The 115,343-nt window shown below is 48.2% G+C and carries 103 protein-coding genes, 2 tRNA genes and 1 riboswitch (1 of these 106 running past the window's edge); of the genes, 46 read left to right on the top strand and 59 right to left on the bottom strand.

What is annotated here, in order from left to right; all coding sequences use genetic code 11:
- Nucleotides 1-380: DUF4437 domain-containing protein (locus AC0J20_RS09685; RefSeq protein WP_473021516.1), on the top strand; the 380-nt coding region annotated here is incomplete at its 5' end.
- A gap of 50 nt (nucleotides 381-430) precedes the next feature.
- Here AC0J20_RS09685 and trmH read toward each other — a convergent pair.
- The 5 genes from trmH to gmk all read right to left on the bottom strand — a co-directional run bounded on the left by trmH (nucleotide 431) and on the right by gmk (nucleotide 4,906).
- A complete protein-coding gene (trmH, locus tag AC0J20_RS09690) occupies nucleotides 431-1,180 on the bottom strand; it encodes a tRNA (guanosine(18)-2'-O)-methyltransferase TrmH (RefSeq protein WP_473021517.1) in 750 nt (249 codons plus the stop codon).
- Nucleotides 1,181-1,193: 13 nt separating this feature from the next.
- Nucleotides 1,194-1,580, bottom strand: a complete 387-nt coding sequence (locus tag AC0J20_RS09695; RefSeq protein ID WP_229531019.1) for a RidA family protein — start codon at nucleotides 1,578-1,580, stop codon at nucleotides 1,194-1,196.
- 14 nt (nucleotides 1,581-1,594) lie between these two features.
- Complete coding sequence (gene spoT, locus AC0J20_RS09700) at nucleotides 1,595-3,721, bottom strand: bifunctional GTP diphosphokinase/guanosine-3',5'-bis pyrophosphate 3'-pyrophosphohydrolase (protein WP_473021518.1); 2,127 nt, start codon at nucleotides 3,719-3,721, stop codon at nucleotides 1,595-1,597.
- A gap of 109 nt (nucleotides 3,722-3,830) precedes the next feature.
- On the bottom strand, nucleotides 3,831-4,106 hold the full coding sequence (gene rpoZ / locus AC0J20_RS09705) for a DNA-directed RNA polymerase subunit omega (RefSeq protein WP_229531021.1): 276 nt from the start codon (nucleotides 4,104-4,106) through the stop codon (nucleotides 3,831-3,833).
- A gap of 158 nt (nucleotides 4,107-4,264) precedes the next feature.
- On the bottom strand, nucleotides 4,265-4,906 hold the full coding sequence (gene gmk / locus AC0J20_RS09710; protein WP_229531022.1) for a guanylate kinase: 642 nt from the start codon (nucleotides 4,904-4,906) through the stop codon (nucleotides 4,265-4,267).
- A 178-nt stretch (nucleotides 4,907-5,084) separates the two neighbouring features.
- On the opposite strand from gmk, the gene AC0J20_RS09715 reads away from it, so the two are divergent.
- Together AC0J20_RS09715 and AC0J20_RS09720 are read left to right on the top strand one after the other, a co-directional pair.
- Nucleotides 5,085-5,756: an alpha/beta hydrolase gene (locus tag AC0J20_RS09715; RefSeq protein WP_229531023.1), complete on the top strand. Its 672-nt coding sequence runs from the start codon at nucleotides 5,085-5,087 to the stop codon at nucleotides 5,754-5,756.
- An 83-nt stretch (nucleotides 5,757-5,839) separates the two neighbouring features.
- The gene (locus tag AC0J20_RS09720) at nucleotides 5,840-6,055 is read left to right on the top strand and encodes a hypothetical protein (protein WP_229531024.1); all 216 of its coding nucleotides are present in this window, start codon (nucleotides 5,840-5,842) and stop codon (nucleotides 6,053-6,055) included.
- Between the two features lie 72 nt (nucleotides 6,056-6,127).
- On the opposite strand, the gene purH is transcribed toward AC0J20_RS09720, so the two are convergent.
- From purH to prmA, 4 genes are all read right to left on the bottom strand, one after another.
- Complete coding sequence (gene purH / locus AC0J20_RS09725) at nucleotides 6,128-7,705, bottom strand: bifunctional phosphoribosylaminoimidazolecarboxamide formyltransferase/IMP cyclohydrolase (RefSeq protein WP_229531025.1); 1,578 nt, start codon at nucleotides 7,703-7,705, stop codon at nucleotides 6,128-6,130.
- 113 nt (nucleotides 7,706-7,818) lie between these two features.
- The gene (fis, locus tag AC0J20_RS09730) at nucleotides 7,819-8,112 is read right to left on the bottom strand and encodes a DNA-binding transcriptional regulator Fis (RefSeq protein WP_229531026.1); all 294 of its coding nucleotides are present in this window, start codon (nucleotides 8,110-8,112) and stop codon (nucleotides 7,819-7,821) included.
- Nucleotides 8,113-8,140: 28 nt separating this feature from the next.
- Nucleotides 8,141-9,151: a tRNA dihydrouridine synthase DusB gene (gene dusB / locus AC0J20_RS09735; protein ID WP_473021519.1), complete on the bottom strand. Its 1,011-nt coding sequence runs from the start codon at nucleotides 9,149-9,151 to the stop codon at nucleotides 8,141-8,143.
- Nucleotides 9,152-9,294: 143 nt separating this feature from the next.
- Nucleotides 9,295-10,173 (bottom strand): 50S ribosomal protein L11 methyltransferase, encoded by an 879-nt coding sequence (prmA, locus tag AC0J20_RS09740; protein WP_229531028.1) that lies wholly within the window; start codon nucleotides 10,171-10,173, stop codon nucleotides 9,295-9,297.
- Nucleotides 10,174-10,236: 63 nt separating this feature from the next.
- Here prmA and AC0J20_RS09745 point away from each other — a divergent pair, with 63 nt between their 5' ends.
- Genes AC0J20_RS09745 through AC0J20_RS09755 form a run of 3 tightly spaced genes read left to right on the top strand, consistent with a single transcriptional unit; the run spans nucleotide 10,237 to nucleotide 11,833 of the window.
- Nucleotides 10,237-10,878, top strand: coding sequence for a hypothetical protein (locus AC0J20_RS09745; RefSeq protein WP_473021520.1), 642 nt, complete (start codon nucleotides 10,237-10,239; stop codon nucleotides 10,876-10,878).
- Nucleotides 10,878-11,396, top strand: coding sequence for a GNAT family N-acetyltransferase (locus AC0J20_RS09750; RefSeq protein ID WP_473021521.1), 519 nt, complete (start codon nucleotides 10,878-10,880; stop codon nucleotides 11,394-11,396). The genes AC0J20_RS09745 and AC0J20_RS09750 overlap by 1 nt, the downstream gene beginning before the upstream one ends.
- Nucleotides 11,397-11,434: 38 nt before the next feature.
- Nucleotides 11,435-11,833, top strand: a complete 399-nt coding sequence (locus tag AC0J20_RS09755; RefSeq protein WP_473021522.1) for a VOC family protein — start codon at nucleotides 11,435-11,437, stop codon at nucleotides 11,831-11,833.
- Here the strand turns inward: AC0J20_RS09755 and AC0J20_RS09760 are convergent.
- From AC0J20_RS09760 to AC0J20_RS09770, 3 genes are all read right to left on the bottom strand, one after another.
- On the bottom strand, nucleotides 11,805-12,656 hold the full coding sequence (locus AC0J20_RS09760; protein WP_473021523.1) for a sensor histidine kinase: 852 nt from the start codon (nucleotides 12,654-12,656) through the stop codon (nucleotides 11,805-11,807). The genes AC0J20_RS09755 and AC0J20_RS09760 overlap by 29 nt on opposite strands.
- 83 nt (nucleotides 12,657-12,739) lie before the next feature.
- A complete protein-coding gene (locus AC0J20_RS09765) occupies nucleotides 12,740-14,623 on the bottom strand; it encodes a metallophosphoesterase family protein (RefSeq protein WP_229531033.1) in 1,884 nt (627 codons plus the stop codon).
- Nucleotides 14,616-15,950: a DUF2252 family protein gene (locus tag AC0J20_RS09770; RefSeq protein WP_473021524.1), complete on the bottom strand. Its 1,335-nt coding sequence runs from the start codon at nucleotides 15,948-15,950 to the stop codon at nucleotides 14,616-14,618. Before AC0J20_RS09770 ends, AC0J20_RS09765 begins: the two co-directional genes overlap by 8 nt.
- Before the next feature lie 168 nt (nucleotides 15,951-16,118).
- Between AC0J20_RS09770 and AC0J20_RS09775 the strand changes: the two genes are divergently transcribed.
- A complete protein-coding gene (locus AC0J20_RS09775; RefSeq protein ID WP_473021525.1) occupies nucleotides 16,119-17,258 on the top strand; it encodes a hypothetical protein in 1,140 nt (379 codons plus the stop codon).
- Nucleotides 17,259-17,344: 86 nt separating this feature from the next.
- Here AC0J20_RS09775 and AC0J20_RS09780 read toward each other — a convergent pair whose 3' ends face one another.
- The 8 genes from AC0J20_RS09780 to orn form a co-directional block, all read right to left on the bottom strand.
- Entirely contained in the window at nucleotides 17,345-17,674 is a 330-nt protein-coding gene (locus tag AC0J20_RS09780; protein WP_229531036.1) for a hypothetical protein, read from the bottom strand.
- Nucleotides 17,675-18,052: 378 nt separating this feature from the next.
- Complete coding sequence (gene ilvN / locus AC0J20_RS09785) at nucleotides 18,053-18,550, bottom strand: acetolactate synthase small subunit (RefSeq protein ID WP_229531037.1); 498 nt, start codon at nucleotides 18,548-18,550, stop codon at nucleotides 18,053-18,055.
- The gene (locus AC0J20_RS09790; RefSeq protein ID WP_229531038.1) at nucleotides 18,551-20,263 is read right to left on the bottom strand and encodes an acetolactate synthase 3 large subunit; all 1,713 of its coding nucleotides are present in this window, start codon (nucleotides 20,261-20,263) and stop codon (nucleotides 18,551-18,553) included.
- 201 nt (nucleotides 20,264-20,464) lie between these two features.
- Entirely contained in the window at nucleotides 20,465-20,845 is a 381-nt protein-coding gene (locus AC0J20_RS09795) for a MaoP family protein (RefSeq protein WP_229531039.1), read from the bottom strand.
- Between the two features lie 198 nt (nucleotides 20,846-21,043).
- Nucleotides 21,044-24,448 carry a TonB-dependent receptor domain-containing protein gene (locus AC0J20_RS09800; protein ID WP_473021526.1) on the bottom strand — a complete coding sequence of 1,135 codons (3,405 nt, stop codon included), beginning with the start codon at nucleotides 24,446-24,448 and terminating at the stop codon, nucleotides 21,044-21,046.
- 612 nt (nucleotides 24,449-25,060) lie between these two features.
- A tRNA-Gly gene (locus tag AC0J20_RS09805) sits at nucleotides 25,061-25,136 on the bottom strand.
- Nucleotides 25,137-25,311: 175 nt separating this feature from the next.
- Nucleotides 25,312-25,387, bottom strand: a tRNA-Gly gene (locus tag AC0J20_RS09810).
- Nucleotides 25,388-25,511: 124 nt separating this feature from the next.
- Nucleotides 25,512-26,057 carry an oligoribonuclease gene (gene orn / locus AC0J20_RS09815; protein WP_473021527.1) on the bottom strand — a complete coding sequence of 182 codons (546 nt, stop codon included), beginning with the start codon at nucleotides 26,055-26,057 and terminating at the stop codon, nucleotides 25,512-25,514.
- 155 nt (nucleotides 26,058-26,212) lie between these two features.
- On the opposite strand from orn, the gene rsgA reads away from it, so the two are divergent.
- From rsgA to AC0J20_RS09835, 4 genes are all read left to right on the top strand, one after another.
- Complete coding sequence (gene rsgA, locus AC0J20_RS09820) at nucleotides 26,213-27,250, top strand: small ribosomal subunit biogenesis GTPase RsgA (protein ID WP_473021528.1); 1,038 nt, start codon at nucleotides 26,213-26,215, stop codon at nucleotides 27,248-27,250.
- A gap of 43 nt (nucleotides 27,251-27,293) precedes the next feature.
- Nucleotides 27,294-28,169 carry an archaetidylserine decarboxylase gene (gene asd, locus AC0J20_RS09825; protein ID WP_473021588.1) on the top strand — a complete coding sequence of 292 codons (876 nt, stop codon included), beginning with the start codon at nucleotides 27,294-27,296 and terminating at the stop codon, nucleotides 28,167-28,169.
- Nucleotides 28,170-28,280: 111 nt separating this feature from the next.
- Complete coding sequence (locus AC0J20_RS09830) at nucleotides 28,281-29,159, top strand: DMT family transporter (protein ID WP_473021529.1); 879 nt, start codon at nucleotides 28,281-28,283, stop codon at nucleotides 29,157-29,159.
- A gap of 3 nt (nucleotides 29,160-29,162) precedes the next feature.
- Complete coding sequence (locus AC0J20_RS09835; protein ID WP_473021530.1) at nucleotides 29,163-29,870, top strand: glycerophosphodiester phosphodiesterase; 708 nt, start codon at nucleotides 29,163-29,165, stop codon at nucleotides 29,868-29,870.
- Here the strand turns inward: AC0J20_RS09835 and AC0J20_RS09840 are convergent.
- Nucleotides 29,867-31,018: a response regulator gene (locus AC0J20_RS09840; RefSeq protein WP_473021531.1), complete on the bottom strand. Its 1,152-nt coding sequence runs from the start codon at nucleotides 31,016-31,018 to the stop codon at nucleotides 29,867-29,869. The genes AC0J20_RS09835 and AC0J20_RS09840 overlap by 4 nt on opposite strands.
- A gap of 264 nt (nucleotides 31,019-31,282) precedes the next feature.
- Here AC0J20_RS09840 and AC0J20_RS09845 point away from each other — a divergent pair, with 264 nt between their 5' ends.
- The 10 genes from AC0J20_RS09845 to AC0J20_RS09890 all read left to right on the top strand — a co-directional run bounded on the left by AC0J20_RS09845 (nucleotide 31,283) and on the right by AC0J20_RS09890 (nucleotide 41,769).
- Entirely contained in the window at nucleotides 31,283-31,645 is a 363-nt protein-coding gene (locus AC0J20_RS09845; RefSeq protein WP_229531046.1) for a response regulator, read from the top strand.
- Nucleotides 31,646-31,730: 85 nt separating this feature from the next.
- A complete protein-coding gene (locus AC0J20_RS09850; protein WP_473021532.1) occupies nucleotides 31,731-33,800 on the top strand; it encodes a chemotaxis protein CheA in 2,070 nt (689 codons plus the stop codon).
- Nucleotides 33,800-34,297, top strand: coding sequence for a chemotaxis protein CheW (locus tag AC0J20_RS09855; protein WP_229531048.1), 498 nt, complete (start codon nucleotides 33,800-33,802; stop codon nucleotides 34,295-34,297). The genes AC0J20_RS09850 and AC0J20_RS09855 overlap by 1 nt, the downstream gene beginning before the upstream one ends.
- Before the next feature lie 41 nt (nucleotides 34,298-34,338).
- Nucleotides 34,339-37,461 carry a methyl-accepting chemotaxis protein gene (locus AC0J20_RS09860; protein WP_473021533.1) on the top strand — a complete coding sequence of 1,041 codons (3,123 nt, stop codon included), beginning with the start codon at nucleotides 34,339-34,341 and terminating at the stop codon, nucleotides 37,459-37,461.
- 2 nt (nucleotides 37,462-37,463) lie between these two features.
- The gene (locus tag AC0J20_RS09865; RefSeq protein ID WP_473021534.1) at nucleotides 37,464-37,955 is read left to right on the top strand and encodes a chemotaxis protein CheW; all 492 of its coding nucleotides are present in this window, start codon (nucleotides 37,464-37,466) and stop codon (nucleotides 37,953-37,955) included.
- Nucleotides 37,956-37,964: 9 nt separating this feature from the next.
- Entirely contained in the window at nucleotides 37,965-38,708 is a 744-nt protein-coding gene (locus tag AC0J20_RS09870; protein WP_473021535.1) for a ParA family protein, read from the top strand.
- Between the two features lie 5 nt (nucleotides 38,709-38,713).
- A complete protein-coding gene (locus AC0J20_RS09875) occupies nucleotides 38,714-39,199 on the top strand; it encodes an STAS domain-containing protein (protein ID WP_473021536.1) in 486 nt (161 codons plus the stop codon).
- A gap of 9 nt (nucleotides 39,200-39,208) precedes the next feature.
- Nucleotides 39,209-40,021, top strand: coding sequence for a CheR family methyltransferase (locus tag AC0J20_RS09880; RefSeq protein ID WP_229531055.1), 813 nt, complete (start codon nucleotides 39,209-39,211; stop codon nucleotides 40,019-40,021).
- Between the two features lie 5 nt (nucleotides 40,022-40,026).
- The gene (cheD, locus tag AC0J20_RS09885) at nucleotides 40,027-40,665 is read left to right on the top strand and encodes a chemoreceptor glutamine deamidase CheD (protein WP_229531056.1); all 639 of its coding nucleotides are present in this window, start codon (nucleotides 40,027-40,029) and stop codon (nucleotides 40,663-40,665) included.
- A gap of 9 nt (nucleotides 40,666-40,674) precedes the next feature.
- Nucleotides 40,675-41,769 (top strand): protein-glutamate methylesterase/protein-glutamine glutaminase, encoded by a 1,095-nt coding sequence (locus tag AC0J20_RS09890; protein WP_473021537.1) that lies wholly within the window; start codon nucleotides 40,675-40,677, stop codon nucleotides 41,767-41,769.
- Between the two features lies 1 nt (nucleotide 41,770).
- On the opposite strand, the gene AC0J20_RS09895 is transcribed toward AC0J20_RS09890, so the two are convergent.
- Both AC0J20_RS09895 and AC0J20_RS09900 read right to left on the bottom strand, forming a co-directional pair.
- Nucleotides 41,771-42,523 carry a divergent polysaccharide deacetylase family protein gene (locus AC0J20_RS09895; protein ID WP_229531058.1) on the bottom strand — a complete coding sequence of 251 codons (753 nt, stop codon included), beginning with the start codon at nucleotides 42,521-42,523 and terminating at the stop codon, nucleotides 41,771-41,773.
- A 476-nt stretch (nucleotides 42,524-42,999) separates the two neighbouring features.
- Nucleotides 43,000-44,154 carry a murein hydrolase activator EnvC family protein gene (locus AC0J20_RS09900; RefSeq protein WP_229531059.1) on the bottom strand — a complete coding sequence of 385 codons (1,155 nt, stop codon included), beginning with the start codon at nucleotides 44,152-44,154 and terminating at the stop codon, nucleotides 43,000-43,002.
- Between the two features lie 95 nt (nucleotides 44,155-44,249).
- Between AC0J20_RS09900 and AC0J20_RS09905 the strand changes: the two genes are divergently transcribed.
- Genes AC0J20_RS09905 through gpsA form a run of 4 tightly spaced genes read left to right on the top strand, consistent with a single transcriptional unit; the run spans nucleotide 44,250 to nucleotide 46,493 of the window.
- On the top strand, nucleotides 44,250-44,675 hold the full coding sequence (locus AC0J20_RS09905; protein ID WP_229531060.1) for a rhodanese-like domain-containing protein: 426 nt from the start codon (nucleotides 44,250-44,252) through the stop codon (nucleotides 44,673-44,675).
- Nucleotides 44,676-44,682: 7 nt separating this feature from the next.
- A complete protein-coding gene (gene grxC, locus AC0J20_RS09910; protein ID WP_229531061.1) occupies nucleotides 44,683-44,934 on the top strand; it encodes a glutaredoxin 3 in 252 nt (83 codons plus the stop codon).
- 27 nt (nucleotides 44,935-44,961) lie between these two features.
- Nucleotides 44,962-45,477: a protein-export chaperone SecB gene (gene secB, locus AC0J20_RS09915; RefSeq protein WP_229531062.1), complete on the top strand. Its 516-nt coding sequence runs from the start codon at nucleotides 44,962-44,964 to the stop codon at nucleotides 45,475-45,477.
- A 14-nt stretch (nucleotides 45,478-45,491) separates the two neighbouring features.
- Nucleotides 45,492-46,493: an NAD(P)H-dependent glycerol-3-phosphate dehydrogenase gene (gpsA, locus tag AC0J20_RS09920; RefSeq protein WP_473021538.1), complete on the top strand. Its 1,002-nt coding sequence runs from the start codon at nucleotides 45,492-45,494 to the stop codon at nucleotides 46,491-46,493.
- A 33-nt stretch (nucleotides 46,494-46,526) separates the two neighbouring features.
- Here the strand turns inward: gpsA and trmL are convergent, their stop codons facing one another.
- Genes trmL through AC0J20_RS09940 form a run of 4 tightly spaced genes read right to left on the bottom strand, consistent with a single transcriptional unit; the run spans nucleotide 46,527 to nucleotide 50,149 of the window.
- Nucleotides 46,527-46,991, bottom strand: a complete 465-nt coding sequence (trmL, locus tag AC0J20_RS09925) for a tRNA (uridine(34)/cytosine(34)/5-carboxymethylaminomethyluridine(34)-2'-O)-methyltransferase TrmL (protein ID WP_229531064.1) — start codon at nucleotides 46,989-46,991, stop codon at nucleotides 46,527-46,529.
- Nucleotides 46,992-46,993: 2 nt separating this feature from the next.
- Nucleotides 46,994-47,983 (bottom strand): alpha/beta fold hydrolase, encoded by a 990-nt coding sequence (locus AC0J20_RS09930; RefSeq protein WP_473021539.1) that lies wholly within the window; start codon nucleotides 47,981-47,983, stop codon nucleotides 46,994-46,996.
- Nucleotides 47,984-48,026: 43 nt separating this feature from the next.
- On the bottom strand, nucleotides 48,027-49,454 hold the full coding sequence (locus AC0J20_RS09935) for an ATP-binding protein (protein WP_473021540.1): 1,428 nt from the start codon (nucleotides 49,452-49,454) through the stop codon (nucleotides 48,027-48,029).
- Nucleotides 49,451-50,149: a response regulator gene (locus AC0J20_RS09940; protein WP_473021541.1), complete on the bottom strand. Its 699-nt coding sequence runs from the start codon at nucleotides 50,147-50,149 to the stop codon at nucleotides 49,451-49,453. The genes AC0J20_RS09935 and AC0J20_RS09940 overlap by 4 nt, the downstream gene beginning before the upstream one ends.
- 183 nt (nucleotides 50,150-50,332) lie before the next feature.
- Between AC0J20_RS09940 and AC0J20_RS09945 the strand changes: the two genes are divergently transcribed.
- On the top strand, nucleotides 50,333-51,106 hold the full coding sequence (locus tag AC0J20_RS09945) for a Spy/CpxP family protein refolding chaperone (protein ID WP_473021542.1): 774 nt from the start codon (nucleotides 50,333-50,335) through the stop codon (nucleotides 51,104-51,106).
- Nucleotides 51,107-51,180: 74 nt separating this feature from the next.
- Here the strand turns inward: AC0J20_RS09945 and AC0J20_RS09950 are convergent, their stop codons facing one another.
- Nucleotides 51,181-52,119 carry a lipase secretion chaperone gene (locus tag AC0J20_RS09950; protein ID WP_473021543.1) on the bottom strand — a complete coding sequence of 313 codons (939 nt, stop codon included), beginning with the start codon at nucleotides 52,117-52,119 and terminating at the stop codon, nucleotides 51,181-51,183.
- Entirely contained in the window at nucleotides 52,119-53,054 is a 936-nt protein-coding gene (locus AC0J20_RS09955) for a lipase family alpha/beta hydrolase (protein ID WP_229531070.1), read from the bottom strand. The genes AC0J20_RS09950 and AC0J20_RS09955 overlap by 1 nt, the downstream gene beginning before the upstream one ends.
- 361 nt (nucleotides 53,055-53,415) lie before the next feature.
- Here AC0J20_RS09955 and AC0J20_RS09960 point away from each other — a divergent pair, with 361 nt between their 5' ends.
- Entirely contained in the window at nucleotides 53,416-53,808 is a 393-nt protein-coding gene (locus AC0J20_RS09960) for a VOC family protein (RefSeq protein WP_473021544.1), read from the top strand.
- A 13-nt stretch (nucleotides 53,809-53,821) separates the two neighbouring features.
- Here AC0J20_RS09960 and AC0J20_RS09965 read toward each other — a convergent pair whose 3' ends face one another.
- A complete protein-coding gene (locus AC0J20_RS09965) occupies nucleotides 53,822-54,865 on the bottom strand; it encodes a S66 family peptidase (protein WP_473021545.1) in 1,044 nt (347 codons plus the stop codon).
- A gap of 176 nt (nucleotides 54,866-55,041) precedes the next feature.
- Here AC0J20_RS09965 and ubiD point away from each other — a divergent pair, with 176 nt between their 5' ends.
- On the top strand, nucleotides 55,042-56,526 hold the full coding sequence (ubiD, locus tag AC0J20_RS09970; protein ID WP_473021546.1) for a 4-hydroxy-3-polyprenylbenzoate decarboxylase: 1,485 nt from the start codon (nucleotides 55,042-55,044) through the stop codon (nucleotides 56,524-56,526).
- A 29-nt stretch (nucleotides 56,527-56,555) separates the two neighbouring features.
- Nucleotides 56,556-57,257 (top strand): NAD(P)H-flavin reductase, encoded by a 702-nt coding sequence (gene fre / locus AC0J20_RS09975; RefSeq protein WP_473021547.1) that lies wholly within the window; start codon nucleotides 56,556-56,558, stop codon nucleotides 57,255-57,257.
- 402 nt (nucleotides 57,258-57,659) lie between these two features.
- Here the strand turns inward: fre and AC0J20_RS09980 are convergent, their stop codons facing one another.
- From AC0J20_RS09980 to AC0J20_RS10000, 5 genes are read right to left on the bottom strand one after another with little or no spacing between them, the layout of a single operon-like run.
- On the bottom strand, nucleotides 57,660-58,019 hold the full coding sequence (locus tag AC0J20_RS09980; protein WP_229531075.1) for a hypothetical protein: 360 nt from the start codon (nucleotides 58,017-58,019) through the stop codon (nucleotides 57,660-57,662).
- A gap of 1 nt (nucleotide 58,020) precedes the next feature.
- On the bottom strand, nucleotides 58,021-59,247 hold the full coding sequence (locus AC0J20_RS09985) for a sulfite oxidase (RefSeq protein WP_473021548.1): 1,227 nt from the start codon (nucleotides 59,245-59,247) through the stop codon (nucleotides 58,021-58,023).
- A 17-nt stretch (nucleotides 59,248-59,264) separates the two neighbouring features.
- Entirely contained in the window at nucleotides 59,265-60,269 is a 1,005-nt protein-coding gene (locus AC0J20_RS09990) for a YeiH family protein (protein ID WP_473021549.1), read from the bottom strand.
- Nucleotides 60,270-60,284: 15 nt separating this feature from the next.
- A complete protein-coding gene (locus AC0J20_RS09995; RefSeq protein WP_473021550.1) occupies nucleotides 60,285-61,274 on the bottom strand; it encodes a TauD/TfdA family dioxygenase in 990 nt (329 codons plus the stop codon).
- A gap of 3 nt (nucleotides 61,275-61,277) precedes the next feature.
- Nucleotides 61,278-62,237 carry an aldo/keto reductase gene (locus AC0J20_RS10000; RefSeq protein WP_473021551.1) on the bottom strand — a complete coding sequence of 320 codons (960 nt, stop codon included), beginning with the start codon at nucleotides 62,235-62,237 and terminating at the stop codon, nucleotides 61,278-61,280.
- 598 nt (nucleotides 62,238-62,835) lie between these two features.
- On the opposite strand from AC0J20_RS10000, the gene AC0J20_RS10005 reads away from it, so the two are divergent.
- Nucleotides 62,836-63,042, top strand: a complete 207-nt coding sequence (locus tag AC0J20_RS10005; RefSeq protein ID WP_473021552.1) for a hypothetical protein — start codon at nucleotides 62,836-62,838, stop codon at nucleotides 63,040-63,042.
- A 111-nt stretch (nucleotides 63,043-63,153) separates the two neighbouring features.
- Entirely contained in the window at nucleotides 63,154-63,840 is a 687-nt protein-coding gene (locus AC0J20_RS10010; protein ID WP_473021553.1) for a hypothetical protein, read from the top strand.
- 272 nt (nucleotides 63,841-64,112) lie between these two features.
- Here AC0J20_RS10010 and AC0J20_RS10015 read toward each other — a convergent pair whose 3' ends face one another.
- Nucleotides 64,113-64,862: a GntR family transcriptional regulator gene (locus tag AC0J20_RS10015; protein ID WP_473021554.1), complete on the bottom strand. Its 750-nt coding sequence runs from the start codon at nucleotides 64,860-64,862 to the stop codon at nucleotides 64,113-64,115.
- 491 nt (nucleotides 64,863-65,353) lie between these two features.
- On the opposite strand from AC0J20_RS10015, the gene AC0J20_RS10020 reads away from it, so the two are divergent.
- From AC0J20_RS10020 to AC0J20_RS10030, 3 genes are all read left to right on the top strand, one after another.
- Nucleotides 65,354-67,429, top strand: coding sequence for a glycoside hydrolase family 31 protein (locus AC0J20_RS10020; protein ID WP_473021555.1), 2,076 nt, complete (start codon nucleotides 65,354-65,356; stop codon nucleotides 67,427-67,429).
- Between the two features lie 83 nt (nucleotides 67,430-67,512).
- Nucleotides 67,513-69,252, top strand: coding sequence for a solute:sodium symporter family transporter (locus AC0J20_RS10025; protein WP_473021556.1), 1,740 nt, complete (start codon nucleotides 67,513-67,515; stop codon nucleotides 69,250-69,252).
- Nucleotides 69,253-69,610: 358 nt separating this feature from the next.
- Nucleotides 69,611-72,019, top strand: a complete 2,409-nt coding sequence (locus tag AC0J20_RS10030) for a TonB-dependent receptor (RefSeq protein WP_377307018.1) — start codon at nucleotides 69,611-69,613, stop codon at nucleotides 72,017-72,019.
- Between the two features lie 113 nt (nucleotides 72,020-72,132).
- Here AC0J20_RS10030 and AC0J20_RS10035 read toward each other — a convergent pair whose 3' ends face one another.
- Nucleotides 72,133-72,399 (bottom strand): DUF2798 domain-containing protein, encoded by a 267-nt coding sequence (locus AC0J20_RS10035; RefSeq protein WP_229531086.1) that lies wholly within the window; start codon nucleotides 72,397-72,399, stop codon nucleotides 72,133-72,135.
- A gap of 206 nt (nucleotides 72,400-72,605) precedes the next feature.
- Between AC0J20_RS10035 and AC0J20_RS10040 the strand changes: the two genes are divergently transcribed.
- Nucleotides 72,606-72,761, top strand: coding sequence for a hypothetical protein (locus tag AC0J20_RS10040; protein WP_229531087.1), 156 nt, complete (start codon nucleotides 72,606-72,608; stop codon nucleotides 72,759-72,761).
- Nucleotides 72,762-72,813: 52 nt separating this feature from the next.
- Here AC0J20_RS10040 and AC0J20_RS10045 read toward each other — a convergent pair whose 3' ends face one another.
- Nucleotides 72,814-73,116, bottom strand: coding sequence for a hypothetical protein (locus AC0J20_RS10045; RefSeq protein WP_229531088.1), 303 nt, complete (start codon nucleotides 73,114-73,116; stop codon nucleotides 72,814-72,816).
- Nucleotides 73,117-73,172: 56 nt separating this feature from the next.
- A complete protein-coding gene (locus AC0J20_RS10050; protein WP_473021557.1) occupies nucleotides 73,173-76,037 on the bottom strand; it encodes a TonB-dependent receptor domain-containing protein in 2,865 nt (954 codons plus the stop codon).
- A gap of 446 nt (nucleotides 76,038-76,483) precedes the next feature.
- On the opposite strand from AC0J20_RS10050, the gene AC0J20_RS10055 reads away from it, so the two are divergent.
- Nucleotides 76,484-77,572 carry a sensor histidine kinase gene (locus AC0J20_RS10055; RefSeq protein WP_229531090.1) on the top strand — a complete coding sequence of 363 codons (1,089 nt, stop codon included), beginning with the start codon at nucleotides 76,484-76,486 and terminating at the stop codon, nucleotides 77,570-77,572.
- A 1-nt stretch (nucleotide 77,573) separates the two neighbouring features.
- Nucleotides 77,574-78,332 (top strand): LytR/AlgR family response regulator transcription factor, encoded by a 759-nt coding sequence (locus tag AC0J20_RS10060; RefSeq protein ID WP_229531091.1) that lies wholly within the window; start codon nucleotides 77,574-77,576, stop codon nucleotides 78,330-78,332.
- Here AC0J20_RS10060 and AC0J20_RS10065 read toward each other — a convergent pair.
- The 6 genes from AC0J20_RS10065 to ccoG all read right to left on the bottom strand — a co-directional run bounded on the left by AC0J20_RS10065 (nucleotide 78,329) and on the right by ccoG (nucleotide 86,378).
- A complete protein-coding gene (locus AC0J20_RS10065; RefSeq protein WP_473021558.1) occupies nucleotides 78,329-79,630 on the bottom strand; it encodes a serine hydrolase domain-containing protein in 1,302 nt (433 codons plus the stop codon). The two genes, AC0J20_RS10060 and AC0J20_RS10065, sit on opposite strands and share 4 nt — an antisense overlap.
- Before the next feature lie 94 nt (nucleotides 79,631-79,724).
- Complete coding sequence (locus AC0J20_RS10070; protein ID WP_473021559.1) at nucleotides 79,725-80,888, bottom strand: helix-turn-helix domain-containing protein; 1,164 nt, start codon at nucleotides 80,886-80,888, stop codon at nucleotides 79,725-79,727.
- A gap of 6 nt (nucleotides 80,889-80,894) precedes the next feature.
- The gene (locus tag AC0J20_RS10075; protein WP_473021560.1) at nucleotides 80,895-81,518 is read right to left on the bottom strand and encodes a thiol:disulfide interchange protein DsbA/DsbL; all 624 of its coding nucleotides are present in this window, start codon (nucleotides 81,516-81,518) and stop codon (nucleotides 80,895-80,897) included.
- A 94-nt stretch (nucleotides 81,519-81,612) separates the two neighbouring features.
- Nucleotides 81,613-83,466, bottom strand: coding sequence for a TonB-dependent receptor plug domain-containing protein (locus AC0J20_RS10080; RefSeq protein WP_473021561.1), 1,854 nt, complete (start codon nucleotides 83,464-83,466; stop codon nucleotides 81,613-81,615).
- 72 nt (nucleotides 83,467-83,538) lie between these two features.
- A riboswitch (cobalamin riboswitch) is annotated at nucleotides 83,539-83,762 on the bottom strand.
- Nucleotides 83,763-83,818: 56 nt separating this feature from the next.
- Complete coding sequence (locus AC0J20_RS10085) at nucleotides 83,819-84,790, bottom strand: serine/threonine protein kinase (RefSeq protein ID WP_473021562.1); 972 nt, start codon at nucleotides 84,788-84,790, stop codon at nucleotides 83,819-83,821.
- A 94-nt stretch (nucleotides 84,791-84,884) separates the two neighbouring features.
- Entirely contained in the window at nucleotides 84,885-86,378 is a 1,494-nt protein-coding gene (ccoG, locus tag AC0J20_RS10090; RefSeq protein WP_473021563.1) for a cytochrome c oxidase accessory protein CcoG, read from the bottom strand.
- A 271-nt stretch (nucleotides 86,379-86,649) separates the two neighbouring features.
- Here ccoG and AC0J20_RS10095 point away from each other — a divergent pair, with 271 nt between their 5' ends.
- Nucleotides 86,650-87,021, top strand: coding sequence for a hypothetical protein (locus tag AC0J20_RS10095; protein WP_473021564.1), 372 nt, complete (start codon nucleotides 86,650-86,652; stop codon nucleotides 87,019-87,021).
- 72 nt (nucleotides 87,022-87,093) lie between these two features.
- Here the strand turns inward: AC0J20_RS10095 and AC0J20_RS10100 are convergent, their stop codons facing one another.
- The 4 genes from AC0J20_RS10100 to AC0J20_RS10115 are packed head-to-tail and all read right to left on the bottom strand — an operon-like array spanning nucleotide 87,094 to nucleotide 90,381.
- Entirely contained in the window at nucleotides 87,094-88,323 is a 1,230-nt protein-coding gene (locus AC0J20_RS10100; RefSeq protein WP_473021565.1) for an ATP-binding protein, read from the bottom strand.
- Between the two features lie 22 nt (nucleotides 88,324-88,345).
- The gene (locus tag AC0J20_RS10105) at nucleotides 88,346-89,050 is read right to left on the bottom strand and encodes a response regulator (RefSeq protein ID WP_473021566.1); all 705 of its coding nucleotides are present in this window, start codon (nucleotides 89,048-89,050) and stop codon (nucleotides 88,346-88,348) included.
- 1 nt (nucleotide 89,051) lies between these two features.
- Nucleotides 89,052-89,390 carry a DUF3019 domain-containing protein gene (locus AC0J20_RS10110; RefSeq protein ID WP_473021567.1) on the bottom strand — a complete coding sequence of 113 codons (339 nt, stop codon included), beginning with the start codon at nucleotides 89,388-89,390 and terminating at the stop codon, nucleotides 89,052-89,054.
- 40 nt (nucleotides 89,391-89,430) lie between these two features.
- Entirely contained in the window at nucleotides 89,431-90,381 is a 951-nt protein-coding gene (locus AC0J20_RS10115) for a MipA/OmpV family protein (protein ID WP_229531102.1), read from the bottom strand.
- Nucleotides 90,382-90,574: 193 nt separating this feature from the next.
- On the opposite strand from AC0J20_RS10115, the gene AC0J20_RS10120 reads away from it, so the two are divergent.
- The 3 genes from AC0J20_RS10120 (at nucleotide 90,575) to AC0J20_RS10130 (ending at nucleotide 95,948) form a co-directional block, all read left to right on the top strand.
- Nucleotides 90,575-92,599 (top strand): beta-propeller domain-containing protein, encoded by a 2,025-nt coding sequence (locus tag AC0J20_RS10120; protein WP_473021568.1) that lies wholly within the window; start codon nucleotides 90,575-90,577, stop codon nucleotides 92,597-92,599.
- Between the two features lie 259 nt (nucleotides 92,600-92,858).
- Nucleotides 92,859-94,499 carry an acetolactate synthase large subunit gene (locus AC0J20_RS10125; protein WP_473021569.1) on the top strand — a complete coding sequence of 547 codons (1,641 nt, stop codon included), beginning with the start codon at nucleotides 92,859-92,861 and terminating at the stop codon, nucleotides 94,497-94,499.
- A gap of 9 nt (nucleotides 94,500-94,508) precedes the next feature.
- Entirely contained in the window at nucleotides 94,509-95,948 is a 1,440-nt protein-coding gene (locus tag AC0J20_RS10130) for an aldehyde dehydrogenase family protein (protein WP_473021570.1), read from the top strand.
- A gap of 95 nt (nucleotides 95,949-96,043) precedes the next feature.
- Here the strand turns inward: AC0J20_RS10130 and AC0J20_RS10135 are convergent, their stop codons facing one another.
- The 3 genes from AC0J20_RS10135 to AC0J20_RS10145 all read right to left on the bottom strand — a co-directional run bounded on the left by AC0J20_RS10135 (nucleotide 96,044) and on the right by AC0J20_RS10145 (nucleotide 98,078).
- On the bottom strand, nucleotides 96,044-96,343 hold the full coding sequence (locus AC0J20_RS10135; protein WP_473021571.1) for a type II toxin-antitoxin system RelE/ParE family toxin: 300 nt from the start codon (nucleotides 96,341-96,343) through the stop codon (nucleotides 96,044-96,046).
- Entirely contained in the window at nucleotides 96,340-96,582 is a 243-nt protein-coding gene (locus AC0J20_RS10140; protein ID WP_229531107.1) for a type II toxin-antitoxin system ParD family antitoxin, read from the bottom strand. Before AC0J20_RS10140 ends, AC0J20_RS10135 begins: the two co-directional genes overlap by 4 nt.
- A 257-nt stretch (nucleotides 96,583-96,839) precedes the next feature.
- Nucleotides 96,840-98,078, bottom strand: a complete 1,239-nt coding sequence (locus tag AC0J20_RS10145; RefSeq protein WP_473021572.1) for a serine hydrolase domain-containing protein — start codon at nucleotides 98,076-98,078, stop codon at nucleotides 96,840-96,842.
- A gap of 171 nt (nucleotides 98,079-98,249) precedes the next feature.
- Between AC0J20_RS10145 and AC0J20_RS10150 the strand changes: the two genes are divergently transcribed.
- Nucleotides 98,250-99,971 (top strand): histidine kinase, encoded by a 1,722-nt coding sequence (locus AC0J20_RS10150; RefSeq protein ID WP_473021573.1) that lies wholly within the window; start codon nucleotides 98,250-98,252, stop codon nucleotides 99,969-99,971.
- Between the two features lie 3 nt (nucleotides 99,972-99,974).
- Entirely contained in the window at nucleotides 99,975-100,679 is a 705-nt protein-coding gene (locus tag AC0J20_RS10155; RefSeq protein WP_229531110.1) for a LytR/AlgR family response regulator transcription factor, read from the top strand.
- 42 nt (nucleotides 100,680-100,721) lie between these two features.
- Here AC0J20_RS10155 and AC0J20_RS10160 read toward each other — a convergent pair whose 3' ends face one another.
- Nucleotides 100,722-101,153, bottom strand: a complete 432-nt coding sequence (locus AC0J20_RS10160) for a TraR/DksA family transcriptional regulator (RefSeq protein WP_473021574.1) — start codon at nucleotides 101,151-101,153, stop codon at nucleotides 100,722-100,724.
- Between the two features lie 40 nt (nucleotides 101,154-101,193).
- Nucleotides 101,194-102,105 carry a GTP cyclohydrolase FolE2 gene (gene folE2, locus AC0J20_RS10165; protein ID WP_473021575.1) on the bottom strand — a complete coding sequence of 304 codons (912 nt, stop codon included), beginning with the start codon at nucleotides 102,103-102,105 and terminating at the stop codon, nucleotides 101,194-101,196.
- A gap of 116 nt (nucleotides 102,106-102,221) precedes the next feature.
- Between folE2 and AC0J20_RS10170 the strand changes: the two genes are divergently transcribed.
- The gene (locus tag AC0J20_RS10170) at nucleotides 102,222-103,535 is read left to right on the top strand and encodes a dihydroorotase (protein WP_473021576.1); all 1,314 of its coding nucleotides are present in this window, start codon (nucleotides 102,222-102,224) and stop codon (nucleotides 103,533-103,535) included.
- Between the two features lie 67 nt (nucleotides 103,536-103,602).
- Here the strand turns inward: AC0J20_RS10170 and AC0J20_RS10175 are convergent, their stop codons facing one another.
- Nucleotides 103,603-104,550, bottom strand: a complete 948-nt coding sequence (locus AC0J20_RS10175) for a bifunctional helix-turn-helix transcriptional regulator/GNAT family N-acetyltransferase (protein ID WP_473021577.1) — start codon at nucleotides 104,548-104,550, stop codon at nucleotides 103,603-103,605.
- Nucleotides 104,551-104,833: 283 nt separating this feature from the next.
- Between AC0J20_RS10175 and AC0J20_RS10180 the strand changes: the two genes are divergently transcribed.
- Nucleotides 104,834-108,535: a ligand-binding sensor domain-containing diguanylate cyclase gene (locus tag AC0J20_RS10180; RefSeq protein ID WP_473021578.1), complete on the top strand. Its 3,702-nt coding sequence runs from the start codon at nucleotides 104,834-104,836 to the stop codon at nucleotides 108,533-108,535.
- Nucleotides 108,536-108,592: 57 nt separating this feature from the next.
- Here AC0J20_RS10180 and AC0J20_RS10185 read toward each other — a convergent pair whose 3' ends face one another.
- The gene (locus AC0J20_RS10185) at nucleotides 108,593-110,158 is read right to left on the bottom strand and encodes a SulP family inorganic anion transporter (RefSeq protein ID WP_229531116.1); all 1,566 of its coding nucleotides are present in this window, start codon (nucleotides 110,156-110,158) and stop codon (nucleotides 108,593-108,595) included.
- Between the two features lie 188 nt (nucleotides 110,159-110,346).
- On the opposite strand from AC0J20_RS10185, the gene AC0J20_RS10190 reads away from it, so the two are divergent.
- Complete coding sequence (locus AC0J20_RS10190; protein ID WP_473021579.1) at nucleotides 110,347-110,682, top strand: 5-carboxymethyl-2-hydroxymuconate Delta-isomerase; 336 nt, start codon at nucleotides 110,347-110,349, stop codon at nucleotides 110,680-110,682.
- Nucleotides 110,683-110,701: 19 nt separating this feature from the next.
- Here the strand turns inward: AC0J20_RS10190 and AC0J20_RS10195 are convergent, their stop codons facing one another.
- The 3 genes in view from AC0J20_RS10195 to AC0J20_RS10205 are tightly spaced (at most 53 nt apart) and all read right to left on the bottom strand, a layout consistent with a single transcriptional unit that may run on beyond the window.
- A complete protein-coding gene (locus AC0J20_RS10195) occupies nucleotides 110,702-111,463 on the bottom strand; it encodes a hypothetical protein (RefSeq protein ID WP_473021580.1) in 762 nt (253 codons plus the stop codon).
- Between the two features lie 53 nt (nucleotides 111,464-111,516).
- Nucleotides 111,517-114,321, bottom strand: coding sequence for a CHAT domain-containing protein (locus AC0J20_RS10200; RefSeq protein ID WP_473021581.1), 2,805 nt, complete (start codon nucleotides 114,319-114,321; stop codon nucleotides 111,517-111,519).
- On the bottom strand, nucleotides 114,308-115,343 hold the 3' portion of the coding sequence (locus AC0J20_RS10205) for a ShlB/FhaC/HecB family hemolysin secretion/activation protein (RefSeq protein WP_473021582.1). Its footprint extends 665 nt past the window's final position; the window shows 1,036 of its 1,701 coding nt (coding positions 666-1,701); its start codon lies beyond the right edge, outside the window; its stop codon occupies nucleotides 114,308-114,310. Before AC0J20_RS10205 ends, AC0J20_RS10200 begins: the two co-directional genes overlap by 14 nt.

Here is a 115,343-nt window from a genome sequence, read left to right on the forward strand (position 1 = left end):
ACTCAAACCTGTCATCCACCCCCTGTCTAACAATACGAAAAACTGAGGCGACAACTATCCTGACACAGGGGGATGAGGATGCTGAAATAGCTTATTTGTGGGGCGACACTCAGCCGGGCAGGCTGCGCGGAGCATTGCTGCGTTTGCCCGCCGGATTCAATGGGGCGCTGCAATCTGACTCCGGTACACTTCGCGCCGTTGTGGTTTCTGGCGGTTTAACCTACCTCATGCCCGATGGAGGATTAGAAAAGGCCCTGACGATGGGAGGGTATTTTGCTTCCGAAGCTGAATTTACGCACCCCGTTAAAGTGGACCCGCAGGAGCCTTTGGTATTGTATCTTCGCAGTCGTGCCGGGGTCAGCCTTGCCACAACAGACTGACAGTGGTATTTGGATCTCAGGCTGAGATATCTGAATATCAGAGGAAACGGTCAGATATTGGAGAACAGGTCGTCATCGGTTGCCGTTTTCCCGCTGGTGTCTGGCCTGGCTGAGTCTGAAGTTTGGCTGAGTTGCATGGCTTGCCACCACTGTTCAGAGGCCTGTACCTCACCGTTTTCATCCAGTTGTGGTATCGGCAGGTGTTTGGCTTTAGCTTGCGCAAAAAGCGCGGGGTGACAACCCTCAAACAGCAGGGCATTGAGATCTTCATCGGAGATACGGACTTTATCGTATAAACCGGCGTTTTTTCGTTGTTGCTGTGCCTCATACAAAATGAGTGCAGCGGCCACCGAAACATTCAATGACTGCACCATACCCATCATGGGAATAACAATTTCCTGATCGGCCAATGCGATGGCTTCTGCACTGGCGCCGTGCTTTTCCTGACCCATCACAATTGCGGTGGGGCGGGTATAGTCAATGTCTCTGAAATCCACGGAGTTATCTGACAGGTTGGTGACCAACACCTGCATGTCTTGCTGTTTAAAGTGCTGATGGGCCGTGTCGATACTTTGATGTTTCAGGTGTCTGAGCCAACGCTGGGTACCCATGGCGGTGCCCTTTCTGAAATAGGTGTGTTCGTTCCAGACAATATTGACTTCGTGAATGCCCACCGCATCACAGGTGCGCAGAATGGCAGAGACATTTTGGGGTTTGTGAATATGCTCCAGACACAGAGTCAAATCCGTCTGGCGCTTTTGCAGTACGGATTTGATGCGTTGGAATCTTTCCTGAATCACGAAACGAGCTGGCTTAGTCTACCAGCTCCAGTACGCCGTCAATTTCAATTTGTGAGCCCTTGGGTAATCCGGCTACTTCTATAGCGGCGCGGGCCGGGTAAGGCTGTTCGAAGTGCTGGCTCATAATGTCGTTGACGATAGCAAATTTACCCAAGTCGGTCAGAAAGATATTCACTTTCGCCATTTGTTGAAGCGAGCCACCGGCCGCTTCACACACTGCCGTCAGGTTTTTAAATACCTGTTGTGCCTGTTCGGCAAAATCATCGGACACCATTTCCATGGTTTCAGGCACCAGCGGAATTTGACCCGACAAATACACAGTGGTACCCACTTTGACCGCCTGGCTATAAGTGCCAATGGCTTTGGGGGCGTTTTCGGTATGAATGATCTCTCTGGACATGCGTGGTGTTTCTCTTAAGTTGTGCTTTTCGTTTTGCTGTGTCGGGATACCGATTGCACTTCCGGCATATTGCGAATTTTACGCAAAATATTGGCCAGATGAATGCGGTTGCGACAGGTCAGCTCCAAATCAATGTAATAGATATTACTTTCTTTTTCTTCGGTCTGTAAGCTGATGATGTTGGAATCTGTAGAAGACACGGTATTGGTCAGGGTTGCCAGCGTACCTTGTCGGTTAATCAGCTCTATACGCACGGCAGCTTTAAATTCGCCACTGGTGTGTTCTTCCCACTGCATCGGCAGCACCCGTTGCGGCTCTTCTTTGCGCAATTTACGGATATTGCGACAGCCGATCTGGTGGATCAATATGCCTTTACCGGGACTGAGTACCGCCAGAATTTCATCTCCGGGTATGGGGTGACAGCACTGAGAATAGCTGACCAGTAACCCTTCGGTGCCTTTGATAGCAATATTCTTGTGTTTATCACTGAGCATATCACTGTCCTGCGAATCACCGATAAGGCGGCGGGCGATAATGGCACTCAGTTCGTTACCCAGACCTATGTCTTCCAGCAGCGAAGTAAAGTTGTCGTGCTGGGTTTCCTGCACCACCCGGTTTTTGTCTTCTTCCGGGATTTCATCCAGTTTGATTTTACCCAACGCATGGCGCAACAACCGGTTGCCCATCTGGATTGCTTCTTCGGCGTGTTGCCGCTTGAGGTACTGGCGAATTTGCGTTCGGGCTTTGGCGGTGACCACAAAGTTAAGCCAATTGGCATTGGGATTGGCTCTGGGCGAGGTGATTATCTCAATCGTCTGACCGTTCATCAGCGGTTTGTTCAGCGAATAGGTTTTTCGGTCTACCCGCACACCGACACAGGAGTTGCCCACGTCGGTGTGTACCGCATAGGCAAAATCCACCGCCGTGGCCTGCATCGGCAGTTCGATTATACGGCCATCCGGGGTAAACACATAAATTTCGTCCGGGAACAAATCTGCTTTTACGTGCTCGATAAACTCAAAGGAGCTGCTGGCACTTTGCTGCAATTCCAGCAGTGACTGCATCCATTTTCTGGCACGGGCCTGAGCGGTGCTCTTAGTAGCTTTACCCTGATCTTTATACATCCAGTGGGCTGCCACGCCTTTGTCGGCCATTTCATCCATATCGCGGGTTCGGATCTGAATTTCCACCGGAATACCGTGGGGACCAATTAACGAGGTGTGTAACGACTGGTAACCATTGGTACGGGGGATTGCAACGTAATCTTTGAATCTGTTTTCGATTGGCTTGTACAAACCATGCACGCTACCCAGCACCCGGTAACAATCATCAACGGTGTTAACGATGACCCGAAACGCGTAGATGTCCATGATCTGGTTGAACATCAACTCTTTGCTCTTCATCTTGCGATAAATCGAGTAAAGGTGCTTTTCCCGTCCGCTGACTTCGGCTTGTATCTGCTTTTCCGCCAGACGACTGATAATTTCCTGGCGGGTATTTTCAATGATTTCGCTGCGGTTACCGCGGGCTTGCTTAACGGCCGATTTCAACGCCCGGTAACGCATGGGATACATGGCTTGAAAACCTAAATCTTCCAGTTCATTTTTAATTTCGTGGATACCCAGGCGATTGGCAATGGGCACATAGATTTCCAGGGTTTCTCTGGCGATACGGCGGCGTTTATCAGGACGCAACGCTCCGAGGGTGCGCATATTATGGGTGCGATCTGCCAGTTTGATCAGGATGATGCGGATATCTTCCACCATGGCCATCATCATTTTGCGGAAGTTTTCTGCCTGGGCTTCTTCTTTGCTGCTGAACTTGAATTTATCCAACTTGGAAACCCCTTCCACCAGTTCGGCAACCGTTTCACCAAATCTGTTGGTCAGGCTTTGCTTATCGTGATAGGTATCTTCGATCACATCGTGCAGTAACGCGCCCATCAGGGTTTCGTGATCCATGTGCATGTCGGCCAGAATGCCGGTGACAGCAACGGGGTGGGTAATATACGGATCGCCGCTGGAGCGCTGTTGCCCGTCATGGGCATCCCTTGCAGCAATATAAGCCTGTTCTACCAGTTCAACCTCTTCGGGCGGTAGATAATTGGCTATTTTTAGTTTTAGTCCCTCGAATAAGTACAACTGAACGCGGTCTTTTAGTGATACATAGTGACAGAATACGAGGATTTTAGCAGGATGCAAAGCCTAAATGCTGAAGCTGCTCAGCATTTAGGCAAAGTTGGTTGATCGCTTACGGCTGATCGGCAAGAATGCTGGCAACAGAGGCGAATTCCGCTTGCTCTGCTTCCTGTTGTTCCTGAATTTCAGCCTGATCCATGCGCTCAGAATTGATCAAACCTTTTTCAATTTCGCGTAAAGCAAGAACCGTAGGTTTGTCATTGCTGGCGGGTACCAGTGGCTCTTTACCTTCAGTTGCTAATTGACGCGCACGACGTGCCGCAACTAACACCAGGTCAAAGCGACTGCCTACTTTATCTACTGCATCTTCTACAGTTACACGTGCCATCTGTTTCTCCGAGTCGGGTTACCGTAATGTGATACGGAAATAATGAATACTTGTTTTTTCAAAATCAAGCTAAGTCAGCTGTGCTTTTGAAAAAGGTTGCGTAGTTTACTGACTTGGCGGGCTTTTGCCAAGCATAAAGCTCAATTGTTAAGCACTTTTTATTGGGATTCGTCCAGTAACGAAGAAAATAACGCCTGATAACGCAAAACCTGTTTTTCTTTACGCAAGCGGTTGGCGCATACAATGGCTTCCAGTTCTGCCAATGCAGTATCAAAATCATCGTTGACTATGATGTAATCAAACTCGTGGTAGTGGGAAATTTCCGACACGGCTTTGGCCATGCGTTTTTCGATCACTTCGTCTGAATCCTGCCCTCTGGCCTTGAGCCGTTTGCGCAGTTCTTCCCGCGACGGTGGGGCGATAAATATGGTTTTGGTATCCGGCAGTAAGGCTTTGACCTGGCGGGCGCCCTGCCATTCGATATCTAAAAACACATCCACACCGTGCTGCAAGGTCTCAGTAATGTTGCGTTTGGCAGTGCCATAGTAATTGTCAAAGGCCTGGGCCCATTCAAAAAAAGCTTCTTCCTTGATCAATTGCTGGAACGCCTCTTTGCTGACAAAGTGGTAGTGCTTGCCGTTCTCTTCTCCGGGTCTGGGATTGCGGGTGGTATGAGAAACCGACACCTGTACCGGATGGCGCTCGTCGGCGTGATTCTCCAGGAAGGCTTTTATCAGGCTGGATTTTCCAGCACCTGACGGCGCTGCAACGATGTATAAATTACCGGGTGTATTAGACATAAGTCGAAATTTCTTAAAAAAATAGGGTTTCAGGCTGGTCACAGCTGTACAATCTTAGCATAATTTGCCGCACAGTTTCTTCAGCGCAAACTCGGCGCGTTGAAGTGGTCCAGGTAATAACACTCATAATAACAATAAAGCGCCGGAAATGCCCAGGCACAAGCAACAGGAAAATACTATGTCAGACGAACTTTTACCCTATGTTGAAGTTAACCCAAGCCAAACCGCTGATGCGGTGGTGATCTGGTTGCACGGATTGGGTGATTCCGGTAATGGTTTTGCGCCGATAGTGCCACAACTGGGATTGCCGTCAGATATGGCGGTGCGATTTGTATTTCCTCATGCGCCGGTGATCCCGGTTACCATTAACAATGGTATGGAAATGCGCGCCTGGTATGATATCAAAACCTTATCCTTTGAAGACCGGGCCGACATGGTGGGGGTTGAGCGGTCTGCCGCTCAGGTAGAGCAACTGCTCCACCGTGAGATTGCCAACGGTATCGCTCCGGAGCGGGTGGTAATGGCCGGATTTTCTCAGGGCGGTGTCATTGCTTATTATGTGAGTTTGCGTCAGCAGCAAAAGCTGGCGGGGGTCTTAACCCTTTCCACCTATATGTGTGATGCGGATCAGAGTCGTAAAGACTGGCAGGACAGCAACAAAGATACCCCGTTTTTTGCTTCCCATGGGGCCTACGATGAAATGGTGCCGATGGCACTGGGTAAATCCGCCTATCTGAATTTAAAAGAAGCCGGTTTTAATGCCCGTTTCGAACAATACCCTATGCAACACAATGTACATGGACAGCAGTTGCAGGACATTTCTGCCTGGTTACAGGACGTACTGAAATAACGTTCGATTTTTTAAGGTTATAAAATTTACCATAATTGCCACCTTGTGCTAAACTTGCTGCATTGCAACTAACGGGCAATGTCATGAGAGTTTTAGCGAAGGCAATTATTGCACTGCTGATTATCTTTGTTTTTGAATCCCTGACCGGGTTCGAGCTGTTTCGCGACTGGCGTGAACTGTCACTGGACAATATTGTCCTGGACATGGGCTGTTTCGCCGTGGCCTGGGTAATGGCGATTTTAATACTGAAGCTATTTGATGCCACTCTGCAGGAGCAAAGAGCGTCGATAGAACAATAGCCGGCCAGTTTGACCGGCTTAACATCTCTTACTGATCGCAATGATTACTGATTGCGATAACTTGCGAACAAATTAATGTCTGAAGTGGCGCATACCGGTAAATACCATGGCAATACCGTGTTCGTCTGCTGCAGCAATCACTTCCTCATCACGCATAGAGCCACCGGGCTGAATAACCGCTTTGATACCTGCTTCGGCAGCGGCATCAATACCGTCACGGAACGGGAAGAAAGCATCAGAGGCCATTACTGAACCAGCGACTTGTAGATTTTCATCCGCAGCCTTAATACCGGCGATCTTGGCGGAATAAACCCGGCTCATCTGGCCGGCACCCACACCAATCGTCATTTTGTCTTTGCAGTAAACGATAGCATTGGATTTAACGTATTTCGCTACTTTCCAGGCAAACAACAAATCATCCAGTTGTTCTTCGGTGGGTTGCACCTTGGATACGACCTGCAGGTCGTCTTTTTCCACCATACCAAAATCGCGTTCCTGCACTAACAAGCCGCCGTTTACGCGCTTGATGTCATGCTCGTCGGTTAACTGGCCTTGCCAATCACCACACTCCAGAACCCGTACGTTTTGCTTGGCAGCCAGTACCGCTTTGGCATCATCAGATACGACCGGTGCGATAATCACTTCCACAAACTGACGATCGATAATGGCCTGAGCTGTGTCTTTATCCAGAGTCTTGTTAAAGGCAATAATGCCACCAAAGGCCGAAGTGGGGTCGGTTTTAAAAGCGCGGTCATAGGCTTCTAAAATGTTGTCGCCCAGGGCTACACCACATGGATTAGCGTGTTTCACGATCACACAAGCCGGTTGTTCGAACTCTTTAACACATTCCAGTGCGGCATCCGTATCTGCAATGTTGTTGTAAGACAGTTCTTTGCCTTGCAGTTGCTGTGCTGTGGCAACGGACGCTTCCTGAATGTCGGTTTCAACATAAAACGCCGCTTCCTGATGGCTGTTTTCACCGTAGCGAAGATCCTGCTTTTTAATAAACTGCTGATTGTAAGTACGTGGAAATTGCGTGGTGCTGTCTTCACCGTATACCGCAGTACCAAAATAGTTAGCAATCATGCCGTCGTATTGCGCTGTGTGCTCAAAAGCCGCAATAGCTAAATCAAAACGGGTGTTATAACTGAGCGAACCCTGATTGTTGTCCATTTCTGCGATGATGTCGTTGTATCTGGCCGCATTGACCACAATGGCAACATCTTTATGGTTTTTTGCTGCTGCACGCACCATAGTCGGACCACCGATATCGATATTCTCAATGGCATCTTCTAACGTGCAATCGTCGTTTGCTACTGTTTGAGCAAAGGGATACAGATTCACAACAACCATATCAATCGCATCGATACCGTGCTCTGTCATGACCGCTTCGTCTTGTCCGCGACGACCCAGGATGCCGCCGTGTACTTTAGGGTGCAGGGTTTTAACCCGGCCCGCCATGATTTCCGGGTGACCGGTGTATTCGGATACTTCGGTGACCTGCAGGCCGTTTTCAGCAAGCAATTTCGCTGTACCGCCGGTGGACAGGATGGCGACATCACGCTCAGCCAGTGCTTTGGCAAATGCTACGATTCCGGTTTTGTCTGAAACGCTCAACAGGGCGCGACGAATAGGTTTAGGTGTTTCCATTTAAACAGCTACCTTAATGACTCAGTTGGTTTTGACTAAATAGTCAGGAATAGTGGAGGATAAACTAAAAGAGCACCCTAAGGTGCTCTTTTCAATAGTATAGTCAATTCGGCTTAGTTCATGCCGTATTGCTTTAATTTTTTGCGCAGAGTACCACGGTTGATACCCATCATAAGTGCTGCACGAGTCTGGTTACCACGAGTGTAAGTCATGATCTCTTCCAACAAAGGCGCTTCAACCTCAGCCAATACTAAATCGTACAAGTTGTCGATGTCAGTGTTGTCTAATTGCTTAAGATATTTGTTAACAGCCTGTTTTACAGAATCACGCAGAGGCTTTTGAGCCTGTGTTTGAGAAGGCGTAGTTACTGTAGTTGTGAATGGAGATGTAACGTTTTGATCGAACATATACCGTCTTGCTCTTTTCCTGGTTAATTTATGCTGCCGCTGAATCAGCTGAAACCAGGTTGGTTTCTGACTGTTCAATCGCCAGCTCTTCAAAAAATGCCTGCAATGCCGCAATTTGATGATGTGCATCATCAATGGCATTGAAAGCCCGGCGGAATGATTTGGAATCATGCTCCGCTAAATACCAACCCACATGTTTGCGGGCAATTCTTGCTCCCATCAGTTCACCGTAAAATTGGTGAACGTTCTGAATGTGCTCGATTAGCACATCCCTTACTTCGGACAGTGCAGGCGCGGGAAGTTGATTGCCTGTTGCCAGGTAATGATTGATAGCGTTGAATATCCAAGGATTGCCCTGGGCACCTCGCCCAATCATTACTCCGTCTGCCCCGGTGTAATCCAGAACGTATTTGGCTTTTTCCGGTGAGTTAATATCACCGTTTGCCACCACTGGAATGGATATTTCCTGCTTTACTGCTTTGATTGTGTCGTATTCTGCGTCACCTTTGTACATGCAGGCCTTGGTACGACCATGTACCGCCAGTGACTGAATGCCATTGCGTTCAGCAATTTTGGCGATGTCTACAGCATTACGATTTTCGGTATTCCAACCGGTGCGAATTTTTAATGTTACCGGCACTGACACAGCAGCAACGACAGCACTAATGATTTCTTTCACCAGTGTGGGGTATTGCAGTAAAGCGGACCCCGCCAGTTTTTTATTCACTTTTTTGGCCGGACACCCCATATTGATATCAATAATCTGGGCACCGTTTTGCACGTTAAATTGTGCCGCCTGAGCCATCAGGTGAGGTTCTGAGCCTGCGATCTGTACAGATCGTATGCCAGTTTCACCCTCGTGGTTCATGCGTTGTTGGGACTTTTGAGATTTCCACACATCGGGGTTGCTGGATAACATTTCTGAAACCACCAACCCGGCCCCCAGACGATGACAAAGCTGTCTGAAAGGGCGGTCAGTTACGCCAGCCATCGGGGCAAGCAACACATTACTAGCGAGTTTAAATTGTGCTATTTGCATTCCCGACTCTTGTACAAAACTGTGTAAAAAATACCCAAGTCCTCAAAAGGGCGCTAAGTGTACGGACTTTTTTCTCGTTTGAAAAGGCTAGATTTTAAACAAATTGTACTTTTTTTTGACGTCAAGCGGGTTGACAGCGCTTTTTATCGCTTTTTGCCGCTTAATCTTGACCATTCGTCCAGGAATTGGGGGTCATCCATGTCAAAAAACTCACTGTAAAGTGTGTTCAGTTCTGCTGCCTGACTTTCCAGTATGCCAGACAACACCAGCTGACCGCCGGATTTACACTGACCGCTGATTAATTCCCGCAACTCCCGCAGCGGGCCGGCCAGTATGTTAGCCAGTACCACATCAACAGGTTCGTCTGGTTGGTCTTCGGGTAGGTAAAGTTCAAAGTCCTGTTCGCATTGATTGCGTCGGGCATTTTCCTGCGTGGCTTGTAGCGCCTGGGGATCGATATCCACACCAATCACCCGTTTGGCCCCGAGTTTGATAGCCGCGATGCCTAAAATGCCGGAGCCGCAGCCAAAATCCAGTACGGTTTTGTCGGATAAGTCCTGTTTATCCAGCCATTGCAGACACAGGGAAGTCGTAGGGTGAGTACCGGTGCCAAAGGCAAGACCGGGATCCAGCATAATATTTACCGCATTGGGATCGGGAATGTCACACCAGCTGGGACAGATCCATAATTTGTCTCCAAACTGCATGGGCTTGAAGTTGTCCATCCATTCTCTTTCCCAGTCTTTGTCTTCCAACTGATCCAGGGTGTAACTGAATTCCTCACCCAGTACCTTGCTTTGAGTCATTCTTTGAATAACCCCTTGCATATCATGATCTGCCTCAAACAAACCGATGACAGTGGTATTGGGCCAGAGCACCAGCTCACCCGGCTTGGGTTCAAACAGGGGGCTGTCTTTGGCGTCGGTATAGGTAACGGCCTGTGCGCCGTTGCCGCTCATCAGAGAAGAGACCGCTTCGGCATCTTTTTCAGTGACGTCGATTTTTAATTGAATCCAGGGCATGAATTCTTCAATCCTTATGTTTAAACTAATTGCTATTATACATTGATTAGCCTGGATAACCTTTTGTCGAAGCAGAAAAATACCAGTCATGCCCAGCATTATGTGGTGGGCTATGGCAGCCTGATGAGCCATGACAGCCGCTTTCGCTACAGTCAGATTGATGCGGACGCCATTCCCGTGCAGGTGAGGGGTTGGCAGCGTGCCTGGAATATGTGTTGCCCGGACAACAGTTATACCTGTGTAGGCGTGATACCCGGTACTGAGACTCAGGCGGTGAATGGTATGCTGGTGCCTGTGGCGGAAATTACCCCCCAGTTGCGGCAACGGGAGCAAAGCTATCATTTTGTACAGATAGACCAGCAACAGCTTCAGTATCATGGTGTGGCCGCTCAAAACGACATCATGGCGAGTTTAAATGATGCGGTTATCTGGATTTGTCAGGTCAGTGAACCTGCCGCTGCCAGCCAGTCACATCCGATTTATCAAACCTATGTCGATACCTGTCTGTCCGGTTGTCTGGAGCATGTCAGCGAAGAGTTTGCGTTCGAATTTATTGAAAAAACCCTGGGCTGGGCGGAACACTGGGTTAATGATCGCCATGCACCCCGCTACCCGCGACTGGCGAACATCGACCTCGAGATGCAGCGCCGTATTGATGGCCTGCTGCAATCCGCCGGTATTTTAGCGCTGCGCAAGGAGGGATGATGAGCCACTATATGCACTTTGACACCGAGCGTTTGCAGGTTAGGCCACTGACAGAACAGGACGCGCCTGGCATTCTGGCTTTGAACCTGGACCCCGATTGGAAAAAATACATTGGTGATCGGGGGGTTTTTGATCTCGCCAGTGCCAGAGGTTACATTAAAAATGGCCCGGCCCGCATGTATCGGGAGTTTGGGTTTGGGGTTTTGGCGGTAAGGGAAGCCGAAACGGGGGAGTTTTTGGGCACCTGTGGTTTGCTGAAAAGAGACAATCTGGCCTCGCCGGATATCGGTTTTGCCTTTTTACCCATCGCGCGTGGCAAGGGATATGCCTTTGAGGCCTGTGCAGGGTTATTGCACAGTGTCAGGCAACAGGCGCAATGGCCACATATTGAGGCGTTGGTAACTCCGGAAAACGCCGCGTCTATAGCGTTGCTGAAAAAACTCGGTTTTCAGTATCTAAAAAATCTGCCTGACTTTGACCCCAACAAAGACACCGATCTGTATCGACTCACGTTATAATAAAATTATCCCACCCTATACCGAAAGAGAATTTAACTATGCAACAATGCTTGTCAGCCGTCAGTATCATTGTTCCGGATTACGATGAGGCAATTGAATTTTACTGCCAGAAATTGAACTTTGAATTGCTGGAGGACATTGATCAGGGCAGCAAACGCTGGGTCACTGTGCGCCCCAAAGGGGCTTCTGAAACCCAGATCGTACTGGCACAACCGGGTAATGAGGCACAAAAAGCATTAGTGGGTCAGCAAGCTGCCGATCGCGTCTGGCTGTTTTTGCAAACCGATGATTTTTACCGGGATCACGCGGCTATGCTGGCGAATGGGGTGGTGTTTTTAGAAACGCCGCGTGAAGAACCTTACGGTATTGTCGCGGTATTCCAGGATTGCTTTGGCAACAAGTGGGATCTCATTGAGAAACGCCAGCGCCAGGGGTAATCACCGGCATCACGCAGGTAAAGCAGGTGCCCTCAGCCACTGAACTGTTGTAGCTAATCGCACCATCGTGATTCATCACGATTTGTTTTGCGATGCTAAGCCCAAGGCCAATGCCTTTGCCCGCTTTTTTGGTGGTATAAAAGGGTTCAAAGACCTTGTCACCGATATCCACGGCAATGGCCTTACCCTTGTTTTGCACGGTAATTTTTAGTTCCTGGTTGTCAGTTTGGCTAAACTCGATGGCAATATCTGAGGCCGACATCGTGACCGAGGTATCTTTCATTGCCTCCAGTGCGTTGTTAACTAACTGCAGCAACAGCAGTTCCAGCTGTGTCGCGTCCATTGTTACCTGCAGGTTGTCAGGACGTTCGCAGATTAAATGAAACGGGATTTGTAGTTGTATCCTGACGTCGTTCAGTGCGCGTTTTAACAATCCGCTTAATTCAAACTGGGTTTTCTGACAATCGTGTACCTTGCCGTAGCAACGAATCATCTCGGATGCGTGGTGTCCCCGCTCCACCATGCCCAGGATTTTCTCAAAAACTGATTTAACCTGTTCAGGGGCATCGGTGGTCATCATCTGAGTTATCTCAACCATGCCTCGGATATTCGCCAGGATACCGTTGAAGTCATGGCCAATGCCCCGGCAAACCTTTTCAACGGCTTTTTTACTGGGCGGTATCTGACTGGGTCTTTCAGGACGTGATTGCAACTGCTCACACTCAGCCAGCAGCGTTAATGCTTCCTGTAACAAAGCCGCACTTTGCTCTGCCGGAGCATTGCTGGCTTTAGCAATAAACTCGCTGATATGATGATCCTGCATGCCAGGGCTCCGTTGACCGAAATTAAAACTGATGGCTTATGATCCAGATTAGTATTTAAAGGCAAATATGCAAATAGGGAGAATTACCTAAAATCAATATCCTCGCCGTCCCAGGTCAACAGCCTGGCCTCAGGGCGTTTGCGCTCGTTGCTGAAATCCACCAGACCGACTGCGCTTTTACTCACCAGGGAGCTGCGTTTATTTTTCCTATCGGGGTAGCGGGTGCTGATTTTTAATCGGCGGCGCTTGGTGAACCAGTTCAGTGGCGAGTGATGCCCGTAGAGCCATTGATTCATGGCGTCTAACTTACTCAGTAGCGTTACCGGAAACTGGTTGCAAAAGCCACTGGTTGTGATCTGATGAATGCTGGGGCTGGAGTCTTTAAAACGCAAACGGATATCGTAGACAAAGGAATAGTGCACGTCTCCGGAGAGGATCACAAACTGTTGTGCGGTTTCGGGCTCTTTAAAAATATCCAGCAACACTCTGGCGGTACCCTGATGCGCCATCCAGTTTTCCGCATCCACGGTCAGAGCCTGACCAAAAAAAGTGAAAATCTTCTGAATGGCTTCTATGACTTTCACGCCAAATATGGGGGCGGGGGAGACAATCACGACGGACTGCTCACCGGTAACCTGTTGCCGCAGTTCCCGGAGCCGCTCCCAATCCAGCAAACCTGAGGGTTGAGCCGCGTTTTCCTCGGAACGCCAGCGATGGGTGCGGGTATCCAGCACAACGATTTTGGGCTGAGTGGCAATTTGATAATGCCAGTCATCCCATTCGAACAAGGCATCAATGACCTTGTTGTGTTCGGTGATGCCGGCACTGGTGATATGAGGTTCCACTTCTTTCAGTAAAAATTCGAATTGCTCCGGGTTATTACCGAGTCCCTGGCAGAGCATATAGCCAAACAAGGCATTACCGATAATGCGTTTAGAGAAGGGGTTGCCATAGGCTAACTCTTCCCATTCCCGGGTCAGGTTCCAGTCATCGGTGACGTCGTGATCGTCAAACATCATGTACACCGGGATATGGGCCAGTGCCCGGCGGATCTGCGGCAGGGTCTGAATAAATTGCAACAGTGATTGTTGTTCCTGCTCGAAATTTTGCCTTTCAGATTCGGGCATTTTGCTGCTGTCAAAATGGATATCCTGCCAGCAGGTTTCAGACCAGACCATAAAGTACATTGCCATCACTTCTGACAAGGTGATCAAATGGTTCTTGGCGTTGACCGAGGTGAAAATAGGTTTGCGCTTGGCGCCGAAAAAGGTTTCCTGCACTTCTTCGTTTTCATCACTGTGGGGCAGGAGTTCGGTTCTTTTGTAAAAACAATCTTCGTGCTGCAGTAATTCTTCGTAGTTGCTGACTTTGGCCCCGGAAAACGTTTCCGAAAACAATTCATAACGGGCAATAACCTGATGAATAGCCTGCAAAAATGGACCTGCCACGTCATCCACGTAGACCTGGTCACCGGACATCATCAACAGTGATGCCGGCAGTTGGTTTTGGCTCAGGCACTCAGCCAGGTGTTGATCGACGCGAATCAGTGCATCACCTTCGTCATGGTGGGGTTTGCGACAGGAGCCGTGCAGCACCTTTCGCAGTGTCGCTTGCCAATACACCCTGGGCTTGTCAAAGCCCGGGTAACAGAGATCCGGCGCGACATCGGCCAGGTGCAACTGAGTATTCTGAAACTCAAAAATCAGATCGTAATCCAGGCCAGTATCAGGGGGAAGTGGCTGACTGAAATCAATAATGTGGTGAAATACAAAAGCTTTATTTCCCACCTGATGGCACAGTTGTCTTTGTTGGTATTCAGGTGTTGCGGATTGCTGTCGGGCATTGCTTAAAGCAGCATGAACCGGCACCTGATAATTACTGACATACCAGAGTACTAATTGGTGGCTGTCCAGCTTTCTGACAATGGGACCGGCAATAAGGGTAAAAGGCGCTTGTGAATCAGTCATGTAATCCGGTGAGTTCTCTTAATAATTGGGTATCTTCCTGAACCTGAACAGCATAACTCAGGCACACTTCCAGCAGTTCATCCAGATAGTCGGGCAAGTGTTCAGCAACGGCTTCTTCGAATCGAACCGAGCGCCGGTCGCCGCGACTGTGGGCTTTGGCTAACGCCTGAGCACAGGTTTGGGTGTATTGCAGCAGCGCTTCATCGGGGATATCTGCGTGAAAACAGACGTCTTCCGGGGCAATCCCCACTTTAGCGTGATGCCGGGATCGAACCAGCCAGTGAGCGGCACGCCATTCAACTTCATCCAACACCAAATCAGGGCGTCTTTGCATGCGCCGCTGACAACACACCGTCAGATGGGCTGGGTTGAGTCGATTGACGGGCGACAGGGTTTCAAAGTGAGTCAACGGCGCAGCAATGCGTTGCTCTTTCACCTCGACGATATGGCACAGTTTGAGATCTTCCTGGTCGACGTAGTCTTTCGGGCCAACCAGCAGATAATAGCGATCCATATTAATGCTGCCCGTGCCGGCACCAAGGCGTTTAACGATGTCTAAAATACTGTCGTCTACATAAGGCGAGAATACTTCACTTAACTCCCGGTACAGTGATTCGTCAATAGCGGAAAATTTGGTGTTTTCCAGGTTAAAAACTGGCACAAATCCGCTGCAATCCACGGCTTTGGCAATGGCACTTTTGCTGTAAAACTGTTTACCACCTGATGCGCGCTTTTGCGCTTTTTTGTAAAAGCGGCGAAGCACATGTTGTTTGTCGAAGTCGTTGAGCACGGCATTGCGCAGGCTGCCATCTTCTGCCAGAGCCTTACAGTGTTGAACATAAGTTGCCAAAAATGCCTGAATTGCCAGGATAGCACCTTCGACACTGGCGCAGGCTGGCAGGTTGCTGCCCGTGAGTTCCTCGGAGCTAAACTGACCGGTTTTGATACCGTCACAATATTGTTGGGCCAGCAAGATGCTGATACAAAAGCGCACCAGATCCCAACTGCTGTGGCCCAGGCAGGCGTCATCAAAATCATTGGGTGCAAAAATAACAGTATCGCCGTGCGAGCCTTCTTCAGTGAGCAAGCCAAAATTGGACAGATGACAGTCGCCCTGCACCATAGTTAACGGGATTGAAGTTTGAATCTCATTGGGTATCGACAACAATCCACTGGCGATGTCGTCATAAAACAATCCGGCAGATCCGCGAAAAAAACGAAACGGGTTGGCTGCCATCTTGAGATGCTTCTCAATGGCGTTACCTCTTTCCGGACAGATCCCATCGGCTTTTTGCAGCGCAAATAAGAGTTGTTCTTCCCGATTCATGATGCTGTGTACCTAAATTTAACCTCTGTCAAACCTTAAACTAAAAGTCTCAAATTTGAAAACCTGGAAAGCGACAAATAGCGGATTTCTGATATTTGTAACTTGACCCGCTCATGCTGCACCTTTATAAAACCAGCAGACCGGAAATTAATTGCTGCGGGAAGTTGCATGTTGTTCAGATATAAATTGTTGTTACCCTGGTGTTTGACTTTGATACTGGGAGCCTGTCAATCCACCAAAACCGATCCTCTGATGGGCACAGCCGCGAACCCTTTGCCAGTTGAAAGCTACTGGTTAACCGAATCTGCAGGTGGGGTTATGTTGGACCCTCAGACATCCGGCCTGACGTTGTGGCGCAACGGGCGACTGGTGACAATCGCCGATGGCAGTGCGCACGAATCTCAGGTGTTGAGGCTGATTGTGCTGGACGCACAGCAATTTCAGGTTGAGAAAAAGTACCCCATGGTGGTGGCCCCGGAGATTTTGCAAGGTTGTTTTGCTGAGTATATGAGCAAGCGACCCGACCTGGAAGCGCTGGTGGTGGACCCCGATGATGACCGGGTTTTTTATACCGTCACAGAGGATGCTTCCAGATATAGTCTTAGCCCGGCGTGTGCAGAAAAGTACCGCCAAACAGGCTCAACGGAATATCCCACCTTGTTGGTGCGCCTGGCGCTGGACGATGAGGCTGAACAGGTAACAGTTACCCACGTCAGACCCCTGCAATACAGTGCGGCGATGCAGGTGGGTAATCATCCCAATGACGGCATAGAGGGCATGAGTTTTGGCTCCGGACGTACTTTGTATTTAGGGCTGGAAAAAGATGCTTTGTTTCAGCCGCGTATATTTTCCGTGGAACTCAATAGCGAGTTTTGGAACAGTGTTGAGTTTGCCAGAGTAACCGACGAACAGTTGCTGTTACCGGTTTTTAGCGACCAGATCCCGCACCCGATAAATGCGCTGACCTACGTGCAGCAGGGGGATAATGGCTGGCTAGTTGCAGCTGCAAGAAACGACAATGAGTTGTGGCTGGTGGACCCCGAAAAGAAAAATTCGACCCGCAGAATCAAACTGAGTTTTCTGGCGAAAACCAGTGATACCAAACAACAATGTGCTGAATTTACAGCGATGAATAATTATTCCATAGAAGGGCTTGCCGGTGGCAATGGGGTGTTGTGGTTGGTTAATGATCCCTGGAAGGAAAATTATCAGAAGAATATACAGTGTCAGGCTGATAAGAACCGCTACGACGCGATGGCGCCTTTGCTGTCTCAGATACTCATTGAAACCTTGTTTACCAATCCCTAGGGTTATTTTGCTAAGTCTAAAGGCCTGCCAATGCAGGCAGGCCTGACTTATTGTTTGAGTTCTTGCAAATTGAACCACTCATGCTTTTACAGAGTAGCTGCAGCTTTTTCCAGATAGGCCAGTACTTCGTCGGCTTTAAATTCTTTAGAAAACTCAACTAAATCTTTACCGTTACAGCTCAGATTTTGCGAATCCAACAATTTGCGATAAACATCTTTTTTCGACATTGCAACAACACCGATTTTGTTTTTAAAGCTGTTGTGGATCAAACGAACGTTATCCTGTGTTACTGCGCGACAAAAGCTGGCAAAAGATTTGTCACCACGGAATTCAAACTTTGTGTCGTGTGATTCAGTAGCAGAAACCGCAGAACTTAACGCTAAAGTAGTGGCCAGAGCCAAAGTTAGTTTTTTCATGTTACACCTCATAATGAGTTAGTTAGCTAGTGTGAATGTGTTGGATGTTGCCCAACACGATTTATAACTTAATGATTTTTATGAGGAATGTTGTTGTATTACTGTATTGATTTGGTTAACAAAATAAAAAATGAACTGTTAAGTGCTTGTAAAAGCAGCTAAGTCTTTGATATTTAGCGATATTACCAGTTGTTATATTTCCTATTGGAATTAAAAATATTTTCCATATGCAAAATGCATCTATTAAAGCGGGGTAATTGTTAGGATAAACATCCTAAAACGCGCTGAAATTGATGTCTGTTTACAAGCCTGTTACGAATATTTGTGATATATGCCTGCTGGCAGAGGAAGGTATGAGGGGACAATCCCCCTCATAAATCAGATTTTCAGCGCTTTGTCGCCGCGTGACAGACCACAAACCCCGGTGCGGGCTGCTTCTAACACATCGGTAAGTTCAGTGGCTGTGGTAATAAAGGCATCCAGCTTGTCACTGGGGCCCGTTAACTGAATGGTATAGTTACGGGCGCTGACATCGACGATGTTGCCACGAAAGATATCTGCCATACGCTTTACTTCTGCGCGAATGTGTTCGTTGGGTGTGGCCACCTTGATCAACATTAACTCCCGTTCCAGATGGCTGCCCTCTGTCAGGTCCATGACCTTAAATACATCCACCAGTTTATTGATTTGCTTGGTGATCTGCTCGATCACTTTGTCATCGCCATGGGTGGTGATAGTGATCCTGGACAGCGTTGGATCCGTGGTGGTGGTGACACATAAGGAGTCAACATTGAATCCACGCTGTGAGAACAGGCCTACAATGCGGGATAGCGCGCCGGGTTCGTTTTCCAATAATACCGAAATTATACGTCTCATTTAGGTACGCTCCGTTTTGCTCAAGCGCATGTCATCCATGGCACCGAATTTAATTTGCATGGGGTATACGTGCTCGTTTTGGTCCACCCGAATGTCCATAAACACCAGTTTGTCTTTGATGGCCATACAGCGTGCCATGGCATCGTCCAGTTCACTGGGGTGGTCTACGCGCATACCTACGTGGCCATAGGCTTCGGCAAGCTTCACAAAATCCGGCATTGATTCCATGTAAGAATGAGAATGACGCCCTTTGTAAATCATGTCCTGCCATTGACGCACCATGCCCAACGCGCGATTGTTCAGAGAAATGATCTTGATGGGCAAATTATATTGCAGACAGGTAGATAGCTCCTGAATATTCATCTGGATACTGCCATCACCGGTTACCACGGCGGATATGGCATCAGGGTGTGCAAACTGCACGCCCATTGCCGCTGGCAAACCAAACCCCATGGTGCCCAAACCGCCGGAATTAATCCACTGGCGTGGTTTATCAAAGGGGTAATACAGGGCGGCAAACATCTGATGCTGGCCCACATCGGAACTGACATAAGCTTTGCCATCGGTATGCTTATACAAAGACTGAATGACTTCCTGGGGTTTAATTACCTCGGAAGCGGTGGCGTAGTTCAGGCACTTTCTGGATTGCCACTGGCGTATCTGTTTCCACCAATCCTGCAATTTCTCTTTTTGCGTGTCCTGGTCAATGTCTTTGAGGTGATCAAAAAACTGACTCAGGACTTTGTCTACCGCACCGACAATGGGAATATGGGCGTTGACCGTTTTCGAAATAGAGGTGGGATCTATATCCACATGCACAATTCTGGCGTAAGGGCAGAATTTCTCAACATTATTGGTAACCCGGTCATCAAAACGGGCACCCAGTGCAATAATGCAATCGGCGTTGTGCATGGTCTTGTTGGCTTCCAGGGTGCCGTGCATGCCTAACATACCTACAAATTGTTCATGGGTGCCTGGGAACGCGCCCAGGCCCATCAGGGTATTCGTTACCGGGGCATTGAGCATTTCGGCCAGTTTGATCAGTTTTCTGCTGGCCCCCAGGGCACCACCACCGGCGTAAACCACCGGGCGTTTTGCCGCTTTAATGGCTTCAACCGCTTTTTTGATCTGCTTGTTGTGCCCTTTTTCTGTGGGGTTATAGGAGCGAATTGAGAAATCTTCAGGGTATTCGTACGGGTGAGATTCCTGAATATTGACGATGTCTTTTGGCAAATCGATAACCACCGGACCAGGACGACCAGAATTCGCAATGTAATAGGCTTTGGCGATCGCTACCGGAATATCTTCCGCTTTTTTTACCAGGAAGCTGTGTTTCACGATGGGACGAGAACAGCCCACCATATCTGTTTCCTGGAACGCATCTTCACCAATATGCTGCGAAGGAACCTGACCGGACAGCACCACCATGGGGATGGAGTCCATGTAGGCCGTCGCAATACCGGTAATGGTATTGGTGGCACCCGGACCGGAAGTAACCAGTACGGTACCGGTTTTTCCTGTTGAACGGGCATAACCGTCGGCCATGTGAGCAGCAGCCTGCTCGTGGCGAACCAGAATGTGTTTAACATCGTCCTGAGCAAAGAGGGCGTCATATATGTCAAGTACGGCACCACCTGGGTAACCAAAAACATATTCAACACCAACATCTTTTAGTGCCCTTACGACCATCTCGGCACCGGACATCATTTCCACGGATACTCTCTCCTGATAAGGTAATTATTTAGGGTTTGGGCGGATCTTACGGGACTGAGTTTGAATAAGAAACCTGGAAAGGAATAAAAGTGAGATTTGTATCCTAATATTCAGTATAAATGGGATGAATGTCCTATTTCACCCCTTTGTAATCCTAAATTTTAGGCTGTGGTCCTAAGCTTTTGATGAAAGTTAGGCTGGTTATTCTTCGTTAGTGTCGATGTCGATGTCCTCATCGGCGCCCAGACTAACGCTATCTTCATCATTGTCTTCCACATTGGCCCGCTTGCCATAAATACTGGCCGTGCGAGGCCGACCAATGCGAGCCATATATTTAACCCAGGCTTTTTCTGTGGTATTCGCGGGTTCTTTTTGGCCGCTGGCCACCGCAATCAGATTGAAATCTTCATCGTTCTCCGGATTTAACGAGCCGGAAAGCAACGCGTTTATCAGCGTACCATAGTGACTCAGGGCTTTCGCTTCAGAGATAGAGAAATCGCCGGAGCGGGAAAAGCCGTAGGGGTAATTCTTCGGATCATGGTATGCGCGAGTTAATAAATCAGAACGGGTTGCCTTAGCCATAATGCAAATTCCTGATAAATATATATTGTCAAAGTACAGTGAATTTTTAGGCCGAAAACGGGCAAGAGTCAAACCCCAAAAGGGGCTTTTTTTTAGAACTTTTTTTGACAGTTTAAAGCGATGCAGAATGGTTTGTATCTAAACAAAAAGCCCCGCCGGATTGGGCGGGGCTTTGATTGTTAATCGAGGTGATTTTAATTACTCAATGCTGAAGTTTAATCCCAGGAAGAAGTACCGACCTCTGATGCTGACAGGTGTCGCATATGAGGTAATAAAAGGTTCTTCATCCGTCAGGTTGTTAACCCCGCCGTAAACCAATAGCTCATCGCTTAACTGATAGGAGAAGTTTACGTCATGCAGGTAAACTTCATCCATAAACACGGCGCTGCCATAACGAGACATTGCTGTGTCGATTTCCACAAAGTTAACTAACTGCTCGCCCTGATACTGGGTTTGCCAACCCACTGTCAGATCTCCTGTGGTCCATTCCAGGTTAAAGTTACCTGCCCACTCAGGACGTTGTACTTCCCCCAGCTCCACATCTACTGCCTCTGGATTGAGCGGATCGTTGAACTGATTCAGTTCATTCACCTTGGTTCCAGCCAGGGTCAGATCAAATTCATGCTCACCGTAGGTGAAGTCATAGCCGAATGAAAAGTCGTAGCCGTCGGTTTCCAACTTGGCGAAGTTAATCGATGTGGCTCTCATAAAGTTAAAGCCACCAAAGAATATGGAATTTTCGTCATCGTTTCTGCCCAGTAACTCACAGAAATTTTGATTCAGTGCAGGACCTTCAAAACAGCCTCTGGCAATGTCGTCTCCGCTCACTTCGGAAATCGCATCTTCTATTTCGATACTCCAATAGTCAAAAGTCATATTGAACCCATCCAGAAATTCCGGACGGAACACAAAACCGATGGTCTTGGTGTCTGCCGTTTCTTCCTGCAATTCTTCATTACCCCCGGTTACACCACCGAACGCCGCTGATAACGGATCGTCAAAGGTATAATTGCCTTCGTCATCGAAAGGGTCCAGTCCAATGCCATTAAAGTAGGTGACACAGTTGGCTTGTGTCTGGTCTGCCAGGGTCGTTTGTCCACCTTCGCGCAGTGCGTCAATTTGTGCTCTGGCGCAGGGATCGGCAGGGCGGAAGGTGGTACCAATTTCAGGCCCATAGAGTTCGGTAATGTTAGGCGCACGCACCGCTTCAGAAATACTGACACGGAAGGTTAAATCTTCATAGGGAGCCCAGCGCAAGTTGGTTTTCCAGGTACTGGAAGAGCCAATGGTGGAATAATCGGAATAGCGTATCGCGGCGTCAACGGTCAGTTCCTCGGCAAAGGTTTTACCTTCCAGTAGCGGAACCGAAACTTCCATGAAAAGGTCGTAAACGTCGTATTCACCGACTTCATTGCGGGTAGTTGTTTTCGGGCGGAAGGTGAGTTTGGTGTTGCCTGATACCTCAGAAACATTCACTCCTGTGCCATAGGGGTTACCTGCAGGCAGGTTACCCAATTGCCAGTCATCATAACTTACAGATGATTCTTCTTCGCGGTATTCAGCACCCGCAGCGAATACGACTGGGCCAGCCGGTAACTCGAACCAGTCGGATAAATCACCGGAGATTGATGCCGAATAAACGGTTTGTTCCAGTTCAATCATGTCGCGCTCGGTAGTGGTTAACCAGTCTACTGCGCCCTGCGTGATACCACTGGCTCCTGCCCAGATGTTTAACGGTACACAACTGCCATCGCCTGGTGTAAAGGTGTAGTAGCCTGGGTCATAGTCCGGAATATTAAACGGCGTGCCCTGAGCTGGGGCGTCGGCATCGACATTGACACGGCATGTGGCATCCCCGGTAGTCGGATCGGTTACAGCATCAATCGCCGCCATGAAACGGTCCACGATAACTGCATTTTCTATTTCACTTTCGCGTTCAAATTTACCCCAAACGATACTGGCGTCATAAGTCCAGCCGTTCTCAAATTCACCATTGATTCCCAGTACTGCACGGGTTGTTGTTCTCTCATGGGTCTGAATACCGGACCCTATACCGATGGGATCGATAGTAATTGCCACACCGCCAATTTCCTGAGCGACAGGACGAATGAATTCCGGCAAAAACGGGTTGTCCGGCGCGCCGCGCAACAGATCCCAGAAAGAAGTGGGTTGCGTGGTACTTTGTGTTTCCTGATGGGCATGTTTCAATTCCCAGGTGAGCTCTGATGAAGAACCCAGCTCATAATTTCCTATCAGGTTAACGTTAATTTTTTCTTCTGGGGTCAACAGGAAACTGTCGAACTGCTGTATGGTATTGAATGAATCGCCACCAAAACCTTCTGTTCCCGAGCCACCGGCTACCAGACCATCCTGAATCACGCGATATGATCCATTGGGGTCCACCACCCAACAACCACCAATGTTACCAAAACTGTCACCGAGCGGGGCGTCATAAGCTGTGTTGGAACTGTTAAATCCAGACCAGGTATCAAGGCAGTCCGGTACACCATTGTTGTTCAGGTCAACGTTGGTAAATTCGTCAAAGCCTGCAAAGGTATTACCGTTTCCTGGCACAATATAGCCATAACCCGAAGTGAAGGGGAAGGTACGCCCCGGTAAAATTGCGCGGCTGGGAGCCGCCGCCGCTGCGGCTATCAATGCCATTTCTGCATCGGTCAGGTTGGGAGCGCTGCCATATAAATTTGAATAAAAGTCGATAAAGTCTTCAGCAGAGGGAATGGCGTGGCCATAATTAACAAAGCCGTTGTTCGGATTATAAAACTGGGCGAAATTTGGCATAGTGGCAGCATCTATCTGGCCAATCTGAAATCTTTTTGCCGGATTTCCCCAGTCTCGTCCTGAGCCCACAAATACGCCATTGTCACGTTCTTTGGCTCTTAAGCCTTGACTGTCGGCATATTCTACATTGATTGCGACATTACCCTTATCGTTATCGAAATTAAGGCCATAGGTTGCTGAAAGTTGCAGTTGTTCTGAATCGCCCTCTGAAGAGATACCTTGCTGCACGTCGAAGTCGAAACCTTCAAAATCCTTTTTCAGTATAAAGTTTACAACACCGGTTACCGCGTCTGCACCGTAGATAGCCGACGCGCCGCCGGTCAGTACTTCAACGCTGTCCACTAATTTGGTAGGGATGGAGCCAACGTCTACCGCTGCGCTTCCTCCGGAACCACCAACATGGCGCCGTCCGTTCACTAAGACTAATGTTCTTCTGGAGCCCAAACCTCGCAGGTTCAGAATATTTGCCCCTTCTTCGAAGGCGGTATCGCCATCATTACCACTTTCTGAATTGGTGGAGCTAAATAGTGCCGGAATGTCATTGACTACATCGGTGATAGAGAATTCACCGGAGTTACGGATATCTTTGCCGTCAATTGCCTGCACCGGTGAAGGGCTGGCCAGGTTAGGATCGCGTGCTATACGTGAACCTGTCACCATCACGCGTTCTACACTGGCGATTTCGTCGTTTTCTTCTTCCTGGGCAAGGGCGTTGGGGGCTATCGCCAGGGTTGCTGCCATTGAGCTATAGCATAGCCCTTTCACAATGGCGGTATTTAGCCGGGACAAGGCAAATTTTTTCATGGTGTGCTCCTGAGAGTGTGTCGTGTCTTCAATTGCTAAAAGCAACATTTTGTTACAAATGCTGCGTTATTCTTATTGTTGTTATTTTAAGTTTCTTTATTCCCACTAAAGGATAATTAGCATTTTTGGGGCCTTGATCAAGTCCAGAATTAGTGTGTTTATTGCGTATATGGGGAATTATTCGAATATTTATTCTGTTTGTGCCGGGATTTGATGAAGGATTATTCATGGCAAATATTGCCCTGCACCAAAATGGAACGTTGGATTAATGCCGTGCTGTTTTCAAACGCCTTGCCTGATAGCGGTTGCATCACAATGGTGCTCTGTGCGCTAAATTAGTGAACCCGTATATTAAATAATTATGCATTTCGTCAATTATTCAAATTTTTTGTCATTTATTTTAAATTTTGACTGAATGTCTTGCTAATTTGTTACCAGATGTGAAAGCAGATGCTTATTTTGATGGTTTGACTAATTAAGCGAAAAGGCGAAAATGTGATCCGGCACGCCCGGGTGACAGTTAATTGTTAACCGTGTTGCTTAAAAAACGGTTTTTAGGCGTTGCAGGGCTTATCCTGTGTCGATTTAGAATTGGAGTGAAAAAAGAGAATTTGGAGCGGGAAACGAGATTCGAACTCGCGACCCCAACCTTGGCAAGGTTGTGCTCTACCAGCTGAGCTATTCCCGCGTATTGAGACTTCCTTTAAAATCGATTCTGGACTGATTCGATTTGCGGCGGAGCGTTTTCGCTTCGCTATTACAAACTACTTCCTGTAGTTTGCCCTTCGGGCCAGCTTGTCGGCTGTTCCAATTTGTTCCTGACAAATTGGTCCCGCGTATTTGGTACGGTTTCAGATGAAAATTGGAGCGGGAAACGAGATTCGAACTCGCGACCCCAACCTTGGCAAGGTTGTGCTCTACCAGCTGAGCTATTCCCGCGTAACCATTTTACATCAACCGCTTTCCTTCAAAAGCGGGTGCGCATTGTACAAAAAAAATAGGGGTGTGCAAGTGCTTTGTGACAATAATTCGAAAAAAACTGTTATTACTGATTGAATAAACGTCAGATGTTAAAAATGTGCTGGCGGTAATATTGCAGTTCTGCAATAGATTCGCGAATGTCATCTATGGCGAGGTGCGTGCCTTTTTTGTGGAATCCGTTCAGTACTTCGGGCTTCCAGCGTCTGACCAGCTCTTTTACGCTGCTGACGTCGATAATGCGATAGTGAAAGAACTTTTCCAGTTCAATCATATGCTTTTGTAAGAAGCGTCGGTCCTGACTGATGCTGTTGCCGCATAAAGGTGAAACCCCTTCTGGCACGTACTGACTTAAGAATTCAATGGTGCGTTGTACCGCAATGTCTTCGCTGATATCACTTTGGCGGCAACGTTCTGTCAGGCCGGATTCACCGTGGGTTTTTACACACCACTCGTCCATGCCGTCCAGCAATTCATTGGATTGATGGATGGCCATAACTGGCCCTTCTGCAATCACATTGAGCTGTGAGTCTGTCACGATAGTGGCAATTTCCAATACCTTGCAGATGTCAGGATCTAACCCCGTCATTTCCAGATCCATCCAGACTAAATTATTTTCGCTATATGACATGCACTACCCGCCAAGATTCACACAATTACTGCAATTTATGGTGTCTTTCCCTAAATGCAATCGGTACTATGTTGATTGTGACAACTAAATTCAAACCCAGTTTTGCTTATATGATAAAGCAAATACCCGTTTACTATACTTAATTTAGCAGCAAAGTGGCAAAAAGAAATAAACTGACACACAGACAAAAGCGCCAGGTTGGTAAAAATTTGTCGAAAAAACTGAATAAAGCTGAGGCTTTACCGCAAGACGATTCCCTGCAGGAAGAAGAACCCGGCGTGGTGGTTGGGCGATTCGGACAACATGCCGATGTCAGAGATAATAACGGGGAAGTGACCCGCTGCCACATTCGTCGCACGATCGACAGCGTGGTATGTGGTGACGAGGTGTTGTTTCGGCGTAGCAAGGATTCTGGATCTGCCATCAGGGGAGTTATTGAGGCCGTATCCGAAAGAAAGTCTTTGTTATCTCGTCCTGATTTTTACGATGGTGTTAAGCCCGTTGCCGCAAATATAGATCAGATTTTAATTGTCAGTTCGTTAAAACCGGCATTGTCCGCCAATATAATCGATCGTTATCTGGTGGCCTCAGAAGATGTTGGTATTGAGCCGGTGGTGCTAATCAATAAGATTGATTTGGCGGATGAACAGACCACAGAAGAAGTGGAAAACCTGACCACCCTCTATCGGGAAATTGGTTATCAGGTGATCTTACTCAGCTGTAAAACCGCCCAGGGCGTGGATGAACTTGAAGCATTGCTGGATAAAAAAGTGAGTATTTTTGTGGGGCAGTCGGGCGTAGGGAAATCCAGCCTGGTGAATGCGCTGTTGCCGGAGGCCGAAGAACAGATAGGCGATATTTCAGAAATGAGCGGGCTGGGGCAACATACCACCACCAGTGCAAAATTACTGAAGTTCCGAAAAGGTGGACAGTTAATCGATTCCCCCGGAGTGCGCGAGTTTGCCCTATGGCATCTGCCCGAAGAACGCGTAACCTGGTGCTTTCGCGAGTTTCGCGAATACCTGGGCGGCTGTAAATTCAGGGATTGCAAACATCTTGACGATCCTGGCTGTTTGCTGCGGGAAGCTGTGGAGCAGGGCAAAATTAATCAGCAGCGATTTGATAATTATCACAGCATCTTAAAAACTATGGCAGAGCAGCGACCTTCTCACTCAACAGTAGACAGAAAATAAGGTACTATTCGCACCGTTTTCAACATTTAAGGATTTTACGGTGCTGTCTGATAACTTAAAGGTGTCACTGCAATATTGTTTTCCCAAGCATCTGGTATCGCGTCTGGTGGGATACCTGGCTGCCGCCCGTTTGGGGGTTATTACTACGTCTTTGATCAAGGTTTTTATTAAACAATTTCAGGTGGATATGTCGGAAGCGGAAAAATCCGATCCCCGGGATTATGAAACCTTCAACGCCTTTTTTACCCGTCCGTTAAAAGCCGGTATCAGACCGGTTTGCGCAGAGCCCGATGCGATGATCTTTCCGGTGGACGGCGCCATTAGTCAGATGGGGCCGATTGCAAAAGATCAGATATTTCAGGCCAAAGGACACAATTACAGTGTGACGGCGTTACTGGGCGGGGATCAGCAAATGGCCGAATCCTTTATTGATGGGGATTTTATGACAATCTACCTGTCGCCGAAGGATTATCACCGTATTCATATGCCGATGGATGCCACGCTGGAAAGCATGGTGTATGTGCCTGGTGATTTGTTCTCGGTCAATCCTCTGACCGCTGAAAATGTCCCAGGTCTGTTTGCCCGCAACGAACGTGTCGTGGCGATTTTTAATACTGCGCAAGGCAAAATGGCAATGGTTTTAGTGGGGGCCACTATTGTTGCCAGTATCGAAACTGTCTGGGCGGGCACGGTAACACCACCGGCAGGCAGGAAGGTGCGCAGCTGGCACTACTCGGAACAAAACGCGACTGCGCTGCAGTTTAAAAAGGGCGACGAGATGGGACGTTTTAAACTGGGTTCCACCGTAGTGATGTGTTTTGAGAAATCGGCTATCGACTTCGATGATTTTCAGGCCGGTGATGTTACCCGTTTAGGGCAAAAATGCGGAAAAGTGTCAGGAACCCCCGCCGAAGCGTAGCAATCCGGGGGCATCTTGTGGTCAAAATATAAGAAATGCGTATTTGGTCTCAATCAGCCCCTTTGAATGTTAGATAATAGCGCGGTGTTTTTCCTGGAGTTATTTTAAAGCATGGAAGATGTGCAAAAAAGTTTGTGGTCTTTGCACCTGGCAGTTGTCTTATTAGGCGTAACTGCACTGTTTTCCAAGATTATTCCCCTCTCTGCGTTGGATATTACCTTTGGCAGGTCGGTGGTGGCCTGCGCCTGTTTGTTACTGTTACTCAAAATTAGCGGTAAGTCGTTGCGCCTGTTTAGCTACAAAGACCTGGCTATTGGCGTCCTGCTTGGGGTTATTATGGCGCTGCACTGGGTAACCTATTTTGCAGCCATGCAGTATTCCTCTGTAGCGGTGGGTATGATTGCCATGTTCACCTTTCCGGTGATCACGGTATTCCTGGAGCCATTTTTCGAGAAGATTAAACTGGTTTGGCAAGACGTTATCAGTGCGGTCGTCGTGTTGATCGGTATTGCGTTAATTGTGCCCGATGTCTCACTGCAAAACGATGTGACCCTGGGCATTGTGGTGGGTATCGCTTCGGCATTGCTGTATTCACTGCGCAATTTGATTCATCGTCGCTACTTTTCCCACTACAGTGGTGCCCATGCGATGGCACTGCAAACCCTGGTGATTATTTTGTGCCTGGTGTTGTTTACATCGGATCAGATCATGCAGATGTCGGCGCAGACGGCTGTTTATCTGGTGTTATTAGGTAGTATTTTCACGGCTTTACCCCACGCGCTGATCGCCTCAAGCCTGAAACACCTGCGGGCTAAAACCTTCTCCTTAATTGCCTGTGCGCAACCCTTGTATGGCGTTGGTTTTGCCTATGTACTGTTGCATGAGAAACCCGACTGGCAAACCCTGATTGGTGGATTGTTGGTGATTTCCGCTGCCGTGTATGAAACTATTAATGCGCAGAAATTACACAGCAGTCAGCAGGACAGTTAAACCATGAAAATCTGGGCCCACCGGGGAGCCAGTGGCGAGTTCCCTGAAAACACCTTAATGGCATTTGAAAATGCCATTGTGCAACAGGCTGATGGAATCGAATTGGATGTCTATCAGGTGGAAGATGAGTTTTATGTGTGGCACGACAGAGTATTGCCTTTGTTTGCAGATACCTTGCTGTGGCAACAGAGCAAAGTGCATATGCAGCAGGTGCAGTTGCCACACGGACAAAAAATCCCTACCTTATCCGAAGCTTTGAACACCATCGCCGCCCGTGTCAATGTCAATATCGAACTGAAAACTATCCAGGATACGGATGCCTTGATCAGGGTTATCGATGAGGCGGTTGGCGAGGAAATGGTGCCGGGTTCTATTTTAATTTCGTCCTTTAATCACCATTATCTGGCAGATATCGGCAGCCGGGCAACGCGTTATGAATTAGGGGTGCTGACGGCATCCAGTCCGCTGGATATGGCGTTTACCTGCAATGCGCTGGAGGCGTTTTCAATCCACTTTGATATCAATTGCCTGCGCGCAGAGGATGTCAATCTGGCCCATAATCTGGGGCTGGAGGTTTATGTATATACGGTTGACCGCTTGTCAGAGCTGGTGTGGCTCCGTGAATTAAAAGTGGATGGTGTGTTTACCAATTACCCACAGCAAGCCCGTGCTTTTCTGCAAGCCGACAGGCTGCCTTGCGCAGAGTATTAAAACAACTCGATATCATCCTGGAGGGAGTCGGTCTGACCACTGTCTTGCTCCTCCGGCTCCAGTATTTGAATGGAATCCACGCAACCGGCAATCATCTGCTGAATGGTATCCAGTTTGTTGCTCTCTTCCCGGGAGCGAATTTCCCGCTCGATCAGATTGAGGAAAAAGGCTTCCTGGTCTTCATTTAAATCCAGTTGATGAAACGACAGTCCAATGTGCATTTCGATGTTTTCCAGCAGCTTGCGTTTTTCGCCTTCCATTTGTTCCACACCCTCTGACAGCACTGACAAAGTGTGAGTCAGGGCATTTTTTGCTGCCACCAGGGAGCGATGTTCGCAAATTGAAATATATCGGGCATTGATGGCAGGTATCAGTTTGGCGGCCACATCTAAGATGGAGTCATAGCTCTGGGTGCCTTCGTGCGGCATGTTTTTAACCAGAATAGAGACATGCTCATCATTAAAAATGCAGCGCTTTCTGAAATTGTAAATTCGCCCTTTGGATTTCAGCAGGTCGAATATCTGTAGTTCAATTTCACTGCATTCAGTCACATCCACGTCTATCGCCAGTGATTCATCTTGCGAGCGCACCTGGATGGCGCAGTGGAAGCCCTGATGCAACAGATTTTGCAAGACCGTGTTACACAGGGTCCGGGCATCGTGACAGGAGTTTAATTTAGACACCAGTTCCAGTGCGTTACCATAGGAGGCCGCCTGTTTCATCACGGTTTCTGTAACACTGTGAATATTCGCATCCTGCTGTTCCAGAGCCGCGATCTTCTCCAAATCTGCTGAAAAACGCAGTAAACGTTCGTGAAATGCAGTGACATTAAAGGGTTTACAAATATAGTCACCAACCCCTAACTCGTAGGCCTCCTTGACCGTCGCATCATCGCTGTCACCACTTAAAATAACCACCTGCGGTCGGCTGTCTTCCGGCAGGGTATTGATTTGTCGACAGACATCCAGGCCGGATTTGTCGGGTAAATGGATATCGAGAATGATGAACTGAAATTGGGTTTGGTTGATAAGTTGAAAGGCTTCTTCGGCCAGCTCTGCAAACTGAAGTGCAAAGCTGTCCTGAAACATCATTTTAAGCAAGTCTCTAAGATGTTCATCATCATCGGCGATCAGTACATTATATTTCACAGTAATCCCTGTACGGTTAGGTATCATCCGGTTAAAAAAATAGTCAATGTTGGTAAGGTTCAAGATTAAGCATAATTAAATTTATTAACTACACTTGTTACCAAAATCAAACAAAAGTCGTATTGCGTACTCTTTGAAAATAGTAGAAGTTAGCTATCACGCCAAGAAATAAAATGTTTCTGAATAAAAAATTTGCGGTCGGTTGCCAGCAATCAGGTCAGTGAGAATAACCGCAACAGTTAATGACTTAAGGAAATAGAGACGATGAAAAAAATTTTAACGGTTGATGATTCCGCCTCAATGCGGGCCATGGTGGCCTTTACGTTGAAAGCGCAGGGGTTTGATGTAACCGAGGCCGTTAACGGGCAGGAAGGGCTTGATAAAGCGATGGGAGATAACTTTGATTTGGTGATTTCTGACGTCAATATGCCGATCATGGACGGTATCCAATTTATCAGTGCATTGCGCAAAGCTGACAATTATCGCTTTACCCCCATCCTGATGCTAACCACTGAGTCCGGGCTTGAAAAAAAGCAGGAAGGCAAAGCCGCCGGCGCAACCGGCTGGATTGTGAAGCCCTTTGATCCGCAAAAATTAGTTGCGGTGGTAAATAAAGTCTTGAAATAGCCAGGGCAATTTGTCCCGGCTGTGCCTGTTAATAGTGCAAATTTTGTTCGGGTGATTTTACTGATATTCCAGATTGGACGGTACCATGAGTGATCCGCTAGAAAGATTCAGAGCAGTCTTTTTTGACGAAAGTGCAGAGGCGATTGATGCCATAGAGCGCAATTTGTTGGACGTGGATGATGCATCAACGATGGATGCTGAAACCATCAATGACATATTTCGTTCTGCACACTCCTTAAAAGGGGGCAGCGCCACCTTTGGTATGGGCAGCCTGACAGGGTTTACCCATGTCATGGAAACGTTACTGGATAAAGTGCGTTCCGGCCAATTGCGCATAAGTCAGGACATTCTGGATTGTTTGTTTTCATCGCTGGATGTCTTGCGCAATTTGGTGGCGCATTACCAGTTTGATGACGCCATCAACCTGGCTGGAATGCAACGTGTTAAAACTGAGCTGGAGCATTTGCTGGCGCCACCCAGTTCAGGCCAGATGGTGGCAGCAAACAGTCCCGAGACCTCGGACGTTCCCGCTGGCCCGGCGGGAAGTGAATGGCTGATAGAGTTTGCTCCGGACCCCGGCATTATGATGACCGGTAATGATCCGCTGCGTTATATTGATGAGTTAGCCGAGTTGGGTGACATCAGCGTTACCTGTAAAACCAGTGCTATTCCGGATTTCGAACAGCTTGACCCCACGCATATTTACTGTCTGTGGCAAATATCGCTAAAGTCGGAAAATTCCGTCTCAGAAGAAGACCTTAAAGATGTCTTTATGTGGATTGAAGATGAAGCTGAGTTTCAGTTCACTCCTATAAATACCCCTGAAGACGTGGCCAGTCCCGCGCCGGTCATTCCTGAACCAGTAATTCCCCCAACTGAAGAACCATCTCCGCCTGTATCAGCGACCGAACAGGAGTTGGCTCAACCGGAAAATCCGCAACCGCAAGATGCATCTGTTCCTGCAAAAAGCAAAGCCAAAAGAGCGGCTCAGTCCATCAGAGTGGATCTGGAAAAAATCGACAGCCTGATCAACCTGCTGGGTGAGTTAGTGATAACTCAATCTATGCTCAGCATTTATGGCGATGAAGAAAAATACCCGCAATTTGAACGTCTGTCAGAAGGCTTATCGCAGTTAGAACGCCATACGCGTGATTTACAGGAAGGGGTGATGCGGATTCGCATGTTACCCATCGACTTTTGTTTCAGTCGTTTTCCGCGCATGGTACGGGATTTGTCGAAGCAACTGGATAAATCAATTGCCGTGCAAATCATCGGGGAAAACACCGAAGTCGATAAAACGGTTATCGAAGAGCTGAACGACCCACTGGTACACCTGGTGAGAAACAGTGTCGACCACGGTTTAGAAGACAGGTCCACCAGGCTGGCGAAGGGTAAACCGGAAACCGGCACGGTCACTTTAAAAGCGTTCCACCAGGTGGGTAATATCATTATTGAAATCGCCGACGATGGTGCCGGGTTGAATACCGAACGGATCAAGGCAAAAGCCATTGAAAAAGGCGTGATCAAAGCCAATGCCAATCTCACCGAGCAGGCGATTCACGAACTTATCTTTGCGCCCGGTTTTTCCACTGCAGAGGCGGTAACCGATCTATCGGGCAGAGGTGTGGGCATGGATGTCGTGAAACGCAATATCAGGGCATTGGGCGGTACCATCGATGTCCGGTCAATAGCCGACGAAGGCACCACCTTCACTATCCGCCTGCCGCTCACTCTGGCGATTCTCGATGGCCAGTTACTCAAGGTGGGCCAGGAAACTTACATTATCCCGATGCTTTCTATCATTGAGAGTATTCAGCTGAAACCCGAGGACATAAATAAAGTCGGCAACCGCGATGTTTCATTCAAATGGCGCGGTAACTTTATCCCTATCCTTAATCTTGCAGCGTTGTTTGGTTGTCAGGTAGATCATCAACAACTGGTCGAAACGGGGTTAGTGGTGGTGGTGGAAAGTGATGGTAAGCAATGCGGTATTTTAGTGAGTGAGCTGAACAATCATCAACAGGTGGTGGTGAAATCCTTGGAAGCGAATTATGCCAAAGTCCAGGGCTTGTCAGGGGCCACCATTTTAGGGGATGGTTCAGTGGCGTTAATCATAGATGTTGGCGCCATTATATCCAGAGTGAGGATGCACTGATGACAGCTATTGAAGCAACGGATGTAAAGGAACTTGAGGATCTGGACGAACAAGATGTGCCAAAGGCGGAATGGTTAAGTTTTAAACTGGCCGGGCTGGATTATGCGGTAGATATACTGCGGGTGCAGGAAATCCGGGTCTGGCAGGCATCTACCCGTATTCCTTATTCGCCGGCTTATGTCAATGGCCTGATAAATCTCAGAGGGGCTATCGTTCCCATTGTCGATTTGCGTTTACGACTGGGGCTGGATTATCGCGACTATGACGCAGAAACGGTCACGCTGATCATGGATGTGGTGCTAAACGAAGGCAATAAAACTATCGGTATTGTAGTGGATGCGATATCTGAGGTCATTCAAACCGATACCGACAACGCACAGCTGTCGGCGGACTTTGATTTAACCATTGACCAGGCGTATGTCTCAGGTATCGCTGATGACGGTGAAAAAATGGTGATTTTACTTAACGTTGATACGTTACTCGATTTGGATATTTAGTGGGCTCACGGATACAGTGAACCGGTTTAGGGGCAGAAAGCATGAACAATCATACCAGACTAACGGGCATTTTGATTATCATCGTATTGGCAATCAATTTGTATTTATTCTGGCAAGTGGCACCTGAGTCGCCGTTCTTGTTATGGGCGGCAGGATTGTCTGCTCTGGCCGCATTGCTCATGGCGCTAAGCTTTAAATTCAGCCACCAAAACGTGCAAAATGCTATTGAACATTGCCGCGCCCAACTGACTGAATTCAGCCACGCTTGGCGGGTGCAAAACTATACTTCCCTGCAAAGTCCTTCGCCTCACAGCGGTGAGTTGGCGTTGATCGATGCTCAGATTGAAGCGCTCGCCGATGACATTAGCGCACAGCACAGCGCTGTAAAGCGCGAACTGGATCACTGTCAGGCCCAACAACTGTTGACGGATGCCGCATTACTGCACAGCAACGCTCTCATTATGGTGCTCAATAATGAGGCTGAAATACAGTTGATGTCTGACAGTCTTTTTCAATGCCTGGTCAATCTCAAGGTGCTCAATGTGCGCCAACCTGCACAGCTAAAAGGGCAGAAACTGGAGACCCTGATTGCCGATGGCGCCTTAAAATCTGCATTAAACCAACGCGCCCAGGTGCAAAATATTGTGCTGCGTCTTGCTGATCGTCAGTTCAATGTACAACTGAAATCGCTTAATCATGACCAACCCATGGTATCGGGTGTCACATTACTTTGGCAGGACGTCAGCGAAGCGGAACAACAGCGTCTCAGCGCGGAATTTATGCTGCGCAAAACCTCGGCGCTGGACACCGTGTCTACCAACATCATGTTGGCCGATGCCGATTACAATATCGTGTTTATAAACCGCACCTTGCAGGCCATGTTTAAAGCTAATGAAGATAAATTCAAAGGCGTTTTCCCGGACTTTAGTTGCGCGACACTGATCGGAACCAACATCGATATGTTTCACCGCAATCCGGCGCATCAACGTGCCGTACTGGATGATCTGCAAGGTGAATTCCAGTCAGAAATCGCAGTGCAGGAGCTGACATTCAGTCTGGTAGTTAATCCGATTTTCAATGAACAGGGCGAGCGGCTCGGTACTTCTGTGGAATGGGCGGATTTAACCTTATTGAAACAGCAACAGCAGCAAGAAATGGTCAATGCCCGAATGAAGGTGGCTTTGGACAATGTCAGCACCAATGTCATGCTGGCAGATAATGACCTGAATATTTTGTATCTCAATGATAGTTTGCGCCACATGATGCGCGCCAATGTCGAGGCGTTTCGGTTACTGGACGCCGGATTTGATGCCGACAAGCTGGAAGGCAGGAATATTGATGTCTTCCATAAAAATCCTGCGCATCAACGCAAATTGCTGGCAGAATTACAGGACACCTACCGTTCTGACATCAAACTCGGAACCCTGCACTTTGAATTGACTGTTAATCCCGTCATTGATGCCAAAGGCAATCGCCTGGGGACCACCCTGGAGTGGCTGGATATTACCGAACGAAATCAGCAGGCATTGATTGCCGCTGCAAATGCGCGCATAAAAGTGGCGTTAGACAGTGTAACCACCAACGTGATGGTAGCGGACCAGGACTACAATGTTGTTTATCTCAATGACAGTGTTCGCGCCATGTTCCAGCAAGCCGACGCGGATTTGCGCAAAGAATTACCGGCATTTGATGCAAACCATATCCTGGGGAAAAATATCGATATTTTTCATAAAAACCCGGCCCATCAACGACAAATGCTGGAGCGCCTGACGGAGTCGTATCAGACCAACATTTCAGTTGGGCCTCGGCATTTTAATCTCATCGCAACGCCGGTGTTGTCCGATGAGGGAACCCGACTGGGCACAGTTGTGGAGTGGGCTGATATAACGCAGCAGGTAATTATCGAAGCGGAAGTTGAAAAACTGGTGGCTGATGTCAATCAGGGAAATCTGGGGGCATTAATTGCAACGCAGGGCAAACAGGGTTTCTTCTTGAATATATCAAAAGGATTGAATGACTTGTCTCAGACCATTAATCATTTTGTGCGAGATTTGAGTGTCTGTGTACACAAGTTGTCTGAAGGGGATTTGCAGGTTCAGATTGATAATCAGTATCGCGGTATGTTTGCTGATGTGGCGGGTGCGCTCAACACAACAATTACAAAGTTGGGTCAGGTAGTGCATAAGATAAAAAGTGCCTCCGAGGAAATCAAATCTGCCAATACTGAAATATCACAGGGTAACTTTGAGCTTTCATCAAGAACAGAAAGGCAGGCGTCGTCGCTGGAAGAAACCGCCGCCAGCCTGGAGCAATTAACGTCCAATATTCGCACCACTGCCGATAGCGCCAAAGTGGCCAATGATGCTGCTATCGGGGCCCAAACTGAAGCCAGTACCGGCGAATCTATCGTCACCGAAGCCATGCAGTCTATGGCGGCGATAACAGAGAGCTCCAACCGCATTGTTGAGATCATCAGTGTGATCGACGAAATTGCCTTTCAGACCAATCTGTTGGCCCTGAATGCCTCGGTCGAGGCTGCACGCGCCGGTGAGCAGGGACGAGGGTTTGCCGTTGTAGCAAATGAGGTGCGCAATCTGGCGCAGCGCTCCGCGGTATCGGCCAAAGAAATTAAAGAATTGATCGATGTCAGTTCCGAACGGGTTCATACCGGCAGCGACCTGGTGAATCGCTGTGGTAAATCTTTACAAGACATTCTTTCGCACGCCAATTCACTGTCGAATATTATTAATGACATCGCAAACGCCACGAATGAGCAGGCTACCGGTGTCGGTGAAATTAATCAGGCGGTGGCCCAGTTGGATGATATCACCCAGCAAAATGCGGCACTGTCAGAGCAGGTGACTTCGGCGGCACAGGCCTCGTTGACGCAGGTTGATGAAATGGTCACCCAGGTGGCGTTTTTCCAGCTGGATGACAAGGCGGTAGCGGCCCAAAGTGCCGTTCCTCAAGCTGTAAAATCCGATTCTGCCGTCAGCAAACAGCGCCGCGATTTCAAACCTGTTGCGGATGCTGCAATCAAACCCGTGCCTAAGCCATCATTCGCTCAGGAGCGCAAACCGGACGTGGCAAAAACTGCAATAAAAACTGAACCCGGACGCAGTGTGATAGCTCAGGCAGAAGATGATGAATGGGAAGAGTTTTGATCATGAATGATAACCAAGCACAACTACTGAGCTTTACCCTGGGAGACAATATCTACGGTCTGGATATTACCCGGGTGCAGGAAATTCGCGCTTTGGGGGAGATCAGGAAACTACCCAATACACCGAGCCATTGTATGGGGGTGATTGATTTTCGCCATGCCATGGTGCCCATACTGGACCTGCGCGATATATTCGGTTACACCGCGAAGCCCATTGATAAACAAACCGTAATGGTGGTGGTGTCAGTGGGGGAACCAGGTAATGAAATGCTGGTGGGGATAGTGGTAGACACAGTGTCAGATGTCATTGCGGTGTCACTTTCAGAGATCAAAAAATCGCCCAGGTTGGGCAACAATGTGAGCACTGAGTTTATGACCGGGATGTTTAAATATCAGGATAAAATTGTGGTGATGCTGTCGCTTGAATCCATCTTTGAAACCGAAAAATTTGATGATCTGAAAACCATAGTGCAACAGCAAGCCGCCCTGGTCTGAGTGATTGCAATGCGAGTGATTGCCTGTGTAAATCAGAAAGGCGGTGTAGGGAAAACCACCATCTGTGCCAATTTAGCCTATGCCCTGAGTCAGAAGGGGAAACGGGTATTGGCCATTGATCTGGACCCGCAGGCACAACTTGGCCAATATTTTGGCCTGTTTCAAAATAATCGCGCAGGCATAGACCGGGTGCTCAATGGCAAAAGTGAACTCACTGACGTGATCCAGACCCTGTCACCCGAACTGGGCTTTATTACCGCAGGGCCTGGGTTGCAGAGACTGGAATCAACCCCAATGGGTAAGGGCCGGGGGCTGATATTGAAAAAGGCCTTAAAACGCAGCGTGCCGGATTGCGATCTGGTGCTGTTGGATTGTCCCCCCGCGTCGGGCTTTTTGGTGGTGAATGCGTTGGCTATGGCCACTGAGTTGCTGACCCCTGTCACGCCTGATTTTTTTGGTATGTCGGGGTTGTCTACCATGATGGCTACCATGCGAAATTTTGAACGCATGATTGGCAAATACCAAAAGCACTGGGTTGTGGTTAGCCGGTTACAGCAGGGGCGGCGATTAAGTGATGACGTACTGAGCAAGCTCAGACGTTATTTTCCGGATGACCTGGTGCCTGTTTATATTGAAGAAAGTAGCGCCATTGCAACCAGTCCCAGCTATGGCAGGCCGGTACTTGCCTGGTCACCACACAGTAAAGCCAGTCGGGAGTTTTCAGAGCTGGCAGACCTAATTCTCAACAGGTGAAGCGAATGACGGACAAAAAAGAGACTCTTGCAGACGATAGTGAAGCCGAAATGGGGTTGGGCCATGACCCTCTGGAATGGTTGCAGGATGATGAAGAAGGGCAGACAGTGACGCCCACCGAAACAGAAAGTTTGCCCGCTCAGACACCTGAGTCAGGAAGCGAACCGGAACCAACGACTGCCAGCACCTATCAGATTGAAAACCAACTTTGCCGCCTGAAAGTCCCTGAGAGGCTAACCATACACAGTATTGAAACTCTGCATGATGAATGGCGTTTGCTGTTCAGTAAGCTGCCCAATGCACTGCAGGTAGATGCCAGCGACACCCAGGATGCCGATGCTGCCGGCGTACAGTTGTTGTATAGCTTACTAAAACAACTGGCCTTTAAAGGTGTTGAGGTGAATGTCGTGGCGGTGCATCCCAAATTACAACAGTACTTCTACACTGCGGGTATGGCAGATTTTTTTGCTCAGTATCAACATTCAGCATAAAGGTGAGTTGTGATAGCGCAAAAAGAATTCGGCTATAACCGGAAAATCTTTAATCGACTCAGGGAACTGGCGAATAACTGGTCCGGTATCACGGTGACCGATGAAAAATACGATATGTACTATGCGCGCCTGACCAAGCGTCTGCGCTTTCATCGTCTCAACGATTTTAAAGACTACCTGAGCATGGTGGAAAAAGATGCACAGGAGTTTAAAGAATTTATCAATTGTATTACTACTAATGTGACTTCGTTTGGCCGTGAACAGCACCATTTTGACTACTTAAAGCAACACCTGGCGAGTTTATCGGTCAGTGAATTTAATATCTGGTCCGCAGGGTGTTCTTCGGGGGAGGAACCCTATTCTATTGTGCTCAATCTGATGCCAGTTTGTGAGCAAAAACACATTAAATTACATATCACGGCAACCGATCTGGATACCCGTGTTTTACAAACGGGGGCCGATGGTATTTACCCGTTAAAAGCGATCGAAAACTACGACCTGGCGGTGAAAAAAAAGTTCTTTCGCAAGGGCAAAGGAGTGAATTTAAATAAATGTCGGGTTAAGGAAAGATACCGTAATTTGATTGATTTTCAACAACTTAACCTGATGGATGAGTGGCAACTAAACCGAAAGTATGATGTTATTTTTTGTCGCAATGTGTTGATCTATTTCGACTTTCCAAAAAAACAACGCTTAGCACAAAAATATTGGGAGCACCTGACACCCGGCGGGCATTTGTTTTTGGGACACTCTGAAACACTGCATAAGATAAATGATGATTTTGACAGTGTCGGAAAAACGATTTATCGAAAACGAGGTTAACCGTCATGACATTGCGCCATTACCCAGAGGTGCAGCCCTGTATGAAGGGCTTCGAGGCCATTAATCGCTACGTGGATAAGTCTGCCTCCCTGGTGGCCGCGAAGATCCTGCCCGGTGAATATTATGTAACCCGCAATGATGAAATGATCACCACTGTACTGGGTTCCTGTATTTCTGTGTGCATTTATGAGCAGACCACGGGACTCGGCGCCATGAACCATTTCATGTTGCCCAATTCCAACAGCAGTAATGATGCGGAAGACTTGATGAGTGAATCCTTCCGCTATGGCGATGTTGCCATGGAGCGCATGATCAACGATTTACTGCGCAACGGTGCCGATAAATCACAAATCGTGTTTAAGGCATTCGGCGGGGGGCAGATCATTAAACAAATGACATCAGTGGGTGAAAGAAATATAAAGTTTCTGCATAAATTTATGGTGATGGAAGGCTATAAACTGGCTGCTGCAGATTTAGGGGGGCCTCACCCCAGAAAAGTGAATTTTTTCCCAAAAACCGGCAAAGTGATGGTGAAAAAGCTGCAACATATGCACAATGACACCATTGCCATTCGTGAAACCAGATATAAAAGCCGTATCGATACCTCTCACATTGAAGTGGGTGAAATCGATTTGTTTGATTAAAAAATGCCGATGCACAAAGTAAAAGTACTCATCGTTGATGATTCGCAACTTATTCGTGATGTTTTAACCTGTTTGCTGTCGTCAGATGCCCGGATACAGGTTGTGGGTAGCGCTGAAGATCCCTACGATGCCAGACAGAAAATCAAACAGCTCAATCCCGATGTGATAACTCTGGATGTCGAGATGCCAAAAATGAATGGTATCGCGTTTCTCAAGAATCTGATGCGCCTTCGCCCGACACCGGTGGTTATGATTTCTACACTTACCTCAGAAGGTTCGCAAATTACTATGCAGGCGCTGGAGTCAGGTGCCATTGATTTTGTGGCGAAGCCCAACGATTTGTCGCGGATCATGGGGGAATATCAGCAAGAGATCATCAATAAAGTGCTGGCGGCTTCCAGTGTTTCTAAATCCACACTTGAAGCGATCAGTAAAAAGCTCAGTGGGCAATCCTCCGGTCACAAGCCGGCGATATCCCGGCAAGTCGAACCGCGCACCGGAGCAAGCGAATCAGAGCTCAGGCCCGCGAAAAAAATTATCGCCATTGGGGGGTCCACCGGTAGCCTGGAAGCGTTAAAGGAACTCCTGGTTCAGGTTCGATTTAGCGGTAAGGAGGCGGTGCTGGTGGCATTGCACTTACCGGGCAGGTTCACAGAATCTTATGCCAACCGACTGAATGCCTTATTGCCACTCACGGTCAAAGAAGCCCGGCACAATGAGCCAGTCTGTCAGGGGCATATTTATATTGCGCCAGGCGGCAAACATCTCGAAGTGCGCCAAAACGCGGTGGGTTTTGACACGGTGGTACACGATAACGAGCCGGTAAATTTGCACCGACCAAGCGTCCAGGTTTTGTTTGATTCCGTTGCGAAGCAGGGAAACGGCAAGGCCATCGCGATCCTGCTGACAGGAATGGGCAAAGACGGCTCACAGGCACTGGCGCGTATTCGTGCAGCGGGGATGAGGACCTTTGTTCAGGACGAAGCGTCCAGTGTTGTGTGGGGTATGCCTGGTGCGGCAGTAAAAGAATTTAATGCAGTTGCAGACGAGGATATTCTGAATTTATCCGGATTAGCGGCCAAAGTGTCTGAATTGGGACATTGAACTAGCGACTGTATTGACTGTTCTGGTTCCAGGCCCACTGTTTTGGCGTCTGCGGTAGTTTGTCTCTCAGTGAGATCAGTCTTATACCTTCTTCATCCAGGGCCTGTAATGCCGCCTGCAAATATTCCAGGGTCACCTTGTGCGGATGTGCGATGCCTACGGCAAAACCGTCTCTTTTAGCTTTGCGTAGCAGTCGACGAAATTGATAATCGATATGCTGAGTTTCCTGTACGTGATCCAGGAAAACATGGCGACGCACGGTCGGTACACCAAAGTCTTTCGCTATGTGTTCAGCCTTGCTGTAACGGGTGGTACGACTATCTAAAAAAAACAGATGACGGAAGTTTAGGAATTCCATGGTGGTCTGCATTGGTGCAGTGAGCTGCGTGAGTTTGCTGCCCATATGATTGTTAAAGCCAATGGCCTGTGGCACGGATTCAAAAGCTTCGGTTAGCCGTTGCCTTATCAGGCTTTCTGACATTTCTGAAGATATACCGCCTGGTCCCATGTTAAGGCCTGACAGCGCTTCCATGGGCATATGCACCAACACATCGCGCTGTTCACCGGCGGCGGTCAGGGCAAATTTCTTAGAATGGGGCGTGTGCGGTAAAATGGCAAACGCCACTTGCTCCGGCAGATTGAAGGCAACACCATCAGTGTCGCTGTTACCCATGTCATCAATGATCAGGGCTATTTCAGCGGCGTGCAGGCTTTGTGGTTGTGCCAGCAGGGCAAGCAAAAACCAAACCGGCATGAATGGCTTGCGCCTGAGATCATTATGTTTACTGAGGATTTTGGGGAAAACACGGCTTCTGCCGTCTGCGGGTACAGCATTGGCCTGGTTGTTGAGTAAGACAAACGCTATATTCCTAAGCCGGAATATAGCGTTTAATAACTTAACATAGCAGCGCACGACTCGTTGAATCTTTCTCTGTTATTGTTATTAAAATTCGGGTCGATTAAATGAAAGCCGGTCATTAACAACACTATCTTCGTAAAGAGAATGTCTGCTAATGAAGTTCGACTTCCTGCCGATACAAAATCTTGGTGTTATTTTTTATTGCACGGCAACAGCACCATTATAAGAGCTCGGGATCGCCTGTCTACAAGAAAAACCATTTTATGACAGATTTTTTAACACAATGGGGCTGCTACAGGTATGAGTTTCAATACGCAGAGATAGTTTGCCAAAAAATTGATTAAATAAGCTGCTTATTTGGCGAAAACCCGTTACAGATCCAGCCAGTTGCTGGGGTTGATTGCCGCGCCTTTGTGGCGCAACTCAAAATACAGTCCGGCGCTTTGTTGACCGCCGCTTTGCCCCACTAATGCGATAGTTTCTCCCCCTTCTACCACATCACCAACCTGTTTTAACAGGGCCTGAGTGTGTCCGTACAGACTCATATATCCGGCACCATGATCGATAACGGTTACCAGGCCCATGCCTTTTAACCAGTCTGCAAAGATGACTTTACCCTGGTGAATGGCGCTCACCGGCCGGCCTTGCGGGGCTTCAAAAATAACGCCTTTCCAGCGTACCTGGCCCTGCCGGCGTTTGCCAAACAAACGTCGATATTTTCCGTTAACCGGTTTGATCAATTTACCTTTGGCGCTGTTCAGGCCACTTAAGGCTATGTCTTTTCTGGCAGCCTCACGAGCCAGGGCTTCTGCAATGGCATTGCTGAGCTGTTGTTCGTTTATCTGCAGTTGTTCAATTTGTTCGGCGTCACTATTGATGGTTTTTTGAATTTCATTCAGGGCGATTTCACGACTGTTTTGCTGTTGTTTCAGCGCCTGTTGCTGCGCTTGCTGCTGAGCCTGAAGTTGCTCTATTTGGGTTTGTTTTTCCTGTAGTGCTGCAGCGGTTTTTTGCAGTTCTGCAATCAGTTGGGTAAAACTATCAATTTGCGCTTTACGGGCATCGTTCAGGTATTGGTAGTACACCAACATGCGTTCGAATTTTCCGGCACTTTCCTGATTGAGCAGTAGCTTGGTGTAATCGTGGTCACCGGCCAGATAGGCACTTTTTATCTGGTTGGCCAATAACCTCAGTTGGGTTTGCTTCTGCGCCGTCAGGGTATCGTGTTTGTTTTGCAATTGCCGCTGTTCTGCCTGAACGAGCTTTAATTCCTGAGCGCTGATAATGCTGGCTTTAGTGAGCTGCGATATTTCCAGTTCCGCATTTTTTAATTGTTGTTGCAGGCTCTCGGCGGTGCGCACTTTGGCATTGAGATTGGTTTGACGGGATTTGATTTCATCCTGAATGGATTTCAAATCGTCCTGGGTTTGCGCGCCAGCGTTCAGGCTGAGTGTTAACAACAGCAAAAGTGTCAGCAGTGACGGGAAAGCGTCAGAAAAGGACTGTTCTGGGCTTGTTTTTAACATTGAATGCGGAACACCTCTGGCGTCTGAACGTAAAATCTATATACTTTGCAGTCGTTTTAATTGTCACTGCTTAACTTTAAGGTTTTAGTCAGATTATGCAGCAGTTCGTTGAGTTTATCGGGAATCATCCAATGTTGGCAACAATTTGGGTGGTTTTGTTCCTTTGGTTGCTTTATAGCTTCATCAATAGTCATTTATCGCCGGTCAAAGAGTTGGGGACCCACGACGTTACTTTGTTGATGAATCGTTCTGAGGCTGTGGTGTTAGATATTCGCCAACCAGCTGAATTTAAAAAGGGCCATATTCTGGGTGCTAAAACCCTGACCCAGGAACAGGTCAACAAAGCCGATTTCAAATCCCTTGAAAAATATAAAAACACACCCATTATCGTGGTTTGCGCAATGGGAATGAGTGCCAGACGCACGGCTTCTCAGTTGTTGAAAAACGGGTTTTCTCAGGTATCGGTGTTGAAAGGCGGTATGAATACCTGGACCTCCGCAGGTTTACCGATTAAGAAGTAATAGCGTCATGGCAAAAGTAGAAATTTACACTAAGGCATATTGTCCTTATTGCTCGCGAGCAAAAGCATTGTTGGAACATAAGAATGTTGCTTTTGTGGAGTATAAAATTGATGCTCAACCAGAATTGCGGGACGAGATGATTGCGCGAGCAAACGGTGGTTATACCGTGCCTCAGATTTTCATCAATGAAAATCACGTAGGTGGTTGCGACGACATGATGGCCTTGGAGCGGCAAGGCAAATTAGATCCATTATTTTAAATATTTATTAGACAAGGCTTAGCTAACATGGCAGACGAAATCCAAACAGGTGCCGCTGAAGAAGCACCTCAGGCAAAAAATCCACAATTTCATATCCAGCGCATTTACTGCAAAGATATTTCTTTCGAAACACCGAATTCTCCGGCTATTTTCACTAAAGAGTGGAAGCCTGAAATGAAAGTCGATATGGACACCAAGTCGGTGAAACTGGAAGACAATAACTACGAAGTTGTGCTGACAATCACTTTGCAGGCCAAAGTTGAAGATCAAACAGCGTTTTTGGTCGAAGTTCAGCAGGCGGGTATTTTCCTGATTGGTGATGAGTTACCGGAGCCGCAAAAAGCTCACATGATCGGTGCTTTTTGCCCCAACACTTTGTTCCCCTATGCACGTGAAACGGTAGCGACTCTGATCAACAAAGGTACGTTCCCGGTATTCAATCTGCAGCCAGTTAACTTCGACGCTATCTTTGCACAGTACATGCAAAAGCGTGCTCAGCAAGCTCAGGCCGAACAGGCAGCGGCTGAAGCACCTCTACAATAAGTACTCACACCATTATGGATGAGCAATCCATCACGGTTTTAGGGGCAGGGTCTTACGGCACTGCCCTTGCATTTTGCTTAAGTCGTAAACAGGTCCCGGTGTGGTTCTGGGGGCGCAATACCAGGCAAATGCAGGCGATGGCAAAAGATCGTCAGAACCAGACCTACCTGCCTGATTTTACGTTTCCCGACGCGCTGCAAATTGAAACCGATTTGGCAACTGCGGTGGCGAAAAGTCGTGACATTTTGGTCGTTGTACCCAGTCATGCTTTTGCCGGTATGTTGCAGCAGCTCAAACCTGTTTTAAAGCCCGGACAACGCATTGTGTGGGCCACCAAAGGGTTGGAGCCTGAAACCGGACGTTTGCTGCAAGAGGTGGCCAGAGAAATTTTAGGCGCTGACGTACCGATTGCTGTTTTATCGGGGCCAACCTTTGCAAAGGAAATGGCCAAAGGCCTGCCAACGGCAATCACGCTGGCTTCTGAAGATAGCGATTTCATGACGGATTTTGCGCAAAAGTTACACTGCGACAAGTCTTTTCGGGTGTACAAGAGTACCGATTTTATCGGAGTGCAACTCGGTGGTGCAGTGAAAAATGTTATTGCCATTGGCGCCGGGCTATCCGATGGTATGGGATTTGGAGCCAATGCGCGAACGGCATTGATTACCCGTGGGTTGGCGGAATTAAGCCGTCTGGGAGCCAGTCTGGGCGCCAATCCTCAAACCTTTATGGGTATGGCTGGCCTGGGAGATCTGGTGCTCACCTGTACCGACAACCAATCCCGCAACCGACGTTTTGGCCTGGCCCTGGGGGAAGGCAAAAGTGTCGAGCAAGCCATGGCTGATATTGGTCAGGTGGTAGAAGGTTACCGCAATACTAAAGAAGTCTATATCTTAGCGGAACGTCTGGGCGTCGAAGTGCCGATTACCGAACAAATCTATGCCATTCTTTACCAGGGTAAGTCCGTACAGGACGCCGCCGCGGCACTGCTGGGCCGCGAAATCAAATTCGAATAAATATCAGAGGGTCAAGGATTCTGGCCCTCTGGTCTATTTGGCGTTGACGAATCCCAGTTGCCGCCAACTTTCATAAACAAACACAGATACTGCATTGGACAGGTTCATGCTGCGGCTGCCTGCCACCATGGGAATGCGTAAGCGTTGTTCTTCCGCCAAGGAAAATATCAAATCTTCGGGTAACCCCCGGGTTTCCGGACCAAACAGCAGACAATCACCTTGCTGATATTGCACATCGGTAAAAAAGCGCGTGCCTTTGGTTGTGCAGGCGTACATGTTCGCGGGTTGGCGTTGATCGATATAGCTTTGTAAATCTGGCCATTTCTCCACGTTGGCAAATTCGTGGTAATCCAGGCCGGCCCGACGTACTTTTTTATCGTCCCAGTCAAAACCAAGTGGTTCTATGAGGTGCAGAGAAAATCCGGTGTTGGCGCACAGGCGAACAATATTACCGGTATTAGGAGGAATTTCGGGTTGATACAATACGATATCTAACATGGCTAATCCTTGCTGGCAAAAAAGCTGAGAATTTCAGCCATGGCCTGGTCGCGGTATTGGTCAGCTTCTAACAGCAGTTCGTGTTTTGCCTCAGCCACCACCTTAAGCTGACAATCTGGCATCTGTGCACATACCCGCTGCTGTGCCTCATTGTCCACAATGGTGTCGCCGCCGGATTGCAACAATAAGGTCGGGGTTGTTATCTGTCTGGCATTGGCTTCGACGGTGTTCATGGCCCATAAAGCGGCCTTTAACCAGCCTCCGGTGATGCCCCCCAGTGCTGCGTCCACCGCTTCGAAGGCGTGTTCACTTTGTTCGAATCTGACTTTACTATGGGTAACGCTGTTGCCTGCAAAGGCTTCGTGTTGTTTATCGCCCTGGCCGGGAAAGTACCAGGGTTCATCCGAAAAGACACCGTTGAAAAAGCCGTGCGTATTGAGGATACCCTTTGCCAGCCACTGCGGAATGGGGGCATTGATGCCAAACATGGGAGACGAGAAAACCACCTTATCGAAGGTGTCGGGGTGATTCATCAGGTACAGCGCGCCGATAGCGCACCCCATGGAATGACATAAAAAGTGTGGCTTTTGTGGGCTGTTGGGCAGTACCTCTTGTGTAATAAAGGTTTTTAAATCCGCCACGTAATAACTGAAGTCCTCGACATGCCCTTTGTCCGGGTTACCGGCGAGGCGACCGGACTGACCCTGACCACGGTGATCCAGGGTGAAAACGGAATAGCCGTTTTGGTAGAAATCATAAAAGACTTCTTTGTACTTAACGCTGCCTTCGGTTCTGCCGGAAGACAATACAATGGTACCTTTGCTCTGTGGGTGAATCAGCCAGGCTGTGTGAATCCTGACATTTTCCTGGCCATTGAACTGACCTTTTTGTACCTGGTTTTGCCAGAAAGGGTCGATAGTGGTGGCGTATTTTTCAGGAAGTTCCGATTCCTGGGTAAGCGAGATATTGTTTGCCAAAGTGATATTTGCCATAAGTAATAAAGAAAAACCGGATACAAGTCCCAAAAAGCGGATACTAACTTTCTTGGATAGGAATGCTAATCGCAACGCTTAATCCACCCTTGTCGTTGTTTGTTGCCTTAATGCTGCCATTATGCGCGTTTATCGCCTGTGTGGCTATGGCTAAGCCTAACCCGGTGCCGCCGGATTCCCGGTTTCGCGCAAAAGACACCCGATAAAATGGCCTAAACAGCTTGCTGAGTTCCTGCTGCGGGACACCACAACCATCGTCTGAAATCCGAATAATCAGCTGTTGCTGGTCTACTGTGGCTGATATCGTTATTCGCTGTTGCGCATATTTGATGCTGTTGCGCAGGATATTTTCTACGGCACTGCCCAGCAAGGTTGACTCCACAAACAGACTAAAAGGTTCAGGAAAATCAGTATCAATTGATTTGCCATGACTTTTTGCCTCATAGCGGGCGTCGTCGATAATCCCCTCAATACAGCCGGGAAAGCATTCTTTGTGCTTGTGGACTTCAAACGCTTTGCTCTCCAGTCGGGAAAGCTGCAGAACATTACCTATCATGGTGTCGATCTGATGAGCCTCTTTTTCAATGCGCTCCAGTAATTGCAAGTGAATGGGGTTGTTTTCCGTGGTTTCGGAAGAGGGTTGTGTTTCCAGGTGTTGCTGCGCGATGCCGATGGCAAGTTGCAGGCGCGCCAGCGGAGAGCGCAGTTCATGAGAGATATCCGCCAGCAATCGTTTTTGATTTTCCAGCAATTCATTGAGCTTGACTGACATGGTTTGAAAATCATGGCTTAGCTCGCCAATCTCGTCTTTTCTGCTGGTATTGTGAGTGGTACCGGCTTGCAGATTACCTTTAGCCATTTCCTGGGTCGCATCCCGCAATTCCTTGATCGGCCGGGTAAACGACCAGGCCAGTGCAAAACACAACAGACCACTGATACTCAGCGCTATCAGAGCAAACAAGTCTGTGCGGTGCTGGAGCATGGGGAAGCGGATCATGCGGCCATTAAAAATTGAATATTGTTTACCGGCCACCTCAACATTAACCGGACCAAAAAATAGCCGGTCCGCTGCCATAAAACCATAGGCGGTTTCTGCCGAAGCCAGATTGATGAAGCGTCTTTCAAATGGGGCTGGCATTCTGGGAGCGTCGTGGAAAACCCGGTCCTGCTCAACATCCAGAATTACCACGTCACTGTCGAAGCGGGTGCTGAGCATTCTGACCAGTCGAGACATTTTTCGCGAATTATGAAACACGCCAGCCTCAACCTTGCGACGAAATTCAATGGCGATCTGCTCCAGTTTTTGCTGCTCATCAGCAGGAATGGTTTGTAGCTCAGGCCCTTTAATAATCTGCCTTACAGTGATGGCGGTACAGACAATCATCACCACCGTTGTCAGCCAAAACCACAGGAACAGGCGGCCGAAAATACTGTTAAGAGGATTGAGTTTGTTTAGATAGCGGCTGTTCAATTGGCGCTCCCCAGTAAGATATAGCCAGAGCCGCGCACGGTTTTAATACGCTCTTTATCCGCAATGTTATTCAGTTTTTTGCGAAGGTTGCTGACATGCATGTCGATACTGCGATCATAACTGGCCAATGGTCGGCCCAGTACCTTCTTGCTGATGTCCTGCTTGCTGACCAGATTTCCACAGTTCATCATCAGTAAATGCAAAATAGAAAACTCGGTAGAAGTGACTTCGATTTCCTGCTCCGCGCAATGTACAGAGCGACAAACCGGTTGAATTTTTACATCGCCAATAGTGATAGGTTGATGAGTGCTGTGACTGGGTACAAACTCCATTCGCCGGATGATGGCTTTAATACGGGCGGACAGTTCCCGGTGATTAAAGGGCTTTGGCATATAATCATCAGCCCCTAATTCCAGTCCAAAAATGCGATCAAAATCGTCGCCTTTGGCGGTTAACATCATGATGGGGGTCAGGTGGCTAATGCGAATTTTTTTGAGCACCTCGAAACCGTCCAGTTCCGGCAACATGACATCCAGTAAGATCAGATCATAATGTTCGCCACTGGTGGCCATTTGCACCCCGGTGGGACCATCGTGAGCACACTGTATCTGGTAGCCCTGCGGTGATAAGTACTCACACAATAAGCCGGTGAGTTCTTTATCATCGTCGATAATTAATAACGATTTTGCCGTCATGTCGATTCTTTACCTTGTAACAAGCCGTGTCATCATTCACGAACATTTGGGTTAATTTAGCAGTTTCTGTGACCCTGTGTAACAGGGATAGTTTAACTCTTTACCAAACCTTTACATTGGCTATACGTTCCTTTATCTGTGTTGTGCCAGACTAAAATCGTTGTTTACCAAGAGGGCAATGTAATGACATTAAGAAAATTTGTAACCACTGTCGTGGGTGTTTCTGTACTGGCAACCGGTTTGGCGTTCGCCCATGAAAAAGGCGAGCATGATCGCCACGGACCGCGCAAAGAAATGCGCCAGTTCTTTAAGCAGTTGGACTTGGAGCGCGAGCAGAAGCAAGCTATTCGCAGCGTAATGCACGACGCAAAAGATACCATGTCTCTGTATCGTGAAGATATGAAAAAGTTACAGGAGGAGGCGCTGAACCTGATTGATTCAGGCAATGTAACTCAGGAAAGTATCGCATCTTTGCTGGCTCAATACGAAACCACACTTACCGCGATGGCTGTGGCTAAAGCCGATAAGAAATATGCGGTGTATCAGGTGTTGACCGAAGCGCAAAGAGAAAAAGCGGAGGCACTGATGGCCGACAAGTCACCGCGTCGTGGCAAAGGTGATCCACAGACCCGGTTTGAACGTTTGGCAGAGAAATTAGCGCTGAGTGACGAACAAAAGGCACAGGTTGAGCCTCTGTTAGAGCAGGCACAAGCCAGCAAAACGGCCCTGCGCGAGCAGGTGCAGGGTTTCCGTGAGGAACTGAAAAGCTGGATGCAGGAAGGCAGCTATTCTTCTGATAAGGTCAGTGCTTTGTTCAGTGCCTCTTTCCCGGAATTCCAGGCAAGCTTTTATGCCGTAGTGGCGGATCACCAGCAGGTGTATCAGTTACTGACGGAGGAACAACAGGCTAAGTTGCAAAAAAGAGGCAGACATCTGTTCCTGCCACGTATGATCTAGCAAGCGAGGCATTGACGCCGACATGTTGGCGTCAATGCCTTGTTGTTATCCCCTGACCTTAGGGGCTGTTCAGCTCAACGATGCTTTAAAATGGCTTTGGCCCGGCGCAACTGATTACCGGTAAAGTGCTGTTGTAACAATATATCCAGAGAATCTGCTGCGATAGTCTCCGACTTTGTCATATCTGCCCATTGCTGCGCCACATCATCAAGTTGTTGTTCAAAGGAAGCCTGCTGTTGCCATACAACAGCCAGTCGCTGTGCCGCTTCTGCACCAAATTGGTTTTCAGCTTCGATAAGACGGCTTTGCTGATCCGTATAGCGTTGTTTAATTTCTCTCAGATCCTGCATTGCCAGCGTGGGGGCGAACGCGTTTTTTTGAGCCTCAGGCAGGTTTCTTAACTGGGCTTCGATCTGTGCTTGTTTTTGGTCCCGGCTCAGATGCGGCGACAAGGCAATTTCCCTTCTGGCCAATGCCTGTTTATCCAGTTGCTGCTCTTCACCAAATAAAGCGCTAAATTCTTCATTGGTAAAATAAGCCCGCCGCAAGGATTCTAACTGATGCAACTGTTCGCGAATATTGGCAAGGGCAGAACCGGTGTGCAGACCGTCGGGTTCCAATGTCTGTAGCGCTACCTTGTATTCCAGATAGGTTTGCAGCAGCCTTAAAAAAGCGTCACATCCCGCTGCGTGTAATTGTTGTTGTATACAATGCTGTTGCGCGTAAGTCAGAATGGTTTCTGTATCAGTGCTGTCTGCACTCAGAATAATGTTGTCCAAGACATCCTTAATACCGGAAGTGAGTATAAAGTCGTTATCTTCCGACGGAATCACTGCGACTTCAGCCGCTGGTACGGCATCTTCGTTGGCAAGTTCTTTTGCTGCTGGCGCAGATTGCGAAGCCGGGTTTTGTAGCGCGCGATTCGCTGTTGGCGTTTCGGTGGTATCGGTCCACAGCAGCAGGGCAACAAGCCCTGCTCCGGCAACCGCTGTAAAAAGCAGTTTGCGCATCATTACAGGCCCAGTTGCTTCAGCAGGTTGCCCTGTTGCACAAATACTGACACCGGATCAGTTTCAAACAAATGGTGTATGCCAAAGGTTTGGTTGACTTCATCCAGGTGATTCATCTTGTAGTTGTCTTTTAGTACGTAGCCCAGGTGAGAGCTACAGGAAGAGACCAGACCGTCATTGCTTTCATTGAACGCCAGGCCAGTGAGCGCCAGGGCCGGATCGGCAATGTCAAACACGTTGGTGTAGGTGGAGCCACCACTCCATGAGAAATAATAAACACCGTTGCTGCCCACCAGATCACCATCGTTAGCACAGTAAGCAGAAGGCATACCTTCAGGGTAAGCGGCATTGAACTGCAAGGTTCTTTCTGTGGTCAGTGCTTCCAGAGCGGCAATGGTATCCGTGGGTAATTCACCTGGATTAGAACCGGTAATTAACTCCAGAAAATTGCTAAAGCCATCAAAAATAGTTTTGGCGATACCTTCCAGGGCCGAGTCGGGTTCGATACCTGCCCGCACTAAATCGGCGACCGGACTCCCCCAGTTTACTCCGGCCACCGATGACGCTGAAGCCACCAATTCCGGTGCCACACTGGCCACATAACGTATGGTGGGCCCGCCATGACTATGACCAATCAGGTTGACTTTTTCAGCCCCGGTCACGGCCAGCACTTCCTGTACATAGGCGAGTAGTTGTTCGCCACGGACTTCGGTAGCATTCGCCGGAGATACCGTTGCCACGTAAACCCGGGCACCGTTGCGACTCAGGGCGTTGGGTACCTTGTAAAAGTAATCTACCCAAAGCAGATCGTCGAAGCCAAACAAACCATGCACCAGCACGATGGGGTATTTGGTTTTTGCATAGGTGCCAGCATAGCTGGATGGGGTAACCATGAGTAAGTTGCTGAGTAGGAGTACAGCGAGTATTAGCTTTTTCATTGTGATGTTCCTGGTAGTTATTGATTTTGAAACAGGTAGGATGTCCAACCAGTTGTAAATAATTGGTTAATAAAATGTAAAGATCAATAGCTCAACTTTTGTGCAGGTGAATTGCCTTGCATTAAGCGCAGCCAGGATGCAGATTTGAAGGACACAGGTTCGCCGGCAAAAAGCCTGTTAACTGAGTGGTTTCGCGGGGTGCAGGTAGTTGCAGGAATCAATGTGGAGAGGTTATTTATTTGACCTATTGTGGTTATAAATTGTACTTATTTTGGTGGGTTACCGAAAAAATACCCGATTGCGATAAATTTGAGCTTGTGGATTTTAGTTCTAGAATTGATCTGAGCTTCAGGAGAAAACAATGGAACAGGCAGAAAAACAAATTGGTGCGATAGAATGGCGCGATCTGACGGTGCAAGAAGCGGAGTCATTGAAAGGTTTTTACGAATCCGTCGTGGGCTGGAAAAGTGGCGCAGTATCAATGGGAGATTACCAGGATTACACCATGGATTTGCCCGAAACCGGTGAAACCGTAGCTGGTGTGTGTCACGCAAGAGGTTGCAATCTTGGATTACCGCCGCAATGGCTAATGTATGTGCGGGTAAGAAACGTGCATGACAGTATCGCCGCCAGCGAAAAGCTGGGAGGAAAATTATTGTATGGGCCAAAAGGCATGGGCGATGATGAATTTTGCGTTGTTCAGGACCCTGCAGGTGCGGTTATCGGGCTGATCTCAGAGGTAAACAAGGCCTGAAAGCAAATCCTGGCTAAGGTACCAGGCTCTGCGTAACGCGGGCCTGGCCCTCACAATAGTCGATATTGGCTAATGCCCCATTAATAAGCGTCATGTTGGGCGGATAGTGGCTGATATCGGCATCAAGCAGTACCGGAAAGTCTTTGTCGATAAAAAAATCACGGACAATCTGGTGATAGTCTAACTCGCCATTCGCGTCTTGTGGGCCGGTACTGCGTCCCAGAAGCAGTCCATTCAGGTGCTTAAATACACCGCGCATCTCCAGGCTGAGTAACGCGCGCTTTAAGGCTTTGGGCGACATTTCAACATTCTCTAAAAACAAAATCACGCCGTCCAGCTGGTAGCGTGTTTTAAAACCCGCAAAATCGAGGTACGGATTCTCAAACAGGTTTACCAAGGTATCCAGACATCCACCAAACAACCGGCCTCGTAACTGTAAGCTGTCGTCAGTATCGTTGTCTTTACTTAGTTTCCGCCAACGAGAGGGCTGGCTTAAATCAAAACGACAATAGGGATCGCGCTTCCAGTCCGGAAATGTGTTCTGAAAGTGGCTGGCACTTTGTTGTTCAAAACTACTCATCTCATCACAGCTCAGATGTTGCAGAATGCGCCCGGTGAAGGGATCGGGTTGTCGGGGCAGCATTTCCATCAGGCAGGCACTGTGCACCGTCGCAAAGTCGCTGCTTGCAGTAAGTGCACAGGTAATGGTGGAGACATCGGAATAGCCAAGTATCCATTTTGGCGGCAGGGTTTTGAGTTTTTCAAAATCCAGTAACGGCAACAATTCGGTGGCCAGTTCGCCACCAAATGGCGGAATAACTGCCGCAATGTCCGGATCGGATAAAAACTGCATTAGCTCTGCTGCCCGGGTTTCAGCATCAGCACTAACATAACCAATATTGGAGCGCAGGCACTGACCTTCGATGATGTTGTAGCCTTGTCGGCGCAAATTATTCAGGATGAAATCCAGACGGCGATGCAGTGCGGCATCGACACCGGAAGATATCGCGGTTATCGCGATCGTGGCATTTGGGAGTAATGGTTTAGGGTAGCGCATGGTGAAACAGGGAGCCTTTTAATAGCCTTTTATGCAGCCTTTTTGTATGTGCATAGTTGTGTTCTACATTATGACTCAAAGTTCAGTTGACTGTCATTTCAATATTGCGTCGCAAACCCGTATAATAGCGCAAAATTTAGTTGCATCATCAGCATTTACGTCTGCATAAGCCCTATATGAAATATAAAGATCTGAGAGAATTTATCCAACAGTTGGAAGAGGTTGGTGAGTTAAAACGCGTTACCGTGCCGGTCAGCACTGAGCTGGAAATGACCGAGATCGCCGATCGCACTTTGCGTGCCGGAGGGCCGGCTATTTTATTCGAAAATGTGCAACATCCACATAATCCCGATGGCGTAAATATGCCTGTGTTAGCCAATCTGTTTGGCACGCCAAAACGGGTTGCCATGGGAATGGGCCAGGACGATGTAGCAGCGCTCAGAGACGTAGGGGAGTTGTTGGCATTTCTGAAAGAGCCTGAGCCACCGAAAGGTCTGAAAGATTTATGGCAAAAAGTCCCGGTCTTTAAGCAGGTGCTCAATATGCCTGCCAGAGAAGTGAAAAAGGCACCCTGTCAGCAGCATGTGTTATCCGGCGAACAAGTGGATTTAAATAAAATACCGGTACAGCGTTGCTGGCCGGGTGATGTTGCGCCTTTGATCACCTGGGGGCTTACGGTGACCCGCGGCCCAAATAAAAATCGTCAAAATTTGGGTATTTACCGCCAACAAGTGATTGCCAAAAATAAGGTTATTATGCGCTGGTTGTCGCATCGTGGCGGCGCTTTGGATTTTAAAGAGTGGTGCCAGCAACACCCCGGTGAGAAGTTTCCGGTGGCAGTCGCACTGGGGGCTGATCCGGCGACCATACTGGGTGCCGTAACTCCCGTACCGGATACCTTATCTGAATACGCCTTTGCAGGACTGTTACGGGGGGATAAAACCGATATCACTGCTTGTATCAGCAATGATTTGCAGGTACCTGCCAGTGCAGAAATTGTCCTTGAAGGTTATATCGACCCGGAGGAAATGGCCCCGGAAGGGCCTTATGGCGATCATACCGGCTATTACAACGAGGTAGAGAGTTTTCCGGTATTTACCGTGACCCACATCACCCACCGCGATAATCCTATTTATCATTCCACCTACACCGGCAGACCACCGGATGAGCCGGCAATACTGGGGGTGGCACTGAATGAGGTGTTTGTGCCGATCTTAAAACGGCAGTTTCCTGAAATCGTGGATTTTTACCTGCCACCGGAAGGTTGTTCATATCGCCTCGCCGTAGTCACTATGAAAAAACAATATCCCGGTCACGCTAAGCGGGTGATGATGGGGGTCTGGTCTTTCCTGCGCCAGTTTATGTATACCAAGTTTGTGATCGTGTGTGATGATGATGTCAACGCCCGCGACTGGCAGGATGTTATCTGGGCCATGACGACGCGCATGGACCCTGCCAGAGATACCGTAATGATTGAAAATACCCCCATCGATTATCTGGATTTTGCGTCACCGGTTTCCGGACTGGGCTCAAAAATGGGGCTGGACGCCACCAATAAACTGCCTGGTGAAACAGATCGGGAATGGGGTACACCGATAGTGATGGATGAGGCAGTTAAGGCCAAAATTGATGCCATGTGGCAAGATTTAGGATTAGAGTAAACAACGTGAACAGAGGCACAGAGAACGCAATGAGTATAATTCGGGTAAAAGTGGCTGAAATGCAGTCGGTTTCAGCATTTGTGTATAAGGTGATCCTGAAAAGCGATACCCAGTTACCTGAATTTAGCGCAGGTCAGTATTTGCAGGTGATAATGTCCGACGAAGACAAGCGCCCCTTTTCTATTGCTAATCCACCCTATGAAAAAGATTTTCTGGAGCTGCATATTGGTGCGTCAGAGCACAACCCTTATGCAATGCAGGTGATCGAGCGTTTACAGGCGGAAGGCGAAATTGACGTTGAGCTTCCCTGTGGCAATGCGGTGATACAGAACGATGCTGAAAATTCTATTCTGATTGCGGGGGGCACGGGCTATTCCTACACCCGCAGTTTGCTGTTACAAAAATTGCACGCCAATAAAGGCGCAAAAGTCAGTCTTTATTGGGGCGCAAAGACCCCCGCCGACCTGTACGAAATGGATTATCTACTGGCCCTGCAACAGGCCCACAGTGACTTTAAATTTGTGCCGGTGATCGAAACCCCGCTATCTGGCTGGAATGGCAGAACCGGACTGGTACACAAAGCGGTACTGGCGGATTTTGACTTTCTGGATGGCCAGCATGTGTACGTAGCTGGTCGCTTTGAAATGGCCAAAGTAGTCAGAGATGAATTTCTGCCTAAGGGTATTCAGCCAGACCAGTTAATTGGCGACGCCTTTGCTTTTATTAATTAATGGCAATGGTATTAGGCGGGCTTTAGAGAAGTTGAATACAAAAAGCGTGTAAGAGACCGCTTTTTGTATGGCTTTGCGGGCTATTTTAGCCTTCTGAGCAGCAGTAAAGTCGATATTTGTTTGTCAGGTGTCTGCACAAGGTGTGCTTTTTCCCGGTTTTGTGGTCCGATGACATCTGATTCCCTGCCTGACTTTGGCGGCTATTTTTCGCGTCTTGCCTGGCCAACAGAAATTATTCGTTAATGATTAATTATTGCCGGGTGCTGGTTGAGGTGGTTTTTTGCCGCTGTCGTCTGAAATAAACAGCTAACTTGCGCTCCTGTTACGATTGTTAGTGGGCTTTTTTGTCCTCCTGGTGACAAAATAACCACAGCTATTCAGCGTTTTTTCAGGTTCATTATTTCAGGGGTTCTGTTTTGGCATCAAATGGGGGGCTATTGCCTTTCTGCGGCCGCTGGTTTGCGGGAAATAGTGACGTTCCAGATAATTTAACACCCGTTCTTCGTGTTCACCTAACGGCCATAATCCCTGTTCCTTTTGCATCCAGCGGATGGTCTTCAGCCAGCCATCTCTGGTCATGCGGTTTTGCGTGATCAGCGAGCCGGAATGACAGGCTGTGCAGTGGGCAATTACGTAAGGTAAATCCGGATCTTCCGCCAGTTTAAAGGTAGTGCCCTGTGACCAACCTGAAGCACAAAATAACAGCAGCAACAACGCAGCCCAAACCCGGCGCATTCGCCGGTTTTTTAACAGAAAAATCATATCAGATAACCTGCACCGCAATGCGATGAGTGGCATTGTTCAGGTAGCCCTTGGGATTCCAACCTGGCAGAACCATGGGTTGCGAAACACCGGTATCGTCAGTGGCCTTAGCCCAAATTTCGTAATAACCGGGTTTGGGGAAGCGTAGTTTGTGTTGCCAGTGTTGCCAGGCATTTTTATTGACCGGCGATGACAACGGCGCATTCAACCAGGTTTGACCAAAATCAATTGACAGTTGCATCCGGGTGACCTTTTTATCTCCAGCCCAGGCGTGGCCCCTTACCAGCATCGGCTCGGTTAGTGCTTGCGAGACACCAGATTTGGGAAAGGTGATCAGGGATTTCACTGGCATGGCTTCGATGATACACATCTGAGTCTCATCCACGGTGCTGCCTGGTGCCACCGGATTGCAGGGAACGCGATATGCCGTACCTGTCATTTTGGCGCCGTCATGTACCTGATTTCTCACCGCGATCTTTTGCAGCCACTTGCCCGATGTGCTGGCTGGCCAACCGCCAAAAACCAGTCTGAGCGGGAAGCCGTTCAATAATGGCAATGGTTCGTCGTTCATTGCCCAGGCGATTAGCGCTTCGTCTTCCAGCGCTTTGTGGATAGGGACCCCACGGGAAATCGGAAATTTTCCCGGATCGCCCGATAAGTGCTTATCTGCTCCATAGTAGCCAATGTAAACAGCATCAGGTTTAATGCCACTGGCCTGTAAAACATCTTTGAGCCTTACTCCGGTCCATTTAGGACAACCAACAGCCCCCGTAGTCCACTGGTTTCCCTTTGCCGGAGGGTTAAACTCGGCGCGGCCATTGCCACCACATTCAATGGTTAACTGATAACTATAGTGCTTAAAATTGTCTTTTAGCTGCTGAATTGTCCAGCTTTTTTCCTGTTCAACCGATTCACCTGAGATGGTCAGGGTCCAGTTGTCACTGTCTGGTGCCTCGGGCGGAATACCATTGTTACGGACAAACAGTCTTGACGCCGGTGTAACCTTATCATCCAGCAGGTGGGCCGGCGTTTCCGCATTCAGCGGCCGATCGTTGAGTACCACAAGGCCGGGATCTTTACCGGCAATGGTGTTGGTTTCGGCCAATGCAACGGGCAAAAGTCCTGGGGGCAGATATTTGTGAAACACGATCTCAGTGCCCAATAGCGCACTGAATGCGCCGGATTGAAGCAAAAAACGGCGTCGGGACAGGTGATTTTTAGCCGGCATAATAGCAACCTTCTTGTTTAAAAATACATCAACCAGCCGAGAATAATCACTGCAATCCAGGCGGTTTCAGCCACCATCAAAATAATGGGCTTAATGCCAACTTTGGTAAGCTGTCCCAGGTTGGATTTCATCCCTATTGCCGCAATAGCAACCACCAGGGCAAAGCGGCTTATTTCCGTAGCTGTTGAGGTGATGGCTTCAGGGATCGACACCAGGCTGTTGATTAACATTAGCACGATAAAGGCCACTAAAAATCCCGGAAGTCCTGGGGTTTTACCATTTTGTACAGCATTGGATTTATTGGCCTTAAGCACCAGTAAAAAACACAGAACCACTGGCATTAAAAAAGCCACACGCACCAACTTAGTCAAGGTAGCCAAATCTCCGGTTTGCTCGGAAACTGAATATCCAGCCCCCACCACCTGAGCGACGTCGTGAATGGTGCCACCTAAAAAGATACTGGTTTGCGTTTCGTCCAGGCCCAGGTATGTAGCAATAATGGGGTAGGCTACCATGGCGATGGTAGACAAAGAGGTAACACCAATAACAGTTAACAGCGTGTCTCGTTCGCGGTTTTCGTCTCTGGGTAAAACCGCGGAAATAGCCATAGCTGCTGACGCGCCACATATGGCCACAGAACCGCCGGTTAACGCACCAAATCGGCTACTCAGGCGAAACACTTTAGCTAAAAAGATGCCAAACACAATGGTGGATGCCACCGCAATGATCAACAGCAGAGCGGTTTGCCACCCCAGAGAAATGACATCGTCAAAGGCGATACGCAATCCCAGCAAGGCGACACCGATACGCAACACGTGGCAGGTGGTAAATTCGATACCGGCTTTACATTGGGTGTCCTGGTAGAGAAAGGACATCGCTATCCCCAGAAGCAGGGCAAACAGCATTGCCGGTGCCCCGTAGTGTTCACTTAAGAATAATGCGGCCAGCCCGGTAATAATGGCCACAAAAATCCCGGGAGCAAGCTGTCGGGATTGTTGAACGAATTGCTCGAGTTGATACATGTCCTGTCCGTTGTTTTAAGCGGCTGCCAGTGCCACTAATACCTGTCGCTTTCTGTCGCCGGAATAGGGACGACGTCCATGCATAGCCATGTAGTTATCCACCAGAGCGACATCTCCATCCTGCCATTGTAAGTCATAGGTGAATCGATCTGCCAGACCGTTGACCAACTCCAGACCTTCTTTGGGAATGTGACTGCCATCGCCAAAAGTAATTGCACTGGCGGGATTTTCCCGGACCCCTTTCCAGCCCATGTAAGCGGCGATTAGCTGATTGAAAAAGGTTTTTACGCCGTTATCCAACTGCATTACAGCCTGCATAACCGGAGTCGTTGCTACCAGACTGCCATCTTCCTGCCATTGCCAGCTATAACCCAGCTCCGCCAGTTTGGCCTCGGCGGCTTCTACTGAATCGACACTGAGGGTGCTCTTCCAGCTACGACCTTGCCCGGAATTAGCATCATCAGCGCCAGGCATACGGGTGGTGTATTTAACGCCTTTTTCTTCAAAGTCTTTGGCCAGTGTTGGCGCCTGTTTTTCCAGTTCAGTAAACAATGAGTCAGAGCGACACAGTGGAGTCGCGCCGCCGGTTTCGGCTGCTGACTGACAAAAGAAAAACAGTTTACTGGGATAAATCGGTGTTTGCGCCATTTCGTGATGCAAATAAATTTCTACATCTTTCGGCGCTTCATTGGCGGTAAAAACCCGCTCGGTAAAGTTTACCCTGACCGCGTTTGACAGCGATTCTTTGTAGGTAAAGTTGGCATAACCAAATGCGGCTGAAAAGGCATCAAAGGTTTCCGCTGAATTAATTGGAAAACCGCGAAACAGCAATGAACCCGCCGTTGCTAATTCGGATTCCAGCTCAGCCAGATTCTCTTTTACCCAGGCAATGCAGTCGTCAAGATTGGTAAATCCGGGTTTGTTTTCGACAATGGCCGGAAAGGTACTGTCACCTAGCTGTAATTGGCCGTCGATATGAGTTAATTCGATCTTTTTCACCTGCATCTCCTAGTCGTAGATTGGACAATGTGTATTAAATGCGGCCTGACAAAACTCGCCAGGATCGTTGAATCGCTTATTCGCATTTAATGCCGATATCGCCTGCATTTCGTCTTCGGTAAGACTAAAATCAAAAATATCCAGATTTTCCTTCAGACGATGTAATTTTGAGCTTTTGGGGATAATGGAACAGCCTCGTTGTATGTTCCAACGCAATACCACCTGAGCTTCGGTTTTTCCGGTTCTGGCTGCGGCTTTTTGTACAGCCTCCTGAACCAATACGGATTCATTCTGGGCAGCCATATTCAGCTCCAGATAGGACAAGGCACCGAGTGGTGAAAAGGCGGTGACCTGTAAACCGTAATTTTTGGCCAGCTTAATCAGCTTTTCCTGAGTTAAATAAGGGTGTGATTCTATCTGCAGCGCAAAGGGTTTTTTGTTGGCGTAGTTCATCAGATCCATCAACAGTGCTGAATTATAATTGCACACCCCAATTTCGCGGGTAAGCCCGGCATCTACTAACGCTTCCATTGCGTGCCATGTTTCGGATAAAGGCACTTTGGCAAAAGCCATTTTAGGATCTTCGGCATTGGGATCTAAAAACCACTCTGGAGGATAACGGCTTTCAAAATCTACATATTGTTGTGCAATCGGGAAGTGAATCAGATACAGATCCAGATACTCCAGACCTAAATCAGCCAGGGTTTTTTCCAAAGCCGGTCTCACGTGTTCTTTGGCATGATAGGTGTTCCACAGCTTGGAAGTTATCCAGAGATCTTCGCGGCAACACAATCCGTCTTCGATTGCCCGTTTAATGCCTTCACCCACTTGTTTTTCATTGCCGTAATCACAGGCACTGTCAAGATGGCGATAGCCGACAGAGATCGCATCGTAAACCGACTGCGCACAGTCTTCAGGGGCAATTTTCCACAATCCTAATCCGACTTCGGGCATTTTTTCTAATGGCATTGTTAACTCTCTTGTTAGCATTTGGGACAAACGCTTTAGCACTATGTGTAAATCGCCTGTCAAATCTTGTGTCTTATATAAGACCTATATTAGATTTAATCAGACAAATGTCAATCCCGCATGACTGAAATTTGTGCACAATTTTTAACATAGCGTTAAAAATGGCAGAACAAGGACGCAACTAAAGCGACACGCGGATATTGGCTGATGCGGTTTGTGGGACATTGGTAGCGGAGTCTACCTGCGTGAGCAGATTGACAGCACAATGCTCTGATATTGGTTTTCTCAGGGGCGCTCCCCTACAGATTTGAATGGGCCTCGAACCATACATTGATAGTTAATGGATTAGATGTTTGAAGTGGGTGTTATTGATCGGCAGCCAATAAATTACCGTCGGTCACGGACAAAAAGTACAGTTAAAATCATTTTGTGTGCAATAGCGATTACCTTGGGTTGATTACATTGAATATTCTTATCTTGCTAAGTGGTTTAGTAATTTGACGGAATACATCAATAACTTGGATCTACATCAATATAGCAATTTAGAAAAATAGTGTTAATATATACAGCATGTATATCGAACCAATAGGGTTTTTCAATGGATGCAATCATTAATTGGCTTGTAGGTTTCGATGCTGAGAATGACATTGTAAAAAGTTTAAAATCCTCAGAAAACAAAACTCGTAAAGTTGTAGGTCGCGGCACTTTAGTTGTTGATACTGAAGAGGTTCGGCGTTCAAATGAGTTTAAAAGTGATGCAAAAAAGGCTGCCAATATAGTTAGATTGAGCAAATTCAAAGGATAAATAATGCTCGCTTTTTTGGTTTTGCCCGTGCTAACGTGCGGGTTTTTTATTTGTTATCACAGCGTCCCCCATTTTTATAAACTCCACCGCTATGAGGGGCAGCAACTCTACTTGAAAAGTGCTTGGCTCGGAGTCCAATGTCTATTTTATGCGCTTATAATCGTAGCTACACTAAACGCATTCGTTCCTACTGCCCTGTGTGGTTTCCCACTTGATATCTACGCACTCACACTAAACCTAACTAAAGAAATTATCTCTAAAGATTCGAGTGCAAATGAACTAACTTGGTTATTTTTAATTGCAGTTACAATGCATGTGATCGCCTATATTCGCGTTTGGGTTACAAATTGGGCAATGAATCAATTTCAGAAAAATGAAGGCGTCGACCCAAAGATAAAGCTAATGTCAGACGTTCTTTCTGATAGTCCACTCGATAGCGAACTTTTGTATTCATATATCCACGATAAATCAGTCCTTATCTCTCTATCTAATCGGAAAGTTTATGTCGGACAGGTCGTTTCTATGGGGGAGCCAAATGAGTCAGAAGGAATGGATCAGGAAATATCTATACTCCCACATATATCAGGTTATAGAGAAAAAGATAACCTTACTGTAAACTTCACAACTCAATATGAAAGCGTAAATACGAGTGTAGAGATAAAAGTAACTATAAGACAGGAACTTATTGAGAGTGTTTCTCGCTTTGATTTTGACGTATACAAGCAATTTTTGGAGCGGAAAAAGGAATTTATAGCGAAAACTGAGAGGGTTCCTTTTTCGAAAAGACAAGCTGATTAAGCAATACAAATTTTTAATTGGGTGCAATGTAGCTTTATCGGTCCATTGACCGCATACAGTTCCACGCCGAATTAATAGACTAGTAAGTCCAGAGTATCGATATTAGCTAATTTACAACCACACCCATCTTAAATTTCTTTCAAAAGCGCACAAAGTTGTATTCGAAGTCCGGACAAATATGGCCCTTGTAGCATTGTTTTCTTGCTATGGGCCTGTGAGGAGTGACGGGGAGTTTCCTTTCGAAGTAGTAACAGCAAAGTGTGCAACTGCAATTAATCCAGGTCCACCAGATAGTGATAGTTGTCGGAGCGACAGTGATTAATACGAAATTCGATTAACTTTCCGTCGAGGGCGCGGGTTAGTCGGGTAAACATCAAAATCGGGTCGCCGACCTTAACTTCAAGATTCTCCGCATCGCGTTGGTTTGCAGATATGGCTTTAATGCGATCTGTCGTTTTGTGGACGGTGAGATTAAAGTTTAATTGATAGAAGTGATACAGGGTATGGGGCAATTCCGGCATTTCATGCAGGCCAGGAAAGTACTTCTCAGGTAAATAAATATCTTCCAGCAGGCAGGCTACCTGATTGATCAGGCGCTTGCGGGACAGGAAAATCACCTTGTCATCCGCTCCCAGGTTGAGCTGTTCGGCGATATTTTTAGTGGGGGTTTGCAGTTCAAACGCAATGATTTCTGCTTCCGGCAATTGTGGTGCCTGGTTGTCTTCCACCAATGGGAAAAAGCGATATAACGCCTGGTTTCCGGTGTGTTCAGAGACAAAAGTCCCGACACCCTGACGACGAGTTAAGACCTTTGATTGGGTGAGCGTGTTCAGCGCTTTGCGCACCGTACCCTGGCTGACACCAAACTCTTCGGCCAGTTGAAATTCATTGGGCAACATTTCGCCGGGTTTCCAGCGCTGTTCTACAATAAGCTGTGTCACATGTTCTTCCACTTGTTTGTAAAGCGGTTGAAACGCCAGTCCGCTGGGACTCATCTTATTGTCGAATTTGCTACCTTTCATTGTATCTTTATTTTCCCAGATATGTTGCCGTTGTAAACGATTTCATTTTCCGTAACTTACGGTGGCATTCTCGCAGTTTAACCTGCAAGAATCAAAGTTGTCTATCAAGTTAGTTGCTTAACAAGTGCAAAGCTGGCAGCGGAATTTTTGCTGTTAAAAGCGGATTTTCAATTTTTTTCAGCGCCATTATTTGCCACTAAAATCACAGTTTTATTTTGCCAGTTGTTATCCATGTGGACATTATAAACAGCAATAAATTCAGCGATTTGTTACAGATCATAGAAAAATCGGTTGTTTGCAAGGCCATCATTTATTTTGTTTACTGGGGCATGGTCTAAGCTGTTTTAGTTCAGCTTGTTAACACTTTGTTATTGCCTTGTGACCGAGCATTTCGTAAACTGTTTTGTAACTTATATAAGACATAAGATAAATGTAGCAGCTGTTTTACCGGAGTGCACAGCTTAATCTCAACGTTTTTCCTGGAGATCCCAATGAGTGATTTTTCTATACCAGTGCCTGCGTGGAATGATATCCCACAAATCAAATGTCATGGCTCAGCCGTTTGTCAGGACAACAACCAGGTTTCGATCCCTTTAGAAGAAGGCGTGTTGACAATCTCTATGTACACCAGTGGCTTTCGTATTCAGGCCGGACAAAACCGCAAAGATGAGTATGGCATGTTAAAGCAATTGCCAGAAGTACTATCTTGCAATGTATCCGGTGACGATACCCAAACCAGGATTGAAACTGCACAACAGACGTTAGAGATTTTGCACAATCCTTTTCAGTTTCGTTTTTCACGGCATGATGAACTGGTGCAGAAAACCCCAAACGATGGTCATTTTGTCAGACCGCTGCGACTACCTCCCCTGGCCAAAGTCGATGACGGTTGGTTGATGTCATTTGATTTGCAAAGCGACGAAGCTGTTTATGGTTTAGGTGAAAAATGGGGAAAGTTGAACAAACGCGGCCAACTGGTGCGTTCCTTTAACCATGATGCGCTGGGCGTGAATGCGGAGATTTCCTATAAAAATACGCCCTTTTGCTGGAGTCCGGAAGGCTGGGGCGTATTTGTCCATACTCCGGCCCCGGTAACACACGGTGTTGGCTATGCGCCCTGGTCGCAACGTGCTTACAGTGTGCTGATCGAAGACGAAACCCTGGATATTTTTGTATTTGCCTCTGATAAAACCAATGTTGGTGCGGATATTCTGGACCAATACACCAACTTAACCGGGAAAGCACCGGTGCCCCCGGAATGGAGTATGGGGGTAATTCTCTCCAAAGCTTATTATAAAGATGCTGAGGAATTATTGGCGACGGCGAAAGCGGTGCGGGAACAGAAAATGCCCTGTGATGTGATCACCCTGGATGGTCGTGCCTGGCAGGACACTGACACACGCTTTGCGTTTGAGTGGGACCCAACTCGCTATCCGGATCCCAAGGTGGTGCTGGATCAGTTAAAAGCCATGGATTATAAGATCTGTATCTGGGAATACCCGTTGGTCTCAGTGAAAAACCCCTTGTTTCAGAAAATGGCGGACAAGGGCTGGCTGTTAAAAGATACCCGAACCGGCGAAGCATTCCGCTATCAGTGGGATATGAGTGCTTTTGGTGAAGTATTAACTCCACTGCCAGAGTCCGGTATTGTCGATTTCACTCATCCGGATGCCTTTGCATTTTGGCGGGAGTCCCACAAGCCGCTGTTTGATTTGGGCGTTGATATGATCAAAGCAGACTTTGGTGAGCAGGTGGAAGATCCGCATATGGTGGCCCACAATGGCGAAACAGGGTTGGCGCTGCACAATGTCTATGCGTTGTTGTACAACCGGTGTGTGTATGAAGCCGCCGAAAAGTACAGTCAAAATGGCCCGTTTTTATTCAGCCGTTCTGCCTGGACAGGATCGCAATGTTATCCGGCGCAATGGGGCGGTGATCCGCAGGCAGACTGGGGTGGTCTGGCAGCAAACATTCGCGGCGGTATCAGCTGGGGACTTTCCGGGGCACCTTTTTATGCTACCGATGTTGGCGGATTCTTCAAAGATACCCGCGATCCGGAGTTATACGTGCGTTGGTGTCAGGCCGGTGTTTTCTCTGCTCATATGCGATTACACGGTATTGGTCAACGGGAACCCTGGAGTTACGGTGACGAGGCCCGCGACGCAGCCAATGCAGCCCTGAAGTTGCGTTATCAAATATTACCTTATCTGCAAAAGACCATGGCCGTCGCCAGTGAATCGGGGTTGCCGGTGCAGCGCGCTATGGTGTTAGCGTTTCCCGATGATCCGGCAGCCTGGGCCTTCGAAGATCAGTTTATGTTCGGCGACGATATTTTGGTGGCGCCGGTTTACCGCACTCAGGGCAAGGTGACTGTGTATTTGCCGAAAGGCGACTGGATTAAGCTGGATACCAAACAGCGCTACAGTGGCGCTCAGGTCCTGAAGTTGCAATTGCCGCTGTCGGAAATGGCGGTCTTTGTCAAAGCCGGGGCGCAGTTGGAGTTAATGAAACCGGTTGAGCATCTCAATAATCAAACAATCGCTCAATTGGAGCGCGTCAGCTGGTGATCTAATGCGGTAATGGGGCGAACTGCTCGCGTTACCGCTAATAAACGCTATCTTATAAAAGAGTTAATCTGAGTGAGCACATTATGGAACTACAAGAAGTCGTAACGACGTTATTAACCTGTGTCTTTTTTATGGGACTGGTTGCCTGGATATCATGGCAAAAGACCAAAGGGGTTGTAGATTCCAAAGATGGTTACTTTCTTGCGGGTCGCGGCTTAACCGGGACCTTTATTGCCGGTTCCATGTTGCTGACCAACCTCTCTGCTGAACAGTTAATTGGTCTGAATGGTTCTGCTTATGGTTACAATATGAGTGCCATGGCCTGGGAAGTCACCGCTGGCTTTGCCACTATTATCATGGCCATGATCTTTCTGCCCAGGTACCTGGCAGGCGCATTTTCTACCTTACCCGAGTTTCTCAAAGGTCGCTTTGACGACACGGTGCGGCGCATGACAGTGGTGCTCTTTATGGTGGGTTATGGTTTGATCACCATCCCGTCTGTGCTTTATGCCGGCTCTGTAGCGGTATTGAGGTTGTTTGATGTGCCGGCACTGCTCAATGTCAGCTATGAACTGGCACTGGTGATCACCATAGTGACCGTTGGCACCGTAGGTGCGGTTTATGCCATTTTTGGTGGTTTAAAAGCGGTAGCCGTCTCCGATACTATCAATGGGGTTGGTCTGTTAATTATCGGTATTCTGGTGCCCATCCTGGGGTTTGCGGCTCTGGGAGATGGCAGCGTGCTAAGTGGCATGGAAACCGTATTTTCGGAGAACACCGACAAGCTCAATGCGGTGGGTGCTGAAACTGATCCCGTGCCCTTTGGCACTATATTTACCGGCATGATCTTCGCCAATTTGTTCTATTGGGGTACCAACCAATACGTTATTCAGCGAACATTGGGGGCCGCCAGTCTGGCCGAAGGCCAAAAGGGCGTATTGTTCTCCGGTTATTTTAAACTGATGGTGCCGTTTATGATGATGTTGCCCGGGGTGATAGCGTTTCACCTCTATCAGGGCGAACAACTGCAGAGCATTGATCTGGCATATCCCCGATTAGTCAAAGACGTGTTACCCCTATACCTTTCCGGCTTTTTCCTGGCGGTATTGCTGGGTGCGGTATTCAGTTCTTTCAACTCTCTGCTCAACAGTGCCGCCACCCTGTTTGTGCTGGACGTATACGCGCCCATGAAGGATGACAAAGTGGGGGATCAGGAGCTGATCAAGGTGGCTAAAATTGCCAGTGTGGTGATAGCGCTGTTTTCCTTTATTGTGGCTCCCTTGTTGATGTTTGCCCCGGAAGGCTTGTGGCAAATTATTCGTATCTTTACCGGCTTTTATAACATTCCGGTGATCGCCATTGTACTGGTGGGCTTATTCTCCAACCACGTTCCGGCACTGGGTGCTAAGATCGTCATCGTATTCCACGTGATAGCCTATGGCTTGCTGAAGTTTGTCTTTGAAGTGGAAATTAACTTTATTCACATCTATGCCATTCTGTTCATTATTGAAGTGGCGATTATGGCGGTTGTTGGGCGCTTGTATCCCTTGCAGCAAGACTGGCATTACGAGCGTAAAGACACCGTCAGCCTGGTGCCCTGGAAGTGGGCGTTTCCCTCTGCTATTACGTTATTGTCCTGCATCATCCTTTTGTACGTTTTCTTTTCACCCATCGGAATTGTGGGTGGTTTAAGCGACATGTTTTGGCTGGTGGTGTTTTTAATTATTGTCAGCAATGTGCTGCTCAGTAGCTACGCTTTGCGCCACTGGCATAAATCCTATGCGGAGAGCCTGGCTAGAATCGGCAGAGAAGACAGTCTCTAACCTGGAAAAATAACACCGGATACCCGCTTTCTACCTGACCAAAGGCGGTATCTGCAACTTTTTTAGGTCTTATATAAGATATCTATTGTATTAACTCTTGTTAACGGGTATGTTAATGCAATGTAACGAATCGAAATTCGCTGTTTACAAGATATTAAATAAACAGGCGGATATTAGACGAAGGTTAGTGAGCAATCCTGTTATTGCTCATCGAACTAAACACAACACTCTGTACTAAAACAAAGGACCACAGGTTTGTTATCTGACCCCAGGTCCACTAATAACACGGCAGATTTAAAGGTTTACACCGGACAATCCGGTTTTTACCCAAAATAAAAAACAATGTCGGAGAAGACACATGCGGGCATATAGAAAACAAATCGCGATTGCGGTCGCGTCAGCGTTAGCTGTTATGGGCACACAATCTGTGGCCTTTGCTCAGGAAGATTCAGAAGAAAAAGGTGGTTTTGAGACCATCGAGGTAACAGCGCAAAAACGTGTTGAACGCGTTTCTGATGTGCCGGTTGCTGTTTCTGTATTGCGGAGCGAGCAAATTGACTCTACCTTTTCCTCAAACTTTGAAGGACTGCAAAACCTGGTGCCTTCGGTGAGTTTCAGAAAAGGGACTACTACGCGTAACTCGGCTATCACCGTGCGTGGTATCGGCACTATATCATTCAGTGTGGCGGCAGAGCCCAGTGTTTCAACTGTGGTTGACGGTGTGGTACTGGGTCGTTCCGGTCAGGCTTTTACTGATCTGTATGATCTGGAACGCATTGAAGTATTGCGTGGTCCTCAGGGCACCCTATTTGGTAAAAATGCCTCTGCGGGTGTGGTCAACATCACCACCAAACGTCCTACCGGTGCCACTGAAGGCATGATTGAAGCCACCATTTTCCAGGATAATGAATATAAACTCAAAGGTAAGATTCAGGGTGAGATCACTGATACTGCCGCTGGTAGTTTAGTGTTCACCAAGTCTGCTTTCGATGGCAATTTGTTTAACGTTTACAACAACGAAACGGTAAACGGTTACGACAAAGAAGGTATTCGCGGCATGTTAGATGTCGATGTGACTGACAGCACCAAAATGTTGTTTATCTTCGAAAATGTTCGCTCTGATGATGACTGTTGCGCAGACATAGAAGCCCGTCCTAGTGGCAGAAACCCGGATTCAGAAGCCGCCCCCAATGGCTCTGGCCTGGATCTGGATCAGCGCTTGATTGATCATGATTTTGAATCTCGCACTGTGGACGAAACGACCTCATTCTCGGTGCAGTTAGACACTGAATTTGACGGATTTTCTTTTACCTCAATTACTGCGTACCGCACCTGGGATAATACCGAGTGGCGTGAAGGTGATTTTACATCTATCGCCGGTGACTCCGATGAGATAGTCACCTTTGACAATACACCACCGTTCCAGTTGCACGATGTGGGTCCACAAAGCTGGGATCAGTTTTCACAGGAAATTCGTCTTGCGTCTACCACGCAAGGTAAGTTTGACTGGCAGGTGGGGGCTTATTTCTGGGATATGAGTTCTGAGCGTAGCTTTACCCGTGATGCCAGTTGTCAAAACAACAACTATCTGGATGGCGATGGCAATCCAAACCCAAACAGTCACCTGAATAACGCAATCCGTTATCATCTGAGTACTGCAGAAGGCATTGATAATCCGACTGATCAGCAAGTGGCAGATTATATTGAAGCTGAAGGGATCACCTGTAATGCCAATGACATCGTAAGCGCCACTGCTTACATGGAAACCGAGTTTAACAACTGGGCGGTGTTCGGTGATGCTAAGTATCACGTATCAGACGATTTTCGTTTATTGATGGGGTTACGCTACACCGATGATGAAGTCAGCTTTAAGCACAATCGCGTCAGCAACGATCCGTACGGCCGCAAAGGCGTGGGCGTGCGCGAGGCGGAATTAAACACTGATTACAGCGGCAAAACCAGTGAAACTAACGTGTCCATTAAGTTGGGTGCGCAGTATGACTTCGAAGATGCAGGTATGACCTATTTCACCTATTCACAGGGTTACAAAGGTCCGGGTTTTAACGTGTTCTACAACATGGGCATCAACGATACCCGACCTATCGGTGAAGAGACCTCAGACGCTTACGAGCTGGGCTATAAATACGCCAGTCGAGACATCCTGTTCAATGCCGCCATTTTCCGCACTGAAATTGATGGATTCCAGGCGAACAACTTCGACAACACCGGTGGTGTCACCATTACCCGCTTAACTAACGCCGGTTCGGTGATTACCGAAGGTTTTGAGGCGGACATCTTATGGCAAGCCACGGACAACCTGACCATTAATGCCGGTTTTGCCAGCGTAGATGCCGAAATTGACAAATTCAACTGCCCGTTAAACGAGCCTGACTGTGGTGGTCGTGCCGGTGCAGATGTACCTTTCTCACCTGACCTGAAATACTCAGTAGGAATGGATTACACCCAGGAGCTGGATAATATGAATGTTATCTACAATGCCAGCTATGTTTACACCGATGATCAGGTGGCAGACTTCCTGGATGCGGGTGTTGACCGTTCAACTTCGCCACTGGTGTTACCGGATTACGCATTGCTGAATGCCAGCATTGGCTTCTCATTCCGTGATGACCAATATCGCGTAACCCTAATCGGTAAAAATCTGACAGACGAAAGTTTCTTTACCACCTACAGTGGTGATGGCTTCCGCTACCAGGTACCACGTGATGCCGATCGTTACTTCGGCGTACAGTTCCGGGCGAACTTCTAAACTCCCATTGGCGGCGGGTTTATTGTGTTCCCCCGCTGCCTTCTTATACCAATTCCAATAAGTACTCTGTGTGTTGCAGGAGGCCGAAAGGCCTCTTTTTTGTGCTCAAAAAACTAGGCTTCCGGTTTGGCCGGGTGGGTAATTAAAGCAACGATGCGCCTGACCAGCGGTAACACCAGCAACAAACAGGGATAGGCAATCACCCAACTGGACAACCAGGAATTTAGCCAGGTAGAAAACAACGACTGGCTACCATCATAAAGCTTTACCGTGACTACCAAAGCTACCAAACCACTCATCAACATGGACAAAAGAAAAGGCATTAAATGCGGTGCCCAGGACGCGGGCAGGCGATAACGGGGTTTTTTAAGTTGTGGCATAAGGAGGTCCCTTACATTTAATTGATATGCAAATGTATGGGCTAACACGGGTTATTCAATACGGTCTGGAAATCTGCTCTGTTGCTTCTGGTGTTTTTTTGGGGTAAGAAAAAATATCACCATGTGCTTCACAAATCACCAATCTGCGACTAATATAATTACCGAAAGGCGATTTGTTAATGTTAACTTTTGAGCAGGCGTTTAGGATGAATAGCTTCAACATTTCGAAATCAATGATAACCACCTGGTTATGGATGCTGGATAAATCAGAGGATGAGCGCCTGGCGAAGCAGGCACACTCGTTGTTGTTGAAACTCTTTCCCAGTATACAGGACGCCCGTCGTTATACGACGGAACCCTGACCTCAGACTTGTCATGTGTATTTGGGTAGCCAGGCTGACAGCTTAAGTAAGGCTAATTGCCCTTTTGTGGTTGGCCCTGGGCCTGCATTCTGTTGACCATATCTTTAGCCGCAGCATTGGCAGCAGCCCGTTGTGCGGCGGTTGTACATTGTTTTACCGGCAGTCTGGACCCGGTGACGGTGATATTTTTACATTCGAAGCCCAGGCGTTGCTTTTGTTCTTCACTGAGACACTCGGGAAGTTGTTTATTTTCCTGACATTGGTTGATTTGCGCCAGTTCTGTGGAGTTGGAACTGCAACCGCTTACCAGCACAAAAACCAGACTGGCAACGATTGAATAACGGCGATTTACCATCGATTTCTCCTTTTTATTGCAAACTGAAAAAGCCACCCGAAGGTGGCCTGATCCCATTAGAAGCTCACATTGACACCGGCAAAGATGTATCTTCCCATGGCGTCGAACGGGCCAGGAAAGGTATTGCCATTACCGATACCTGATGGCGTGTTAGGTACGATAGGTGGCTCTTTGTCCAGCAGATTGTTGATGCCGAAACGCAGCCCGGTACTGTCTGTTACTTGCCAGGTGGAGGCAATATCCAGGTAGTTTTGTGCAGACAACGTAGTCGGTCCATCGTTCAGCTCGTCAGTTTCGCCAAAGTGACGCCAGGTCGCAGTAATTGCCGCATCCCATGGGGTTTCCCAGGTCACTTTCAGGTTGTGTCTCAGATCGGGGGTAGGGGCACCACAGGTTGAACGATCCCAGTAACCTTTACATTCAACCACCGGAGCGTCCGGAGTGGATTTTTGATCCCATTTTGTCAAATAGGTACCCACCAGGTTGATCTTCACGGCGCCCATATCGTCCAGTTCAAAGCGATAAGAGGCATCAAAATCAATTCCCGAGGTTTCAAAGAAGCCGATGTTGATATCGGTGGCCACAATATTGTCGTTGCCAATCCACAACGTACCTCGGCCTGGGTCTCGATTGATAAGGCTACAGAATTCATCGGCACCGGTGAAGGCACATTGATCCAGAATAAAGCGCTCCGGTACATTGGCAATGGCACCTTGCACGTCAATGTTAAAGTAATCCAGTGCCAAATCGAATCCGGGCAAAAATTCCGGCGCTAAAATCAAACCAAAAGAGACCGTATCGGATTCTTCCGGCTCCAGATCCGGATTACCGCCGGTTATGGAGTTATACTGGCCCGCCGGATTATCAGCGATATTGCCGTATTGTGCCTGGGTTACCCCGGTATTGGCGCATTGTTCAAAAGTATACAAGGGGCTTGCTCCGGCACAGGGGTCCTCGTTCATGTTGTATAAACCCAGTGATTGTGGACGGAATAAATCGCGCACATTACCGGCTCTGACAGCATGCTGGAAGCTGCCCCTGAAGCGAACCTGTTCGTTTACCTGCCAGTCAGCAGCGTATTTGTAGGTGTTGGTGCTTTGTCCGGTGGAATAATCTGAATAGCGATAGGCCAGGTCCAGGGTGATTTGGTCAGCAAAAGCGACATCTTCCAGAAGCGGCACACTCAGTTCAGTGAACAGTTCATCAACGTCATATTCGCCAAACACCGCCGCTGTGGGACCGCCCTGGCCAGCACCGTCCCCTGACTGGAAAGCTGCATCGGGATCGAATTCCAGTGATTCTTCCCGGTGTTCCAGACCCAGCACTACACTGACTCCGTTGGTATTGCCCGGCATTTTTACGCCATAGCTGGTGAGGTCGCCCGATACATAACCACTGATCTGTTTGGTGACGGTATTGCCCTTTGATACCAGTGGCAGGTTCAGATACGCCAGTGCCGCATCAGTAACGCCACCTGTGGTGAAGATATTGTAAGGCACACAGTTAAGATCCGTACCATCAAGAACCGACTGGCACACAGGTTCGCCGGTGTTGGGATCGGTGACGACGTTCAGGGCACGGGTCAGATTGGTAATTGACAGATCATTTTTATACAACTGACTGAACGTCACTGAACCATAGTTGGCAAAGATGTCATAATTCCAGTTATCACCTAAATAGCCTCGAGCACCGATGACGCCGCGAAATGACGTGTGTCGCAAATCATCCAGGCGCTGTCCGCCTTCGACGTTGCGCTTTCCGACAAACGCATTGACCACATCATCCTGATCAAACCCGCGTTGCGCACACAACATGTCAAATTGCTGTTCGGACAATAGTGGGTTGTTACAGTTTAAGGTACTGGTGACAAAAAATGCGCCTGAGGGTGCCACACCGGCAACACTGCGGTCGTCCATAAAGTTCACTTCGGCATAGATATCCAGCTTTTCGCTGAGTTCATAGTGTCCAAATGCACCAAATGTTTTGCGTTCATCCGGGCGCTGGTAATAACTTACTTCCGCATAGTTGTATGTTTCACCATTGCGGTTGAGGAACTGATCACCGGAAACGATAAAATCATAGCTGGAAAAGTCAGTTACGCGGCCTTCCGCGATAGTACCTGAACCAACACAACCATTGGGTACACCACTGATTGCACAATGGGCGTAATCCCGATCCCCCTGAACGACCGCACCCACGTCACGCACGGTGGCGTAAAGGGTAACATTGCCTTTACCATCAGCGGTATTGGCACCCAGAATAATGCTGAAGTCGTGGGTTTTGCCATCCGTGACACTGCCATTCGGTGCATTAAAATTCGCATCGGCATTGAGTTGTTGCAGGCGGTCATTATCATTGTTGTGCTGATTGAAACTGTATTGGTAGTCGAGACTGACGCCTTCAAAATCCTCTTTCAGAATAAAGTTAACCACACCAGCTATTGCGTCAGAACCATAAGTGGCCGATGCACCACCGGTAAGAATCTCTACGCGTTCTACCAGTGCGGCGGGTATCTGATTAATATCTGCTCCGATACCACCGGCTTGCGGCGAGCCCGCTGGCAGTCGACGACCGTTTAGCAAGGTTAAGGTACGGGTGGACCCCAGGTTACGCAAATCTACTGTGGCTGTTCCGGTGGCGCCATTGGCAATGGCCGAGGTTTGGGCCGCAAAAATCTGCGGCATATCATTTAATAAGTCTTCTATTCGCGTGACACCGGAAATAGCAATATCCTCAGAAGATATTTCCGTTACCGGGCTGGTGCTGACCAGATTACTGCGTTGAATCCGGGAGCCGGTCACCGCGATTTTTTCCACCTGGTCCGCGCTGTCAGGTGATTCCTGAGCAAGTGTAGGGGAGCAAAAGGCACCACCCATAAGGGCAACGGCCAGTGCTGTCGTTAGTTTATTGTACTTAAACATGTGTTTCTCCTGGGTACCGATGCCAGTTGCAATACATTGCAGCGGGCATTGGCACGTGTCTTTATGATTATTTTTGGACGAATCCAGTGAGCAAAATTAAGCCCCCGGCATTTCCCCCGCTAGCTGTGATCCACTGGCTGGCAGGATCAGGGGGTGATTGGGAGGAAAGCGTATTTCAGTGGGTTTGAATAATCTGCAGCAGCCCAATACAGTGTTGAGATGGCAGTAATACGGGATGTGGTGTGAAAGGGAGGTAGCGCGGTATAAGCTGGCGGAAAAGCCTTTTGAAAGGCAGGAATTGACAGGTTGACAGTAAACTTTCGGTTTAAAAAATGGGCGAAAGGTGCCGCTATGGTATGGATTTTCGGGTGGGGTAAAGTGCGGATATTTGCGTCAGGTAGCGGGTAACGTAATAATGCTTGTTTGATTAACACTTCACCGATTTGATGTACCGACGATTTTTATCACACATCCCCGGACGGGCCTTTTTTCTCACCAATACCCTGGTATGGTTGGGCGTAAACAGTATCGCATCCTGGCTATCTTACTCCAGACAACTGAATGCCGGACAGGAAGCCAGTTACCTGCATACCTGGCTGGAGTTTATTCCCTGGTGGGGCAACTTTATCTGGTTTGCGCCTGTGGTAGCGGCGTGTGTAGCCATGATGCCGGAGCGGCAAAATAAGCGTTGGTTGTCTGTTGTTGATAACATCCTGTTGTTTTTCGCTACGATGCCCATGTACTGGGTGATGTCGGTGCTGACGGCAACCCTGATGCGTTTTGGAAATTTGCATTGGGAAAGCATTGCACAGCTGTTACCGATATTACTCACCGGCCCCTTTTATTTTGACATTATAGTTTACGTCTCTGTTGTGTGTATCGCCTATACGCGCAAGTATGAGGCTCGCGCCGCCGATGAACAAAAGCGCAATCGCGAACTGGCTCACCTGCTATTACAAACTGAGTTGGACGCCCTGAAAGCGCAACTTAATCCTCACTTTTTGTTTAATACACTGAACAGTATTGCCAGCCTGATCCGACTGCAGGACAAAGCCAAAGCATTGCTGGCTTTGAGCGAATTGAGCCAGATGCTGAGAAAAGTGCTCGAACATCAGAATAACGAAATGACACCCTTGTCTCAGGAAGTGGAGTTTATTAAAAGTTATCTCACCATTCAGCAGATGCGATTTGTCAATAAATTGCAGGTTGAGCTGGAAGTAGCCGATGAGTGCCTGCAGTACGATGTGCCTTTTATGTTGTTACAGCCACTGGTGGAAAACGCAGTGCAACACGGCTCACAATTAGAGTCTGACGAAAATCTGATCCAACTGTCTATCACGCAGCAGGGCGATGAATTACTGGTGCGATTGCGCAACAAGTTTATTCCTGACAGTCCGCATAAGGGGTTTGGTATCGGCATAGAAAACAGCCGCAAGCGTCTGAGCCGGATATATGGCGATGAGTTTTTATTGCAGTTAAGGCAATGCCGTGACGGTTACTTTGAAACCCTGGTGCGCCTGCCTACGGGAGAATAGCATGAAAGTACTGATAGTCGATGATGAACAACTATCTCAACAAAACTTACAGGTGTTGTTGCAGGACAGGCCTGAAATCACCGACATTGCGGTGGCCGGAAACGGCGCACAGGCACTGACCCTGTTCAGAGAACTACAACCAGATATGGTGTTTTTAGACATAGAAATGCCGGGTAAATCTGGTCTTGAAGTGGCAAAAGAAATCGGTGAGCAGTGTGTTGTGGTGTTTGTTACGGCTTACGATCAGTATGCTATCAGCGCGTTCGAACTCAACGCTATCGATTACTTATTAAAACCCTTTGATGACAACCGTTTTGAAAAGGCCCTGGAGCGGGCCAAATTACAGTGTCAGAAATATACCCAGCGAATTAACTACAGTGAACTGGGGGAGCTATTTGATGCGATGCAAGAGGAACGTCAGCAACGTTTTAAAAGTCGTATTGTTATCAAAGACTTAAAACGCATTCGATTGGTAAACGTTTGTGATGTCAATTACATTCTTGGTGCCGGGAATTACGTAGAAATTCATCTGAACAACGGTCAGCAATTTCTGCACCGCGAAGCCATGAATGGCATCGAAAACCAGTTAAGTCCCAGGGAGTTTATCCGGGTACATCGCTCTTCAATTGTGCGAATTTCCTATATCAGTGAATTGTTACCCAATGAGCGCGGTGACTATAAAGTTAAATTGCGGGACGGCCTGGAGCTGACGGTGTCCCGCGCCAATAAGCACAAAGTCTTGTCCTTTGTCGAAGCCTAATTTTCAGCTTTTAGGGGAGCGCTCAGACTCTGATCCTTTGATGTACGGGACAGGATAAATGTGCGGGCCAGCGGAAAGGAGATCCTGCCGAAGTCCCAGAAGGTTTCTGTTTTGCTGTTAATGTTCACGGCAATGGCCATCCTGTATTGTGGGATCACCATGAGCCAGCTTTGGGAGCCTCTGGATACACCGCCGTGATTGGCAATTTTTACTTTGCCAATGCCTTCGCCCAGATCGCTGTCATGAACCCGCCAGCCAATCGCGTAGTGCTGTTCGTTAACGTCGCCGTTGTTAAGTGTCTGAGGTGTCCAGAAAGCGGCGCGAACCGGTTCAGATATAAAATCGTTGTTGATAAATCCACTGCCCAATTTGACCAGGTCTGAGGGCGTGGAAATAAAACCGCCACCCGCCAGCCGATGGCTCAGATCGACGTCGCGCCATGGGCGAACTCTGGGCAGACTTTCATCCTCGCGCCAATAAAAGGTAGCCAGATTGGCGGCTTCCTGTTCGGCGTGCACACTCACCGTTGTCGGTGTGGTATGGACCATCGTCAGCGGTTTTAAAACCGTTTCCTGCATTAAGGTTTGATAGGGTTTACCACCGGTTTCCTGCAAAACGGCACTGAGCAGGACGGTGCCATAACTGGAGTAACTGAAATCTTCTCCGGGAGAAAACAACATGTCACTGTCATCAAACAATGCGACTGCATCCAGTACATCGCGGTAGGAACTATTGAGTGCAATGCTGCGATACAGGCCAACGGCTTCGGTGTTTTCTTTATAGTGGGGCAAACCTGCCGTGTGGGAGGCCAGTTGCCTGGGCGTGATGTTTTGCCAGTGGGGGTTGCGACTGCCCAGGGTTAACTGATTTAGTGGCGTATCCAGTGTCAGTTTTTCATCCTGAACCATACGCGCAAACAGGGTGGCGGTTAACGCTTTCGAGGTGCTGCCAATGCGAAACTGACTGTCCGGAGTAAGAGGGCGATTGTCAGCAATATCTGCCCAACCTGCGGTACCGGCCCAGACAACTTCACCATCAATCGCGACGGCAGCAGATATGCCCGGTGTATTGATTTTTTGGCGATGCGCCTTGAGTAACGTTAAGGCACTTTCGGCGGCCTGTTGATATTCCGCCTGGTGTACTTCGTTGCGGGAGGGAATGTCCTGGGGAATATCCACATAGCCCCAAAACGGCATCGGGACTTTTCCTCTGTGGGCATAAAACTGATAAACGGGTTCGCCTAAATATAACCCAGCTACTAACAGCAGGGCGACAACTGAGAATATTTTTTTGAGCATTGTGAATCCTGAATTGAATACATGGTTAATGTGATTCAGGGTATAAGGCAGAAAATGGGCAGTCTTATCAGAAATAAAAAATGCTGATCATTTTTTAAAATTGCGCACGAAATTCCGAGGGTGTCATTCCCTGTTGTTGTTTAAAGGACCGATTGAAGGACGCAACAGAGTTATAGCCGGTTTCCAGTGCAATGGTGAGGATCGGGTCTTTTTTACGGGCAGGGTCACGAAGTTTGGCGCACACTGCAGGAATGCGGTAACTGTTCACAAACTGAGAAAAGTTGTCAAACCCCATTTCCCTGTTAATTAAAGCGCGCAATTGGTGTTCCGGTAATTGTAAAGCTGAAGCCAGTTTGCCAACAGAAACATCGTGTTGAGTATAAAAACCGCCCTGCATAGTATCTACCAGACGCTGAATCTCCGGGGACAAAACTGTTGGCGATGTTTCTTCTGAGGGGGGACTATCAGCTGTCAAATTGATAACTGACTGGTGGTTATTATCTGTGGTGACATGGGTTTTATCGCTTTCCCGGCGGAATTGTCGCCACACTAAAACACTGATAAAGCAACAGGCCAGGATGGCGTTACCGAGACTAAAAATCACATTGTCCCGAAGATGGCTGTCGGTAAGTTCCAGCAGCGTTAATCCCAGCATATAAGCACTGATAGTGGCGATCATTAGGCGCCGGAACAGTCGGCGGCGCTCCACCAGATCATCCTGGTAACCGCGTATACAATCCAGCAAAATGGCGCAGAGTAGCAAAAAGCCCACAAGGTGATTGATATCGTGCAGCAGGTGATTACCGTCATAACCAAAAAAAAGAACCACTAGAGCCATGAGCCATGTCAGGGCAATGATCTGCAGCGCCAGCGGTAAGGCCTGCCATAAGGATTTACCGTAAACGCTAAACCAGTAGTAATTGAGTAAGGCGAAGGCGGTTAGATCGGTGATCAGCAACAATGGCGGGCGCAACCAACCATAATGGTGATTGCTCACCGGGGCCGTAAGTGCAAGGTAGGCAATCACACACAACATCACGCTGGTTTTGGCAATCCAGGCGGCACTGCGGATGGCGTGTCGCTGGGCAAAGATTAAACTTGTAAGTTGTCCGACCGCCAGGGCCCTGAGAATAATGTCAGCCAGTTGCCAGCCGGAAAATGTGATCACAATAGTCCTGGCGCCGTAAAAGTGATTAGTGAATTCATATTCAGCAGCGGGCTGAAAGGTGGAGAGCAAAGCCGCTGCTTTGCTCTCCATCGGGGATTAATCGAGAGTGCTTAACCAGACAACCAGGTCAACGATATCATCAGCGCTCATACCTCTGGCGAAGGTCGCCTGGTATTTGCCATTGACAATAAAGTTGGGCACACCGCTCACATGTCTGCGAAACTCCTGCACGGTATTGTTGTTTTTCTTGAATTGTCCGTTTACTGCAAAGCTCTTGTAAGCCTTGTTAAACTCCTCTTCTGATACACCGATTTGTGCAAAAATCTTTTGCAAATCTTCGGTGCCGGCTATCAGTTTACGGCTTTTGTGAATATGTTCGAAAATGGCCATTAAGGCTTCCTGCTCTTTACCCAGAGTGCGTCCTACCATCATGGCTTTAGTGGCTGCATCCTGTACATCGGGTCCGGCAGAAGGCATGAAGTTAACGTGTACTTTTTCAAATTTTACATCTTTGCTTTTTTTCGCCTTCATCTCTGCTACCAGAGGCTCAAAGTTGTAGCAGTGAGGGCACCAGAAGGAAAAGAACTCGGTGATGTTTTTATCTTCAGAGGCTTCTTCTGCAATCACTTTATAGTGAGTGCCCTCTTTCCATAACTCCTGTGCCTGAAGGTTAAATGCCATCAGACAGGTTACAAACATCAATCCTAAAAACTTTTTCATTAGTAATACACCTGATTATTTATTCTGTAAAAGAGTACCACAACGGATTCACCGGAGTGAACCCGTCAGGGACTCAGAGTGTAGATTATTTACTTTAGAAACTTAATGTTAGCTTAACTCCGGCATAACGACCGTAAGAATTGTAACCGGTTACTTCGGCATAATCGCGGTCAAACAGGTTGTTGATATAGGCGCCTAATGCCCAGTTGGCATTCAGATCCCAGTTTAAGTTTGCATGCCATACCAGGTAGCTGTTCAACGGGGTGTTACCGATATCAACGGCGTCTTTTTCCATATGGGCATATAATGACCAACGGGTGTCACCATTGTTAAAAGTGTGCTGATAGCCCGCATTCGCCACCTGTTCCGGTCTGCGTAAACGCTGATTACCGGCACTATCTTCGGTGTCCATATGCGTGTAGTTGAACCACAGTTTTCCGTTTTCAAACAAGCGGGTTTCCGCTTCTAATTCCAGACCCTCGGATTCGCTTGTGCCCTGGGTTTGCAAATATCCCTGGAAACTCACCGCATCAAACTGAATTTCGTCTTCAATTTCCTGATTAAACCAGGTCAGACTCCACCAGGTATGTTTGCTGATCTGATGGATGACACCCAGATCATAACCTTTGCTGGTTTCTTCGGTGAGTTGTAATCCGGCCGCATCTCCAAAGGCAAAAGGACCATCATTATAAGCTTGTTCATACAAACCCGGCGCTCTGAATCCGGTACCCCAGGTGGCTTTCAGGCGCAGAGACTGGGCGTTTTGCAAGGGGATAAGGTAATTCAGACCGCCTCGCCAGGAGGTAAAATTACCAAAGGTGTCATTGTCGTCGTAGCGCACACCCAGATTGATATTCAGGTTGTCTATTCGCTGGCTCATCCACTCTGCGAAATAGCCGCGGTTGTCGCGAGACTCCCCCGAAATATTATCCTGCTCTTCTTTGATATCCACACCGAATGACAAGGTGTCTGCACCAAATTCAAACCAGCCATGGTAATCCAGCCTGGTAATTTCTCCGTCGTTGCCAAAGCCAAATTCACCATTGTTGAAATAGTCTTTTTCTACTTCGGTAATCGCATAGCCCAGCTCGTGGTGGCCGTTCTGAGCCTGGTAGTTAACTGACAGTCGCACGCTGGTTTGTTCTGATTCGGTAATGCAGTTGTTGATCAGCGCAAAGGTGGTGTTGTCATAACAGCCATCATATTGAGTTTCACCTTCGGTGTTGCGCAGCACCAGTTGTACGCCTAAAGCATCGTTAAACTGGTGATTGGCACGCAAATGCAAGGTGGTGTTGTCATAGGGATCTTCTTCGCCGGAGGTGTCCGATACTTGCGCGTTGATACCGTCAGTGCTGAAATCTGTAGCTGACAGATAGACACCAGAGGTTTCGTTGGCCAGGGTTAATGTGGCGGCATACTGACGGGTACCATAGCCCGCTGCTTCTGCAGCAAAACTACCGGCAATATTCTGTTCCGTGTGTTTGGTGGTGATACTGACCACACCGCCCGCATCGGCACCGTAAACCAATCCCTGAGGCCCTTTTAAAATTTCGATGCGCGAAATATTGTTGAGCAACAGGTCATCCAACACCGGCGTTAACTGGGGTGCCGTGGGATCGGTGAGTTCTACGCCATCAACATACAGGCGAGTTCGGAAGCTTTCTTCGCCGCGGATACGCAGCGCCGTGGTTTTACCTGCGCCCCCTGAATTGGATACATTAACGCCAGACACCGTTCGCAGGGTATCTGCCACTGATAGCTGGTAACGCGCGCTGATGTCCTGCTCGTCTAATACGACAACACTGGCGCTGAGTTCATTGATATTTTGTGCCAGTCTTGCCGATACAACGCTGATTTGTTCTAAGCTGGTCTCTGAGGATGATTCTGCAAATGCTGTGTGGCTGCTGAGCAATGCTGCACAGCACAAACTAAGATGTGTTTTTTTCATTGTGTGTTCTCGTTTGGCATTCCGCCCGAATGCGTTAACTTAACCCTGTTAGCCTGGTGTGCTGGTGACATAACAGGAACCTGAGCAGGCCGGTATCCGGGCTTATAAACAGCCAAAAGCAGCATTCATCGCCTTCCCGTTTAACACAGTGGCGTGTGATGAAGACCGATAAGAAATGGGATCTCTTATCTGTTTACTAACCGTTGCGGGGGCAGCGTAGGGATCACACCTACTTCCCGTTTAACTTACATTGAGGAGGATATTTCGCCGTAAGCACCTGACGGCAGGCATTATACCTAAAATGGTCAAGATGTAATGTTTTTATGCAGTTGCGATATGGCTCAGGGAGGTTTTATGGGGTGAGCTTTAGTGCCGGCTCTTCCAGTGCAGCCACCTGCTCTTTCAGGCTCAGTATCTGTTGTTCCCAATATTTATCGCTACCGAACCAGGGAAAGGCTTGCGGGAACGCAGGGTCCTGCCAGCGCTTATCCAGCCAGGCCATATAATGCACCAATCGCATAGCGCGCAGTGGCTCAATCAGTTTCAGTTGGGCGGTATCGAATTCATAAAATTCCTCATAGGCCATCACCAGCGTATCTAACTGTAACAGCTGATTATTGCGATCGCCCGAGAGCATCATCCACAAATCCTGAATCGCCGGGCCGCTGCGACAATCATCCATATCCACAAACGTGGGACCATCCCGCCACAGGATGTTGCCCGGGTGACAGTCACCGTGCAAACGGATCGAAGCCATATCGCGGTAGTATTCCTGTACTTTCTGATACAACACATCCAGGATGGTAAAAAAGGCGGTTTTCAGAGATTCCGGCACCAGTGTACTTTCCGCTAACTGTTGTCTCGGTTCCAGCAAATGACTCTGCAGGGTTAACGCCGGGCGGTGTTGAAATTGGGTTCGCGCTGCAACCTGGTGGATTCGGCCGATAAAACGGCCCATCCATTCAAGTTGATCCAGGTTGTCTACTTCAAACTGACGACCACCCACAGACGGAAAGAGCGCGAAGCGGAAATCCTGATACTGCAACAGGCTTTGGTTGTCAAAGCGCAGGGGCGCACAAATGGGCACCTCGTGTTCTACCAGCTCCTGAGTAAAATCATGTTCTTCCTGAATTTGTAAATCGCTCCAGCGCTGCGGGCGATAAAACTTCACCACATAGCGACGGTTGTCTTCCGCGAGGAATTGGTAAACCCGGTTTTCGTAGCTGTTGAGCGGCAATAATCCCGACACCGGATATACGCCGGTGGTTTCCACTGCATTGAGAATCAGATCCGGTGTCAGACCAGAGAAATTGAATTGTGCCAAAAAGCTACCCTGTCATCTAAATGTGAGCTGCCATTGTAGAAGAAAACGGGGAACTGTCTATGATCTCAGCAGCTTTCCTCTCGATGTGACTGCCTCAGCGATATAAAAACTTACTGGGCTGGCTAACCTTAATGGATTGGTCTTCCACTGCCTGCACCTGTATGCGAATGTCTGTAACGCGCTCGTCTAATTCATAGGGATCAATCGCTACGCTGACCGGCAGGGTAAAAACTTCACTGCCCCTGACTCTGATCTCAGTGTCACCGATAAACTTGTGGCCAGGTAAGCCGGTCACCGAGACCTGATAGGTAAATGCCTGCTGAGATTTGTTGAGAATTTTCAGGGTATAGACGTTTTCAACCAGACCATCAAAGGTCTCGCGGTAAAGTGCGTTGCGGTCGCGGATAATGTCCACTTCGAGAGGTACCCGGGTGGCTACCTCTAAGGCCAGCAAACCCACCATGACACTTAGCACAACCACGTAGCCCACTAATTTGGGGCGCAATATTTTAGTAAATTTGCCCTGCAGGCGATGTTCGCTGGTAAAGCTGATCAGGTTTTTGGCATAACCCATTTTATCCATCACGCCGTTACAGGCGTCTACACAAGCCCCACAATTAATACATTCGTATTGCAGCCCATTGCGAATATCAATACCGGTAGGGCAAACCTGTACACACAGGTTGCAGTCAATGCAGTCACCCAGGCCTTTTTCCTGGATCTTTTGCTGGCTCATTTTGCGTCCTCTGGGGCCGCGCTTTTCACCGCGTTTGGCGTCGTAGGCCACGGTAAAGGTGTCGGCGTCGAACATGGCGGACTGAAAACGCGCATAAGGACAAATGTGGGTACACATAATTTCCCGCATCCAGCCGGCGTTACCATAGGTACAAAACGTAAAAAACAGCACCCAGAACGACACCCAGAAACCACTTTGCAAAGTAAAAAACTCGGCAAATAAGCGGTCAATTGGCACAAAGTAGCCCACAAAGGTCAGCGACGTGACTAACGCCACCAGAAACCAACACAAGTGTTTTAAGCTCTTGCGCCAAAACTTATCGAAATCCATGTTTCGCTGGTCCAGCTTGATACGCTTATTTCTGGGCCCTTCGATTTTGTGCTCAAACCAGATAAACATATAGGTCCAGGTGGTTTGTGGGCACATAAAACCGCACCAGACCCGCCCGGCAAAAGTGGTCACCACAAACAATGCAAAGGCCGAAATGATAAAAATCCATGCCAGTAAGGTCAGGTCCTGTGGCCACAGAGTCATGCCAAAGATATGAAAGCGTTGTGCTTCTAAGTCAAATAAAATGGCCTGGTGTCCGCCAAACTGCAGCCAGGGCAGGCCGGCAAATAGCAGGATAAAGAACCCCCCAAAAAAGCGCCGAAAAGTTTCCAGTGAACCTTTTACCTGACGAACGTAAACATGGCTGCGGGGCGTATAGTGATCCTGTTTGTCTGCATCCGGTTTGTGGATCTTGATGGGAGATATGTTTTTTACCGGGATTTGCTGATCCGGCGTTACCTTAACCGCGGCAGCAGAGGGGTTTGAAGTCCCGGTTTGTCCATCAACTGGCTTATCACTCATAGCATTTTGTAGGGTGTTGTTTTTTGTGTTCTTGCTGATTATATCAGCTTGGCAATTGTTCATGGCGGCTTCCATGGAATTATTTTGGGTTTAATTCGTTATATCTAATGTACGGGGTGTATTGGATTCTCCCGGTTTGATGTCCGTTGGCGCTTTTTTTTGCCGGTGGCAATAATTGAGAATTGATTATCAAAAATCATACTCATCAACGGTGGCGTCAGTTCCGATATAGAGTAAAATTTAAAATGAAGTCAGGCTTTGATTTAACGCAATGAAACGTGGATTTATCATATTTATCGAGATCGCATTTTTGTTTGCTGTGTTGCAAACATCCTTTGCGCAATATCTGCTGCAAGATGTGCAGGAAGAAGTTGCCAGCTGGTTTGTGTATGCGTCCGATTACACCGAGCGCGAGCAGTTATCTGAGTTGCGCTCCAATCTTCAGCCGCACGTAGCGAAACTCAGTGAGCCGCAACAAAAGTACCTTAACGAATTAACCACAAACAAAGCACGCATGATTAAGTTCAGTGACGATTATTGCAAAGGCGATGACAAAAACCCCTATGTGTATGGGGAGACGTTGCGTGTGGTGTGTGCAGAATTTGCCAGTAGCCGGGTGCTTTTTCCGGCCAAAAACAGCTAGGTTCACTCGGACTGTGCCGCGATTCATGCCCAGCAAACACAACAAAACTCATGCAATAACGCTTACCAGCTTCTAGATTTGACTGTTAGTCGGGTAACTGAGCACAAACTTTGCGCCGCCCAGGTGGCTGTCTTCCACCCAGACTTTACCATGGTGCCATTGCTGAATTCTTTTCACCGTAGCCAGTCCCAGTCCGGCGCCGCCTTTGTCCCTTGTGCGGCTTTTATCAGGCCGGTAAAAGGCATCAAAGATTTTTTCCCGCAGATCCGCGGGAATGCCAGGTCCGTCGTCTTCAACCATCAGCAGAATGTCTGAGGCACTTTGCATGGCGCTGACCTGTACCTGCTGTCGGGCGTATTTTACGGCGTTATTCAGCAGGTTTAGTACCGCGCGCTCCACAAAATGACCATCGGCGTTTAACAGCAGCGGCTGGCAGTGATTTTCTATCTGTAGTCGTTCTATGTGGTGGGGCGGCAGGGCGTTCAACAACGATTGCAGCATTTCATGGATAGGGATCTCGGCCACCGATAACTCGGGGGTGTGATGCTCAGACTGAGAAAATTCCAGCATTTCCTGAGTTAACCTGCCCAGTTCGTTGAGGTCTTCTTCCATTTCCCGCTTTTGTTGTGTATCCGGTTGTGACGCCATAGCAAATTTTAACCTGGCCAGCGGGGTTCTGAATTCGTGGGCCACTGCACTGGTGAGCTCCCGCTGATTGTTGAGCAAACTGCGCACTTGCTGACTCAAACTCGCCATGGCCTCTGATATGACATTCAGAGAGGAAGATGCACCCAGGTCCGTGTTTTCAATTGCGCCATCGGGCTGCACTGAACGGGCTGCTTTTTCCAGTTTTTTTATGTCGCGCCACAGAGGCCAGGTCCACAGAGCGACCAGCATCGCCAGCAGGGTAAAGAATATAATGCGATACCAGAGGATTTGGTTAGGCGACCGCTCAGTATGGGCAACTTTGATTTGTAAGTAGTGCAGCGGGTCCAGTTCGGTGTAGATAAAGGGGGTGTCTTCTACACCGTATGACAAAATATACCCTTGCTGTTCAAACAGCCGTTGCTGGCTGTCCGCTAAGGCCAGTTGTTGTTTGGGGATCTTGCTGGTCTGCAACGCAGAAGCCAGGTTCAACTGCCGGATATCATCTTCATTTTTGACGTAAATCAGCACCTGGGCCAGATTTTCAAGGTGCCGATTTTCGGGTTCGGTTTTAAATATCAGGTTATCAAGCAGCGATGACAGGCCCACCAGAGCAATCACAATAAACAGATAAAAGCTGATAAAGATCTTTAACACCAGATGCGCCGCTTTTTAAGACCTAATCCCAGGCATCTGACACAAAGAAAAAGCCTTTGCCCCAGATGGTTTTAATGCGAAACGGGGCTTTGGCATCATCTTTGAGCTTTTTGCGCAATCTGGAAATGCGCACATCGGCGGAGCGGTCTACACCGTCGTATTCCCGGCCAATGATTTCTTTGTACAAGGTATCCCTGTCAACCACGTTAGAGGCATTGCAGGCCAATAACCACAGCATGTCAAACTCATGGCTGGTGAGCTGGATAACTTCTTCGTTCAGGATGGTTTGCCGAGATTTTTTGTCAATGAGCAGCTTGCCAAATTGCAGCATATTGCTGTGCTGCGTAGTGACCGACTCTGTGGTTTGCCCTATGCGTCGCAGCAAGGCGTGAATGCGCGCCAGCAGGAGCCTTGGCTCTACCGGCTTAACTATGTAATCATCGGCGCCAATCTCCAGCCCAATGACCTGGTCAAAGTTGTCGCCCTTTGCGGTCATAAATAATATCGGGCCGCTGTAACTGCCGCGAATTTCGCGGCACAGTGTCAGTCCGTCCTTGCCCGGTAGCATAATGTCCAGAATAACCAGGTCGGGCTCAAAAATGGCAATTTGTTTGTGCAATTCATTGCCGTTTTCCAGCGCCAGCGTCTGTATACCATTATTGTTCAAAAACTCTTGAGTGAGTTTGCGTAACTTTTCGTCATCTTCAACCAGTATGGCTTTGTTCATATCAAAAAAAACTCCAGGGACTTCTGACTCGACGTCTGTTGTTGGGCACCAGGCTTTGGATCAGTAATTTTTTGTCAAATTGTCGGGTGCCATCTACTGTGATGTGTAAATCTGCATTGTCAGCTAAGGTGATCGGTAACTGTAACTCTGCGCTTTGACTGCGCAGGCATTGCAGCAGCTTTTTGTTTAAAAAAAAGCATATTTCCCGTTGTGAATTGGCGAGTCGGGCTGGCAGGGTGACCTTAATTTGAAGACGACAAAGCTCGCCCGGCTTGTCAGTAAAACAAGTCGAGGGTGCTATCTGCCACTCAGTTGATGAGGCCTGAACCGGCAAACTCATGACTCCCCACCAAATTAATACTGGCTTTAACAGCCAGTTCCTAGAACTTATAGGTAACCCCTGCAAATGTTGTTATTGTATATTTTTTATCTACCAGCGGACTATCGGTCATGGCGGAAGGTAAGTGGTTATAACTGGCATGCAATAACCACTGCCATTGCGCATTAATTTTCTTGTTGGCTGATACACCTATCTGCGGAAACCAGCCAGAGCCTGCCGAGTAGTGCAGTGAGACATCTTCAATATCTCGTTCGTTAATTCCGTAATAATAATCCAACAGATCTGCACTTTTCCATGTTAACCCAATTTTACCTATGATTTTCCAGTCGCCGGTTTGCCAGTAGCGACGGTATTGGGCGTTGAGCTGTGCGCCCTGATATACGCTGCTGATATCGTGAGCTGCGCTTAGGGTCCATTCACTAAATTCGGAATACCAGTGCAGACGAACACCGGCATCAACGGCCAGGTCTCTGTCAGCGACATCAGCAGGGGATAACTGGGTCACCAGAGAGGTTCTGTCGTTAATGGATTCCATGCCATTGTCCGGGGCTAAACCTGGCGTGGTGGTGCTGTCGACACTGTTGCTGATGTTCACGCCGTCCAGAATAAAGTTGCTGATATGACTGCGCTTAAAATCGCCATAGGCACTGTTTAGCGTGAGGTAGGTTTCCATGGCGAAATGGGGCTTTTGAATCCACTGGTAACCCACCTCGGTATTGTCCAGATACCAGTTCTCTCCGTACCAGGCAATATCGGGAATGATCACTAAGGGTGTGTTATCACTGAGGTACAAGGGGTTGGTGCGTACACCCAGACCAAGACCAACCGCCAGATGCCATTCTCCTTGTGCCATACAATAGGACGCGTTGCAGGACGTTTCGGTCTCGTTTTGTTGGGGATCACTTGCTGTAACGCACACTGAAAAGGCTAACAGCAGTAATGCAGTTAACATCTTTATTGGCGTATTTTTAGTTAGCAAGCCGTTTGGCATATATCTCATTCAACGTAAAATCAATCACTTCGGGTGTCAGTTTATCAAAGGTCTGACAAGGCCACATCAGGCGATTACAATTAAACACAATTCTTAAGATTTTTGAACGGATTTAGTTCAGCGACAGGCATAGTATAAGCAAACAGAAATTGACTTATTTTTAACCTCTGAACCACTAATTGGGGAGTTCGGTATGATGAGACATAGTTTGGCGTTGTGGGTTTCGTTATCTTTGCTAAGTGCTTGTGGCGGCAGTGATCCGGTGGCCACGCCAGAACCTGAACCCCCTGTCCCGACCGTGCCCGAGATTAACAGTGCTCAGGCAATCCCGGGAAAATTGGTGCAATCGAGTGCTGCTTCATTTGAACGCTACCTTAAAAATGGGATTTACAGCCGTTCTGCCGGCAACGGCGTAGACTCCACAGATAATCCTCCCTCTGTACCGACTCTGGAGTTTGGTGAAGGGTCCGGTGACAGAAGTTTTTCACAGACGAATACTGCGGAAGCGGGAGTCGATGAAGCGGATCGCATCGAATACAATGGGGATTTTCTGTTTATCGCCACTCAGCCTGTCTGGAACGGCACCCAAATGTCTTCACCTGGTGTCAGGGTAATGCAACGCAACGCAGATTTTAGTATGAGCCAGGTAAATGACATTGCCGTGGAATCGGACAATGCCAATATCAACGGCATGTATCTGTACCAGGACAATTTGTCAGTGGTATCCAGTGGCTATCCTTTTATGACGTTGATGGACATTGCCACTACCAGTTTGTTTGCGCCACACGGCGGCTGGCGCAACAGCGTCGAAGTTAACTTTTTTGATGTTAGCACCCCGGCAGAAGCCAGCGAAATAAATGAGATATCCGTGGATGGTTGGCTGGTGGCCAGTCGCAGAATAGGCCAATATGTTTATCTGGTTACCGCTTACAATCCCTATGTGGAGCTGCCGCACCCCTATCCGGAAGATGATGCCCAGCGCATTGCCAATTACCAATACCTGCAATCCGTGGCGATGACGGATCTCATGCCAGACATCAGAGTTAACGGAGTGGCCAGCGAAATGAACGCCCCTGAGGACTGCTACATTCCTGAGCAGGCCACAGAAGCAGATGGCTACGCTAACCTGATTACGGTAACCCGCATCAACGTTAATCAGAGTCAGGATGTGCAGTCTATCTGTATGAGTACCTATGCAGATATCAGCTATATGTCTACTGAAAGTCTGTATCTCGCGGCACACCTTGATGATGGTATGGCGCTGCATAAAATTGATGTGGCTGAGCAATTTAGTTATGCCGCATCCGGTGAAGTTTCCGGCTATTTATGGGGACGAGATGGTACACCGCAATTGCGTATGAGTGAGGCGGACGGTTACTTTCGCATTGTTACCAGTCAGTGGACTGACGAAGGGCCTGTGCATCAACTCAGTGTCTTGCAACAAGATGCAGATGCGTTGCAATTAGTGGCGCAATTACCCAATGATGAGCAACCGGAAGCCATAGGCAAACCCAACGAGGATATTTATGCAGTCAGGTTTATTCAGGACAGGGCTTATATTGTAACGTTTGAGCGTATCGACCCGCTCTATGTCATTGATTTATCGTCACCTACTGCACCTTTTGTGGCGGGTGCCCTGGAAGTCCCCGGATTTTCCTCTTACTTACACCCATTGGATAATGGCTATTTGCTGGGCGTAGGACAGGACGTTGAAGAAATGGATCTTCCCGGCACAGGTGAAACTCCCAGAACAATCCCGGTAACCACTGGTGTTAAAGTTAGTCTGTTTGATGTCAGTGATCCGGCGAATCCAACGGAGTTGTCCAGTGTGTCATTTGAGGATACCTACACCCCGGTGGAATATGATTACAAAGCACTATCTGTGCTGCAAACCGGCAGTCAGTATCAGTTTGCGATGCCACTGGAAGCCTGGCTGGAGACCGAAGTGGAGGGTGATACGGGGAGTGGAGACGAAGCAGAAACCACTACCATCTGGATGCCGCACAATAGCCTGCTCATGCTGGATGTAAATGCGAATAGTGGCGCCGGCGACATGCAGGTGGTTAATCGCATGACGGTGGAAAATGACCCCGAAGCCTATGTCTGGAGTGGCGAAGACCGCAGCGTGATCCACGGAGAAAACGTTTTCTACGTGCATGGTAACCAGGTATGGCACAGTCTCTGGGTTGATTCGGCTGAAGTGACAGGTCCCTATTAACCTTTTGCCAAAATGTGGTTATGATTGCACCGTTATGTTCTTGTAACATAACTATATAATAATGCTCGATTACCTAGGGTATAGACGACACACGGAAGTGATGTCTTTAGTGCGCCAGGCCGGTGTTGCTCAATTCATCGAAAAAAACGAATAGTTTCATTCATTTTAATCACTTTAAAACCCACAGCTTAGTCTCCAAACTACTATACTCAAGTGCGAAAGTTGGTTTCTCACGTTGAAACAGTATTTTGGAGAATACATGAAAGCATCTGACTTGTTTGTGAAAGCCCTTGAAGCCGAGGGCGTGGAATATATCTTTGGGATTCCAGGAGAAGAAAACCTGGATTTGCTGGAATCGCTGCGTGACTCATCAATCAAACTGATCCTGACCCGACACGAACAAGGGGCTGGCTTTATGGCGGCTACCTACGGTCGCTTAACCGGAAAAGTGGGTGTCTGTTTATCAACCCTGGGGCCGGGCGCCACTAACCTGGTGACTCCCGCCGCTTACGCTCAACTGGGTGCAATGCCGATGCTGGTGATCACCGGGCAAAAGCCGATAAAAACCAGCAAACAAGGGCGCTTTCAGGTGATAGACGTAGTGGACATGATGCGCCCCATTACCAAATATACCACTCAGGTGGTCAGTGGCGACCGTATTCCATCGGTAGTGCGCGAAGCTTTCCGTCTGGCTCACGAAGAACGTCCCGGAGCCGTGCATATTGAATTGCCGGAAGATATTGCTGCAGAAATCACCCTGCAACCCCTGATCAGTGCCAGTGTGGCCCGTCGGCCTATCGCTGAATACAAGGCCATCAATCGTGCCGTAGAGATGATTGAAGCGGCCAAATCTCCGGTGTTACTGATTGGTGCGGGAGCTAATCGTAAACTCACCAGTAAGATGCTCACCGAATTCGTGGACAAAACCGGTATTCCCTATATCACCACACAAATGGGTAAAGGTGTTTTGGATGAACATGGTCCTCTGTTTTTGGGTAACACCGCGTTATCTGACGGTGACTTTGTGCACAGAGCCATTAATGCCGCTGATCTGATCATTAATGTGGGCCACGATGTCGTGGAAAAACCACCGTTTTTTATGAAGCCGGGCGGCAGTAAGGTGATCCATGTCAACTTTGCCGGTGCGTCGGTAGATCCTGTGTACTTCCCGCAACTGGAAGTCACCGGCGATATAGCCAACAGCATCTGGCAGATCAAAGAACAGATCAACAAGCAGGACTCCTGGGATTTCAGCTTTTTCCGCAAGGTACACAACGCCTATGTGGTGCACCGCAGTGAATCGGAAAATGACGACCGTTTCCCGATTTTACCCGAGCGTTTTGTGCGGGATGTGCGTGAAGCCATGCCCAAAAATGGCATAGTGACATTGGACAATGGGGTGTACAAAATCTGGTTTGCCCGCAATTATCCGGCGGCCTTTCCCAATACCCTGTTGTTAGATAACGCGTTGGCCACCATGGGAGCCGGTTTACCTTCCGCGATGGCGGCAAAAATGGTACATCCGGACAGACCGGTGATCACCGTCTGTGGTGACGGCGGCTTTATGATGAACTCGCAGGAACTGGAAACGGCGGTGCGACTGAACCTGCATATCGTGGTGCTGATCCTGCGGGATGACGCCTACGGCATGATCAAATGGAAGCAGGCCCATATGGAATTTGAAAATTTTGGTCTGGATTACGGCAATCCGGATTTTGTGAAATACGTGGAGAGCTATGGTGGTAAGGGCTGGCGCGTGGAATCAGCGGCAGAGTTGTTGCCGCAACTGAAACACTGTCTGGAAGAGCCGGCCGTGCATTTAATTGATGTACCGGTTGATTACAGCCTGAATGACCAGACGTTAAATAAAACCATCAAAGAACTGAGCAGCAAAATTTAAGGAGGTTTCATGAGTCAGGCATTAGCAGAGCACTACCCCTATTATCTTGCCAACAAGGCCGTTTACGCCAATAAAGACCTGGTGGTGACTAACAAATACACCGGTGAGGCCGCCACACACGTGGCCATGGCCGATGCCAGTGTTATCGACAAGGCCATTGCCGCCGCTGACGCCAGTCAAAAAGCACTGCGCAAAATGACGCCTTATGAGCGTCAGGACATACTGAACCATTGTGTTAAACGCTTCCAGGAGCGCTTTGAAGAGTTGGCTTATGCACTCTGTATCGAAGCCGGTAAGCCCATCAAAGACGCCAGAGGCGAAGTTACCCGTTTGATAGACACCTTCCGCATCGCAGCCGAAGAAGCGGTGCGAATGGAAGGACATGTAATGAATCTGGAGATTACCCCCAGAGCGAAAGGCTATCAGGGCATGTATAAACCTGTGCCTATTGGCCCCTGTTCCTTTATTTCGCCCTTTAACTTTCCGTTAAATCTGACTGCCCATAAGGTGGCACCGGCTATCGCGGTGGGTTGTCCGTTTGTATTAAAGCCAGCCAGTCGCACCCCAATCGGAGCCATAATTATTGGCGAAATTCTGGCAGAAACGGATTTACCTGAAGGCGCGTTTTCGATTTTACCCTGCAGTCGTGATGGTGCAGACCTGTTTACTACCGATGATCGCTTTAAGTTGCTCAGCTTTACCGGTTCTCCCGGTGTGGGTTGGGATTTAAAAGCGAAATCCGGTAAAAAACCCGTGGTACTGGAGCTGGGCGGTAATGCCGCTTGTGTGGTGGATGAAGATGCCGACCTGGATGACGCCATTGAGCGCATTATCTTTGGCGCCTATTATCAGTCTGGCCAGAGTTGCATCAGTGTACAGCGGGTGATTGTGCACAGCTCCTTATATGAGGAATTCAAAACCCGTTATGTAGAAAAGGTGCGCAACCTGGTGCATGGTGATCCCCTCAATGAGGACACCTTTATCGGCCCCATGATTTCTGAATCAGAAGCCAAACGCCTTGAAAGCTGGATCAACGAAGCCCGCGAGGCCGGAGCCAAAGTGTTGTGCGGTGGTAGTCGCGATGGGGCTATGTTGCAGGCTACTGTTATCGAAGGTGCTCCTTCAAATAGCAATATCAACGCAGAAGAAGCCTTTGGTCCTGTGTCTATCATCAGCTCGTTTGATGATTTTGACGCTGCATTGGAAGAAGTGAACAACAGTCAGTTTGGCTTGCAGGCCGGCATTTTCACTCGCGACCTGTACAAAGCTCACAAAGCCTGGGACACCCTGGATGTGGGCGGCGTAGTGATCGGAGACGTGCCCAGTTGGCGGGTAGACAACATGCCTTATGGCGGTGTGAAAGAATCCGGACTGGGTCGCGAAGGCGTAAAATTCGCCATGGAAGACATGACCGAGTTACGCCTGATGGTGATCAGAACCCCCCAGTAAGCCTTGACGTTCATGGGGGTAGCGTTCAAGGGGGAGAGTCGTTGAAAACAGTTGGCATACGATGGCTAACTGTTTTTAGCGAATCTGACCTTTGCTTATCCAAAGCGAATAGGATTAACATCCATATTCTTATGCAAAATACGAATAATCAGGATTTCCTGGCTATCCGTTTGTTGGTAAAAAATTACGTGACTACCTTGGGGAAACTTTCTATAGCCATCTCTTATCTCGTCACAGCGCCTACCGAGGACAGGGTTTTCCGACAACATCCAAAAGGATTCATCGAATTGTTTTAAATACAGGTTACGCTGCTCTTTGCCCCATTTTCGCTGTGTAAACAAAGCGATATCTTTTAAATCGGCTTTAGCGCTCACCGTTAATTTAAAAGGCTTCACTCTTTTAATTCACCGTCTAATTCTGTTATCAAATCATCAAGGTCGTAATCACTTACACCGCTTTCCTCACCAGCTACAAGTAATTGCCGTAGAGTGTTTAATTTGGTTTCCTGTGTCTCGAGTAAGCGAAGAGCCGAGCGAATGACCTCACTCGCTGAGCCATATCGACCACTTTGAATTTGATTAGCAATAAAACTATCAAAATGGTCACCAAGAGTGATGCTGGTATTTTTAGCCATAAAGATTCCCCAAGTACCAATATATACCTAATTATGGTATCGCTGCAGGGTAAGTCAAGAGCCCAGGCCAAGCGCATGAATTCAATGTTGTTGAAGTGTTCAGAGCCGTTGAAAACGGTTGGTACATTCTGGCTAACTGTTTTCAGCGAATTGTTGGGGTGGGGCAAAAGAGATTACGTAGGCCCCCAGACTAACTTGAAAAATTTAACATGGATGTCCCGATAAAAGCTCACCGATAAAAGCTCATGTAAAAGGCATTAGTTTTTACCAAATCTTCCTCTTACGAAATACACAACGATTAACGCAATCCAGATACCCAGTCCGATAATAAAAGGCATCTGGGCACTGGCGATGGCTCTGTCAGTCATAATGAAGTCCGGCTTGCCGGTTTGCCATAAAGTCCACTCATATCCCAGTTCTGATGCTAAAACGCTATGGCCGGTGACCAGGGCGATAAAAGCATCACCGGTAACCGGATTAATGCGCAAGCTGCTATTAATGGCGGGATCATTACTGCCATCGTGACCATAAACATATCCACCTTCTCCCACCGGCACATAATGCATGGCGCCTGGTCCCCAGATAGATTCGCCAAACACAAATCCCATAGGCTGTTGTAAGGCACTGGTTAGTTGCTCGTTCGATTGCAGTTGTTTCACCATGGCAGCAAGATCGTAGGCGGATGCATTGAACGCGGTAGCTGCAGAAGAGGCGTATTTAAATACCTCAACAGGCTGACCATGGTTATCGTATGAGCCAGAATTGTTGTCTTGCTCTGCAAGGTAACCATAACCGCTGTTGTTCATACCGGCCGGGCGAAGGATATTGGCCGACACCCATTGTTCAAAAGGTTGTCCGGTTATGTCTTCAACCAATAATTCTAAGATCAGATAGCCTCCCCCAGAATAAGCGAACGTATCGCCGGGGGGCATACCTACCTGGATCACTTTTTTGCCATTTGAGGCTCTGGGATTGTTCAGGCTTGCAACAACATCGGGTAGGGCCTCATCTCCACGGTAGTCACCAAAGCCAAGACCGTCAGTTAATCCGCCAGTATGGCTGAGTAACATGGAGATGGTGACCTTGTCATTGTTAAATTCACTTGCAGGCAACTGCCAGCTTTTCAGGTGTTGATGTACCGGATCTGACAGGGAAAAAGTCCCTTGTGCCGCCAGTTTGTGTACCGCCAATGCTGCAAATAATTTGCTCATGGACGCCACCGGAAAAACGGTATCGCCGTTAATTTCTGAACCGTCGGTTTGATGTGCCTGCGCTGTCTGAAAATACTGAAAGTCAATTTTCCCGTTTTTAAGCAACAGTACTGCGCCATTGCCTTTTAGCTGATTTTTCAGGGTGTTGCTGACATATGTCTGAAATTCAGGTTGATTGTGCGCAACTGGTTGCAGCCAGGCACCATCAAATGCGGCCAAGAATACCCAGGCTCCCCACAACAAAGGTGGCAGCAGGATCGCAATAATTTTTGTGAAAATCTTCATTGTTTAATGACCTCGTCTGAGAAAGAACCGTTTCATTCAGGCAAATTAGCCGAATCCGTGGATGATCTGGAGGGTTAATTCATGAACTGCTCACAGAGTGCACGAACTGCTCTGTAAAGTAGGCCGCAAATTGATATTATTTGGCTATCAGGAATTTTCAGGAAATCTTCAGTGAGCCGACGGGCCGGGATAATAGGGTGTTTGCTATGGTGCTTTGTCAGCACTATGGCCTTTGCTGAAAATATAATCGCACCCAGCGAAATTCAGTATTTACCTGCCAGCAAGCTGATTGGCGGGCAAGCCCCTTCTACAGGCTGGACAACGGTGGAATTTGGTCAACGAATTCCCATTAGCGAACCCCGGTACCTGCTGCGCCTAAAATATCAGATTGATATGCCTTTTGAGCAACCCGCAGGGCTGTTTGTTAGTTTGTTGGGCGCGTATGAAGTAAGTTGGGATGGCGCTATCGTCGGGCAAAATGGTCAGCCTGCGCTTGATAACCGGGCCGAAATACCTGGGCACATCGATTATTTGCTGTTGCTGCCTCCCGAGTATGTCAGCGTGGGAGAGCATCGGATAGAACTTCGGGTTTCTTCTGCAAGATTATCGAGTCCGGATGAAGAGTCCTTTCTGTGGTCATTTCTCGGTGATTATGATTTTTTACTGACGATTGGTGTGAAACGCGCTATTACACCGCTGGTGATGTCAGGCGCTACTTTACTGATAGCTTTGTATTTATTTTATTCTTTCTTTTTCAACAAGGCGGCTCCGATTTATCTGCTTTACAGCGGGCTATTTTCCCTCAGTTTGTTCGCATTAATGCTGGTGGAATCCTGGCGCGGTTTGGTGGGTTATCTGTACCACTGGCATGAGTATCGATTGTGGCTGGTGAACGGCTTGAGTTTTATCGCTGCTCTGAGTCTGCTGCTTTACACTCAGCACTTTTTAAATTCGTCGGCGATTTACAGACACCGAATCACGGCCTTGTTTGCTGTGGTCAGCGGTCTGGTATTGCTGCTAAGTAACAGTTTTGATGTGCAAAGTCTGGTGTTGATCCTCGCAGGCTCAGTGTTGTCTGTTGTTACTGCGGCTATCGCGGTTTACCGGCGAAAACCCTATGCCAGATTGCTGTTGGTGTGTCTGGGGCTTTTTTTACTACCGGTATCTTTGGGGTTGCTGGATTTTACTGATCGTTATTTTTTTGTCTCTTCCTTTGTGTTGCTTTTGTTTATTCTGGTGATCCAGGCACAGCAACTTAAACAGCACCAGCTCAGATTAGCAGAGAGTCAGCTATCGCAGGCGCGGTTAGAGCTGGAGCTGGTAAAGCGCAATATCCAACCGCATTTTATTCTGAACACCCTGACCGCTATTGAAGAATGGATAGAGCAATCCCCCAAAACAGCTACTGAGTTTATTCAGGCGCTGGCCAATGAATTCCGAATGGTCTCCAAGGTGTCGGCACAACCACTGATAACGGTTCATGAAGAGATTAGCATCTGTGAAAATCATATGCGCATTATGGGATTCCGAAATGATAGTCGGTTTAGTTTGGACGCTGAGCTGGTGGACGGACGTGTTCTGATCCCACCTGGGGTATTGTTAACCATGGTAGAAAATGCCATTTCTCACAATCCGTCCGGCAGAGAAGAGGTGATGTTTTCACTGCGTCAGAGCATACAGGACAATCAGGTAGCATTGATTTTTCAGTCACCACTTAACCGTCACTGCCATGAATCAGCAGCGACGGCGATGCGAACCGGCACCGGCACCAAATACATTCATGCCCGGATGCGGGAAGCATTTGCAGATGAATGGCATTATGCGGTGTCGGAATCAGACGGCCTCTGTCTCACCAGGTTGTGCTATCCGCTGAGTTGCGAAAAAGAGGAATAGGTCTTGTTAAAATTAGTGATAGTGGAAGACGAGTTTATGGTGGCGAAACGACTGGAGCGTTTTGTCAGGCAATCGCTGGAAGGTACAAGTTATCAGATAAACTGTTTTAACACATTGGATGACGCTGCAGATTACCTGGCGCAAAACAGTATTGATGGCTTGTTGCTGGATCTCAACCTCAATGGTCTGGATGGCTTTGATCTACTCAAACAACAGCTCAGCAAGAGCTTTCAGACTATTGTGGTTTCTGCCAACTCAGATCGCGCGCTGGAGGCATTTGAATATGGGGTATTGGATTTTGTGGCCAAGCCTTTTGTACAGGAGCGGGTTGAAGCCGCCATCCAACGCCTGTTAAATCGCCAGCATCAAAGTCATTGTAAATACCTGACTTACCAGCAACGCAATGAACTCAAAATGATTGCCGTTGAGGATATTGCCTTTGTGAAGGCAGCAGGCCACTACAGTGAAATCTGCACCAGAGAAGGACATGAAGTATTGCATGAAAAGAACCTGGAAGGACTGATGCAGATACTGCCCGTAAACTTTATGCGCATTCATCGCTCCTATGTTGTCAACCTCAACGACATCGCCTCATTAAAGGCCGATAGTGGCTCTAAATATACACTGCATTTAAAAAACGGCAGCAGCCTGCCCGTGGGTCGAACACGGGTGAATACGCTCAGAGACGCCATAACGGGTGAGAGGTGACCGACCAGGCAGTCAGCGTTGTTAAAACCATTTGGTTTTTATTTAACTGCGATAAATATGTTCTTTCATCTCCTGGAACAATTTTACATCGGCGCAATATTCAGCGGTGGGGCGCACCAACAGGCGGGGAATGCCAATGGGCTCGCCGGTTTCCATACAGTATCCATAACTGCCGGTTCGAATTCGCTCCAGGGCTTGCTGAATTTTAGGCAAGAGTTTTTGTTCGCGATCCACAATACGCATGGTCAGGGCGCATTGTTCTTCCCAGGAAGCGCGGTCGCTTTCGTCACTCAAATCAGGGGGACTCAGCATCTCGTCTTTGGCCTCCTGAATTCGGGCGCGGGTGGAATCGTGCAACGCAATCAGTCGTTGCCTGAAAAACTCCAGTTGCTGAGCATTCATATACTCTGATTCAGGGGCTTCAACCAGTTTTTGTTCAACCGCTGATAGCGTCTTAGGTTTGCGATTTGGCATAGTTATTCTCATTTCAGAATGGGGGCAAAAAAGAACAGGCTCAGTCTTTCTGATGTATCACCACCGCGTTGTGGGCGTGTAGACTTTCCTGGTGCTCCACTTTAAACCAGTAATCGGCCAAATTTTCCTGTGCTTCCATAAAGCGTTTCATCCGTCGCCCAGCATCTTCACAGAACATTAAATTGGCGCCATTGAGCCTGGCAAACTCTTGTTCATCTTCCCGTTTTACTGCTGTTTGTACCGGTGTGCCAATTGCCTGTTCCACAGACTGAATAAATTCATCCAGTTTTAACCAGTGCCCTTGGGCAAGTTGCAACTTCAGATACGCATAGGAGCGTTGATTGTGTGGGGTAGCCATTACGGCACCCGCGCTGGCTATCCAGTTGACCGCTTCATTTTTACTGAGTATTTCGTCGCCAAACTGGCGAGCGAAGGCTTCGCTATTGAGTTGGTTGGCCAGCGATGCAGAGCAAGGACAAGTACTGGAGTAAGGAACCGTTATATTCAGCTCGGTTTCGCTAACCGAATCGTTAATTTGTTGGGTAATTTCTATCGGATAAAGTTGATAACCGTAGTTTTCGCTAAGTAGCGCTTTTTTTCTCAAAGGTATCTCAAATACCAATCTGACTTTCGCAGACTGGCTGATCCCGATGTGAGATTGCAGCATGGCGTCTAACAGGGTGTTCAGACTTTCCAAAGTGACAGCTGCATTCGCTAAGATTTCCTGTAATTTGAGATACAGTCTGGACATATGAATGCCTTTAGATGCTGTATCCAGGCTGACAAATAAGTCGGCTGAAGTGTTCACAGAAACAAGGGTTTCGTCGCTGAGTTGCAACTGTATGGGTAATCCAATTTTCTCCATGCCGACCCATTGCAATGGTGAGTTGGTCTGAGCGTTTTGCGGAGCCTGGTTGGTGATATCGGGAAGCGGGTTTGAATCTTTGTGCATGTTGGACCTTAATCTTCCAGGTTGTTTTCCTGCCTGAATTGACGTTTTGCGTATCAAGAAATTAATCAAAATGTTATGTTATCACATAAGGCTAAAGTAAAGGTAAATTAATCACCATGAAAACCCTCATAAAAAATGCCTATAGCCTGTCTCGTTTACTGGGAGGAAACAGCGATGTTGAGGTTGTTGTTAATGTTGTCGTGGAAGGCGACAAAATTGTGTCGATTACAGAGCACATACCCGCAGGCCAATTCGATCCTGTTATTGATGCTTCTGGGCTGTTTTTGTCGCCAGGTTTGGTGGACCCTCAGGTGCATTTCAGAGAGCCGGGTATGGAATATAAGGAGGACATTGAATCAGGCAGTAAGGCGGCAGTACAAGGGGGATTTACCCAGGTGATTTCTATGCCGAATACTTCGCCAACAGCGGATAACCCGAATGTGATTGCGCTTATGGTCAACCGTTCCAAAGCGGTGAATATCTGTAAGGTCCATCCAACGGGTTCCTTATCAAAAGGCCTGGCAGGCAAGCAAATGACGGATTTTGCAGCCCTGAAAGAAGCCGGGGCCGTAGCCATCACGGATGACGGCAAAGGGGTTCAGGATGAAGCCTTGTTTAAGGAGGCTTTAGCCAAAGCGGCTGAGTTAAACCTACCTGTGTTGGATCATTCCGAAGATGAATCTCTGTCTAATGGCGGCTGTATCCATGCTGGGGAAATTGCCGCTAAATACAAGGTTAAGGGAATCGATCCTGCGTCGGAGTCAGTGCACGTAGAGCGCGGCTGTTTGTTGAGTGAACAAACTGGCGCTCACTATCACGTTTTGCACGTTTCTACTAAGGCCTCAATTGATGCGGTAAGAGCTGCAAAGCAAAAGGGCATTAGGGTAACGGTGGAGGTATCTCCTCACCACTTATTGTTGTGTGACGAGGATATTCCGCTAAAGGCTGATAATACCTTAAACGCCAACTGGAAAATGAACCCGCCATTGCGTTCCCGTTCAGATATGAAGGCGTGTCAGCAAGCGTTACTGGATGGCACCATTGACGCTATTGCTACTGATCATGCTCCTCATTCTCCGGAGGAAAAAGCGCAACATATTGAGTCAGCCCCCTTTGGCATTATCGGACTGGAAACCGCATTTCCGTTGATCTACAGTCATTTTGTCAAAACCGGTCGCTTATCTTTAGCCGATGGTATTGACCTGATGAGCATGAAGCCCGGGGCCTTGTTTAATATTCAGTGTGGACGTTTGGTGGAAGGATCTTTGGCGGATCTGTGCTTATTTGATCTGGAAAATCAATTTGTGGTTACAGAAGACTTTTTTGCCTCCAAATCCAGGAACTCGCCGTTCATCGGTGAAGCATTGTATGGGCAAACTATATTGACCATGATGAATGGCAATATTGTTTATCAGGCTGAGAAGAGATAGGTGTCAGAAACTCAAAAATAGCATGGGGTCAGGTTCGCTGAAACCCTTCCCTGACCCAGGCCACAACCTAACCCTCAAACTCCATATAGACATCGGCGCGTTGGTAGTGAGAATCTGCCGGGCTGGGTTTGTGCACAAAACCCATTTTTTCGTATAGTGCAACAGCAGGGGTTAAACGTTTATTGGATTCTAAAAACAGCAACTTACCGCCGAAACTGCGAAATCGCTCGATGGCGAATTCCATTAGTTTTCGGCCCACTTTCAGACCCTGATACTTTTCTGTTACCGCCATTTTAGTCAGCTCTACCCGGCCATCGGGTGAAACCATTAAGGCCACAGTGCCAATAATTTCGCCGCGATAACGAGCAAAGTAAATATTGCCGCCGTCCGCCAGGATGTACTTTTGGGGGTTGGACAGCACTTCATTATCGTATTCCTCTACGTAGAAGTACTTTTCCAGCCATTCAATATTGAGTCGTTTAAAGTCTTCGGCATATTCTGGCTGCCAGGTGATGATTTCTACTTCGTGAGCGGTTTTGAGCTTCTCTCTGGCTACAATGCGTTCCGACAAGGCCTGTTGCTGGCTTTGATGTTCCAGATTCAACACCGCTGGCAGAAGTTGATGTTCCGAGGCTTTGAGCATATCGTCCAGGCAATACTGCATGTTTTCCCAGATGGGGATCAGTAGCTGCACCAACGCTTGTCCCGATTCGGTTAATGACAATAACCGTCGGCGCTCGTCGTCGGGATCAGGGCGGGTATCCACATAGCCTTGCTGGTTTAGCTTTTTACTCATTTGATTTACCGCAGGATGGGTGATCCCCAGTGCTTCGGCGATTTCCATGATGGCGGCATCACCATTTTGATACAGCAGAAATATAACTGCCGTTACCCGGGAGCTAAGTTGGATGTTGTGTCTGTCATACACTTTATCCACCTCATCATACAGGCTGTCACTAAGGCGCTTTAAACGCGTGCCTAAAAACAGTTCACCCAGTTCTTCAATGGTTTTCATCGCATGCCGTGTCGTTTTAGGTAAGTCATTACGTAAAATAATACGTAATAGCTTACGTAAATGGCAAGATGTTTTTTTAGTTAAATTTCTTTGCTGTTCCTATCCGCTGCGAAATGTCGTTAAAATACAATAACGTATCTGCAAATTTGGACAAAAAATCAGATAGTGAACAGGATATCGGGTGAACCTTGTCGCAACCGGATTGAGTTCAATTTCCTGATCGGTAAATTTGTTGTAGGCTATAGAAATAAATCAGAATTAATTAAGCAACAAACGGCTGTCTATGGCTATTCACAATCTCATCTGTGCGTTGATCATCGTGTGGCTGGGACTTTTTTCCAGACAGGTATCCGGCTCCCAAATATTTGAGTTGGGAGAATGGTACTTTGAATCCTTTGAAGAGTTGGAAAACCTGTCGGTGGATGTGATCACCACTATGCTGCAGGACGAACGTGGCTTTATCTGGCTGGGGTCGCAAAATGGCCTGGTGCGCTATGACGGATACCAATTCAGGCAATATCTGCCACAAGCAGGTAATCCTCATGCGATTAGTGGTAAATACATTCAGAGTCTGGTTGAGATCGACGGCAAAATTTGGGTTGGTACTTATTCCGACGGGTTGTCCATTTACGATCCTGCCAGTAATCAATTCAGCTCCTATTATCACGATGATGAAGATCCCCTGAGCCTGGCGGACAACGATGTCAGGGCCATATTACCGATGGGCGAGTTTGTGTTTTTAGGCACCCGCGGTGGTGTGAATATCTTTACCAAAGATGGGCGTTCCCTGGGTATTATGCAGATAGTCGGGTGTAATCAGGTGCTGGCCAAAGAGCGCATCAATACCCTGATTCGGGAAGGTGAATCATTGTGGCTGGGAACCGTTAACGGCCTTTGCAGACTCACCATTCCGGCCTTTGTGGATGCCGGACAAGCCTGGCAAGGGCTCGAACTTCAGGAGTTTGCAGGACACAATGTTTTTAATCTGTCGCTGGATCAGTTAAAGCAAATATGGGTCGGAACCACCAATCAGGGGGCCGCGGTGGTGCAGCCGGGCAGTCTGACGGTAACGGTTATTCCCTATGATGCCGAAGATCCCAATAAGCTGAATGCGCCCTGGATTGATGAAGTCATCCAGATAGGAGATGAAGTTTGGTTGGCGACGGCCGGAGCAGGTGTTGCGGTTATTGATGCGCAAACCCTGCAGGTAAAACGCCATATTAAGCGTCAGGAAGGCATTCCGAATACCTTAACACTGAACGATATCAGTGCCTTTTTGCAGGACGATTCCGGTCTTATCTGGATTGGCACCTGGGGAGGCGGCTTAAATCGATTTAATCCTGCCAATAAAGCCTTTCGAACACTGCGCCCTAACCATCTGAAAACCAATACCATTACGCATCCGGATGTGCGGGCCATTAAAGAGCTGGACAATGGTGAGATCTGGATTGGCTCGTTTGTTAACGGCATCGACATTATGCATCCGGAGCACGGTATTATCCGGGGGTTCAGACCTGACAGCGGTGACCCTTTGGCCTTAAAAGGTGGATACGTCTTTAGTATTGAACAAATGCCTGACGGCACTATCTGGGTGGCGACACTGGATCACGGTGTATTCCGTTATTTACCGGAAAAGGATGGCTTTAAGCAATTTGTCGATACACCCGGCCTGGCTGACAACACGGTACGAACTTTGTTTGCCGAAGACAGTCGCTGGTTATGGGTAGGCACTGACGCCGGGCTGAGTCTGCTGGATGCCGAGTCGGATACCTTAGCGCGGTTTACCGATGCCAGTACCCGTGATCCAAATTTTGACAAGGTCATCGAAACCGTGGCGGTATATGACGGTTATGCCTGGATAGGAACTAACCAGGGGTTATATATCGCAGACAAAAGCACCATGCAGGTGGTGCCCGTTGTCAGCCCGGAAGGCAAAGGGCTGGCAGATAACTTTATTACAGATATAGTGATCAGCGCCGAAAATGAGTTGTTTTTGGTCAATAGCCTGGGATTAGATCGCCTGCTGGCCTGGCAGCCTTCCGGAATCAATCTGGGCGAAGTTCCTGCTGAGTTTGAATCCATCAATGACAAGGTTGGATTGCCTGGTCGCAGTTTAGGCAATGCATTGCTGCAGGATGAACAGGGGCGCTTGTGGGTACAAAACAGTGTTATTGATCCGTCTGACTGGTCACTGACCCGCATCAATAAGTCTTCTGGCTGGGATATCGGCAATATGTGGATCGGCAGTAATCATAAGTTGCGCGATGGCACATTGATGTTTGGCGGCACCCGGGGTGTCATGCTGGTTCGTCCTGAACTGTACGAAAAGTGGTTGTATGAACCGAAGTTAGTGATCACTTCCATGGCCAGAGACAGTGATGAAATAGCCCCGGCTGAGGCCAATCCCTTCGTTATTGGGCCTGAGGCTGAGAGCTTCTTTATAGAGTTTGCCGCGCTGGATTATGCCGGTTCAGAGCAGATCCAGTACCAGTACAAAATGCAGGGTTATGACAGTAACTGGATCAGTACCGATGCCCGCAATCGCCGCGCAGCCTATTCCCGATTACAGCCGGGCGAGTATCAGTTGCAGGTGCGCGGTACTAACAAAGAAGGTATCTGGAGTGAACATCTGCTCAATGTTGCTATTCTGCAACAACCCACCTGGTATCAAACCTGGTGGTTCCGGTTACTGGGGGTGTTGCTGGTGTCGGGTGTGCTGTTTAGTGTGTACAACTATCGTGTTGCCAGGTTAAATCAGCAGAAAAAGGCGCTGGATCAGTTGGTGGCATCCCGTACCGCCGATGTTGAACTGTTGGGTAAAATAGGCAAAGACATCACCTCTTCCCTGGATCTGGAAGAGGTAATGAATGCCGTGTATCGCCATGTTGCCAAGCTCATTGATAGCAATGTATTTCTGATGGGGTTTGTGGATGAGGAACAGCGGCAGATCAATGTCCAGTTTTTGAAAGAAAACGATACCCGCTGTGAGAATATCAGCTATTCCCTTTCGGATCAGAACCGCCCCGCCGTGTGGTGTGTGGTAAATCAACGGCCATTGATTACTCAAAATCGTCTGGAGTTGCTGGATTATCTGGGGGAAATTCAGTCACCAAAATTCGGTGGCGCAATGGAATCCATTATTTATTTGCCTCTGATCATCCATGACAAAGTGATTGGATGTTTAAGTTTGCAGAGCCCCAGGCAAAACGCCTATACACAAAGTGATGTGGATGTATTGCAAAAGGTGGCTTCCTACGCTGCTATTGCACTGGACAATGCTGAATCTCACAGCAAGCTGGAATCGGCACTCAGTGAAATTGAGCGCATCAGCTTAACCGACCAACTTACCGGTGCCAAAAACAGACGCTTTTTGGAAAATATCATGCCGGTGGAAATGGCCAGAATTAAACGCGCCCGCGCGGATAATTCGCCGATTGAACTGGGCTTTGTGCTGATAGATATTGACCATTTTAAAGCGGTGAACGACACCTGGGGCCACGATGCCGGCGATCAGTTGTTGGTTCAGTTTGTAGACTTACTGCATAAACTGTGTCGCGAGTCAGACTGGGTTGTCAGGCTGGGCGGTGAAGAGTTTGTGGTGGTGGCGCAAATCGAAGAACAGGGGCAGTTGGCGAAGTTGGCGGAGCGATTACGCAAGGGGGTTGCGGAATTTACCTTTGTTATAGACGAAGAGCTGGAATTGCACAAATCCTGTTCCATAGGCCTGGTCACTGTGCCATTTGTCAGTGGGGATTTCAGTAAAATCAACTGGCAAAAATGCCTCAATATCGCTGACCGGGCATTATATGCCGCCAAAAACAATGGACGAAATGCCTGGGTAGCGATTTTCGCCAATCAGTCTTTAATTGAGGCGGATATTTATGAGCAGGTGTTAAAACAACCTGATGTGTTGCGCTCCGAAGGACGTATCAGTTGTATCACCTCTTTTCCCGAGGGGCTGGAGTGGCATTTTAGTCAGGAGTAATGCTTATAAAAAAAGCCACCCTGGCGTCCAGGGTGGCTTTTGGTTTTAACTGTAAACTCAGGCTAGCTTGTCGGATGCCACGTGGTAACGGGGATCTTCTGCCACGTTGATTTCCACGTATTCCTGGGCCTTGGTCAGCAAGCCACGGCATTCTTCACTGATATGGCGTATGTGTAGTTTTTTACCTGCCTGACGATATTTGTCCGCCAGATTGTCGATGGCATCCAGACCGGATGAATCCCAGATACGGGAATTATTGAAGTCGATAACCACATCATCCGGGTCATTAGCTGGGTCAAACAGATCTTTAAAGTGTAAAACCGAGCCAAAGAACAACGGACCTTCCACTTCATAGACTTTCCAGCCATCATCATCCAGGTGCGTTTTGGCAATAATGTGGGTTGCGTGTTTCCAGGCAAATACCAGTGCAGACATGATCACACCGACAATGACGGCAATAGCCAGATCAGCAAATACTGTGATCACCGTAACTGAGAACAACACAACGGCATCTTCTTTGTTAACACCGCGAATGATCTTAAAGCTGGCCCACTCAAAGGTGCCAATCACCACCATAAACATAACGCCTACCAGTGCGGCTAATGGGATCATCTCAATTAATGGCGCAGCGAACAGAATAAAGGCTAATAGCACTAAGGCTGCCGTGATACCGGAGAGACGACCACGTCCGCCGGAGTTGATGTTGATCATGCTCTGACCAATCATGGCACAGCCACCCATACCACCGAAGAAGCCGTTAACAGTATTCGCCACACCCTGACCAATACATTCACGATTCCCTTTACCTCGGGTATCGGTTAAATCATCAATCAGCGACAGGGTCAACAGTGATTCTATCAGGCCCACCAGTGCCAAAATAACAGCCGTGGGTAACACGATATACAGGGTTTCAAGTGTAAAAGGCACTGCCGGGATGGCGAAACTGGGCAGTTCACCGGCCAGTGTCACAGTGTCGCGCTGTTCGGCAGGTACCATATCCTTAACAAAATCAATAACGGTTCTGGCTTCCAGATCCAGACCATGCACCATTGCGGTAACTGTTAAAATCGCGACTAATGACGCCGGAACGGCAGAAGTGAGCTTCGGCAGAAAGAAGATAATCGCCATAGTCAGCGCCGTCAGACCCAACATCAGATATAACATCTGACCCTGCATCCAGACCTGTAAACCCGAGGTGTCCAGAATCTTAAACTGCCCCAACTGGGCGAGGAAGATCACAATGGCCAGGCCATTAACGAAGCCCAGCATGACCGGATAGGGCACCAGGCGAATGAATTTACCGAGTTTAAATATCCCGGCCAGTAGCTGCAAAAGCCCGGCCAATATAACGGCGACAAATAAATACTGGACGCCGTGTGTGGCTACCAGGGCTACCATCACCACCGCCATTGCGCCGGTGGCACCGGAGATCATACCGGGTCTGCCGCCAATGGCAGAAGTGATCAGGCCCATCATAAAGGCGGCATACAGTCCCACCATGGGTTCAACACCGGCCACAAACGCAAAGGCAACTGCTTCTGGCACCAATGCAAGGGCAACGGTAATGCCCGACAGCACGTCATTTTTTACGTTACTGTCTTTTTTAGTAATCAAATCAAACATAGTGTGCTCTGTTGATGAAAAATGCCGCGAATTCTAACAGGAATTGCACGAATGATCTTTTAACAGATTGTTAAATGTAGCTGGATTTCAGCGAATTGGTTATATTTTGCCGTTTTATAGCAGTTCCATTAGGTATTCACCCACTCAGGTGGGGAGTTATATAATGGAGCTGGTATAAAGGAGGGTAAATGCCACATTGTATTATTGAGTATTCAAATGGTCAGGATGCTGAATTATTGTGTTCAGCCGTGTTTGAAGCTGCACAGCAGTCCGGCTTGTTTAACGAAGATGGTAGCGATATCAAGGTCCGGGCTAGCGCTTTCGAGCGCTATCAAACGGGTGGGAAAAGACAGTCTTTCATTCATGTTTGTTTGAAGATCCTCTCTGGCAGAACACTGGAACAGAGACAGGCGTTGTCACAAGGAGTGTTGGAAAATTTAGCGGCGCTAGCCACTGAAGTCGGTAGTACCAGCGTCGAAGTAGTGGAGATGGAGCGAGCCAGTTACAGCAAGCGCCTGGCCTAGACGCTTACTGCCTGTCTGGTTAATTTACAAAGGCATATTCCATTTCATAAATGTAGTCCAGGGTCGGAAAGCGCCACAACTCGATAGCCTGAGCCATACACTGAGCATAATCATCAGTGACCATTGGTGTTGCCAATTCACCCTGTTTAATGACGGCAACGTTATCAATTTGACCGCTGGGTTGAATGATAAAAGATACGCCCCCCTGTGCATGAGCGCCGTGCATGTCTTCACACAGATCAAAATGTAATTTGTGTTGCTCCATGACACTGTTGGCAATTCGATAAAAGGCATCATCAGAATTATCCAAAGAGCGCAAGGCCACCGCTGTCATGTCGGTAATACCGCCGCCGGTGTTATTGTTGACAATCAATTGACTGCGACACATCAGAGTGGTTTGTTGTGTGTCGTTGCTACAACTGTACACACTGTCGTTGTTGACCGAGCATGTGCCGTTGCTGTCGGTTAACCAGGGCTGTTCAGTGGCGTTGTAATTCAGCGTCAGAGATTGGTTTGTCTGATTGATACAAATCAGATTGTAGGCGCTGTCTCCTTGCTGTTTAACGGCCCAGACACGGCCTTTGGCGGCCAGTGTTAAACGTTCTGAGGGAGCGACTTTGTTGTTGTCTCCGGTTAGCGACAGGCCCTTGCTGCGTTCTGCCAGAATGGTCAGATCGTTGGCCATGACAACCGGGTGCCATGCCAAGCCACCTAACAATACAGCAAGAACAAGGGATTTTGGCGTGCGGAACACGCGCTGTATAACTGCTGTTTTCTTCATCTTTGTTACTCCCACAGGGTGGTCTGTTAAACTGAGTTGTTACCAGTGTCTGGTTACATCCAGTTCCCAATTAATATAAATGCCGACCAGAAAAACGGATGGCGGTACTGCTCCTGCTGCAACAGTGTGATTTGTGCCGCCTGTAATGCTTCAGCTTTACTGGTGCCGGGTTGTTTAAGGTTTTCATAAAATTCGGTCATCAGGTCTACAGTGGCAGCATCTGATACAGCCCAAAGTGCGCCCAGCGCGCTGCGTACTTTGGCACGTAACGCAATACCGCTGATGCCCAATGGAGCCCGGTCATCACCATCTGCAGTCTGACAAGCACTCAGGGTCATCAGGTCAATAGGGGCGCGGGCAAATTTAGGGTGATTGAGCAATGCTTCCAGCTGATTCATGTCCAGTAGCTCGTCATAGGTCATGACAAAGCTGTTTTCCGCAGAATTGCCAAATACCCCATGGGAAGCTATGTGTACGATGTCGTACCGGTTTGACAGTAAATCATCCACAAATTGTACTTTGCTGAACTGCTCATTGACCAGGGTATGGCCCTGATACATGGCAGAGATATGTTGGATTTCGTCATCGACACCCGGTAGTTTTAACCGGCTTTTTAGGCGTTCAAGACGCTGTGCTTTTAGCCTTTTTAACTGTGCTTGATCTTCCGGTAAAGCCCGTTTTTTCAGGCGCAACTGGCCACTGGTATTGCTGGCCAGTAGTAACGATAGTGATGGCTCACTATTTTTTTCCGTTACCGAATTTAACGGTTCCTCAGCACCAGGCAAAATGCTCAGCGGCGCAGTCGATGGCCTTTGACGTTGTGCCATTTGCATTGCCTGTTGACTGGGGTATTTCGCCACAATGCGCAGTGGTTTGTGTTGTTCATCGGGTTGAGCTTTGGGGGCAAAGGCGGTTTTATTCACTATCCGCAGGCGCTGGCGCAGGTGTTTTTGTTTGTTTTGGTAGTTACCGGGTTTGTTTAAACCTGGACGCTTGCTGATATAGCGCAAGGTTAAATTCTCTGAGTTCTGCGTCTCAGATGCGAGGGTTTTTCTGACGATACGCAGTGACGGTAATGGCGAAAACGGCTGTGGAGTGGGTGACTGCCACTGCTCTTGTGCTTGTTCGCGGCGCTCTCTGGGATAGGCCAGACGTCGGCTCAGAGTGTGTTGTAACTGAGAATCGGTGGCTACATTGATAGCTGAAAACAGGCGCTCGCTGACATCGTCCACCACGGGACCTGGATTGCTCAAACCCGCCAGTAAAACACGGATATTGCCTTTTTCTGTCTGTGTGGTGTCAAACAGCGTGAGGCCCGGTGACGTCACAACACTGTACTGTTCAATCAAAAACCGCTGGCCATCATTAAGGCTGGCCAGTGGCACCAGTCGTAAGGCCCCGTCGGGCAAATATATCAGGTTGTCTATCTGATTGGCTTGTAATAAGTCCTGAATTGGCAAGATTAACCAGTCGTAAAAATAGGCCGAAAGCGAGAAATATTCAGGAGCCAATGTTCTGAGACTGGTGGCCAATGCCGTTGCGTTTTCTTTGATTTGCCGGGCAGAAACCGGCACGGTGCGTTGCACAATTCGGTCGGAAAAGCTCACTAAGATTTCCAACCGATCTTCAAGCATAATGGGATAGATAGCGGCAGTATTATCGGACACTGCGGCCAGATCCAGTTGTTGTTGCGTCTCTATTACGCAGCGATTGTCAAAGTAGTCTTCCAGCTCTGAGCGCTTCAGTAGTTCCATGGTTAATTGCGCCTGACTGAGATAGTGTTGTGTGTCGTCTGCCGTTTTCGCCTGTTGCAGTAATAAGTCAGTGAGTTCCAGATAAAGTGGTTCGAGGGTTTGCCGGAAAGAAGAGCGGCCATCCACGTAATCTACCGGGATATCCTGACGAATGGCTTCAAGGTGTTGCACCGCGCGCTGTAAAGAGGCAACGGCAGCAGCAATATTGCCCAGGGCCCGAAAGGACTGCCCGGACAACCATTCCCAGCGAAACAGTAAATCAGGGAAGGTTTGAGCAGTGTGGATTGCGTTGTTAAACAGACTGACAGCCTCGTTATGTCGATGCTCTGCCTGGTAAACCTGTGCCAGTAACCCGTAGGCTTGTGAAACGGTTGCCGTACTGTAGTGCTGCTGGTTTTGCAGGATCAAATTCAGCGTGTTAAACAGCGTCTCAATATGGGCTGACCGGTTCTGTGCTAAGGGTAAATAATCCATCAGCAGCGCGGCCCAGTTTAACAGGACTTCACTGCCGGTACGCGGATCAACTGTGGTTATGGTTTGCTGTAGTTCTGTGAGTAATGCCTGCTGTGTCTGACGGTCTTGTGATGGCATGCGCAGCCAATTTATCCCGCTCTGCAATGCTAACAGTGTATCACCGGATTGCGCTGCCAGTTGCCGGGCCTTGTCAAACCAACGTCTGGCTTTCTCCATATTTTGGCGTCGTAAGAATAAATTCGCCAGATAATGGGCCTGATCGCCGGCGATAAAATACCATTGATTGTCTTCTGCCCAGGGCTGGGTCTCAGACAAAATCAGAAAGGCTTCGTCATAACGGCGTTGCAGTATTAGCAGGTTAGCTTTAAGACCCATGATCAGCGTGTGCTGTTTGCTTTTTATTGCAACCTTAGCCAGCGTTTCGTCTAATATCAGTAAGGCCTGTGGGTATTTACCCTGCTCCCGCAATGTTTCGGCACTGTGTAATGATCTCTCAACGCTGCGCGATGATTTCTCAACGCTGCGCGATGAATCACTAATGTCAGCCAGAGCAGGCTGGGGATTTACAGTCAGCGACAACGTGCACAACACCAGGATGCATTTTAACGCCGGGAATTTAAAGTAACTCACCTGAAATCCTCATATGAATACCGTCGTCTTGCAGTACGTGATTGGCGCGATCCTGAGGAGTATTTATGGCATGCCCGTAAACCAGCTCCACTTGCCATTCAGGCGAGAATTGCCATAGAAGGCCTAACCCGGCGGACCAGAGCGGCTCTGCACTATCCTGCAACGCTGTGCGGTAATTACCCTCGCCATAGTCCATAAAGATATATCCCTGTAATGCGCCAAATCGTCCGCTGTAGTCCAGATCATCGAAAAGTGGAGCGTTGATTTGTAAAGACGTGACAAAGCCTTCGTCGCGCACCAGTTCATTTTCCCGATAGCCGCGCACAGATCGGGCACCACCCAGCGCAAATTGTTCCAGTGGTAGCAAGCCGTCACTGCTGATTTGCGCATCGGCACGCCAGGTGAGTTGCACACCCTGTGCGAAGAGGCGAGCGTACTGCAATTGCAGCAACAACGCAGAGAAGTCACTATCTGGTGCCAGATTGTCATTATCTGTGGCGTAAAAAGCGGTGATACCCTGCGAATAACGCAAATGACCAGACCAGACCTGTTTCGCGCTGCGTATACTGCCCTGCAGTGCGACACGGACAGCGGATACCCGTGACAGACCATTGTTTTCACCGGAAGCGAATGAAAAGGGTTGGTCCAGAAGGCTGCCCCGGTTTTCCCTGACTGACAGGCTGGCGGAAATTCGCAGCGCATGGTTCAGGGAACTCAGCAACGGATGACTGATGCTGATATCGGTACTTTGATAGTCGCTTTCGATATCCAGTACGGCTATTTGTTGCTCAATGACATCTGAATCGTTAAAACCCAGTTGCACTGTCAGGCGCGTGTCATATTGATTCATTGGCAGTTGATACATCAGATTCCCGCCAACTGACCCTTCTTTAACACGAACCGAAGCCGACAAAGTATCACCATGTCCCAACCAATTGAGATAATAGCCATTCAGAGTGAGCTGCTCCTCACCACTACTGGCTGAACCATAATTGTCTAATTGCAACTCAAGGCCATAAGGC

It is taken from the genome of Planctobacterium sp. R6 (assembly GCF_055755215.1).

Excerpts from the sequence above, each read along its gene's own strand:
- AC0J20_RS10140 (WP_229531107.1), bottom strand. The coding sequence starts at position 96,582 with ATGGCTAAAAATACCAGCATCACTCTTGGTGACCATTTTGATAGTTTT.
- AC0J20_RS09995 (WP_473021550.1), bottom strand. The coding sequence starts at position 61,274 with ATGCAGGTGAAAAAGATCGAATTAACTCATATCGACGGCCAATTACAG.
- AC0J20_RS10065 (WP_473021558.1), bottom strand. The coding sequence starts at position 79,630 with ATGCTCAAAAAAATATTCTCAGTTGTCGCCCTGCTGTTAGTAGCTGGG.
- AC0J20_RS09850 (WP_473021532.1), top strand. The coding sequence starts at position 31,731 with ATGAGTGATCCGCTAGAAAGATTCAGAGCAGTCTTTTTTGACGAAAGT.
- AC0J20_RS10105 (WP_473021566.1), bottom strand. The coding sequence starts at position 89,050 with ATGAACAAAGCCATACTGGTTGAAGATGACGAAAAGTTACGCAAACTC.
- AC0J20_RS09890 (WP_473021537.1), top strand. The coding sequence starts at position 40,675 with ATGCACAAAGTAAAAGTACTCATCGTTGATGATTCGCAACTTATTCGT.
- AC0J20_RS10120 (WP_473021568.1), top strand. The coding sequence starts at position 90,575 with ATGATGAGACATAGTTTGGCGTTGTGGGTTTCGTTATCTTTGCTAAGT.
- AC0J20_RS10040 (WP_229531087.1), top strand. The coding sequence starts at position 72,606 with ATGAATAGCTTCAACATTTCGAAATCAATGATAACCACCTGGTTATGG.
- AC0J20_RS09980 (WP_229531075.1), bottom strand. The coding sequence starts at position 58,019 with ATGATTTTTCTGTTAAAAAACCGGCGAATGCGCCGGGTTTGGGCTGCG.
- AC0J20_RS10185 (WP_229531116.1), bottom strand. The coding sequence starts at position 110,158 with ATGTTTGATTTGATTACTAAAAAAGACAGTAACGTAAAAAATGACGTG.
- AC0J20_RS09870 (WP_473021535.1), top strand. The coding sequence starts at position 37,965 with ATGCGAGTGATTGCCTGTGTAAATCAGAAAGGCGGTGTAGGGAAAACC.
- AC0J20_RS10160 (WP_473021574.1), bottom strand. The coding sequence starts at position 101,153 with ATGCCAAATCGCAAACCTAAGACGCTATCAGCGGTTGAACAAAAACTG.
- orn (WP_473021527.1), bottom strand. The coding sequence starts at position 26,057 with ATGTCATATAGCGAAAATAATTTAGTCTGGATGGATCTGGAAATGACG.
- ilvN (WP_229531037.1), bottom strand. The coding sequence starts at position 18,550 with ATGAGACGTATAATTTCGGTATTATTGGAAAACGAACCCGGCGCGCTA.
- trmL (WP_229531064.1), bottom strand. The coding sequence starts at position 46,991 with ATGTTAGATATCGTATTGTATCAACCCGAAATTCCTCCTAATACCGGT.
- AC0J20_RS09795 (WP_229531039.1), bottom strand. The coding sequence starts at position 20,845 with ATGGCTAAGGCAACCCGTTCTGATTTATTAACTCGCGCATACCATGAT.
- AC0J20_RS09990 (WP_473021549.1), bottom strand. The coding sequence starts at position 60,269 with ATGTATCAACTCGAGCAATTCGTTCAACAATCCCGACAGCTTGCTCCC.
- AC0J20_RS10095 (WP_473021564.1), top strand. The coding sequence starts at position 86,650 with ATGAAACGTGGATTTATCATATTTATCGAGATCGCATTTTTGTTTGCT.
- AC0J20_RS09770 (WP_473021524.1), bottom strand. The coding sequence starts at position 15,950 with ATGAATCGGGAAGAACAACTCTTATTTGCGCTGCAAAAAGCCGATGGG.
- AC0J20_RS09755 (WP_473021522.1), top strand. The coding sequence starts at position 11,435 with ATGCAACAATGCTTGTCAGCCGTCAGTATCATTGTTCCGGATTACGAT.
- AC0J20_RS10170 (WP_473021576.1), top strand. The coding sequence starts at position 102,222 with ATGAAAACCCTCATAAAAAATGCCTATAGCCTGTCTCGTTTACTGGGA.
- AC0J20_RS09930 (WP_473021539.1), bottom strand. The coding sequence starts at position 47,983 with ATGGCAAATATCACTTTGGCAAACAATATCTCGCTTACCCAGGAATCG.
- rpoZ (WP_229531021.1), bottom strand. The coding sequence starts at position 4,106 with ATGGCACGTGTAACTGTAGAAGATGCAGTAGATAAAGTAGGCAGTCGC.
- gmk (WP_229531022.1), bottom strand. The coding sequence starts at position 4,906 with ATGTCTAATACACCCGGTAATTTATACATCGTTGCAGCGCCGTCAGGT.
- AC0J20_RS09895 (WP_229531058.1), bottom strand. The coding sequence starts at position 42,523 with ATGCCGGTTTGGTTTTTGCTTGCCCTGCTGGCACAACCACAAAGCCTG.
- AC0J20_RS09905 (WP_229531060.1), top strand. The coding sequence starts at position 44,250 with ATGCAGCAGTTCGTTGAGTTTATCGGGAATCATCCAATGTTGGCAACA.
- AC0J20_RS10180 (WP_473021578.1), top strand. The coding sequence starts at position 104,834 with ATGGCTATTCACAATCTCATCTGTGCGTTGATCATCGTGTGGCTGGGA.
- AC0J20_RS09750 (WP_473021521.1), top strand. The coding sequence starts at position 10,878 with ATGAGCCACTATATGCACTTTGACACCGAGCGTTTGCAGGTTAGGCCA.
- AC0J20_RS09945 (WP_473021542.1), top strand. The coding sequence starts at position 50,333 with ATGACATTAAGAAAATTTGTAACCACTGTCGTGGGTGTTTCTGTACTG.
- AC0J20_RS10025 (WP_473021556.1), top strand. The coding sequence starts at position 67,513 with ATGGAACTACAAGAAGTCGTAACGACGTTATTAACCTGTGTCTTTTTT.
- AC0J20_RS10000 (WP_473021551.1), bottom strand. The coding sequence starts at position 62,237 with ATGCCATTAGAAAAAATGCCCGAAGTCGGATTAGGATTGTGGAAAATT.
- AC0J20_RS09720 (WP_229531024.1), top strand. The coding sequence starts at position 5,840 with ATGAGAGTTTTAGCGAAGGCAATTATTGCACTGCTGATTATCTTTGTT.
- AC0J20_RS10125 (WP_473021569.1), top strand. The coding sequence starts at position 92,859 with ATGAAAGCATCTGACTTGTTTGTGAAAGCCCTTGAAGCCGAGGGCGTG.
- AC0J20_RS09955 (WP_229531070.1), bottom strand. The coding sequence starts at position 53,054 with ATGAAAAAGCTAATACTCGCTGTACTCCTACTCAGCAACTTACTCATG.
- AC0J20_RS10115 (WP_229531102.1), bottom strand. The coding sequence starts at position 90,381 with ATGCCAAACGGCTTGCTAACTAAAAATACGCCAATAAAGATGTTAACT.
- AC0J20_RS09960 (WP_473021544.1), top strand. The coding sequence starts at position 53,416 with ATGGAACAGGCAGAAAAACAAATTGGTGCGATAGAATGGCGCGATCTG.
- AC0J20_RS09830 (WP_473021529.1), top strand. The coding sequence starts at position 28,281 with ATGGAAGATGTGCAAAAAAGTTTGTGGTCTTTGCACCTGGCAGTTGTC.
- folE2 (WP_473021575.1), bottom strand. The coding sequence starts at position 102,105 with ATGCACAAAGATTCAAACCCGCTTCCCGATATCACCAACCAGGCTCCG.
- AC0J20_RS10080 (WP_473021561.1), bottom strand. The coding sequence starts at position 83,466 with ATGAAAAAAACACATCTTAGTTTGTGCTGTGCAGCATTGCTCAGCAGC.
- AC0J20_RS10190 (WP_473021579.1), top strand. The coding sequence starts at position 110,347 with ATGCCACATTGTATTATTGAGTATTCAAATGGTCAGGATGCTGAATTA.
- prmA (WP_229531028.1), bottom strand. The coding sequence starts at position 10,173 with ATGCCCTGGATTCAATTAAAAATCGACGTCACTGAAAAAGATGCCGAA.
- AC0J20_RS10030 (WP_377307018.1), top strand. The coding sequence starts at position 69,611 with ATGCGGGCATATAGAAAACAAATCGCGATTGCGGTCGCGTCAGCGTTA.
- AC0J20_RS09695 (WP_229531019.1), bottom strand. The coding sequence starts at position 1,580 with ATGTCCAGAGAGATCATTCATACCGAAAACGCCCCCAAAGCCATTGGC.
- AC0J20_RS09760 (WP_473021523.1), bottom strand. The coding sequence starts at position 12,656 with ATGCAGGATCATCATATCAGCGAGTTTATTGCTAAAGCCAGCAATGCT.
- purH (WP_229531025.1), bottom strand. The coding sequence starts at position 7,705 with ATGGAAACACCTAAACCTATTCGTCGCGCCCTGTTGAGCGTTTCAGAC.
- AC0J20_RS09800 (WP_473021526.1), bottom strand. The coding sequence starts at position 24,448 with ATGAAAAAATTTGCCTTGTCCCGGCTAAATACCGCCATTGTGAAAGGG.
- AC0J20_RS09855 (WP_229531048.1), top strand. The coding sequence starts at position 33,800 with ATGACAGCTATTGAAGCAACGGATGTAAAGGAACTTGAGGATCTGGAC.
- AC0J20_RS09765 (WP_229531033.1), bottom strand. The coding sequence starts at position 14,623 with ATGACTGATTCACAAGCGCCTTTTACCCTTATTGCCGGTCCCATTGTC.
- AC0J20_RS10035 (WP_229531086.1), bottom strand. The coding sequence starts at position 72,399 with ATGCCACAACTTAAAAAACCCCGTTATCGCCTGCCCGCGTCCTGGGCA.
- AC0J20_RS09715 (WP_229531023.1), top strand. The coding sequence starts at position 5,085 with ATGTCAGACGAACTTTTACCCTATGTTGAAGTTAACCCAAGCCAAACC.
- AC0J20_RS10020 (WP_473021555.1), top strand. The coding sequence starts at position 65,354 with ATGAGTGATTTTTCTATACCAGTGCCTGCGTGGAATGATATCCCACAA.
- secB (WP_229531062.1), top strand. The coding sequence starts at position 44,962 with ATGGCAGACGAAATCCAAACAGGTGCCGCTGAAGAAGCACCTCAGGCA.
- fis (WP_229531026.1), bottom strand. The coding sequence starts at position 8,112 with ATGTTCGATCAAAACGTTACATCTCCATTCACAACTACAGTAACTACG.
- AC0J20_RS09900 (WP_229531059.1), bottom strand. The coding sequence starts at position 44,154 with ATGTTAAAAACAAGCCCAGAACAGTCCTTTTCTGACGCTTTCCCGTCA.
- AC0J20_RS09950 (WP_473021543.1), bottom strand. The coding sequence starts at position 52,119 with ATGATGCGCAAACTGCTTTTTACAGCGGTTGCCGGAGCAGGGCTTGTT.
- cheD (WP_229531056.1), top strand. The coding sequence starts at position 40,027 with ATGACATTGCGCCATTACCCAGAGGTGCAGCCCTGTATGAAGGGCTTC.
- AC0J20_RS09875 (WP_473021536.1), top strand. The coding sequence starts at position 38,714 with ATGACGGACAAAAAAGAGACTCTTGCAGACGATAGTGAAGCCGAAATG.
- AC0J20_RS10145 (WP_473021572.1), bottom strand. The coding sequence starts at position 98,078 with ATGAAGATTTTCACAAAAATTATTGCGATCCTGCTGCCACCTTTGTTG.
- AC0J20_RS09835 (WP_473021530.1), top strand. The coding sequence starts at position 29,163 with ATGAAAATCTGGGCCCACCGGGGAGCCAGTGGCGAGTTCCCTGAAAAC.
- AC0J20_RS09845 (WP_229531046.1), top strand. The coding sequence starts at position 31,283 with ATGAAAAAAATTTTAACGGTTGATGATTCCGCCTCAATGCGGGCCATG.
- AC0J20_RS10005 (WP_473021552.1), top strand. The coding sequence starts at position 62,836 with ATGGATGCAATCATTAATTGGCTTGTAGGTTTCGATGCTGAGAATGAC.
- AC0J20_RS09940 (WP_473021541.1), bottom strand. The coding sequence starts at position 50,149 with ATGACGGCAAAATCGTTATTAATTATCGACGATGATAAAGAACTCACC.
- gpsA (WP_473021538.1), top strand. The coding sequence starts at position 45,492 with ATGGATGAGCAATCCATCACGGTTTTAGGGGCAGGGTCTTACGGCACT.
- AC0J20_RS09860 (WP_473021533.1), top strand. The coding sequence starts at position 34,339 with ATGAACAATCATACCAGACTAACGGGCATTTTGATTATCATCGTATTG.
- ccoG (WP_473021563.1), bottom strand. The coding sequence starts at position 86,378 with ATGAGTGATAAGCCAGTTGATGGACAAACCGGGACTTCAAACCCCTCT.
- AC0J20_RS10195 (WP_473021580.1), bottom strand. The coding sequence starts at position 111,463 with ATGAAGAAAACAGCAGTTATACAGCGCGTGTTCCGCACGCCAAAATCC.
- AC0J20_RS10130 (WP_473021570.1), top strand. The coding sequence starts at position 94,509 with ATGAGTCAGGCATTAGCAGAGCACTACCCCTATTATCTTGCCAACAAG.
- AC0J20_RS10015 (WP_473021554.1), bottom strand. The coding sequence starts at position 64,862 with ATGAAAGGTAGCAAATTCGACAATAAGATGAGTCCCAGCGGACTGGCG.
- AC0J20_RS09965 (WP_473021545.1), bottom strand. The coding sequence starts at position 54,865 with ATGCGCTACCCTAAACCATTACTCCCAAATGCCACGATCGCGATAACC.
- AC0J20_RS09985 (WP_473021548.1), bottom strand. The coding sequence starts at position 59,247 with ATGCCGGCTAAAAATCACCTGTCCCGACGCCGTTTTTTGCTTCAATCC.
- dusB (WP_473021519.1), bottom strand. The coding sequence starts at position 9,151 with ATGCAAATAGCACAATTTAAACTCGCTAGTAATGTGTTGCTTGCCCCG.
- AC0J20_RS09865 (WP_473021534.1), top strand. The coding sequence starts at position 37,464 with ATGAATGATAACCAAGCACAACTACTGAGCTTTACCCTGGGAGACAAT.
- AC0J20_RS09775 (WP_473021525.1), top strand. The coding sequence starts at position 16,119 with ATGTTGTTCAGATATAAATTGTTGTTACCCTGGTGTTTGACTTTGATA.
- ubiD (WP_473021546.1), top strand. The coding sequence starts at position 55,042 with ATGAAATATAAAGATCTGAGAGAATTTATCCAACAGTTGGAAGAGGTT.
- AC0J20_RS10055 (WP_229531090.1), top strand. The coding sequence starts at position 76,484 with ATGTACCGACGATTTTTATCACACATCCCCGGACGGGCCTTTTTTCTC.
- fre (WP_473021547.1), top strand. The coding sequence starts at position 56,556 with ATGAGTATAATTCGGGTAAAAGTGGCTGAAATGCAGTCGGTTTCAGCA.
- AC0J20_RS10070 (WP_473021559.1), bottom strand. The coding sequence starts at position 80,888 with ATGGAGAGCAAAGCAGCGGCTTTGCTCTCCACCTTTCAGCCCGCTGCT.
- AC0J20_RS10045 (WP_229531088.1), bottom strand. The coding sequence starts at position 73,116 with ATGGTAAATCGCCGTTATTCAATCGTTGCCAGTCTGGTTTTTGTGCTG.
- AC0J20_RS10110 (WP_473021567.1), bottom strand. The coding sequence starts at position 89,390 with ATGAGTTTGCCGGTTCAGGCCTCATCAACTGAGTGGCAGATAGCACCC.
- grxC (WP_229531061.1), top strand. The coding sequence starts at position 44,683 with ATGGCAAAAGTAGAAATTTACACTAAGGCATATTGTCCTTATTGCTCG.
- AC0J20_RS10060 (WP_229531091.1), top strand. The coding sequence starts at position 77,574 with ATGAAAGTACTGATAGTCGATGATGAACAACTATCTCAACAAAACTTA.
- AC0J20_RS10050 (WP_473021557.1), bottom strand. The coding sequence starts at position 76,037 with ATGTTTAAGTACAATAAACTAACGACAGCACTGGCCGTTGCCCTTATG.
- AC0J20_RS10175 (WP_473021577.1), bottom strand. The coding sequence starts at position 104,550 with ATGAAAACCATTGAAGAACTGGGTGAACTGTTTTTAGGCACGCGTTTA.
- AC0J20_RS09780 (WP_229531036.1), bottom strand. The coding sequence starts at position 17,674 with ATGAAAAAACTAACTTTGGCTCTGGCCACTACTTTAGCGTTAAGTTCT.
- AC0J20_RS10075 (WP_473021560.1), bottom strand. The coding sequence starts at position 81,518 with ATGAAAAAGTTTTTAGGATTGATGTTTGTAACCTGTCTGATGGCATTT.